Source organism: Oceanisphaera avium, from assembly GCF_002157875.1.
GTDB lineage: Bacteria > Pseudomonadota > Gammaproteobacteria > Enterobacterales > Aeromonadaceae > Oceanimonas > Oceanimonas avium.
Genome location: NZ_CP021376.1, coordinates 1211100 through 1326442 on the forward strand (window position 1 = coordinate 1211100; position 115343 = coordinate 1326442).

The following is a 115343-nucleotide window of genomic DNA, read 5'->3' on the forward strand; positions in this document are numbered from 1 at the left end:
CACATTGTAGACTTAGCAGAGCAAGCCATGGTGCAAGGCTATAACCAAAATCAGCGCCAACAATATAGAGCCAGTGCAAAAAATAATATTAACTATGTATTTAATGCTTGGCAAAACGCTACCTTATAAAATAAAAAAGCCTCGCGATAACGCGAGGCTTACTAGCGTGACTCTTTAAAGATAACTTATTTTTCTTTGGCTAATAACTCTTTACGAATGATCTCAGCACCGGCACTTAAGGCATTGAGCTTACCGCGAGCAATATCGCGAGAAAGCGGCGCCATGCCACAGTTGGTGCAGGGATAAAGCTTGTCGGCATCCACAAATTCAAGGGTCTTACGAAGGGTGTCGGCAACTTCTTCTGGAGTTTCAATGCGCTCACTGGCCACATCAATCGCTCCCACCATCACTTTCTTGCCGCGTAATAATTCAAGCAACTCAATAGGAACATGAGAGTTATGGCACTCTAGAGAAATAATGTCGATATTGGACTTTTGCAGCTTAGGGAAGATTTCTTCATATTGTCTCCACTCGGTGCCTAAAGTCTTTTTCCAATCGGTGTTAGCTTTAATGCCATAGCCATAACAAATATGCACTGCTACTTCACACTTTAAGCCTTCAATGGCTCTTTCTAGGGTGGCAATGCCCCAGGCATTCACGTCATCTGAGAAGACGTTAAACGCCGGCTCATCAAATTGAATAATATCCACACCCGCCGCTTCTAAGTCTTTTGCCTCTTGGTTAAGAATTTTGGCAAACTCCCAAGCGAGCTGTTCACGGCTTTGATAATGCTCATCATACAGAGTATCGATCATGGTCATGGGGCCAGGTAGCGCCCATTTAATAGGCTGATCGGTTTGCTGGCGTAAGAACTTAGCGTCTTCTACAAATACTGGCTTAGTACGACTCACCGGCCCCACAACCGTTGGCACACTGGCATCGTAGCGATCACGAATTTTAACAGTTTTGCGTTTCTCAAAGTCCACACCATTAAGGTGCTCAATAAAGGTGGTCACAAAATGCTGACGGGTTTGCTCACCGTCACTTACAATATCGATGCCCGCATTATGCTGCTCTTGTAAAGACACACGCAGCGCGTCTTCTTTACCGTCAATAAGCTCTTGCTCTTGCAACTTCCACGGCGACCACAGTTTTTCAGGTTCGGCAAGCCAAGAAGGTTTAGGCAAGCTGCCGGCGGTTGAAGTAGGTAATAATTTTTTCATTATAAATTCCGTTTAAATTGCTGTTAATTACATAGCCTAAATTTAGAAAACGTAGCTGGCAGACCATTGCTCAAGAATAGCCTGATAAGGCTTAATGAAATGCTCTTCAGCAAACTTGCCCTGCTTCACTGCTAACTTGCTACGCTCTTCTCGGTCATAAACAATGTGCGTTGAAGAAAAATCTAAATTTTTCAAATTCGGTTGATAGGTATTTCCTGCTGCAGCGTTCGCATTATAAATTTCTGGACGATAAATTCGCTGGAAGGTTTCCATGGTACTAATAGTGCTAATTAACTCAAGGTTGCTGTAATCATTTAGCAAATCACCAAAGAAGTAAAAAGCCAGCGGTGCTACACAATTTGGCGGCATAAAGTAGCGCACATCTAAGCCCATCTTTTTGAAATACTGCTCAGTTAACGAAGTTTCATTAGGCTGATACTCCACCCCTAATATAGGGTGCTGATTAGCCGTTTTTTGATAGGTTTTGTTATCCGATACACTGAGGCAAATCACCGGTTGTTTGGCAAAGTTTTCTTGGTAGGCGTCGGAGTTAACAAAGCACTGAAACAGCTTGCCATGCAAATCACCAAAATTATTGGGGATACTAAAGGTCGGCTTATCTTTATTATGCGCCAATAACAGCGCACTAAAGTCATAATCGCGCACATAAGACGAGAAATTGTTGCCCACTATGCCCGGAATACGCTTATTAGTCACGCTATCCACGATAGTGGTTTGTAATATTTCAATAGTCGGAAAAGTATCGCCCTTGCCTTCTATGTCCATATTAACGGACACAATATCCAGCTCCAGTGAGTAACGATCGCCAGTGGGGTTATCCCAATCGGCTAACGCATTAAAACGATTATTAATCATCGTTAAGGTGTTGCGCAAATTCTCTACGCGACGCTCACCTCGGGCCAAGTTAGCAAAGTTGGTGGTAATACGGGTGCTATCGAGTGGCTGATAATTTTCATCAAAAGCGATGCGATTAATAGTAAATTTGAAGTCGTTACTCATGGCGTTCTGTATCCCATTTCCGGCAATAAAACCTAACTCAGCATGGTGAGGTTTTTGCATCATTAATAATTAACTGCAGTCGGGTCTAGAAAAGTAGTCTGGAAGTCTAGATGCCTGTAGTTAAGAGCTGAGTATGTTATACAGCGAGCATCGCATGAACATAAGTGATTTAATCTCATTAATACATGAGATTAATTCATGCTTCACTTCCAATGTGCCCTAAAGCCAAGCAGCAAGCGGTTTACAACGACTCGATGCCTAGCAACGCACCCCGATTTTTTAGCCAAATTTAACCTTGAAAGCGCCAGTCACACGCATGCTCACGCCAGCTATAGCGTATCGATCGCAAATAAGCCCTTACCCAAAAACGTCAGGCGTTAGCTTGTATGCTGCGCCTGATTGATGAAGTCACTTAAGTAGTTAATCTGCTCTTCACCTTTGCGCATGCCTAAAAATATCTGCTTACTAATGCCCTCCTCGCCAAAGCGCAGGCTTTTAATAGCCATGGTTTTGGCAAACTCATCCACCAGCCAGCCGGGCAAGGCGGTTACGCCGCGCCCCGCTGCCACCATCTGCAACATAATTTCCGTGGTCTCTATGGTTTTGTGATTTTTAACGGCGCATTTTGCGGGGTTTAAAAACTGGCTAAATATATCTAATCGCTCAGGATCTACCGGATAGCTAAACAGCACTTCTTCATTTAAGTCTGCTGGCTGCACCGAGTCTTGCGCGGCTAAGGGGTGTGACGAGGCCACCACCAGTCGATGTTCATAGTCAAATACTGGAATAAAGGTCATGTTAGGGGAAAATACCGGATCCGGTGTCACCAAAATATCAATCTCGAAGTTATGCAGCGCCCCCAGCCCCCCAAACTGAAATTCCTGTTTCACATCAACGTCTACCTCGGGCCATTTAACCAGATAAGGCTCAATCACTTTTAACAGCCATTGATAGCAAGGATGACATTCCATGCCGATGCGCAAGGAGCCCATTTCGCCGCCGGCAATTTGGCGTAATAAATGCTCGGTGTGTTTAAACTGCGGTAACACCCGATTAGCTAACGTTAAAATTTGCTCGCCGGCATTGGTTAGGCGCAGCGTCCTGCCCTCTTTTTGCCACACCGGCGTGTTAATTTGCCCCTCTAATTTCTTAATGCTGTGACTGAGCGCCGACTGCGATAAATTTAGCGACTCCGCAGCTTGAGTGAGCGTGCCCTGCTCCTTAATTGCCGCCAGCACTTCAAGGTGAAAACGCTCTAGCATACCCAACTCCCATCGTTAGCTATTATATTCATGAGAAAAGTGCATCATTATAACAAAATCAGTACCGATTTTTCATTGTTAGTAAAGAGACATTAGCGAGTCGAGATTTGCCAACGTTGAATAAAACTGTGGTAGCACTGCACTAGCATATCGGCTTGGTGAGCATATTCTGGCACTGCTTCTGGGAAATACAGCGCACAGCGACTACCGGCATTTTGCGCGGTTTGTAAATCAAATAAATAATCCCCGATATACAAAATATCGCTCGGTGCTAGCTGCCACTGCTGGCAAATAATTTCGATGCCCTCGGGGTGGGGCTTAGGTTTAGCATCGAGGCGAGTTAATACCAGCTCAATATCAATGCCTAAATTATTAATGGTCATCTGTGCCGCTTGGGGAATGTTGCGCGTTAAAATGGCCATCGGCAGTGATTTGGAGCGCAAATAATCAATGAGCTCTTTCGCACCCTCCACCCAAGTGGCCACTTGTGAGCTGCGAATTTCATAATCATGCACCAAGGCTTCCGCACGAGTGCGCGCGCCTTCATCGTTAAGACTTTCAATATGCGCTAAAATATCGGCTCCTGGCGCCATGCCAAGCTCTGCGCGCAAGCCCACAAAGTCAGGATTAGAATGGGCTAAGGTGCCATCCAGATCGAAGATCACACCCCGAATATCATTCAAGTTTAAATCACTAAGGTGAGTAATCACGGCTTTTCCTATAGTAAAAGAGGCGGCGCAAAGTGAAACAGTTTATTCATAATTTGTCTAATTAAGGATTCTGCGCCGCATTGGCAAACCTTATGTATATGCCTTAGCCATTAACCCCCTACTAATAATAAAGCCCAGCATTAAGCTGGGCTTTTAGTAAACGGTAACGGCTCAGGTGTACCAGCCTACTGACAATCAGACTCTTACTGAGATCCGAGGCCATCACGCTGGCGCCAGCTCGTTATCGCTAAGAAGAGACGGGTCGTGTTAAGGAGTGAGCGTACTCAATCACAGGTTAGCGTTAGGTTTAAGCGTGCAACTTAAAACTGATATTTTAAGGTTGCCTGCACATTACGCGGTGCACCGTAGTCGTGAATATCAAGATCGATACGATAAGCTTCGTCGAACAGATTATTCACATTGGCAGTAAGACTTAATTGCTCATTAAACTCATAGCGCGCCATGAGATTGCTCACCCAGTAGCTATCTTGGGTATAAATATCGCGATAAAGATCTTTTGCCCCCGACATATAAGTATGACTTTGCCAGTTAACGCCGCCACCCAAGGTGAGCTGGCTTAAGCTTTCGGGTGTATAACTGGTAAACAGCTTAACCTGATGTTTAGCCTGATCGGTGTTTAAACGCGCGCCTTCGTTGTCTTGGGTGAGCATACGGGTATAGCCGCCCTGCACCTGCCAGCCTGGCATGAGCTCACCAGCAATTTCTAACTCCCAGCCGCGGCCTTTGGTCTGATCTTCAGCCCGATACGCTTGGTTGCCTTGGGGCGTTTGGTTAGTACCATCTTTAACAGACAAATTATCTTTTTCTACCTCAAACACAGCAGCACTGGCGTTTAAGCGACCATTAAACCACTCACCTTTTAAGCCCGTCTCCAGATTAATACCTTCTTCAGGATCTAGCAGCTGATCGTTAACATCGCGTCGAGACTGCGGATTAAAAATAGTGGTGTAGCTGGCATAAGCAGAAATATTGGGCGTTACATCATAAACCAGCCCTACATAGGGCGTGATCACGCCTTTTTCTTCTCGCTTTTCCTTTTCATTACCATTTTCATCCAGCGCCCGCGTGCGCCAATTACTCCAACGAGCACCCAACAGCAGCGATAAGTCGTCAGTCGCGCTTAGGCGAGTAGCAACATAGGCACCATTTTCTTCAATTTTATTACGGCTGCCAAAGCCATAAAGCGACTCCCAGTCTGGCTCAGGGAAGTGTCTATTCCAGTCATAAACATTGACCTTAAAGCCATTACGGTCGCGGTAAAAATCTTTGGTGTAATCATCGGTCCAAGAACCATTAAGCCCCACAGACAAGTCGTGCTCTCGGCCAAGTAGTGCAAAGCTGCCATCGAGTTTAGCGCCCACCGAATCCACAGTGTTATCAATACGATAACTACGCAAATGAATATCGGCTTCCCCATTGGCATCGGGGATATAAGACGCCAAGCCAAAACGCTGCTTAGTCTCGATAGTATTATGGTTATAGGAAACACTCATTTTCCAGTCATCATTAAGATGATGATCGAGCGCGGCGCTAAGCCCAAGGCGACTGTCCTCAAAACCACTCCAATCCGCCATGGAATTATCCCCACGGCCAAAAGGCGTTAACTTGCCATCTTTATCTGCCAGTGCATAACCGGTATAAGGCCCAGCGCCCCCATCTGCTTGGTTTTCGCCATATTCAAGCGCTACTCTCGCCACCGTCTGCTCAGTAACATCCGCTTCTACTACGCCATACAACACCGCTTTTTCGTAGTTATAGCCTTGCTTCCAGCTATCTCCTATTTCTTTTACCCCCACTATTCGCCCACGAAAGGTGCCATCGCTATTTAATGGCCCAGCAATATCACCCACAGTACGCGACAGATCCCACGTCCCTAACGTTTGCGACACCGAGGCCTGAAAATCATGAGTGGGTCGTTTGCGTGTGAGTGAAATAGTCGCTGACGGATTGCCCGCCCCCGTCATTAAACCGGTGGCACCCCGCACCACGGTAACCGCATCATATAGGTCGGTATTAAGGGTGCCTAAGCCTTGCGAAGCACTGTAGCCGGCCACGCCTGCCGTAGGCAAAGGCAGACCATCTAGCATCAGGCTATTTACCGAATAACCTCGAGAAGAAATGCCCGCATAACTACCCAGTGCCGAGCCCGCCCCTCTAAAGGTAATGCCTGGCGCTCTTGCCACCGCCTCACCTAATGAGCTAATGCCTTCTTGATCAAGGCGCTCGCGAGTAATAACGGTGACGGATTGCGGAGTTTCGCGCAAAGAAAGATCCATGCCGGTGGCGGCATTGGTGTTATCTGCGGTAAAGCTACCGGTGCCCTCAGTGGTGCCATCTTTAATAGCAGCAGCACTCACCATCACTGGCGCTAGTCGCCATTCTCCTTCTGGCGTGACATCCGCATCGGAGTCGGCTACTTCTTGTGCCAAGGCGGAGGGTAAGCCCAGCAGCAAAGAGGTGATAATAGTGGCAAGATATGTTTTACAAGTGTAAGGCAAGGGGCAAGCGCCCTTAAGCACAGTGGCCATGTTTAACTACCCTTAAAAATATAAGCTCTCGCTTAGCGTGTATATGAAAGGCGGTGTAACTTTATGAGAATAATAACCGTTTACAAGCCGCCACTGATAAGACGAGTGAGCAGCGCATAATCAGTATATTTTTTATATATTTAAGGGAATTAATTAAAAGATTGAGCAGGTTTGCGGGTTTTATTACTTGCAAGCTAACTAACAAGCAGGCTCTAGCGCTTCACCCGCAAAGTGCTTTTTAGCTTGCGCTATCGCGGCCGTTGAACGCTTTAAGTCGTTAAATACCGTACTAATACTAATGCCAAGCTCAGCCGCAATATCCGCTTGGTATTTTCCTTCATAGCAACTGAGATACAGCACCTTTCGGGTGCGTTCACTGAGCGTAGCCAGCGCCGCTATCACAAAATGCAATTCCGCATTAATGAACGCTTCATGCTCAGGACCCCGCTCGCAGTTTTGCGTCCACATCAAGCCCCCTTCTTCTTCTAAAATTTGTCGACGACGGTTTTCTACTCTGGCGTGATCAGTAGCCAAATTGGCCGCCATGCTAAACAAATAAGCGCGCTGGTTAGTGATTATGACCGGCTCTCGCAAATGACAAAGCTTTAGATAAAGATCATGTACTAAGTCACCCGTCAAGCTAAAGGAACCGGTACGACGCACTAAAAAATGCGTGAGTTCCCTCTGGCAATCCAGATAACTTTGTATAAGCGCAGTATGTGAGTGGATAGTCAGGCCCATAGTTTAGATAAAGAACATAGAAAGTGAGTAACAGATAAACACAGGCTAGAATGATAACGATTTGCATTATTAATTCAAGACTTATTAAAGAATATGAATATTCTTAGAAAGAGGATTTATTAGCTTTGAAGGGAGGTTGAATTTAGCTAGCAAAGATTACAGATAAAACACTCTAAATTTTAAGCAACGCTGCTTAAAATTAGCGTATACATAAATATTCTAAAGCTCATGTAAAACGGCGTCTTTCTCTATTTTAGCTTAGCGAAAAAACGAGTTGCAGCAGCGCCACTGACGCAAATGGCCAACACTCTAGGGAATGTCATTAACACAGACACCTTCAATGCACAGTGCAAATACTTCGAATGTGCGCTGGGGGGACTATTGAACTATGTGGCAGAAAAAGAAAATAACACTTAATGGCGGTAGCAGGCCTGAATAAATTCAATTGAATGCCTTGTATATACTTCATACAGTTGAGCCATTCCTTCGTGTATGAGAAACCACAGTGAGATGGACGATTGATGAAGATATTCAACTGCTGCTATTAGTGCGCCAGCATTTTACTGCCCTATCAAAACAGAATCGGTTGCATGTGCAGAGCGCCTTTAGCCAAATGCTCCACACCGCTTTTAACTCGCCCCACAGAGACATAGCCGCACTGCTTTATCGCCTTAAAGAGGCGAAAATTTTAGCCTTCGTCGGTCGGCCTAACGGTAATGCCGCTCAACAAAGTTTTAAGTGCCTGCTGCAAGACGATATGGCTCTTTATAATTACCGCGTTACTTTGCCTACTTTACAAAAACCTTTGCACCCCGACACTGTAGCGCAAGTACAACAGGCCTTTGCTACTAGCAACCCCGAGCAGCCACTGTTCGACACGCTTAGGGACATAGCCACACTCTTTGACCTAAACCCAATGCAGGTTGAAAAGATTTTAATTGAAAATAACCAGCTCTGTATTACTCCTTATCGGCAATTAGCACGGTGCCAAGTTATGAATCACCATCAAGCAGACTTTAGTGAACAACTGAACCAGCAAACCCCCGCCGCCAAACTGGTCGCGGATATTAACGCTTGTCGCGCTCGCGCAGCAAAACTGTATCAAGTATATGACCGTGATGGCGCTGAGGTGATATTTAGCGCAGACGGCACCGGATTTGGTAAAAGCTACGGCGTGATCCAAGGCTACGTAGACTACCTCACCCAGCACGCTAAAACGCGACCGGCAGATGAGCTCATTCTTGAAGGAAAATTCAGTAACCTATTGTTTATGTCGCCGCAAAAGTCACAAATCGATCTCGATATGCGCCAAAAAGAACAGATTATTGCCGCAGGCGGCGAGTTCATTTGTGTACTGTCGCGCAAAGATACTGCCGATCTGGACTTTATCGACTGGGCCTCAGGCTTAACCAATCGTGACCGTTATAAGCAGTGGTATCAGCACGGAAAAACGAGTACTTATCTAAAAACAGAGCTGCGGCAACTCAGTGAGTTGGTCAACCAAATTGACTACTGCACAGCACAAATTGAAAACCAGAAAAAATTTGCCACCACTGACGCTCTGCACGAACAAGACATGCTTAAAGAACAATTAAAAAATCGTCAGCACGCGTTGCGCAATATTATTTTAACGGCCTGTAAAAAACTGTTTGAAGCAAATGGGCCTGCCACATCAGTCCAAGAATATATTCGTCTTGCCATGGCAACACGACGCAAGCGCCAACACCAAGCACAACCTATGAGTAAGAAAGCCAAAGCCACATCTCCGTTAGGCGTATACGATATTTATTTAGAGATAATCAAGCAGGTACTGCCCTTTGAAGTATGTCGATATCGCCCCGCCGTGCTACTCATGACCACCAATAAATTCGATACCTCTACTTATCGTCTCACGCCACACAAGCGTGGCAAGGGACTGCGCTTTGAGTCAGTCAGCTTCGACTTGCTGATTGGCGGCAAAGTAAAGCCCGAAGATCCTCAGATCAACACGCTAGCCGGTGAGTCTCATGAGGTGCAGGTCGACTATCTGCGCAATGAGCACTTTCAACTCAACACCAAGTGTCCGTTTCGCCAGCACAATATTCGTTTTACCGTGGTTATCGACGAGCTGCATGAAGCCTATGCTCGCCTAGAAAAAAGTTGCCATGTGGCATTAGTAAAAAAAGACAACAACCTAGCGCACGTATTTTCTGTGGTAGGTCGCATCTATCATGCTGTGCTCAACCTTGAGCGCGACACTTGCCCTCAGCAAGTGCCCAACGATCTTCAGCAACAACAAATCACCTTTATTACGACGATTCGTGAATTACTAGCTAGCAAGTGTGAGCTGTCACCCGACACTACGCTTGGCTCCATGCTAGGCATGTTTAGAGATCAACTCGGGGCCTTTGAAGTAAATAGTAATGCCGCCGAACGCATTATTTCACTCACCCACAATGTATTCAGCTTTAACGCCAAGATGTATGTCAATGAAGCAAGTTTGAAGCGTATTCGCCTGCGTCACACCGAAGGAGACATCACCCGTATCGAGTTATATTACGAGCTTGAAGGCGATATTTATGATACCAACCCCACGTTACATGACCTGTTTCAGCTGGTGTCGGCCATGTTGGCCGCCAGTGCGCAAATCACGAATGCCAACTTTAAGCGTTGGATAAAAAATGGCGGCCAGCACGACTCTAGTAGCCAAAATACCCCGCTCGCCGAGTTTATTGATGCCGCTAATACCGTGGCCAGTGAAGTGCGCCACGTCTTTGATCGCACCACAGATAAAAATCTCATCATCGATCATTTCTTCACTTACCTGCAGCCCAAAACGGTGTTCACCATGAGCCCCATGGCCGAACTTAATTATGTCAACAGAGGCGCTGAACGCACCATAATGTTGGCTTTTAAAATGGATCTGGTGAAAGAGCTGCCCGAAGCCATGCTGCTGCGCCTGCTCACTGGCACCCATAATAAAGTGATAGGTTTGAGTGCGACCAGTGGTTTTAGCCACACCAAAAACGGTAATTTTAGCCACCATTTTTTACGACGTTACGCTCAGGACTTGGGCTACCGTATCGTGGAGCGGGTACCGAGTGATATCGATATGCTTAACGACTTACGCACCCTGAGGGCGCGTATTCGCACGGTAGATTTTAAGGTGTTTGATGCCGAACAAGCCGCCTTAACCGATATCTATGAACACCACCCGGCTTTTAAAGCCGTATATGATGACTTTTTCAACGCCCTGCAAGAGCCACTTAAGTATGCATTAGCAAATCCCTATAAAAATCGTCAACACCGTCGAGAACTAGAGGCGCTACTACTGGCGGCATATGAAGGAAAAAACAGTCTAATACTGTCTCTATCAAGTGGCTTTAAACTGGCTTTTGCTCAGGCTTATCGCCGACATCAAATCGCATGGCGTCAGCAATATGGCATGACGTCCAACTGTGATAACCAACAACAACAGCGCCATGATCAAATCCTGACCTTTACCCCTTTTAAAGATCGCCCTACCTTACATTTGGTATTTTTTGACGCAGGCCTAGCCCGTGTTGAAGACATAAAGCAGTATACCTATCTTAAAAACAGCCAGAGTGTGCTGGTCTTTATGAGTACCTATCTTAGTGCTGGCAGCGGCCTAAACTACTTTGTTCGTTACCAAAATGGCGACCCAAATGATCCGCAAGCACAACGCTTAGACGTAGACTTTCAACGCTTGGTATTAATTAACTCTTCATTTTACAGTGAAGTGCTAAAACCAAGCGCTAGCCTCAACACCCTGCCCAACTACATTAGCGTGCTTAAGCACCTCGCCGATGATATTGCCGAGCACAACATGACAGAATTTAATGTCAACTTTGCTCAAGGGGATAATTACCGCTTGCTGATGGCCGAACATGCCATGAGTTTATGTAAAGTGATTATGCAGGCAGTAGGCCGGATTGAACGCCGAGACACCTGGCTGAATACCGAGATATGGCTACCTCATGATGTACACAACAATGTCGCATTTCAGTTGGCCGGACTCAGCCAAAGTGCGGCTAATCAAGTCGTATTAGAAAGCATGTCGCTGCTGAATTACCGTCTTAAAGAGCATGGCGAGCAACTCAGCAAAAAACAGTCATTTTCTAGCCTTGAACAACGCCAACACTTTGAAAAAAATATTATCAGCCATGGCCAACGCATAGATGCCGTTCACCAACGCGTGCTAACTCAAGATTGGATTAACCGAGTGCGTAAGGGAGAGCTTGAGTACTTAACGCTGTGTAACCTGTTTCGCGACCCCGATTCATTTATTAATCCCGCTCGCTGGCTAGAAAAGTTACAGGCTCACCCTCTGTATGCCAACAATAAACAGATGCAAGCTATTCACCACACTCTGTTTATTTCGCGCCAGCAAGGTGAAAGCTTAATCACACTTTGTCATAAACGCGGGGCCGACGGCTTAGCTCACGCCGATTACAGCGCCTTATCTGACTTTGCTGGTGGTGCGCGCGAATATCGCCCCGAGCTGAGTATCTTCCCTCAACAAAGCAAAGAAGTAGACTACAGCCAAGGTAATATAGTGGGCAAGCTAATGCGCGATTGTATCCGTATTCAAAAAGCGGCATTTAGCGAATTGGTGCCCCACCCTAAATTAGTGCCATTACTCAAAGGAAATGTAGGCGAATATCTGTTTGATAAAGTATTAGCGCACTTAGGCGTGCAGCCCCTCTCTGATTTAGGCGTATTTGAGCGTCTAGGTTCTGAGGTATATGAGTTTTTTGACCGCTTTATTGAAGTGGAGAACAGCTTGCTGTGTATTGATGTTAAACGCTGGGCCACCAAGCTGGACCACCTACCCCGTGCGCAAGACACCTTAGAAAAAAGTGAAAAAAAGATCCGCCAAACTCGTAACCTTGCCCACCAAAACGCCGATCAGCAAGGGCAAGAACAAGTACGTAAAGCTCTAGCTGGTCGCTACCAAAGTATCAAATTCATTTACCTCAATGCCGCCTATAGTCAAAACCCCAATAACCTAATGGGGGAAGACAACGTAGACCACAGCATTCACTACCTCAACTTACTGCAAGCCACACACCTGTATTACCAAGCCAAGCATGGCGAGCGAAACCGACTCCAAGCCAAGTCTAAATTAGACGTTAAGCTGCACATTAATCCGCAGCTTATTAGCCTACTTGGCCACTCACAGGTTTAATAATGCCTGCCCTAGCCACACAGAGGATAACAATGAACAATACTATCATTCCTAACTTGAAAGCCTTGGCCGTAAAACCCGTTGCTCGCACTAACCTTATTCAGTTACAAGCGCCACCACTGGCCACCATTCATCGCCTGCTGGCTCCCGTCTCGCATCTCTATAGTATTGACTTTGTAGTGCAAGAATTTGCCAAGCAACCAAAGGAAAAAAACAAAGCTTTTCATGCTCGCCGACATCGTGAAGTAAAAACGCGGTTGCGGCAGATTTTGGGCTTAGAGGCCAACCAAGACGTTAAATACGAACTGCATAAGCTGGCCAATGGCCAGTATGTTTACTTTTACCTCGCGCCTGCTGCTGCACCCAATAGCCCTGCTTATTTATCCTTATCAAGTCGCATTGAGCAGTTGTGCCAGCAATTAATTGGCGAAGATCACAGCCTTAATCGTTTTATTGAAGGGCTGTTTAGCCTGCACCTCAAGATGGTGCTACTAGAACAAGCCCAGCAGCGCTTTCCAATTTCTCCCGTCTATTTCAATTCCGTCATGTACTTGAATGCTCGCCTGAGCAAAGCGGTATCTCAGAAAACAGGAACGGGAGTCATGGAAGCCTTTAAGCTCAGCGTGTATGCCTCAGAGCAGCAAGAGCTGGTGTTTACTCTACATAAAACAAAGTTTGCAGTGGAGCCTGCTGAAGAACTGCACTTAGCACTGGATGATGAACATGTATGGTTTAACACCCACAATGGTCGCATTAAGGCACGTAGCACGAAGGATGCTAGGGATAGTAAGCTGGATTTTTTTAAACCGGGCAGCGGCTATGGCCAGTGTCAGGCCTATACCTATAACGTGGTGATGAACGCGGTAGTAGAGCGCTTAAATGAGTTGGAAATCCCTCACACACCGTTGCCCTTTCAAGCGACTCACGAGGTGAATCAATTTACCACCGACCTTGACCAGCAGCTGACTAACACTGTGTTAGTGGTGAACAATGGCGTTAATTTCAGTGCCGCACAGCAAGCTTATTTCTACGCTCTATTAGCAGAGCAACTACCCAGCTATCAACTTTGGCCACTTGCCTCGTTAGAGCAGGCCATCAATAGCAAATTTAGTGAAATTCAAGCTAACACCTCAATCTTGGTGTTGAACCCCGTCGCCGAAGGCGCTAGCAACAGCATCCGCCAGCTAGATGATGGCACTGTCGAATATGCAGATTTTTTTGATGCCTATTATGCCCATCACAAACAGCCCGAACTACATTGGGATATTTACACTCAACTAAAACTGGATCGCTTACATGGTTGGTTACAAGATCAACCTTTACCCGTAGTACTACAAGGCATGAATATCGACCTTAAAATGCTAGAGGCATTGGATTTTATTCAAGACAAAATAAAGCAGCACCCTGAATGGCAAGAAGCTGAACTGAATAATGATAAGCAGTTCAAGTCGAAAGCCGCTCTCATAAAAAATAAAGTCCACCGTACTAAAACCGAGCTGTGGTTTAAAGAGTATTTAAGAAGCCACGCCCCCATTCCATTGCCAACCACGACCACAGGCCATTACACCGCTTTTTTCACCCGTTCCACAAAAAAAGGTAGCCCTCTCTTAGGCTATGTCGAACTTACCGCAGACAATAATCAGCTAAGAGTGCTTAATACCGGAGTGACCGAAGGCGACCTAGGTTGGCTCGCCGTAGAGCACCCCGCACTGGCTAGGTTAGATAAAATGTACAACAGCAGCTTTTATCTCTACGACCATACTCACGATGCGCTACTAACCAGTTATAACAGCGGCCGAGTGCCGCGTTTAATTGGCCCAGCTCACTTTGATGTGGTGGAGTTATATGCTTATCAAGAGCAAGAAAAATCCAAAGTCGAACGTGCTGGCAACGCATTCACCCAATTCTGCATTACCCGCTCCACCAAAGCGAACAACAATGTACTGCCCTATTTGCTAGCCCCGGGCCGAGTCGGAGATGATCCACTGATTAAGTCGCAGAAAATGAAGCACCATCACGCTTACTTACAGCCTCACGATCAAGGTTTATATGTACTGATCAGCGACGCACAGCCTGCCAATCAATCTATGGCGCGTACTAATTTGGTCGAAAACTTACAAATATGGGATGCTAAGGGCCAACTGTTAGATGTATTTAACCACCCACTAACCGGTCTCTATCTCAATAGCTTCACGCTCGACATGTTAAAAAGCGGCAACAGCAGCAAGAGCTCAATTTTTGCCAAACTGGCGCGGCTGATGGTAGAAAATTAACAAACAAAAAGCCCCGCACTAAAGGGGCGGGGCTTATCAAGCTATCATGTCTATGACTTACAACATCCTGTTTGCTCTATAGCCGTTTGTTGGCGATTTAGAACTTATATTTCAAGGTTGCTTGCACATTGCGTGGCGCACCATAATCGTGAATATCCAGATCGATGCGATAATCTTCATCGAAGAGATTGTTCACATTAGCGGTTAAGCTTAGTTGATCGTTAAACTCATAGCGTGCCATCAGATTGGCTACCCAGTAACTGTCTTGGGTATAAATATCACGATAGAGATCTTTAGCTCCCGACATATATGTATGGCTCTGCCAATTAACACCGCCCCCCACGGTAAGCTGACTTAAGTTTTCAGGTGTAAAACTGGTAAAAAGCTTCACCTGATGCTTGGCTTGATCGGTGTTTATACGTATGCCCTCGTTGTCTTGAGTCAGCATACGGGTATATCCACCCTGCACTTGCCAACCAGGATTAGTTCACCGGCAATTTCTAGCTCCCAACCGCGGCCTCTAGGCTGGTCTTCAGCAGAGCTAACAAGCCGGAACTAAAGCAGGAGCTAACAAGCGGAGCTAACAAGCGGAGCTAACAAGCGGAGCTAACAAGCGGAGCTAACAAGCGGAGCTAACAAGCGGAGCTAACAAGCCACCCACATAGCCAGCTAACAAGCCACCCACATGAAGAAAAGCCGAGCTAAAAAGCTAATAAGCCACCCATATGAAGAAACATCAATAAAAATCGTTGGAAAATTAAAAATACGATATTGAGGGTTTGGTTCAGTGAAAAAACGCTAAAACGAGCTAAAAAGTAAACGACTGTCACTGGACTTTAAGTCAAACGGCAGAAATAGCGGGTAATTAGGCGCCCTAACTCATTCCTAACGGAGTGTATCAAAATAATATTGAATATAAGACCCGGGTGAGCGTCTAGCTCGCCCAATGTTGGCAGCTGCTGGCATGGGCCACTCGTCGCATGCCTCGCTGTTCGCAGTGACGTTTCAAATCAGGCAGCGTACCGACCGGACCTTTAAACAGCATCATAAACTCTTGGGTTATTTTCAGCCAGTTTTCTTGTGGAATATTCAGCCGTTCCAGTATCTTAGCGCTTGTTTCTGAAATCGTACCGCCTTTGTCGCCTCGCAGTATACGGCCTGTGTCATCCACTAGCGTGAAATAATCTTGTAGCTCAAGTATCAGTCCTTTAGGACGTTCATTGTACTCGTTGCCCATAAACGGCAATAACTCTTTGGGTTGTTGGCCTTGCTTTGCCGCATCAATCCGCCGCTGAATACTGGTGAAGTCGGATTGCTCGGGCGTATCTGCCAGCTTGGCACGGATGGGGTTTAAATCAACATAGGTCATACAGGCTAACACGGCGGCGTCATCCAATAGGGCTTGAGACTTGAAGCGCCCTTCCCAAAATCTGCCGGTGCAGTTGTCTTCTTTATTCGCCTGTCTGGCGATGGGCTCATTTAAGGCACGCATAAACCAGCTGATGCTCGTTAATCGCTGTCGGTACTCGGCAATTCGCTCATCCAATATACGGATAAAGTGCGGCTCTATAACCTCACCACGAGCAAATCGCTGAGTGAGCCAAGTGCCCGCGAACAGCAAGTGCCATTGTGCTACCACCTCGCTATCCGTCCACGCTCGTGCTTTTTCGATATCCACCTTTAGCACCACATGCAGGTGATTAGACATCACCGCATAAGCCGCAAGGTCGATGGCAAATATCTGTGCTAATAACAATAAGCGCTCTTCTATCCAGTTGCGCCTATGTTCGTAAGACTGACCAGAAAAATGGTCATGGCCACATAAAAACGCCCTTCTTACCGTGCGACTCACGCAGTGGTAATAAGGGGTCTCTGCCAAGCTGATTTGAGTAAAACGGGGTTTAGGCATCCTTGCCTCCTCAAACATTCAAACTAGAACTCTTTAAGTGTAGGTCTTAAGCCAAATGCTAGGGGGTTAACATGGGTGGCCTGTTAGACATGTTAGACAGTGCTCAACGCCGTTCCACTCGGCAGATACCTTTTTTGAGCTTACGAGTCGTTGCTTTGCTGCATCAGCTTTCTGTGTGAAATCCTTACTCAAATAGGTGATGTGGAAGTTACGGGTTTACACGTATGGCAGATTGGACCTGAGGCTCGAGCAGCAATTGTGAGCGTCTTGGGTAATGCGAACACGATTCGAGAGTGCTTAAAGCCTGTCCATGAGGTCATGCATCTGACCGTGGAATATCATATTTTAAAAGTCATCAGCCGCTGAGATCAATTTAACGGCCTTTGAGCAACATAAAGGCCGTTATCGATGATGAATAGATTACGATAAAAAGAAAGCTTATCAATTCTTCGTGCAATTTTTGTAGTTAAAGATGGTTTGACAGAATCCACGCACCAATAGCAATCAGTGCTAGACCACCGGCAATCTCAGTCCTATGGCCAAGTAAAGAGCCGAATACTTTCCCCAGCATTACGCCCAGCGTTACCATTACGGCTGTAGCCAAACCAATTAGTCCAGCAGCGATTAGAATGTTGACGTCGACAAATGCCAAACTAATGCCTATAGCCATAGCATCTACACTGGTGCCAAATGCAGTCAAAACAAGTTTAGAAAATGAATGTCTCGACGGTGCTTCTTTCTTTTCAATGTTGGGTTTCAAACTTTCATACAGCATGTGCAGACCGAGGGCGGCGAGTATGGTGAACGCTATCCAGTGATCCCATGCTTCAACAAAAGCCGCGTCAACGAAAGATGCCGCTGAGTGACCAATAAGCCAACCAATAATGGGGGTGATAGCTTCAATGATGCCAAAAATGAGGCCCATTCTTAACGCTTCGGCAAAACGGGGGTTTTTAAGGCTTGCTCCTTTACCAATCGCCACAGAGAAGGCATCAGTAGACATAGAAAAAGCAAGTAACAGAAGGGCTATGGCGTTCATTTTTTATTTCTCAGGTCGGGTATCGAGTCCACGACATATCCATACCCCCGACTTGCAGTATAGATACATCGATGGTCTCGCCAACCGAGAGGTGCTCGCACCATGGCATTTTGCCAAGTATGTTGACACGAACTCTTTCGCATAACGAAAGCAGGCTACTCCCCAAAGAACCGATAGATTAGCATGAATGTCTTAAAAAATGAAAAAATCGCTTAATCAGACATTCTTTGACTAGGGCTAATTCTCGTCAGAAAGCGGTTGAATGGTCGTGATGTATTAAATGGTACAACTCATGAGCCACCAAGTAATCCATCATGCGATTGGGCCCGAACATAATCTACTAGTTGAACTCAAGCTTGCCATCAGCATGACAACCCTAGTGAGACTTTAAGTTTTTTAACGGTGCACCTATGGGTTCCACACCAAATAAAAACACATAACGGCGCACTTTCTGGTGTGTTTTTAGTCTGCCTTAGTGCTTATAACAGCGTATGGGTGTATGACAGATCATGTACGGTTGTGTTGGAAGCCTTCTAGCACTTGCAGCGCTAATTGGCATTGGAAGGGTGACCTATGCTGTCGAAACCGACTAAACAGATACGGATGCGGTGACGTTTACCATTAATAGAGCTGTTTTGAACACCGGTCAAAATAGCTGCCTGGTCACCAAATGGTCACGGTTTGGTCACGGAGGTGGGTTTGACAAAATAGAAATGAAGAGTTTTAGCGACGATGGAAAAGCAAAAAGCCCTTAGCTATCAATAGCTAAGGGCTTTTTAAAATGTGGCGGAGTGGACGGGACTCGAACCCGCGACCCCCGGCGTGACAGGCCGGTATTCTAACCAACTGAACTACCACTCCTTGCTTACAGGGTGCTGTAAACGAAGGCTATATTAGGGTTAAGTTTTAATAACGTCAAGCTAAAACTAATAACTTTAGCTTGTTTGATTAAAATACAGCCACAACTGGTTAAAATAGGCGCTTAAGTTGTTTATTAAAGTACTAATTAGCGCTGTTTAGCCGCTCTTCTTTTTAAAATCCAACCAATTATTGCAAGGCTTAACAGTAAGATAATGCCTAATACGCTATAAACTAAAGTGTTAGCTTGGCTAGGGGGCGCTACTTGCTCCGCTTCAGGTATGGGCGGGCTTACTCGGATCACTTGCTCGTGCAAATTAAGTTGTATTTCTCGCCCTTCTTGGTTAGTCGCAAAAGCGCGCCCGTGCCAGTAGTAATTACCCGGCTCTAGGGCTTTGGGTAATATAATTTCTAAACCACTACCGCTTATAGGAAAGCGCTGTTGCGAGGGGTTACTAGCTCGCCGGTCACCACTAGGCTGCTAGGCACTAACTCATGTTGAGCGGCCAAATTCATCGACCAATTGCCCGCTTCATCTGGCTTAGTAAAGCTCACTTTAAGGGGGGCGGGATAAATCAGTACGGTTTGCTCTTTAGTACGCGCTAAGACTTGGTTACTAATTTGTGTTTGAAAAAGATATTCCCCGGGCAAAATATCTAGTAGTACTTCGGCGTTAAGCTTGCCGTCGTTAGGAATGGCATCGAGTCCCAAACCATCATCTTTAAACTCCCCCACCACGATGGGCGCGGGCGCAAACTGGGCCTCGGGATCAATGCGCATATTAATTAATTGCGCCTGTAGGCTTAAGTCTTTTAGATAAAAATTGGCATCGAGACGAGTATCAAGGTGGCGTAACTCGGCCTCCAGTTTTAATACTTCATGTTGATATAAGCGCTCAGCAAAGGGGCTCACTACTAATTCAAATTCGCTGACTAAGGTAATGCCACGGTTGTTAGTGACTTTTCCGGTTGCTTGCCAAGGGCCAGGTTGGGGTTGGCGCAGTGTAATGACATCGCGATCAGGGGTGCTCGCCCAGCTAATAGTGTCGGGATGATCACTTTCATAATACTTGCTGCCATCGGGGCGAATTAATACCACAGGCGCACTATTAGGCTCGCGCTCTATTAGCAAGGTTAAGGTGGTAATAGAGGGGTCGATACGAAAGGTGTTGCTAAGCCAATGGCTAGTTTGTTCACTGGCATCACTGGCTACTGCCATGAGCATTAAACAAAGCGTAAGTAGCGCGTGGCTTATACGTTGCGCCATAAGCAACTGCCTCCTTTTTTCATTACTAAGTCTAGGCGCGCCTCATGCTCTGCTAATTCCTGGGCACTGGCTCTAATAATATTAAGGGCGGGACGTTCACTACTTAAACGACGAATAGCGCCACTGTCATCTTGCTGTTGACTATCACTTTGTAGATTGAGCTTGGTTTGGCCGCCGGTCATTAGCAAATAAACGTCGGCTAAGATCTCCGCATCCAACAGCGCGCCGTGTAAAGTACGGTGGCTATTATCTATGCCATAGCGAGTACAGAGCACATCGAGGTTATTGCGCTTACCCGGATACAATTTGCGCGCCAAGGCTAAGGTATCGGTAATTTTACATAGATCGGCAATGCGTTCTTTACGACCAATAAGACTTAATTCATAGTCTAAAAAGCCCACGTCAAAGGGCGCGTTATGAGCGACAAATTCGGCATCGCGAATAAAATCAAGAAACTCCTCTACTTGGCTAGAAAATACCGGCTTATCAGCCAGGAAGTCATCGGTAATGCCATGGACTTTAATGGCGTCTTCATCAATCTGGCGATTAGGTTTGAGATAAACATGATAGTGGCGCCCGGTTAAGCGGCGGTTAATTACTTCTACCGCGCCAATTTCAATGACTTTATGGCCCATATAATGGGGGCCGGTATCCATATTAAGACCGGTGGTTTCCGTATCCAAGATCACTTGGCGAGAATAAACTTGCTGACTCATAACTCAATTTCCTCTGCGCAGACCTTGCCAGTATAAGTAACTGTCCTGCCCTATGCTACCTAGCAAGGCGGCTTTATAAGCCAGCTGTTTTTTAATGAGCGCTGTGGCAGACTTGCGCTCAAATAAGGCAATAGCGAGCTCACATGAAAAAAATAGAACTTTATACCGATGGCTCCTGCTTAGGAAACCCAGGCCCAGGTGGCTATGGTGCGGTATTAATTTATAAACACCATCGCAAAGAGCTAAGTGGCGGCTATCGGTTAACGACCAATAATCGCATGGAGCTAATGGCCGCCATTGTAGGCTTGCAAACACTTAGTACCAACTGTGTGGTGGACTTAACCACAGATAGCCAGTACGTACGCCAAGGAATTACGCAGTGGATCTTGGGCTGGAAGAAAAAAAACTGGCAGACATCGGCAAAAAAACCGGTAAAAAATGTTGATTTATGGAAACAACTTGATGCGCTGTGCCTGCAGCATGACGTGCACTGGCATTGGGTAAAAGGCCACTCGGGTCATCCCGAGAACGAGCGCTGTGACGTGCTTGCACGCGTGGCCGCAGAAACCGCTGCTATTAATGATGATATGGGCTATCAAGGTTAAACTCTGCCTAGCGCAACTTAAAAAGTTGATTAGGCTGCGCGCAATCTAACGGTGGGCAGTTGAGATGTTATTTTTTACTATAGGTTTGAGGTTTAGCACGACGGGTTAATTGTTGCTGTTGGCAGGCCATGCCCGGTTGTAATAACAAAGGCCGTCGCTGAGGTTGGCGAATAGGTGTGAGCGGATGGCGCCGTTTTCTGGCAAGCATCACATAGGCTCCAGCAAATGAGGGGCAATAGCGGGGTACTAAAAATTGTCGCACGCTTTTAAAGCCAACACCTTCTGCGAGCGGAGTCAGCCCGAAGTAATCGCGCTCTAGCACCTCAAAGCCTAATAGCTTTAGCCAGTCTTCAACCCGCTCTGGCGCTATCATGGCCCGCCATTTAGGCAGTTTATGGCTTAGGCCTGGAACAAAACACGCTAAGCCGGCACTGCTATAGGGGTTATAACCACAAATAATTAACCAGCCATCATCGCGCAGTACGGTTTCTACTTCTCGCAACACTGCATGAGGGTGGGCACTGTAGTCCAAGACATGGGCTAGCAGACAGGCATCTAAGCTACCGGGTGCAAAAGGCATGGCTGTGGCTTGCCCAACAATATCGGCCTCTGTGCTGGCTTGCTCACATAAGTTTACCCTATGTAATAAACGGCTACCCTTAAGCGTTAATGATGCACTTAGCGCTTCAACGCTTAACAGATTAAAGCCAAACAGCGAAGGCGCCCAGTGATCCAGTCGCGCTTGAATTAATTGTGCTAAATAAGGGCCGCGTAATAATTGCTGCCACGTTTTTGCATAAGAGACTGATTTCATCACATTTATGCCTCTGATAAGCTAACACTTTCTTTAGGTAAGGATAAAATATGGCTCAGGAACACTCTCTCACTATTCGCCCTATTTCGGCATTTCAAGACAACTATATTTGGCTAGTTACCAATAACAAGCAAGCCGTGATTGTGGATCCCGGCCAAGCCGAGCCGGTGATGCAAGTGCTGGCCGAGCAGCAATTAGAATTAACCTCGATTTTAATTACCCATCATCACTATGATCATACCGGTGGCGTAAAGGAATTATTACGCCACTGGCCTCATGCTAAGGTATATGCGCCGGCCACTGAAGCGCTCCCCGCACCTAATGCGATTGCGCTACAGGATAATGATACATTTACGCTGCCTGAGTTAGGGCTCACCTTCGACGTTTGTTTAGTGCCTGGTCATACCTTAGGTCATATTGCCTATTTTGCCGCTGATGGCGTAATGAATGCACAAGGTGAGGCAGAGCCGGTACTCTTTTGTGGTGACACTTTGTTCTCGGGCGGCTGTGGGCGATTATTTGAGGGCAGCGCCGAGCAGATGTATCACTCGCTACAACGCTTTAGTGATTTGCCAAACAATACTCGCGTTTATTGTGCACATGAATACACACAATCTAACTTAACTTTTTGTCATCAAGTGGAGCCAAACAACGCGGATTTGAAAAAACATCTACAAAAAGTTGCTAAATTACGCCAGCAAGGCATTCCTACTTTACCCTCATCCATAGGCTTAGAAAAAGCCATTAATGTGTTCTTACGTGCCCATGTAGCAGGGGTTGCAGCGAGTGCTCAGGCTCATACGGGATCGGAGCTAAATGAAGACATTAAGGTGTTCGCTGCACTTAGGCGCTGGAAGGACTCTTTTTAACGAACTTGCTTACTTTGTTCACAAAGCATACACTGGCCGCCGTTTTAAAGAGACGCGGACACCATGAGAAGAATCTGTATTATTACAGGTGCCTTACTCCTGGCGGGCTGCCAAGGATTAAATTCCTCTGGCCACCAGGACAGCACCGATAGCAAAGCGGCTAAAACGCTTTACCAAAAGTCATCGATCCACGCATCGTTGCAAACGCACCAACGAACTCCCGACCTCGGTCGAGCTTACAGCACTGTGCCTCATTCCTCTAGCCGACAACGACAACAAGCAGAGGCAGCACAGCCCGACTTGTGGCTCGACCTTGCCGAGCAAATGACGCTAGATGTGCCCTTGGATCACCCAAGAGTTGTAGCACAACGCAATTGGTACCTGAAACACCCCAGCTATATGCGCTCTGTCTCAGAACGCGCCAGACCGTTTCTCTATCTCATCAAGGAAGAGATAGAAAAACGCAACATGCCCATGGAGTTGGTGTTATTACCGGTAGTTGAAAGTACCTTTAATCCTAAAGCTTACTCTCACGGCCATGCGGCCGGATTGTGGCAAATGCTGCAAGGCACAGGCAAAAACTTTGGTCTGCATTTCGACAGTTTTTATGACGGTCGTTATGATGTGATGGCCTCCACCCGTGCCGCGCTTGATTATCTTGAATACCTCAACGGCTTTTTTGATGGCGATTGGGTATTATCGTTAGCTGCTTATAACTCTGGCGAGGGCCGCGTACAGCGCGCCGTTAAAGCGAATCGCCGCCAAGGTAAGCCCACCGATTACTGGTCGTTATCTTTACCTAAAGAAACACAAAATTACGTGCCTAAACTATTAGCCTTAGCGGCTATTTTAAAGCATGACAACCACTATGGCATGACCATTCCCATGTTGCCTAATCGTCCCCAGCTGGCGGTGGTTGAGGTGGAAGGCCAAGTTGACTTAAATATGGCGGCCGACTTAGCGGGCATGAATCGGGGCAAGCTAAAAGAGCTGAACCCTGCCTTTAAACGCGCCTCTACTTCACCGGCACGCAATGCGCAAATCTTAGTACCGATTGCGCATGCCCAAGGCTTTGAAATTGCCATGGCCGATATGCCAGAGCCAAGTCGCTCCTCTCACTATCAAGTGCGAAGTGGCGATAGCTTAAGCTTAATTGCTAAGCGCAACGGCACCACAGTTCAGGCATTACAAAAGCTGAATAACCTAAAAGGCCACACGGTACGCATTGGCCAAACGCTGGCCTTAACCAGCAGCTCTAACACCGCCCCCAATGTGGCCAGTAAAGCCAACAGTATTTATAAAGTAAAACGAGGGGATTCACTGTCAGCCATTGCCAATCGTTTTAGTGTCAGCGTGACTGAGCTGCTACGTTGGAATCGACTCGCCAATAAGCACAGCTTACGTGCAGGGCAAAGTCTGATTGTGGCGGCTAATACGCGCTAGTACGCTAAGTTGCTAATAAAAAACCGAGCTAAGGCTCGGTTTTTTTATGTCTTGCGTTAGCGCTAATCATTAGGCATTAATCACGCGCGGGCGCCCTTGCTTATCAATGGCTACATACACAAATTGCGCTTGAGCCACTTTATAACGCTCGCCACTTTCTGGGGTGAGTACCGGCTTTACCCATACATCTACTTGTACGGTAATAGAAGTGCGGCCAACTTTAATTAAGGTGCCATGGGTGCAAACCACATCGCCCACTTTAACGGGGCGTGAAAAATTCATCTCGCTCACCGCTACTGTGCCTACTGGGCCTTTTGCCACTTCATTTGCCAATAAGCTGCCACCTAAGTCCATTTGTGACATGATCCAGCCGCCAAAAATATCACCATTAGCATTGGTATCGGCAGGCATGGCCATGGTGCGCATTAATAAGTCACCATTGGGGTCTTGGGGGTTGCTCATTACACTTTCTCTTCGTTTAAATAATAGCGCCTATCATAGCTCGCTTACGGCGCTATCTCTATGTGACCAACAGCAATAGCTCACTATTACTTTCACTAGTGACTACTTAGTATTGCGCGCCGCTAACCAGTCAAACCAATCACTCACCAGATAATCTAACCCAAGATAGCGGCTAATTGCCGAGCCATCGATGGTTTTCCCAACCCCGCCGCCACTAAAGTTTGGCGGTGGTAATTGGCGAAGTTTAGCCGCTTGGCTATAAAATGCTTTGCGACTAGGATGATGAGGCGCACTGACATTGAGCGCCGCCGGCCAATCATTTTTAGCTAATAAGGCGGGGAAAAAGCGTAATAAATCCTCTTGAGCCACAAGGTTAATGGGCTCATCGCCACCTTCAAAGCTGCGCCCTGCTAAAAAACGCCCAGGCTCACGGCTGCCACCCACCAAACCAGATAAGCGCAAGCATAGTACGCGGGCAATGCCCGAATTGTGCATGGCTGTTTCACAGGCTTGCATACGCTCGCCCCGCTCACTGTCCGGCTTAGCATCGGCCTCTTGCTTAATGCCTTCTCCGCCATAAATTGAGGTGGCACTGGTGTAAATTAAACGCGAAAACCCCGCCGCGGCAGCCAGTTTCGCCACAGCACTTAGTTGCTCGGTATAATGGGGTAATTTGCCCGGTGGCACACAAATAATAAGGGTGTCGGCGTTTAACTCACTTGGCCAACGCGCAGGCATGGCGTGATTGAGTTCCCATAATAAAGTGGTAATGCCTTGCTTATTTAAGCGCTCGGCTTTTTCGGGCGTCGTGGTGGTGCCACTCACTTGATAGCCTAAGCGTTGCAAAGTCAGCGCTAAGGGTTCACCTAACCAGCCTAAACCCACAATAGCGACGCGTTCGGCGTTAGGCTGTTCATTAATAGACATAATTAAGCTCATTAGAAGTCACAAGGGCCGTTGGCTGACCTAACATACTTTGGTAAATGACCGAGTAATAAAGCACATTTTGTACATAGCCGCGGGTCTCTCGATAAGGAATATTCTCTACCCACACATCGAGTGGGCGCGAGGCACTGTTGCGCAACCACGCATCAATGCGACTTGGGCCTGCGTTATAAGCGGCAATGGCGGCCACTCGATTATTACTATAGCGGTCGAGCATTTGCTTAAAGTAGCTAGAGCCGAGCTTAATATTAACCTCGGCGCGATATACATCAGAGGGGTGTTTAAAGTCGCTAATATTAAATTTTCTTGCCGTATCTTTCGCTGTCCCTGGCATTAATTGCATTAAGCCCCCCGCCCCTACCGGAGAGCGCGCTTGTTCATAAAAGGCACTTTCTTGGCGAGTAATGGCAAATAAGGTTGCGGCATTAATACCCAACTTTTGTGCTTGATTTTGAAAGGTTTGGCGATACACCAGCGGAAAACGCAAGTCTAAATGGTCCCAAGCGCGCAAACGAATACTGGCTTGAATCGACTTATCAAACCAACCCAGCTTGTAAGCTAAACTGCCAAGCAACAAGCCCTCGTTTTCAGTGACCTTGCCTAATAAGTGATACCACTCACTGCGCGCAGCATTTTTATCACCTATGGCTAGCCATTCTTCGGTGCGAGCAAACGCCGGCCAGCGACTGCGCGCTTCGCTAAGAGCCGGCGCAGGCGGTAAATTCTTTTTCATAAAGGCATAAGGCGCTTGACTACGCTGGGCGGCTAAAAAGCCATAGTAATCTCGCTGGCTGGCTGCTAACTGCCAGGCTTTATCACCATCGGTATGGCGCTGTTGGGCTTTAAGCGCCCGCCCACGCCAATACTGCCAGCGGCTATCTTGCTGAGTACTCGCCGGCAACTTGGCTATCCAGCCGGGCAAACTTGCCCAATCTTGCTCCCAAATCGCTAAGCGCGCTCTTAATTCAAATAAGCTTTCATCCCCCACTTCTGGTAAACGGGCGTCAAGCCAGCTGCGATAGTCATGGGTACGATTAAACATTAGGCGCTGCGCGAGTGCTTGTTCAATGCGTGCCACTTGGCGCTGAGTTAAGCCAACTTGGCGCTGATATTTGGGGTATACGCTCATCACTTGGCTAGGTTCAGTGTTAGCCAGTTTTGCTAGGGCATAACTGAGTGCCGTTTTTTGCGCTTCGCCCTTAACTGCCACTAAGTCACTACTGATTAATTGATAAGGGTTGCCCTGCACGGATTTTAAGAAGTCGCCGGCGGGGCGAGCGGTAACACTTAATTGGCGATATAAATAATCTACTAAGCTGTTATTGCCACTTTGATAGGCCAATAGCATGCGCTGCCAAATATCTTCATCGGTGCGCCCGCCTGCGCTTTTCCATGCATCAAATAAAGGATCACAGGCCGAGGCACGAGAGCCGCCATGCAACCACATTAATTTAGCCCCCGCGATGGCGGTATTTTTATCTCCTAGCGCCCATTTAGCGCGGTAATGGGCACATTGCAGCACTTCACTATTAGGCACCTCGGGATACAGAGCAAGAAACTCGCGCCAGCGCTGCTCGTGCACTAATCGATGCAAATAACGCCCTTCTAAGCGATCTGCAAGTAGTGAGTTGGGATAGCGGCGCATAAAATTTTCTACTTCAGCGGTGCTAAGTTGGCTAAGGCGATCCGCTAAATATTGGTAATCTAAATAAATAGTCAGCGGATAAGCATCCAAACCCGTGCGCAGTTGTTGATAACGCAACAGCTCGTTACTGGTTAACGCCTGCTCGGCTTGGCGATATTGTTCTCGCAATGGGGATGGTTGGGCGCTCGCGCTCATGGCCACTAATAACAAACCTAATCCTAACCAAGCTTTCACAGGCGCACCCTTAAATGTCAAATATATGACTATCCTATGTAATAGAAGTAACACTGCCAATGGCCTTAGAAAAATAAACTTTGCAAACCGGTCAATTAAAGTCGCAGCTCGTGCCAGGGAGGATCCAAAATTCAAAAAGAGCAGCTAGGATAAAGAACAGCTAGTCAGGATAAGCGCGAGCTGTTAGGTTAATACCAGCAGACAAAGTTTATCCATTCGAGTCTGGCTTATCGCGGTCGACTTTGGCAAGACTTAAATATGGGGAGCGGCGACTGGCTCACAATTTTTTAACAGCCATCGGTAATCGCCATAAAATGTTGATATAGATCACATTATTTAGTCTGGGTCAGGGTAGTCTGAAGTTGTACACAAACATGAGCACACCCAGGGGGTATTTATGTCCATTACTATCACTAGCACCGTCATCGACATTTCTCCCGCCATCCGTGAACGGATTGAGAGTCGCTTTGCTAAACTGGCTCGTCGCCAAGTGGATTTGATCACACCACATGTGATTATTAATAAAGAAGGCCTTAAGTACCAGGTTGAAGCCACCGCCGGTGTACGCAACGACACCCTTTTTGCTAAAGCTGAAGACGATAACCTCTACGCTGCTATTAAAGACTTAGGCCAAAAGCTAGAGCGCCAATTGAATCGCTATGCAGATAAACCCTTAGCTCAACGCGCCGTCGCTGCTGGCGCCGCTGGAGCGGGTATTGCTAGCGCCGATGATACTGAACTCACTGATGAAGAAGCAGAATTTGATTACGAATTTGACGAAGAGGAATAGCTTTCATCTCTTAACGCGTTCATAAATTATTCACTCAAATAACTAAAAAAAGGCCGAATTATTTCGGCCTTTTTTACGTTTAGCGCTGACGTTATCCAGCGCTTAGCGGCCACGGCGCTAACAATAGTCTGGTGCGCGATAATAAAAAGCGTCAAAAGTATCAAATACCCTAAAGTCAGGGCGCTTTTAGTGCGGCTTAAGGGGGATTTTTGCTAAGATAGTTAACGCCTAGAGATGAGCTTCTTTCACTGTCATTATAAGCGCAGGCTTATTAGCCAAGCCGGTATGAAAGCCGCTGTTGATGGCAGTAAAAGACACTCAGTGAGGGTGTTAAAGGTAAATAGGTTAATTTAATAATCGTGGCCCTGAATAAGGGACACGTTAGATTATATTTTGTTGATAAGGGAAGTCCCATTGATAAATCTGGATGAGATCAGAGCTCAAATCACTCGCTTAGACAAGGAGCTATTAACGCTGCTGGCTAAACGCAAAGGCTTAAGCTTAGATGTGGCGCGCAGCAAATTACAACACCCACGCCCAATTCGTGACCAAGAACGCGAGCAAGCGCTGTTAGTAGAGCTGATTAATCAAGGGCGCGCGCTTGGCTTAGATGCCCATTATGTGACGCAGATTTATCACACCATTATTGAAGACTCGGTATTATCACAACAAGCCCTGCTACAAGAGGTGTTAAATCCACAAGCCAGTAGCCCGGCCATTAGCGTGGCCTTTTTAGGCTTGCGTGGCTCTTATTCTAATATGGCGGCTCGTAAGTATTTATCGCGCTATAAAGCCACCTTAGTTGAGCATAACTGCGAAAGCTTTCAGCAAATTTTTGACACGGTAGAATCCGGCCAAGCGCAATATGGCATTTTGCCAATTGAGAACACCAGCTCCGGCGCCATTAATGATGTGTTTGATCTTATTCAACACACCAGCCTGTCCATTGTGGGTGAGCTTACTCAGCCCATAGAACATTGTTTATTAGTCGCGGTAGACACAGAAGTGAGTAAGCTCAGCACGCTTTATACTCATCCCCAAGTGTATCAGCAATGCTCACAATATCTGTCTACCTTGCCTGGCGTAAAAGTGGAGTTTTGTGCCGCCTCTTCTAATGCCATGGAATTAGTCGCGCAGTTAAGACGCCCTGATATTGGCGCTATGGGCAGTGCCGATGGCGGTGCGCTACATGGCCTCACCCCCTTAGTGAGTGGGTTGGCTAATCAAAAGCAAAATATGACCCGCTTTATTGTGGTGGCAAGAAAGCCTGTAGAAGTGGCCATGCAAATCCCGGCTAAAACCAGTTTTATTATGTCTACGGGTCAACAAAGTGGCGCCTTAGTCGAAACCTTATTAGTGCTGCGCAATCATGATATTCCCATGACGAAGCTGCAATCTCGCCCTATTATCGGTAATCCGTGGGAAGAGATGTTTTATGTAGATGTAGCGGCAAATGTAAATAGCCCCGCGATGCAAGCGGCGCTGAGCGAGCTAAAAGACATAGTGCACTTTATTAAAATTTTAGGCTGCTACCCTAGCGATGAAGTGAGCCCAACTCGTATCTCTTCTAAGCTGCTCAATCAAAGCCCTGCGCCTATTGAGCCTAATGCTTCAGCCCCGCTTAAAAGCCCCACACTGGCCTTACAAGTCGGTCGCTTTAGCGTAAGCCCACAAGAGCCTTTATTAGCGGTGCTCCTTACTCAGTGGCCAGAGCGAGTGAGCTTAGCGGAAGTGGCACGCCAAATTAAAGAACAAGGCGGCCATGTGTTAGGCGTGCCTTGTTTTGGTGAAGGTGATAGTCAATTTGAGCAATCGCGTTTACAACAACTCAGCGAAGTAGCGAAACAGTTTGATTTAGCGACCTTAACCTACGTTCATAATAGTGAGCAATTACCTCGTGCTGCCGAGTCCTTAGATGTGCTGCTACTCGCGCCAAATGAGGGCGCGCGTGAAGCCTTGCTCACAGCGGCGGGACGCAGCACCCGACCTGTGCTGTTACCCTTAGCCGAGAGCCATGCTCAAACCTTGGCCGATGCCGAGCGTTTATTAGCCCAAGGCAACCAACAGCTCGCCTTAATAGATACGCAAAGTCGACCCTTAGCCGACTTATTACGTTTACAACAACACACTCGGCTGCCTTTATTAAGCCAACTAGCACCACAAGAGGATGTGCTGGCAGAGTTAGGCGTGGTGTTAAAAGGCGTGGGCATTCAAGGGTTTTGCTTAAGCGTGGAAGATGAAGATAACTTGCACGCTTTGGGTCAATTAGCGCAGCGCTTATATCAAGATTAATATAACAACCGCGCCCTCCCTATAAAAAAACCGAGCCATAACCAGCTCGGTTTTTTTAAAGATTAAAGATTTCTTAGCCACGGAATACTCGGAAAATAAGCCAAAGTAACAATTAAAGAGCTGCTCTGGCATGGGCAGAAGTAAGCTAAGCCTTGTAACTCTACTTTTAGCAGCAGTCTCAGCTAAGCAGAGTGGGAATAAGGGAATATTAACTTACTAGCAGCTGAACGCTTTACTATCTATCTTATTCATAAAGTTTTTTAGATTTAAAGTCTCTTTTTCAGTGTATTCCGTGGCGAAAATAGGCTTTTTATATACCTAGCTAACTGCTTAGATTTGTAAAAAATAAAAACCGAGCCACAAGCTCGGTTTTTTATTAGACTAATTTTTCTAAGCAATGAGTGCTAGCCGTTACTCTTCATCGCCGTGATGGCGGCTATCGTTAGCTTGCGCTAATAGGTTACGACTTTCTTTAAGGAAAGTTTGCGCATACTCACCAAAAAAATCACTCACGGTCGAAAATTGCTCCACAAACGCTTGGCGATCACCTTGTTCGAGCTGAGTCAGTAACTCCCCAAAACGAGAATGATAACGGCGGATCATGGCTAAGTTTTCTGGCGAAGATAAAATAATATCTGCATATAAATTGGAGTCTTGCGCAAATAAGCGCCCGACCATTGCCAGCTCTAAGCGATAAATAGGTGAGCTTAAACGCAGCAGTTGGGCTAAGTCTGCTTGCTCGGCACACAAATGCGCGCCGTAGGCAAAGCTGGTAAAGTGGCGCAACGCTTGGACTAAGCTCATGGCATTATCGTGCTCTTTCGCATCAACGGCTTGTAAACGCGTCCCCCATATACGCATTTGATCCAGTAGCCACTGATATTGCTCACTATCGCGGCCTTCACTGTAGATAATCACTTGCTTAGCCAAACTGGGGACATCTGGGCCAAACATAGGGTGTAAGCCTAAGACGGGGCCACTATGACTAGCCATCATGGCCGCGAGCGGCTCAGCTTTAATACTGGTTAAGTCAACGAGCACGCAATCGGCAGGCAGCGGCGGTAATTGCTTAATAATCGCGACCGTTTGCTCAATGGGCACTGCTATTACTACTAAGCCGGCATCGCTCACTAATGACTCGGCATCCTCCCAGTCATCTTTTTCTAAGATGCACACTTGATAGCCTGAAAGGCTAAGCAAATGGGAAAATAAACTTCCCAGCTGGCCGGCACCACCCACCACCACTACTTTACTCAGCGCTGGGTTCATGCACTTAAAGCCAGTGTCATTTTCACTGGCGTAAGACTCGCGCATAAAACGACGCAAGACATCTTCAATTAAATCAGGCGGCACCCCTTGCGCTTGTGCTTCGGCGCGACGCTTTGCCAACATACTGGCTTCTCGGTCGGGGGCATAAATAGGCACGCCTTGGCGGCTTTTAACTTCGCCAACCCCAGCTACTAGCTTTAAACGTCGAGCAAATAAAGCCACTAGCTCTTGATCTACTTCATCTATTTGGTCCCGTAGGACGGCTAACTCATCTACCATTGGCTTCATCCCAAATAAAAAGCACCGCACCCTTCCCGGACGCGGTGCTCTATTATGCCTGCAAACCTAAGCCTGAGACAGTCCAGTAACAAGGTTGGCAGTCGTTAATTTTAAAGCAAAACCTAAAGCGAGGTGTCACCTTAACCCAAGCGAGCTTTTAAAGGCGCCTTCAGTTGCTGGTGGCACCGCTCAAGTAAGTCGGCGGTGGTGTCCCAGTCGATACAGGCATCGGTAATAGACACGCCATATTGCATATCAGCACGATTTTGTTCGCTAGATTGATTACCTTCAAATAAGTGTGACTCTAGCATTACGCCCAAAATTGATTGATTACCTTCTTGAATTTGGCGCATCACGTTTTCAGTGACCAGCGGCTGTAAGCTGTAATCTTTATTAGAGTTACCATGGCTGCAATCCACCACTAAGTTAGGCACTAAATTTGCGTTTGTCATGGCTTTTTCTGCCAAGCTAATATTGACCGAATCATAGTTAGGTTGCTTGCCGCCACGCAAAATAACATGGCCATCGGGGTTGCCTTGGGTCACTAATAGCGCCACTTGGCCTTGTTGGTTAATTCCCATAAAAGCATGAGACTCGGCGGCGGCTTTTAAGGCATTAATGGCGGTACCCAAATTGCCATCGGTGCCGTTTTTAAAACCTACCGGCATTGATAAGCCCGAGGCCATCTCGCGGTGCGTTTGCGACTCAGTAGTGCGCGCGCCTATAGCAGACCAAGAAAATAGCTCGGCTAAGTATTGCGGGCTTATAGGGTCTAGCGCTTCAGTGGCTAACGGCAATTCTAATTCTGCTAACCAGCATAAGAGCTCACGTGCTTGGTGTAGGCCATATTCAATATCAAAGCTGCCATCAAGGTGAGGATCGTTAATAAAGCCTTTCCAGCCTACTGTGGTGCGCGGCTTTTCAAAGTACACCCGCATCACGATATAAAGCGTATCGCTATATTGATCATGGAGTTTTTTAAGGCGAGTGGCATATTCTTTTGCCGCGTCAATGTCATGGATAGAGCAAGGCCCACATACCACCAGCAAGCGATGGTCTTTGCGCTGAATAATATTAGACAGGGTTTGGCGTGCACCGGCGATAAAGTCCAATGCCGGTTGGGAAACCGGCAACTTAGCTTTCAATTCTGCGGGTGTGATCATTATCTTCTCGGAGCGAATATTAATATTATTCAGGGGGTCTTTTTGCATGACAATATCCTCACATGTAAACAAAACATTACCATTTATAAAAACAAATACAGTGCCTTGTTTGACATCTGACTATTCATTTTCTACGCATTTATTCGCCTTAACAATTCACCTTAACAAGGCCAAGTCTAGTTGCAAAGCGCCAGCCCACTTAAACGACTAAATTTTCTTAACGCCGCCAGTTTTGCTTATAAAAGCAGCTATCTTGGAGAGTTGCCCACTCAGGTAGCCATAGCGAGCCTAGGCAAGATCTGCCATGATGCGCGGCTACTCTTTCAAGGCTGACTGAAGTAGAGGCTAACTTAAACTTACAGAAACGGTTTACAGAAACGGTTTACAGAAACTGATTTAGGTATACAGAGACTAACTTATGCAACGACTGATCCGCTACTTCTTTCAAGGCTTACTCACCTTATTGCCCTTTGTGCTCACCGTTTATTTGGTTTATTTAATTTTTACGGTGCTTAACGAAACGCTGTTTTCAGCTATTGGCTCTTTATTGCGCCTCGCCATTCCTGCCTTAAGCGCCGGTTGGCTAGCAGACTTAGCCGGCGGCATAATCACGTTAACTGTCATCATTTTAACGGGCATGTTTGCCTCTTTTTACTTTGGCCAATTTTTCTTAACCTTATTTGGCAAAGTGTTGAATCGCATCCCATTGGTTAAGCTAATTTATAACTCATTAAGCGACCTATTTAACGCGCTCATTGGCGATAATAAACGCTTTAATCAACCCGTCGCGGTGAGTTTGCTACAGGGTGATGTACAAGTGATGGGCTTTATCACACGAGAGGATATGAGCGAGTTTGGCTTAGAAAATAAGGTGGCGGTATATTTGCCACAGTCTTATAACTTTGCCGGCAACCTTATTATGGTCGAACGCGATAAAATACAGCTGCTAGAGGTCCCCGCCAGTAAAGTGACCACCTTTATTGTAAGCGGTGGCGTCACCGGGAAAAATTAAGCCTCTAGAAGATAAAAGAGATGAGGAGCCACACCTAGCTCCTCAGCGCTTACTATTTAGGACTTACTCAGCATTAGCCGTCTATCTCATCCATAAAATCAGATAAGTCGTCATCTTCAGCAGTGCTTACCTTGCCCACTTTAGCGTCTTGATACTGTAAATACAGATCCTTAGTTAAGCCATAAGGATCCAGCGCATTATCTATAATGGGCTCACGTTCAATAAGCTCACTGCGCTCATATAAGCCATTGAGAGCAAATTTTCCGGCACGCATGGCAAAGGTCATTAAATCGTAAGGAAAATATAAAGTATCGACAAAATCCCCAGATAACTCACGCAAGGTGGTAGGCCCATATAAGGGCACCATTAAAAACGGGCCATTGCCCACACCTAACTGCCCTAGCACCTGACTAAAGTCTTTGCTACGACGAGATAAGGTCATTTTCTCGGCGACATCAAAAAAGCCTAAGATGCCCACTGTGCTATTAATACCAAAGCGCACTAGGTTAGTTCCCGCCCCCACCATATCGCCGGTTAGGAGATGATTCACAAAACTGGCGGGCTCTTCTAAGTTTAACACCACATTTTGCACTCCTTCGCGGATAGGCACAGCCACATAATCTGCATAAGCGTGGGCAGCAGGTCGCACTAGGTAGGGATCAAGCACATCATAGTTCACCACCCAAGCCGCGCGGTTAACTGGCTCAAAGGGATCTCGGGCATCCGCAGCAGCAGAGTAAGCCCTGTCTATAGGCTGAGTTTCGCTAAAAGGGTCGTGTAATTGTTGCTGAAACTCTCGCTGTTGGGCGTTGAGTTGGCCAGACTGAGTATCTGAGTGATTAGCGTTTGGGCTTGCACAACCGACTAACAGTAAGCTGGCGAGCAGGAGCGTTTTTTGCCACATAATGAGTGCCTTACAACTGTGGAGTTATCTTATTATTATGCAAAACCGGCCAAGGTGGCCGGTTTAAAATAATGCCGTGTAATTAATGGGAGCTAAGTTAGAGTTCGGTATCGATCACTACCGATAACTGGCGATCCTCGTCGGTATTAAGCACACCGCTTCGTCCCTCCCAGGCTCCTTTTTTATCACTTACATTGCCACTGGGCGCGAGACGAGCCTTAATAATAACGTTATCAAAACCATTAAGATTCACGTTGGGGCGCATGGCATCGCTATTAGATAAGGTCACGGTCAGTGGAAAAGTGGGATTTTCAATACGCTGAGCCACAATAGGCACATCGTCTCCGCCTGCATCCATGGCATAGACAAATAAAATCGCGCCAGGATGATACGGCGTATTGCTGTCGGTATTCACTTCAACTTGATAACGCGGGCCTGTCACATCCGCTTGATCATCTTCGCCTAAGCGCTGATTAATTAAATCAGTCCAATACTCGCCCTCTTCATGAACTTGACTATCGGGCGCGGCACGTTCTAGTACTTGCTCCCAGCGAGCAAGCGCACCACTGAGGTTATTTTGCTGCATCGCCATTAGAGCAAATACTCGCCACGCGGCTAAGTTATTGGCATCTTTAGCCAGCTCTTTTTTAATAATGTTTTCCGCGCGCAGCTCTTCACCCGACATGGCCAAGGCTTGGGCATAAGGCACCATTAGGGTTTCTGGCGTGTCAGTAAGGCGCATAGCTTTTTCTAATGCTTCTTGCGCATTTTCGCCGTCTCCTAACTCTAGCGCAAGGCGACCCGATAACCACCAGCCTTCATAGCGATCACCGTATTGGTATAATTTAGTGCGCAGCGCCAATAAGAATTCGACTTTTTCTTCCGGCGATAAGGGCTCTTGGGTATATTTTTGAGCAAGCTCGCCTAAGCGCTCACTGCTGTCTTGCCAGTCGCTTACTTTGTCATACGCCCCCATCTGAAAATAGCCCACATACGCCACAAGGATCACAATGACCACCGCCGGTAGCCATAACATGATGCTGCGCTTATGGTGCTGGGGTTGTTCTACCACGACATCATCTAATAAGCTTTGCTTGAGCTCTTGAGTAGCTAACTCACCCTCTTCCAGTAAGCCAAGCTCGCGGTCTTGCTCTAACTCTTGTAAGCGCTGCTTATATAACTGGGTGTTAAGCTGGTTTCGGCTTTGGCTGGACTCGGCACGTCCTCGAGTCAGCGGTAAGATAATGACCAATGCCAATATCAGCGTCAGTATGATGCTGCCAATCCAAAATAATATCATATTAATTCTCTTTGTCTTTATTCAGCAATTCATTGAGCTGCGCTTCTTGCTCATCTGTCAGTGACATATCTCTGGTGGTTTTAGATGATGTTCGGGTACGACGTATCACAATAAACAATCCCACCAGTATCACTAGCACAGGGCCAAACCATAAAATCATGGTTGAGGCCATAAATGGCGGCTTATATAGAATAAAGTTGCCATAACGAGCGGCCATATAATCAATGACCTCTTGCTTACTCTTACCTTGTTGCAGCATTTCATAGGACTTATCGCGCAAGTCTTTTGCTAATTCTGCATCTGAGTCACCAATATCTTGGTTTTGACACTTAGGACAACGTAGCTCTTTAGTTAGCTCATGAAAAACTTGCTCTTGTTCGGGAGAGCTAAACTCATAAATACTGGTTGAGGCCATGGCGGGTGTGAGCGCCAGTAGTGGCAAACATAAACTGGTTAACAACACTAATATCGAGCGAACACGCATGTTTTACTCCATTTGCTCAAAAATAGGCTTAATCGTTTTTTGCCATACTGTGTCGTTTAAATCACCCACATGGCGATAGCGAATGGTGCCACTACTATCAATAAGATAGGTCTCAGGTGCACCATACACACCTAAGTCTAAGCCCAGCATGCCGTCGGGATCGTATAAGTCGATGGCGTACGGGTTGCCTAAGTTTTTTAACCATTGCAGTGCTTTTGGCCGCTCATCCTTGTAGTTCATGCCCACGATAAAAATATTTTCCCGTGCTTTTAGCTCATTTAAAAACTCATGCTCAGCACGACAAGTGGGGCACCAAGTAGCCCACACATTAAGTAACATGGGCTGGCCGGTAAAAATAGCACGACTATATTGCTCGTCCGGATTTTGCAAAGACGTTAGCGCAAATTCCGGTACGGGTTGATCCAGTAACACTGACTCCAACTTACGAGGGTCTGAAAACAGGCCCTTAAACAAAAAGGCACAGCCGATTAAAAACACCACTAACGGAATAAGTAATATTAACTTACGACCTTTCATAGCGACTCCTCACTGGCGTGACCAGAGGCTGCTTTGCCGGCAAAACGATAGCGTTTATCTACCATCGCAATCACGCCACCAATAGCCATAAATAAGGCGCCAAACCAAATCCAGCGAATAAAGGGTTTGTAATATAGACGTACCGCCCAAGAGCCATCTTCCAATTGCTCACCTAAGGCGGCATATAAGTCTCGGGTTAAACCGGCACTGATTGCCGCTTCCGTCATTGGCATGCGTTGGACAATATAGAGGCGCTTTTCTGCCTTTAACTTAGGCAGCTGCTTATCCCCTTTACTTACGGCAATGACGCCTTTAAAGCCTTCATAGTTAGCACCATCTGCGCGTTTTGTGCCCTCAAAGGTAAAGGTGTAGCCAGAAAAGGTCACACTATCGCCGGTGGCCATACGCACGTCTTTTTCAACGCTATAGAGCTGGGCACAGCTAATACCAATAATGGTGATCGCCATCCCTAAGTGACCAAGAAACATCGCCCAATGACTGTTGCCAAGCTTGCGAATTCCAATGCCAAAGCGGTGGCGATGAGTCGCGCGCACCCACGTTTCTTGGAGACAGGTGATCACAATAAAGGCACCCAGACTTAAACCAATGGCCGCCCAAATTTCAAAGGTATCGGCGAAAATATAAGGTAGCGCTACCCCAATCACTGCTGATAACACGAGAGCCGAGATTAATTTAACATTAATCTCGCTCATGCTTTGACGGCGCCAGCGAAACAGCGGACCTGCGCCCATCAACAGCGCAAAAGGAATAATCAGCCACGCAAAGATGCCATTAAAAAAGGGCGCGCCAATCGAGATACTACCCAGACCAATTTCCTTATGGATTAGCGGTAAAATAGTCCCCACTAACACCACAAATAAACCGGCCATTAGCATAATGTTATTGCCTAGCAATAAGCTTTCACGACTCGATAACTCATGCTTACCGTGGCTATTAACTTCGGCTCCTTTAATGGCATACAGCAATAAGGAGCTACCCACCACTAACATAAAGAAAATTAAAATAAATAAACCACGAGTGGGATCAGAGGCAAAGGCATGCACCGAGACCAAGACTCCAGAGCGTACTAAGAAAGTCCCTAATAAGCTCAAGGAGAAAGCAAGAATGGCTAATAGCACAGTCCACGCTTTAAAGGTGGCACGTTTTTCAGTGACGACTAAAGAGTGAATAAGCGCGGTGGCCGCCAGCCAAGGCATAAAGGAGGCGTTTTCTACGGGATCCCAAAACCACCAGCCACCCCAGCCAAGTTCGTAATACGCCCACCAAGAACCCAGTGCAATGCCGACTGTTAAAAATATCCACGCCGCCATCGTCCACGGACGAGACCAACGCGCCCAAGCGGCATCCAGTTTACCGGTCATTAGTGAGGCAATGGCAAAGGCAAATGCCACCGACAAGCCCACATATCCCATATACAACATAGGCGGGTGGAAAATAAGACCCGGGTCTTGCAGCATGGGGTTTAAATCGCGACCGTCTACTGGGAAAAACGGCAAGGTGCGCAAGAAAGGATTGGAGGTAACAATTACAAATAATAGAAAGCCCACGCCTATCATGCCCATGACACTGAGCACCCGTGCTACGGCATCGAGCGGCAGCGAGCGGCTAAAGCGCGCCACAGCGGCGGCCCAGCCCGCTAATATCAAGACCCACAGCAGCAACGAGCCCTCATGCGCGCCCCACACGGCAGAAATGCGATATTCTAAGGGCAATAGACTATTAGAGTTAGAGGCGACATAAATAACGCTAAAGTCGTGATCGATAAAGGCCCAAGTTAAGCAGCCAAAAGAGAATAATAAAAAGCCAAACATGGCATAGGCTAGCGGGCGTGCCAGCAACATCATGCTGGCGTTGCCCCGAGCAGCACCAATAAGAGGATAGATACTTAAGATCAAACTCGCGGCCAGCGCGAGGATTAAACTAAATTGACCTAGCTCGGGAATAATTCCTAAGGTCGAAGTCATGACTTACTTCCTTTGATTTGCTCGGTGGAGTATTCAGGTTTGACATGCTCAATGCCTTTAACGGCTTCTGCTACTTCCGGTGGCATGTATTCTTCATCGTGCTTAGCTAATACTTCAAAGGCATTAATGGTGCGGGCATCTTCTAAATGACCTTGGGCCACTATGCCCTGCCCTTCACGAAATAAGTCCGGCAAAATGCCATCAAATACCACGGTAATTTCTTCACCGCCGGAGTCCACTAAATCGAAACTCACTTTGAGACTTTCTTGGTCGCGGCGCACCGTACCTGGCACCACTAACCCACCAATACGCAGTCGTTGGCCAACTTCAGGTTTAATTTTGCTGTCGCCTTTCCCTTGTACCAACTCAGTAGGAGTATAAAAAAGGTCAATATTTTGTTGCAGACCATACAAGACTAACCCCGTCATTACGGATAATCCCACTACCACAGCCACTAACAGAGCCATGCGCTTTTTACGTCTTGGGTTCATAATGTATTCTCCAACTTCTGAGCGGCCTTACGACGTTGTGCTCGCTGCTGCTTTTGTTTAACTTCGCGCAGTAAGCTTTTTTTCGTTGCCAAGGTTGACCACACTATTGCCAGCAGTGTGACCAAAGTGAAACCAAAAGACAGCCAGACATAAAATCCGTAACCGCCCATGGCCCAAAATGCTGACCAAGTATCAAACTTCATCTTGTTTCTCCGCCAACTGTCCTACCCAAGGACGATGAGCTTCCCGACGGATTAACTCATTACGCAATCGCATTAATGTCACCGCACCTAAAAACGCACTAAACGCCACTATCATCAGCAATAACGGCCATAACATGTCATTAGAGATAGAGGGACGATCAAACTTGGTAATGCTCGCCCCCTGATGCAAGGTATTCCACCATTCTACCGAGTAGTGAATGATGGGTAAATTAATCACCCCCACTAGCGCTAAAATCCCTGCCGCGCGCCCGGCTAACACCTTGTCGGAAATAGCGTTATATAGCGCGATAACGCCTAAATATAAGAATAATAAAATAAGCTCTGAGGTAAGACGGGCATCCCATACCCACCATGCGCCCCACATAGGTTTACCCCAGGCCGCACCCGTAAATAAGGCAATAGCAGTAAATACCGCGCCCACCGGCGCAATGGCGGCCACGGCCATGTCGGAGGTTTTAATTTGCCACACTAAACCAATAAAGGCGGCGATAGCCATCGAGCTGTAAGCACCCATGGATAAAATGGCAGCGGGGACATGAATATAAATAATGCGAAAGGCGTCGCCTTGTTGGTAGTCGGCAGGCGCATAAGCTAGGCCCCATACTAAACCGGCGGCAAACGTCACCACACTGATGACGGCAAACCAAGGGAGCCATAATCCGGCAATACGATAAGCATGCTCAGATTTAGCGTAAGGATGTAACCATTTCCACATGTTGCTCACAGACCCTTCATTATAGTAGTTATTATGCACAGTGCGACACTTGCTGTGCTTTATGCTATTGATTTATAACATTTAAAATTAATTATTGTTGTACATTAATTCACACTGACTCGCAGGGCCGAAGCAATGGCAAACGGTGCTAAGGTAATACTGCCCACCAACATAGCGCCCAAAATGGCTAACTGACCATGATACTCAACCCCAAAGTTGGCTGCATCTATGGCGGAGGTGGCAAAAATTAATACCGGAATATACAGCGGCAAGGTCAATAAGCTTAACAATACCCCTCCTTTACCGATACCCACCGTCAGTGCCACGCCAATGGCGCCGAGTAAGCTTAAAATGGGCGTCCCTAATAGCAGCGTGTAAAATACGGCCTCAAACGCCACCATATCTAAACTCAGCAATACCGCAACTAATGGCGACAACAGCAACAAGGGTAAACCGGTTAATAACCAGTGTGCCACCACTTTTGCTAACACCACTACTCCTAAAGGACAGGGCATAAGCATTAATTGTTCCAAGGTACCGTCCATAAAGTCATCTCTAAATAAACGCTCTAGCGCTAATAAGGACGATAATAAGGCCGCCACCCACACCACACCTGGCGCAATGCGCGCAAGTTGCGCAGGCTCAGGGCCAATACCCAGTGGAAATAAAGTAATAACGATAATAAAAAACCACAATGGATTTAAGATATCGCCACGCCGGCGCAAAGCTGAGACTAATTCGCGGCGCAAAACGCCACTAAACATGGCTCTCATATCGGCTCCTCTTCATGGGGGCGCAGTTGTAAAATGCGCACCCGCTCAGCCGATAACGATAAATCTTGATGAGTAGTAATAAGCACCATGCCACCTTGCTGGGTATGATCGAGTAATAATTGCTCGAGTACGTTAACACCTTGCTTATCAATGGCAGTAAAAGGTTCATCAAGGATCCAAAGCTTAGGTCCGCCTAACCAAAGCCGCGCCAAAGCAACACGCCGCTTTTGCCCAGCCGAGAGCTGACCCGCCATTTGGTCTTCTAGGCCAGCTAAGCCCACTTGTGCTAATACTTCCCATAAATCCACTTGGCTTGTGCCATGATGCATACGGCGAAAAAACGCCAAGTTCTCAAATGCACTAAGCTCATGTTTAATGCCCGCTTGGTGTCCTAAATACAGCAAGTCTTGGTGATATTCATCGCGATATTGTTCAATATTATGCCCCTGCCAGCAAACCTCACCGCCGTGGGGGCGAGATAAGCCCGCTAAAAGGCGCAATAAACTGGTTTTACCTACCCCATTAGGGCCAGCAACTTGAACCAGATCACCGGGCACCAAGCGCAAAGCAAGCTCACTAAATAAAGTCTGCTCTTCACGGACACAGGTTAAGCTTCTAGCTTCTAGCATAATAACCTTCCTAAGCGCCAAGCTAAGCGGCAATATCGCCTTTAAAAATGGCCGCCAGTTTAGCATAAGGTAGGGGGAGATGCAGAACAAACCGTGACATAAAGTAGGAAGCGTGAGCGCCATTACATTGTTAACGTCTTGTTATTAGTAGTAATCTTTTTTCAGACACTATCTCACTTTTTACGTCACTGGCTGTTTCATACTAAAGGGGAAAATTAACGGTCATCTCCCTCACTCTGTTAACAGCTTACCTGCGTCATGTTGGCGAAAGTCAGGATCTTTGCCAGCAAGATATCGAAGCCAACAGGCCAAGCGGCCAGCTAGCCTCTTTACCCCAAGCGAAAGGCAGCTTATTTTTTATGCTAAATAACCTTTAAGGCACTAGCTAACCCGAATAACAAAGCTTTGCATGTTGGCATAATGAAGTGTATGGCTTAATTTCAGAAAGTCATAACTTCTTATCAGGCATTAATACTAAGAGCAGGCAGCGCTATTGCTAAGCGGTAAAAATAACAACACCGAGCAGCGCTCGGTGTTAAGGGGAGTATGTAAACAAATTATTGGCGGTGTAAAGTAATCAAGAGCTCGGCTTCGGCACGCGGCATTTCGCACTCTGCCATAATTTCATCAATATCAGCGCCTAACTGCACCATACGCGTAGCGCGGCTATAGAGCTTACCTTGCGGATCTTTTAAGGCTAGTTCTTGATGTTGCTCGCTAAGTTTATCTTGCTGGCGGTATAACTCGCCCACCTTATTACCTATGCCAATACTGGCCGCTTGCAACTCTTCAATTTGCTTGCGATAGCTGTCTCGGGTGCGCGTAAGCTCACGCATAAGCCGGCTCATGGCCTCTAGTTTGCGCTGACTTTGGCGCCACATTGACCATGCCACAAACAACGCCACTATCCCTACGACTAGCGCAATAGCGGCGAGAATAAAAGCAGGCTCAAACCACATTACAGCTGACCCAACTCATCCCATTCATCATCAGACAGGAGTTTGTCTAAGTCGACCAAAATTAGCAGTTGCTCATCGCGATTACATACGCCTTGAATAAACTTAGCGCTTTCGCTGGTGCCCACATTCGGCGCTGTCTCAATTTCAGAAGACTTTAAGTACACCACTTCTGCCACACTATCGACCATAATACCGATCACTTGCTTTTCGGCTTCGATAATAATAATGCGGGTATCATCGGTGACTTCAGTGGTCGCTAGGCCAAAGCGTAACCGCGTATCGAGTACGGTTACCACATTGCCCCGTAAATTAACGATGCCCAGCACATAATCCGGTGCCCCAGGGACAGGCGCAATATCGCTATAGCGCAGCACTTCTTGTACTTGCATAACATTAATGCCGTAGGTCTCATTGTCTAAACAAAAGGTGACCCACTGCAACACTTCATCTTCGGCAAGACTTTCAGCGACATTTCGATGCTTATTCATAGATTACCCTTTTACCTGCTCAGGCTTGTTGTCCGTCAATATTTTTACCTTGCTCAAGCAATGCCACTAGCGCATCAACATGAAGCAAAGCACACATTTTTTCTTTTACCATGCCCGCTAACCAAGGCCGAGTTCCGGGCGTGGTGCGCCACTTTACTTGCTCTCGGGTTAACAAAGCCGTGCCTTTCAATTGATGACAGCCTAAGCCCCAGTGGCTTTCGCCTAAGGTCACTAAGTAGCCATACTCTTCTTGAGCACTATGGCCAGGCATAGCCCAGCGCGCAGTATCTACCGCATAAATTTGGCGATCGCGCTGGGTTTGTACGCCAGAAAACCAATCGGGCTTACCAAATAACGACGTTAGCTTAGTCACTTGGTAAATGCCGCCTAGATGCGTTAAGGGCACAGCAAAGGTCATGCCAGCAACTTCAAAAAATAGCACCTGAAAACTGTGCTCAGTTTCCATATTACGCCATGTGACGGGCGCAGAGGCAAGTGCCTGTTCGGTCGCTAACTGGCTCTGGCTCTCAATATCGAGCTTTGCTACCACTTTAGCAGGAGCAATCGCTGTTTCCACCTTAGGTGTCACTACTTCTGGCGCTGAAATGGGCGCCACTTTAGGCTGAGGTTTAACCACTTGTGGCGCTGGCGTTTCTAGTGCTTGAGCTTCATTAAGCTCAGCCACTTTAGCTAATAGTGCCTCAAGTGCTTGGCGACGCTCAGCTTCACTAGGCTCAGCATAAGGCGCAACTTTTGTCGGCTCAGCTTTAATAATAGGCGCGACCTTAGGTTGTAGTTCAGCGCTAGGGTGCTCTTCTAATAAGGCATCAAAATAATCATCAAGTACATCAGCATAAGGCTGTTTCATAATGGCATCTCCACTGCATCAAGCTGCCATAAATAACGCAGTAAACTTTGGTAGGCGAACACCCCGCGACTACCTTTAACATAATAAGAAGGCGGGACATGGCGCAAACTGGCGTCACGAAATTTAGTATCGACCGGTATGCAAGAAGGCCAAAGGTGTCCTTCATATTGCGCTTGTAAACTTTCTAAGCTTTGTACCGAGGCTCGCGTTCTTTGATCATACATAGTCGGTACTACCGTATACTTAAAACCTTCTTTTTTAGCTCTGTGCATCAGCTTAAAAGTATTCACCATGCGCTCTAGGCCTTTAATGGCCAAAAACTCAGTTTGAACGGGCACCAAAATACGATCGCACGCCGCTAAGGCATTCACCATCATCACGCCTAGTACCGGCGGACAGTCGATAATAACCACATCAAAGTCATCGTGAATTTCTGCTAATAAGCGTTTTAATACCAGTCCCATGCCCTCACGAGTACTGGAAGTGCGCTCTAAGGTAGCTAAGGAAATAGAGGCGGGTAATAAAGTTAAGCCATCAAAACGGGTGACTAAGGCAATTTTTGAAAATAATTCACGCGTAGGCTTAGGTGCTTGAAATAAATCAAACAAGCTATAAGGCAAGCTGTCCATCTCATAATTAAAATACGAGGTCAGTGAGCCATGAGGATCGGTGTCGATCAGCAGCACGCGTTTATTACGCTGCGCTAATAAGCCCGCCAAGGCCACCACACTGGTGGTTTTGCCGACGCCACCTTTTTGATTGGCGATTGTCCAGACTATCACTGCAACCCCTTATCTTGTTTCACACCACTACCAATACGAATACCACCACTGGGTAAGTCAAATACCCGCACGCCGGGCACCTGTTCGGCTGCAAAAGGCTGCGAGGGCAGCGCAATAGGGGCTTGCCAACTTGCTGTTGCTATCGCAATCTCCACTCGCCTGTCTTGCGCTCGCCCGCCCTGCACAGTAGAGCGCTGAATATTTTTTTCATTATTGCTGTCATGAGGGTTGTCGGCTGAACGCGGCTTTTCTGAAGGTTGCGCCTTAAGCAGCTGCTCCAGCGGCGGTTGATACTCGCCAAACGCCATTAAACTTAAACGCGCGGCGTTAATGCCGTGAGTTTGAAGCCACTCTAATACGGCTCTTGCGCGCTCGGCAGATAGCTGCCAATTAGAGGCATAGAGTTCATTATTGACCGCTAAGTTATCGGTAAAACCCCGCACTTGAATAAAATGATCCACTTTTGTAAGGGCTGGCACTATCGCGCTAAGAATGGTGTGCGCAGGTTGGCTAAGCAAAGCGCTGCCACTAGCAAAAATTAAACGCCCATCAAAACTCAAGGTTAGCCACTCTCCTTCTTGGTTTAAGGTGAGCTGCTGAGTATCTAATAACGGCCCTAGTGTTAATTCCAACTCCGACTTAAGCTTGGCTAAACTAAGTTCATCTTCGGTTAAGGGATTGCCCGTACCTTGAGTATTGGGCTCTTCTTGGTGGTTGATCATGGAATTAGCGCCCTGCTCAGGCTTGGCTTCCCCACTTAAGCGTACAAAGGCTTGCTCCATGCCATCTAAGAGAGGCTGCTGCAGCTCGGTTTTATTAGCGTGCAAGGCATAGAGCACCACAAATAAAGCAAAAGCTAAGGTCATGTAATCCGCATAGGACACCAGCCAGCGATCCGCGCCCGTGGCATAATGCTCACTGCCTTTACCTGCACTTAACCGACGCCGTCTCATTGGCGCTGACCTTGATACTGCGCTAATTGGCGACTCATCACTAAGCTGCTATCGCCGCGCGCTATGGCTAACAAACCAATGGCCGTTAATTCCCGATACCTTAGCTCTAGGCGATACAAGGCGCGCAAGCGATTAGCCAGTGGTAATAACAATAAGTTTGCTAAGCCTACGCCATATAAAGTTGCTACAAATGCCACGGCAATGCCATTACCTAATTGGGTGGGATCCTCCAAATTAGACATGGCTTGGATAAGTCCCAGTACCGCACCAATAATGCCAATGGTGGGGCTATAACCGCCCATGGCTTCAAACACTTGTGCTTCTAATTCTTTTTGCTCTTCAATGCGATTAAGCTCGTTATCTAATAATAACTCTAAGGCGACGGGCTCGGTGCCATCCACCACCCATTGCACTCCTTGGCGAGTAAAATCATCCAGCGCTAATGACTCGGCTTTACCCTCTAGGGCTAAAAATCCCTCTTGGCGCGCTTGATGAGACCAGTGCAGTAAACGCGACGCTTGTTCATAAAAAGGCCAGCTTTGGCGCCCCAATAAATTTTTTAGGGCCCGCACCGCCGCCTTGCATTGGCTCCAAGGTGTTTGTAATAGCACGGCACCTAAAGTGCCGCCCACCACAATCAATAATGCAGGTCCATCTAGCAGGCCCCATAGGTTACCGCCGTGCCACCATTGCGCTATCACAATGCAAATAAGCGCCAGTGCTAACCCAGAAAAAGCCATCTTAATGACTCATCTCGTTAACGATAGCCTCACCAATAATGGGTAACGGCAACGACTCGCTAGCAAGCCCTGCTTTAGCAATGGCTTGGGGCATGCCATAAACCACACAGGTTTCTTCATCTTGTGCCCAAATATTAGCCCCTTGATCTTTTAGTAAACGCGCCCCTTCACGGCCATCGGCACCCATGCCGGTCAGCACCACCGCCAATACTTTAGCGCCATAGATTTTTGCTGCAGAGGCAAAGGTAATGTCGACACACGGCTTATAATTGACCTTGTCATTACCATCAATAATGCGCAGCCTTGCTGCACCCGCACGCCCTTCTAGCAACATTTGCTTACCGCCTGGCGCTAAATAAGCATGTCCGGGGCGCAAGCTATCGCCGTCTTCAGCTTCTTTAACATTTATTTGGCACAAGGTATTAAGCCGCGCCGCAAAAGCCGCCGTAAAGGTACCTGGCATATGCTGAATCAGCACAATAGGATGAGGAAAATTAGCCGGTAAAGCGGTGAGTACTTTTTGTAAAGCCACCGGCCCACCGGTTGAAGTACCAATCGCTAATAACTGGTAACTCTTGCCCGTGCGCTTAGGCGCTGTTTTGCGCTCAATAGGCGGAGCTGGCACTTGGCGAGCAGGAGTAACTCCGCCTAAGGGCGCAGACCGAGAGCGACTGGCTAAACTCCCCGCCTTAGCTGTATCCAGTGCCGAGCTACTTGCACTGGGGCGCAAAGCAGCACTGCGGGGCGCAATTAAAGGGCGGCGGCGTGCAATAGCTTTAACTCTTTGTTGCAGTAATAAAATGGCTTCTTCTTTACTACGCGCTATGTCTTCAAAGCGTTTAGGCAAAAAGTCCATAGCACCGGCGTCTAGCGCATCTAGGGTAGCTTGCGCCCCATCATGAGTTAATGAGGAGAACATCAGTACGGGGATGGGATTCGTCTTCATTATTTCACGCACCGCACTAATGCCATCCATCACCGGCATTTCAATGTCCATGGTGATCACGTCATAGCTGCCGGTGCGAGATTTTTCTACGGCTTCTTTACCGTTAGCAGCGGTATCCACCACCTTAAGCATGGGATCGAGATCGAGGATCTCACTGACGCGGCGTCGAAAAAAGCTTGAATCATCAACCACTAATACCCTAATAGCCATTCATACCTCGTGTTTATTATTAGAAGTTAGACGTAGCGACGCGCATAGGCATTAATTAGGCCCGCTAAATCGAGGATAAGAGCAATTCCGCCATCACTGGTAATGGTAGCGCCAGCCATGCCTGCAGTGCCGTGCAGTAATTGGTCTAGTGGTTTAATCACCACTTCTTCTTGGCCAATTAAGCCATCCACCACAAAGCCTACTTGCTGATTACCCACGGCCACTATCACCACATGCCCTTTGTCTTTGCGCTCGCGCCGCGCTCCTTTTAATAACCAGTCTTGTAAATAAAACAAAGGAATTGCATGGTTACGCACCACTATGGTCATTTGCCCATCGACTATACGCGTACGTGTTAAGTCCAAATGGAAAATTTCATCCACGTTAGTCAAAGGTAAAGCAAAGGTTTGCTGGCCTACTAACACCATTAGCGTGGGTAGAATAGCTAACGTAAGGGGTACTTTAATTTGTAATTTGGTGCCTTGGCCTAGCGTTGAGTCGATATGAATAGAGCCATTAACCGAGGTAATACCGGTTTTAACTACATCCATGCCCACCCCTCGGCCTGACACATCGGTAATTTCTACTTTGGTAGAAAAACCCGGGGCAAAAATCAGGTTATAGGCTTCATGATCCGTCATGCGCGCCGCGGCGTCGGTATCTAAAATGCCACGATTAATAGCGATATCTTTTAGCTTTTGCGGATCCATACCGGCACCGTCATCTTCGATACCTAATAAAATATGATCGCCCTCTTGCGACGCCGTTAAACGAATCGTGCCCACGCGGGGCTTGCCAGCAGCCTCACGCACCTCAGGCATTTCAATACCGTGATCACAAGAGTTACGCACTAAGTGCACTAAGGGATCGGCTAGTGCTTCAACTAAGTTTTTATCTAAGTCGGTATCTTCACCCACCATTTCTAAGGTAATTTCTTTGTGCATATTGCGCGCAATATCGCGCACCACGCGCGGGAAACGGCCAAATACTTTCTTAATGGGCTGCATGCGGGTTTTCATCACCGCACCTTGCAAATCGCCGGTGACCGAGTCGAGGTTAGCCACTGTTTTAGAGATGTTTTCATCATCATGATTAGCTTCAAGACTCAATAAGCGGTTGCGCACCAACACCAACTCACCCACCATATTCATAATGTTATCGAGTATTTTAGTGTCTACACGCACCGTGGAGTCGGTATTGGCATTAGAGGCACTGGGCGCTTTAGCCGCCGGCTTTTCTTCCGCTTTTACTGCTACTGGAGCGGGTGCTGAAGGGGGTGGAGCCACAGGCGCAAAAGGGGCGTCATCGGTTATCGTCGGTCCCTTACCCGAGCCATGAAGCTGATCGAGTAGTGCTTCAAACTCATCATCGCCAATAAGCTCATCTTCAGCCGCGGAGGCGGACGACTTAGCATCCACAGGAACGCCACTGTGCTTACCTGCCCCATGTAACTCATCGAGCAGCGCTTCAAATTCATCATCGCTAATATCATCAGAAGCACTGTCTGATAACTCATCGCTTGAGGTATCACTGGCCGGCGCTAACTCATTGAGCATTTGTTGATACTCAGCTTGTTCTAAGCCGGCAATGCCTGCAGACCCAGGGCTGGCAGGCGCTGGCTCAGAGCTAACAGGCGCTGCATTCTCTTCAGCAGAGGCAGGTTGGCAATAACGCCCAAGCTCCGCCAATAGGGAGGGGGCTGCGGGAGTGAGCTCTTCCCGATTTTGCAACTCAGAAAACATGACATTTACGGCGTCTAAGGCGTGTAAAATCACATCCATTAACTCAGGCGTAACTTGGCGCTGGCCGTTACGCAAGATATCAAAGATGTTTTCGGCTCTGTGGCAGGTGTCTACAAGTGCCGTGAGGGACAAAAAGCCAGCGCCACCTTTAATGGTATGAAAACCACGAAATATCGCGTTCAGCAAGTCTTTATCATCGGGGTCACGTTCTAGCGTGACTAATTGCTCAGATAATTGCTCAAGAATTTCGGATGCTTCAACCAAAAAGTCTTGTAGAATATCTTCATCTACCTCAAAGCCCATGTTTTCTCCTTAGAATCCCAAACTGGACAGTAGATCATCTACGCCATCCTGATCTGAGACCACATCTTCGCGATGCTCTTTATTCAAGATCGGGCCTTCAGCAGTGATGTCAGCTACCTTGGATTTTTTAGCCTCAGCTTTTTGCTGAATGGCTTCCATCCCCGGTAGACGGCCAAATACCGTTAAAATAGCCACTAACTTAGCTTCAACCTCTTGCACCAAATTAATCACTCGACGGATCATTTGGCCGGTTAAATCTTGATAATCTTGTGCCATTAAAATTTCGGTCAGCAAGTTACGCAACTGGTTAGCGTCTTGCTCTGAATTGTGTAAAAAACCATCCAACTCAGTACATAAGTCTTTAAACTTATTCAGCTCTAATTGACGAGCCATCAACTCTCGCCAACCCGGTAATACACTGGTGATGTTATCACTCAAGCGATCGGCTATAGGTAAGCTGGCCTCTACCGCATCCATGGTGCGATTAGCGGCTTTGTCCGTCATGTCAATCACGTAGCTTAAACGCTCACGGGCATCAGGAATTTCGCTTTCGGCAAGCTCGGGTAGCCGAGGATCGTTACGAAACTCTTGTAAAGAGTCATGTAATTGGCGCGTTAATTGGCCTACTTGCTCAACCAAGTCTTTAGCTTGAGGCATGCAAACGTCGGTGAGATAACGATCGGCGCCGTCTTGATCTCCCCGCTCTAACATGGCCACTAAAATTTTGGCTTGTTCTAGGTTGATCGTGCTTTTATTCACTGCCATCTCGCTGCCTTTTTTATCCAATGCGCTCGAATACCTTCTCGAGTTTTTCTTTAAGCGTGCCCGCGGTAAAAGGCTTAACTACATAGCCATTCACACCCGCCTGAGCTGCGGCAATAATTTGCTCACGTTTCGCTTCCGCCGTTACCATAAGCACCGGCAAATGTTTGAGCTTATCGTCAGCACGAATAGCTTTTAACAAGTCGATGCCTTGCATACCGGGCATATTCCAGTCTGTGACTACAAAATCGAAATCAGAGTTTTTTAACATCGGCAATGCCGTTAGCCCGTCATCAGCTTCATGAGTATTATTAAACCCAAGATCTCGCAGTAGGTTTTTAATAATCCTGCGCATGGTGGAAAAGTCATCCACAATCAGGATTTTCATATTTTTATCCAAGCAATTTCTCCTTCCTCAGCCTCAACTTGGCCGCTGAACATGGCTAATAGTTTATCTATATCGACCTAATAAACGTTAACTTAAGTCGCATATTGAGTGAAAACTCATTAATCGACTACGAGCGTGCTATTTTGACGATTTAATGCTCAATTTATTAAAAATAATAATTACTTAGTGCGCATCTTCACCAAATTAACCTAACAAAAAATTACTGCCACACCTGTAATTTTGCGCGTAAGCGGTGCATGGCTTGGCTATGAATTTGGCTCACTCGCGACTCACTGACTTCAAGCACTTCGCCAATTTCTTTTAAATTTAATTCTTCGTCATAATACAAAGACAGCACTAAGGCTTCGCGCTCAGGCAAGGTTTTAATGTGACTGGAAAGCGCGCTTTGAAAACGCTGTTTAGCCATATTATCGAAGGGGTTTCCCTCTTGATGATTCATATCGAGTTGGTTGTCGATACCGCTTTCAAATTCATCCATTTCGATAATCTTGCCATTGCTGGTATCGAGCAACATGGCGTTATAGCTTTCAATGCTCACGCCTAACTCTTCAGCGACTTCGCGATCGGTGGCATTACGCCCCTCCCGCTTTTGTACGCTGGCAATCGCTTGTGCCACTTGGCGGCTGTTTTTATGCACGGAGCGCGGCACCCAATCGCCGCGACGAATTTCATCCAACATGGCTCCGCGAATACGAATTCCGGCAAAGGTTTCAAAGCTGGCCCCTTTACTGGCATCAAAATTTCGTGTTGCTTCTAGCAAGCCCACCATGCCCGATTGAATTAAGTCATCCAATAAGACGCTATCAGGAAGTCGCGCCAGCATATGATGAGCAATTCTGCGCACCAAACCGACGTGGCGTTCCACTAACTGGTTGCTTTGCTGCCTGGCATAAGCCAGTGCTTTATTTACTCCAGACATTGCTCTGTGCCACCGGCGGATTGAGTAGATTTTCGATAAAAAATTGTAAGTGCCCTCCCGCCCGCTCCGGCGCCGGCCAGCTTAGCGCTTTATTGGCGAGCGCCTTAATGGCCATGGCAGAGGGCGACTGAGGATATTGATTAACCACAAGTGTTTGACGGCGCACCGCTAAGCGTAAATTGCCATCAAAGGGCACACAGGCAACCAGCTCTAAGGCCGCATCTAAAAAACGATCGGTAACGCGGGTAAGCTTGGCGAATAATTCTTGGCCTTCTCGTTGACTGCGTACCATATTGGCCACAATTTTAAAGCGAAACACACCGTAATCTCGGGACAATATTTTAATTAAGGCGTAAGCATCGGTAATAGAAGTGGGCTCATCACAAACAATCACCATGACTTCTTGCGCAGCGCGAGAAAAGCTTAATACCATGTCAGAAATACCGGCGGCGGTGTCGACCAGCAAAATATCAATCGGCGTTTGCATCTCACTAAAGGCACGAATTAAGCTGACATGCTCGAGCGGCGTCAACTCAGTCATCGACTGATTACCGGAGGTGGCCGGAATGATCATCATGCCTTGTGGCCCTTCCACCAAGACCTCATCTAAGCTGCACTCACCGCGCAGTACATGAGATAAGTTACGGGTCACGCGAATGCCAAGCAAAACGTCAACGTTCGCCAACCCTAAGTCAGCATCTAACACCATGACTTTTTTACCCATGGCGGCCATCGCCGAGGCCATATTAAGCGTGATATTGGTTTTACCCACGCCGCCTTTACCACCGGTGACTGAGATAACCTGTACTCTGCTGGTTTTTTGCATAAGCCGCAGTCCACTCGCCTGGTCGTGAAACCAATTATTCATAAAAACGCGCATCCTCTTCATCGGACTCTGAAGATTCCCAATAGTAGGGGTCTTCTCGACGCTGTTCTAAGTTACCTAAAGCTTGTTTAACTAATTCTTGCCCATTAGCTAAACGCAAGTCTTCTGGTACCCGTTGCCCGTCTGTGATGTAGCTGATGGGTAAGCTATTTTGAATACTAATATCGAGCACATCGCCCAGTGATAAGCTTTCATCTAACTTAGTGAGAATGCAGCCCGCCAGCGGAATACGGCGAAAATGATCTACTGCTTCTTGTAGCACGCGCCGTTGAGCCGTAGCCGGCAGCACTAAGTAGTTACGAATTTTAATTTGCTTATCACCCACTAAGGTGTCGAGTTGTTCGTTTAATCGTAAATCTCGCTGTCCCATACCCGCGGTATCAATCAACACTAAACGCCGATGACGCAGCTGATACAGCGTTTGCGCTAACTCTTGATAAGTGCGCGCTTGTTTAACAACCACGCCCATAATGCGACCATAAGTTTGCAGCTGCTCGTGAGCCCCAATGCGATAATGGTCGGTAGTAATAAGCGCTATTTGATCGGCGCCGTAGCGCGCGGCAAAGCGCGCCGCTAATTTAGCAATGGTGGTGGTTTTACCCACTCCCGTTGGCCCTAATAGCGCCACCGCCCCGCCTTGGCGTAAAATTTCATCTTCGCCTGTTAACAATTGCTGGTTAAGCGCACTTTCAATTTGGCTCCAAGCTTCATGGGGCGGCGCTTGGTCATTGATGCGCATCGCTAATTGATCGGCAAAACCATCACTAAAACCCAATTCATTTAATTGTTTAATTACCAAGGCGCGCACCGGCTCACGGCGCTCCACTTCTTGCCACATAAGGCCACTGACTTGATGTTCAAGTAGGCGGCGAATGCTAGCAATCTCTTGGCGCATGGCGCTCAGCTCTTTATCTTTAGCGCTTTCTTTGCGCTTAGTTTCACGGCTGTCATGTAAAGGGGCAGTATTTAGCGCATTGGCGAGCGGACTTAAGGTAGGCTCACGGCGACGACCATAACCCGCTGCTTGATTATTGGGATCGCGACGCTCAGTGGCTTTATTTTCAAGCAGCGCATCGCGACTCGCATAGCGCCCGGCTTCTCGCCCTGCCTTTAAACCGGCGGTTAAGGGCGACTGAGGTGCTAAACGGGGATCATTCCAATCCACCTGCTCGGCCAGAGTTTGTGGCGAGGGTGCCTGACGGCCGCGCATTAACAGCGATTGCAAGGTTTCTACTTGCTCTTGTTCATTTAGTGGCGGAACAAATTGACGCGCATGCGACGATATTTTGACATTGTCGTCATGCAAAGGTCGTTGTATAGGGGTAGCTGAAGGTTCATCGTCATCTACGGCTGCCACAATTTCTATGCCGCCCGAGACTTTTTTGTTAGACATGATCACCGCATCATTGCCAAGTACTTCTTTAACTTCGGCTAATGCAGAGCGCATATCTTTGGCAAAAAAACGTTTTATCTTCATTTAACTCCCACCCTAGGGTTGCTGACACCTATTGTTGCTGGCCACCGACTGACGCCACAATGCGGATTTGGCGGTCATCAGGCACTTCCTGATATGACAACACCCGCAAACTGGGAATCGTATGTTTAACAAAACGCGCCAAAGTGGTGCGCAACATTCCCGAAGTCAACAATATTGCCGGCTGTCCTTCCATTTCTTGATTGGCCGCAGCCTGTGCTAATGATTGCTGCATCCGCTCTGCAAGACCTGGCTCTATGCCACTGCCTTGAGCGCCGCCTGCTTGTAATGAGTTCTGCAAGATTTGTTCCAACTCTGGCGCCAAGGTAATAACCGGTAATTCTCGCTCGATACCGGCAATTTCTTGCACCATAAAACGGCGCAAAGCGATACGACAGGCCGCCGTTAATACTTCTGGATCCTGGCTCTTAGTGGCGTATTCAGTCAGCGTTTCTAAAATGGTGCGCATATCACGAATGGTGACCCCCTCGTGCAGCAAGCTTTGTAATACTTTAGTGACTAAGCCTAAGCTCATGGTGTTGGGCACTAGGCCCTCCACTAATTTCGGATTAGTGTGGCCAATTTGGTCAATCAGATTTTGTACTTCTTCATGGCCTAATAATACGGAAGCGTGGTTAGTTAATAACTGGCTTAAGTGGGTAGCGACCACGGTGGCGGCATCCACGACTGTGTAGCCTAAGCTTTGTGCTTGCTCAATTTGGTCTTTGCTAATCCAAGTTGCTTCTAAGTCAAAGGCGGGATCGCGAGTGTCGATACCTTGTACCGGACCAAACACTTGGCCGGGATTAATGGCTAATTCGCGCTCAGGATAAATTTCAGCCGAGCCTGAGCTCACCCCCATCATGGTAATTTGATATTCATTAGGGCCAAGCTCTAAGTTATCGCGGATATGTACCGCAGGAATTAAAAAGCCTAACTCTTGAGAAAGCTTTTTACGCACGCCTTTAATACGACTTAGTAACTCGCCGCCTTGCGCTTGGTCTACTAGGCTGATTAAGCGATACCCCACCTCAAGACCTATGGTATCTACCTGAGTTACATCATCCCAGCCCAGCTCTTTCACTTCAGTACTGGCCGGTGGCGGCGCTAATTCTTGGGCTACTAATTCTTTAGCGACGCGCGTATTGCGCTTGGCTGTCCACCACGCGGCAAATCCGGATAAACCACCTAACAGCAAAAAGGCGAAATGGGGCATACCTGGCACTATACCCATGGTAATTAATAGGCCGGCAGCAATAGCTAGGGATTTTGGATTATCAAATAACTGGCCCAACATGGCTTCACCCATGTCTTCACTGTTATTTTGGCGAGTAACAATAATGGCCGCGGCAATAGAGAGCATTAAGGAGGGAATTTGTGCGACTAACCCATCACCTATGGTTAATAGCGTATAAATTTTTGCCGCTTCAGCAAAGGACAAACCATGCTGCGCCATACCAATAATAAAACCGCCAATGATATTAATAAATAAGATCATGATGCCGGCGATAGCATCCCCTTTTACAAACTTAGAGGCACCGTCCATAGAGCCATAAAAATCGGCTTCTTGAGTCACTTCAGCCCGACGGCTGCGCGCTTCATCTTGATTAATTAAGCCAGCGTTTAAGTCCGCATCAATGGCCATTTGTTTACCGGGCATGGCGTCTAGGGTAAAGCGGGCACTTACTTCAGCAATTCGACCGGCACCTTTGGTAACCACGGCAAAGTTAATGATCATTAGGATCAAAAACACAATTAAGCCCACGGCGTAGTTACCCCCGATCACCACATTACCAAAGGCTTCAATAACGTTACCGGCCGCCCCTTCACCTAAGTGGCCCTCTAATAATACAACTCGTGTGGAGGCCACGTTTAGCGCTAAACGCAGCAAGGTAGCCACTAATAACACGGTAGGAAAGGCAGCAAAATCCAGCGGCCGTTTGCTATAAACAGCCACTAATAAGATGACTAAGGCGAGAGAAATATTAAAGGAGAACAAAATATCCAGCAAAAAGGCCGGGATAGGCAAAACTACCATGCCTAATGCCGCTAGCACCAATAAAGGGGTGCCTATGCCCTTGCTGAACCAGGAGTTCCAAGGGCCAAGTTGCTGTAATTTGTCCTTAAATGCCATTGCTATTGACTTGTCACTAAAGAAAGATACTCAAGCCATGCAATAAACGAGCCAAAAGGATTGAGGTCTGGTGATTAGGGATTAGGGATTAGGGATTAGGGATTAGGGAGCATGAATCGCTAACGCGCCTCGTCTACTTTTAAGTCATCGGGGATGGGCAAGTCATCTTTTAGCGCAGTGGGTTTGCGCCCTTGACCTTTGCGCCAGTTATTAAGCTGAAACACATAGGCCAGCACTTGTGCCACCGCCACAAATAAGCCCTCGGGAATTTCGCCACCTATTTTAGTCGAAAAATAAATAGCGCGAGTTAAGGGCGGCGAAGAAATAACGGGAATTTCATACTCACGGGCAATTTCGCGAATTTTTAGTGCGATTTCATCTTGGCCCTTGGCAACCACTTGCGGCGCGGCACCGGGCATAAACTTGTCATAGCGTAGCGCCACTGAAAAGTGCTGCGGATTCACCACTACCACATCAGCATCGGGCACATCCGCCATCATGCGCCTATTAGCCATTTCTTGCTGCATGCGCCGAATTCGCCCTTTTACTTCTGGCTTACCTTCACTGTTTTTATATTCGTCTTTAATTTCTTGCAGCGTCATTTTTAACTGGCGAGTGTGGTTCCAAATTTGAAAGGGCACATCAATGGCCACGATCGGCAGCAAGGCTAAACACAGTACCAAGCCCATTTTTAGCACTAAGCTGGTCGCATCCACCATGGCGTGAGGCAAACTCTCATTACTTAAGCGTAAAATATTATCGAATTGTCCCCATAATACTGAAATGGCCAAGGTGGCAATAAAGACCACTTTAGCAATCGACTTGAGCAGCTCCACCATCGACTGCACACCAAACATACGCTTTAAGCCTTTAGCTGGGCTCATTTTATTGAGCTTGGGCATCATGGCTTCACTGCTAAAGTTAATGCCGCCCAATAAACTATTTCCCACCAAGGCGGCCACCAGCACAATGGCAAACAAACCCATCAGTGGCCATAACAGTGCAATTAGGGAGTCACGAAAGGCAGGCAGCATCGTTTGGGGATCAAATATCGCTGCGCGATCCAGAGAAAAATTGGCCTTAAATACCTTAAATAAAGCGAGCGCCAGCGCATCGCCCACCATCATTAAACCAAAAGCACCACTGAGTAACACCGCCGCCGTGCCTAGCTCCTTGGAGCGAGGAATTTGGCCTTTTTCTCGCGCTTTACGGATTTTTTCAGCGGTGGGCTGTTCGGTTTTTTCTTGGCCATCTGACTCTGCCATTTAGCCTCCTTCGCAGGTGAGCTGCAAAGTATCACACATCACCATTTGAATGCGCTGCCACTGGTTTTCAAAGTGCCCTAAAAAGCCACCTAGCGTGAGCCATAAAATAAATAAACCACACACCATGCTCACCGCAAAACCAATACTAAAAATATTTAGTTGCGGCGCGGCGCGCGTCATAATGCCAAAGGTAAAGTTAATTAATAACATCGCCACTATCGCCGAAAGCGCCATGGCCACTGCGGCATAAAATAACATGCCTAGCAGCCCCGCCAGTTGGCGCCAGCTCGCCACACTAATGCCCGACATAGACACCGGCAGCGTATCAAAGCTATAAATAATGGCTTGGATCATCACTAAATGACCATTGAGCGCCAAAAATAATAAGGTGCCTAGCATTAAATAGAGCTGGCCCACCACTGGCGTAGACTGACCATTGAGCGGATCTACCATAGAAGCAAAGCCTAAACTGGTTTGCATAGCAATCACTTGGCCGGCGGTTACAAAGGTTTGTAATAAAAACTGTGACAATAAGCCCACCGCAGCGCCAATTAATACTTGTTGGGTGGTGATTAAAAAGCTGGCTAAAGAAAATAAGGGTACATCGGGCATGGGCGGCAGCACAGGCGCCACCGCAATCGTAATGGCTACCGCTAATAATAAGCGGGTATACATAGGCGTTAAGTTAGCGCCAAACATCACCATGGTCATTAGCATACCGGCAATGCGAAATAGCGGCCATAAATAGCCAGCCAGCCAGAGTAGTATTTGCTCAGCTGAAAAATTCACTGCCACCCCTTTAAAAACTTAAAGCCGACGATTAATACCGTTTAAGCGCTGCTGTTGTTATCCGTTTTCATTCGGTGTACTAAACTCACTTTGCTAGCCACCACTGTCTTATTGGCCTCGAACCGCTAGCTGTCAGTTAACCAATCACCTGCGGTATTTGTTCAATTAATTCATAAAAAAAGTCCATTAACATACCAAAGCCCCAGTGAGCGCCCACGGCCAAGCCGCCCAGCGTCACCAGTAAACGCGGTAAAAAACTTAAGGTTTGTTCGTTAATAGAGGTCGCAGCTTGGAAGATAGCCACCGTTAAGCCAATTGCGAGGCTGGGTAAGATAACCGCCGACACTAATACGGTGACTAGCCATAGTGCACTGCGAAATATATCTACAAAGACTTCTGGGCTCATTTATCCCGCTCCTAAGCCAAAGCTGTTAGCTAATGTCCCCATAATTAAGCTCCAGCCATCCACCAGTACAAACAACATGAGTTTAAAGGGCAAAGAGATAATCATCGGCGATAGCATCATCATACCCATTGCCATCAAGATACTGGCCACCACTAAGTCGATTACCAAAAAAGGTAAAAACAACATAAAGCCAATTTGAAACGCCGTTTTTAGCTCACTGGTCACAAAGGCAGGAATAATTACCCGCAGCGGTACTTCGGCTTCATTGTTCACTTGAATATTGGCGATATTAAGAAAGGTGTCCAGATCTTTAACCCGCGTTTGTGACAACATAAAATCGCGCATCGGTAACTCTGCCAACGATAACGCTTCTTTAGAGGTAATCTCTTCTGCCAAATACGGCTGCAAGGCACTGTCATTTATTTTGTCTAATACCGGAGACATAATAAAAAACGATAAAAATAAGCTAATGCCGATTAATACTTGGTTATTAGGACTTTGCTGTAGCCCCATCGCTTGTCGTAAAATTGACAGTACAATAATAATGCGCGTAAAAGACGTCATCATAATGACGATAGCCGGCAAAAAAGACAGCGCCGTCATTAAAGCCAGCACTTGTAGGGTTAAGCTGTATTCTTGGCTGCCATCTGGGTTGGTAGACACAGTCACTGCCGACATGCCTTGCTGGGCAAATGCCGGGCTCGCCACAACTAATAATAAGGGCCAGCACTTAATAAGGCCGGCTAACATAACAGACAGCCTACTTTTGTGCCGATGGAGCAAAGCACTCCCTTTATTGCCAAGCATTAGCGTTCCTTGTTTAATGGCGTGGTGATAATAGTTGGCTGAGTATCTGTGATAGTGTCTGCGCTAACTAAGGGCTGAGCCAGTGCACCTAAGTCGGAAATTTGCTGGGCAGTGACACCTAATAAGCGTTGCTCCTTGCCCACTTGCACCACAATAATACGCTCACGTTGCCCAAGGGAGAGAGAAGCCACAATTTTAAGTTGTTTACTGCCCCCTAAAAAGGCGGCGCTGCGCAGACGGCGTAAAATCCAGCCTAAAACAAAAATGGCACCAATCACCAGTAACGACGACAAAGCCCACGAGTCCCATTTTATCTCGGGCCCTTCGGCCATGGCCGGCACTGGCAACAAAGCAAGCAACCATAAAGTGCGCATTATTTAAGCTTCTTAATGCGTTCAGTTTGACTAATCACATCCGTGAGTCGAATGCCAAACTTATCGTTTACCACCACTACTTCACCGTGGGCGATTAAGGTGCCGTTAACCATGACATCCAGCGGCTCACCCGCTAATCTATCTAACTCCACCACCGAGCCTTGATTAAGCTGCAATAAATTACGAATGCTAATTTGAGTGCGCCCCACTTCCATAGAAATGGTCACCGGAATATCTAAAATAGCATCTAACTTACGCCGTTCATCACCGGATAACGCCTTATTGTTAGGATCATTAAAGTCATCTAACTCAACGGGCTTAGCCGTATCTTCTGGCTCTGGCTCTTTGCTTGCGGGCTCGGCGTCTTTTTCCGTCTGCTCAGCCATGGCTTCGCCCCAAACATCATCTATCTCGTTTTGTTCATCACTCATGACGCATCCTCGATGGTTCTTTCTAATTCTTCTAACTCAGCTTCACCGTCGATCCGAATGCCGCGACGGGTAACCTGATTAAGTTCAGTTTTAAAGGTATCTGGCTTTTTAATTTTTTCGGTGATGCGCACCGCCATTTTATCGTTAGCACGGCCCAGCTGCCCCCGAAAACTCGGTAAGCCCTCTACCGACATTAACAAATGCTCGGGCATTTCTATGGGAATAATATCGCCGCTTTGCAGCTCCATAATGTTGCGCAAACTCAGCTCTTTTTCGAGCAAGCGCACCGACATATCTACTTTAACATCGAGAATTTCATCACGCAGCGCCTTACTCCAGCGCAAGTCGTTTTCGCCTTTATCACTTTGCACACCCGCATCCAGCAACTCGCGGATTGGCTCTAACATGCCATAGGGCATAGTGACATGAAAATCGCCGCCACCACCATCAAGCTCAATATGAAAAGAGCTGACCACCACCACTTCGGTGGGGCTGACAATGTTGGCCATGGTGGGGTTAACTTCTGAGTCTAAATACTCAAACTCCACGTCCATCACCGGCGCCCACGCTTCTTTATAATCTTCAAATACGAGTTTAAGCAGCAGTTGAATAACGCGCCGTTCAGTAGGCGTAAATTCTCGGCCTTCAATTTTGGCATGGCGACCATCGCCACCAAAAAAATTATCCACCAAAATAAAAACCAGCCGCGCTTCCATGGTCACCAACCCTATGCCTTTTAACGGGCGAAAGCGCACCATATTTAAACTGGTCGGCAAAAATAGAGAGTGAACATATTCACCAAACTTAATCATTTGCACGCCATTCACCGACACTTCTGCAGTGCGGCGCATCATGTTAAATAAACTAATGCGCATGTGTCTGGCAAAGCGTTCATTCACCATCTCAAGGGTGGGCATGCGCCCACGCACAATGCGGTCTTGAGAAGAAAAATCAAACATGGAAACGCCGCCCGTATTACCGGCCGACTCTTCATCTACATCATCCACCCCGTGTAACAGGGCATCTATTTCATCCTGAGATAAAAGATCGCTCACGATTCACCTATTGCATTACGATACTGGTAAACAGTACTTTTTCGACTAAAGGCTTACCTAATTCTTCAGTCAGCACTGCATTCAGTTCATCAAGCGCTTCTTGCCTGACAGCGAGTTTACCCTCTGCCGTGAGGTAATTATCGGCGGTTTGCCGACTAAACACGGTGAGGAGAGTACTTTCAAGTAAGGGCAGATGGCGCTGGGCCTCGGCTTGGCCTTGATCGCCGCGTACCATCAGTTGCACTTCAATTTGCACTAAGCGCTCGCGCCGCCCCGCCACCACCGGGAAAATAAAGGGCCGCGATAAGCCGATATATAAAGCTTTATTATCTACCACCGGCTCTTTTTCTACCTTATCTGCAGAAGAGGACAAGAAGAAATAAGCGCCCGCACCACCGCCGGCAAGTAACAGCACAATAATAATTAAAATAAGTTTACGTTTGTACCATGCCACTTTTGGCATAGTCAGATTGTCTGCCATGATTACCCTTATTACTTGCGTGATAGGCGTTAATAAATGCGCCGCTTAGCGCCTTTAGTGTAGTGATTTTCTTTAAGCAAAAAAGTCTATTTTGGCCGCTGTTGAGTCTAATGGTGCGCGGGATCGCAAATTGGATACTTGCTCTTGCACCTCATCACCACTTGGCGAGTAACTACGCCACTGGCTAGCATTGGCCTCACCCGCACTGGATTGCGGCTGTTGCTCCGCTGACTGTTGGCCAGCTTGCCCTTGCGCCGAGCCTTGAAAAGGCGTGCTACTTTGGCCGCCACTCTGGTTATTATGTTGCTGATTAGAGTGTTGCTGGCCCGTTTGCTGCTGATTGCCTTGATTAAGGTTCATGCCCTGCTGCTGGAGCATTTCGCGAAGCCTAGGCATAGCTTGCTCAAGCGCCTCGCGCGCGGCCGGATGGCTGGCCACAAACTGTACCTGTACTTCCCCTTGCTCCATGCGTATTTGAATACGCATGGCACCAAACTCGGAAGGATTAAGTTTAATTTCTGCTTCTTGTAAATTCTGACTGACCACTACTTGTGCTTGCTGTGTTAGCTGTTTGGCATTTTGCTCCGCTGAGCTATGCAAATTAAGGGCTTTATCTAGCATGGCGGTGCGCTCTGGCGTAGGTGCTAATAAGGGTTGCTCGCGCTGCATCAGCGCCGGATTAACCTCGGCTTTTAGGTTATCTAGCGTATCGGTACTTTGCTCTGCTGTACTTTCATCTCCCACTGGGCTGGCAATAAAGGCCGCGCGCGCTGCAACTTGCTCACTTTTTATCTGTTCGGTGGTCAGTGGTGGCAAATGTACATTCGCAGCGTCTGTTTTAACAGAGGAAGCGCTTACTTTTGGCTTATCAGCATCTTGGGACCAACGACGGCCATGTTCAATTTGGGCAAGCCACTCCGGAGCCGCATTGGTTAGCGCCTCGGGCGCGCGACTCCCAGGCTTGGCAAGCTTTTCGGCCACTTGCAGCTCAATCTCAATGTCATTTTGTGCCAGCAAGACTTGTGCGGCTTGCTCTTTAGCATTAGCAGGCGGCTGGGGTGTAACGCCTTGGCGTTGCTCAAGTGCTTGACTACCTAATTCACTGCGTTTTTCAGCAGATGATAAGCGAGCAGCTTGCTCGTCGTTTAGGCCCTGTTGGGCATTTAAGTCACTGCCACTCTCTACACTAGTGCGTTGAGAGGTTGCCAACTGAGCAGCCGTAGATTGTGGCTCATTGCTGGAGCCACTTATTTTTTGCTCAGCAGTGAGAGGCGTAAAACTAGGCGGCAACGAAGTGCCGCCTTGGGATGAGCGTTTAGCTTCGCCGGCTTTTAGCTCAGCGGTGGCATCTTGTTGAGCGGACTTAGGCGTAACCTGCTCTAGTGTAGAGTCCACAGCTTTAGGTGCTGTCGATTGTTCAGCAGCAGAGTTATTGTCACCGCTATTAAGGCGGACTTTGGCGGTGTCGTCTATGTTAACTTGCGACTTAGAAGCTGCTTTTTCAGTCTCTTCAGCGTCGACTTGCGTTTTTGGAGCTAGTTTTTGCTCATCTTTAGCTAAGCGCTCTGCAGTGAGAGCCGAGCTATCACTCTCTTCTTGCGAGACATTAGGCTCAATTTTTTGCGGCGAAACCACTGCCAAAGTGGGCACTGTGCTATGAGAGGCCGCCGGCTCAGTAGTAACACTTACCGCAGGATCCGCTTCTTCATCAACAGTGTCTAAAGCTGAGGCTGAGTCTTTAAGGGCAGCGTTTGCTACTTTAGTAGCCGACTCATTAGCTCGCTCAGCGACTGGAGCATCGCTGTCTGCTATTGCAGCTTCGTTTTTTGTTTTACTGTTTTCTATGTCACCGTTTTTAATATCCGTGTTGTTAACGCCCGTGTTCTTAACGTCAGCGTTTTCTACGCTGTTATTCTCAGCGCTGTCTTTTTCAAGATTACTATTTTCAAGATTACTACTTTCAAGCTGACTGGGAGCAGCCTGTGCAGGAGCGTCTTTGGCTGGCAAAGCTTGATGCGTCGCTTGGGAGCTTGACTCTTTTGAAAGTAAATCGGCAAAAGCGGCACCCTCGCCCTTTGAGCCAGCTTCTAAAGAAGAACTTGCTTTAGCAGTGAGTTCAACATTTGCAGGTGCAGTTACCGATAGTATATTCATGGTCATAGTTAGCGTTCCCCATCTAAGCGGCGGCAATGTTTGCCTAAGAGCGCGCATCGCTCGCCCACTTTAATCAATGCAAGAAGCGAACCAAGATTTTAATTACCGATGAACACTGACCAAGAACAGTAAGATGAAAGCTAGCGATTGTCTTTCTTTTGGCTATAAAAACGGTGTAAAGTGAGCTCATCGAGCATTTTTTGCTCTTGTTTATCTTGCTCTTTTTGCTTGCGCTCGGCTTCACGCTCTAAGAGGGTTTCTATGGCTTGTTTGCGTGCTCGTACTGCCAGCCAAGCACTGCGACTTTGCTCTAACTGCTGTTTAGCCGTGTGCAAACCTTCCATCTGTTGAGTTTGTGCTACTTCCAGCTTATTAATAAAGCCTTGAAAGTGATTAAATTGATTAGCGCTTAAACCTTGCTGGCCACGTGCATGAAAGTCTTCGCTGTAGTTGCGTTGATATTGACTAAGCATTTTTTGTTGTTGCTGCATTTGCTGCAGCTGAATTTGTGCCGCCGTTAATTCGGCCGAAGCTTGCCGCTCTTTATTATCCAGTTGTTCTAATAATAAATGCAGTGCTCTGCTCATGGCTTTCTCTTAGTCAATGTTGATGGGTGAGTGGTGAATGGTGAATGGTGAATGGTGAATGGTGAATGGTGAATGGTGAATGGTGAATGGTGAATGGTGAATTTTAACTCCCTAATCACTAATCCCTCATCACTAATTCCTATTACCCAATCCCTAATCACTAGTATCAACTCCCCAATCCCTAGTCCCTCACCACTAATCCCTAGTCCCTTGTCCCTCACTGCTGTGCTCGTAGTAGTGGTGCACTAATATTAGCTAAGTCTGCCAAACACATCGGCATTTCTACTACATCAGTCATACTTTGCGTTAAAAAATGCTCTAAACGAGGGCGGATTAAAATCGCCATATCAATGCGCGGATCGGCCCCCGACTGATAGGCCCCTAAGTTAATTAAGTCATGATTTTGCTGATACAAAGCATAGGCTTGCTTTACCGCACGGGCTTGCTGCTGATGCTCTTGAGTGGTGACTGCGGTCATGACGCGGCTAATGGACTTTTCAATATCAATGGCTGGGTAATGGCCGCTATCGGCTAATTGGCGGGATAACACAATATGACCGTCTAAAATGGCGCGCGAGGCATCGGCAATGGGGTCTTGTAAGTCATCGCCTTCGGTTAACACGGTAAAAAAAGCGGTGATACTGCCCTGCCCCTCGGCGCCATTACCGGCGCGCTCCACTAAAGCAGGTAAGCGAGCAAACACCGAGGGCGGATACCCTTTACTGGCCGGCGGCTCGCCCACGGCCAGTGCTATTTCACGCTGCGCCTGAGCATATCGAGTTAGTGAGTCCATCAGCAGCAATACATTTAGGTTTTGATCGCGAAAATACTCGGCTAACGTCAATGCAGTTTCACAGCCTTTAAGGCGCATTAGCGGCGATGCATCTGCGGGTGCGGCCACTACCACTGCTCGCTCTCGCCCTTCCAGCCCTAAAATTTCATCAATAAACTCTTTTACTTCTCGGCCCCGCTCGCCAATTAAACCCACTATCACCACATCGGCTTTGGCGCCGCGGGTCATCATGCCTAATAGCACACTTTTACCCACCCCAGAGCCGGCAAATAAGCCCATGCGCTGACCTTGACCCACTGTAATCAAGGCATTGATGGCGCGCACGCCTACATCCATCACTTCACGTATAGGTTTGCGGGCCATGGGATTTAAGCGTTGGGCACTAAAATCAGCGGTATTGCTAGTAACAATGGGGCCTAAGCCATCAAGCGGCTGGCCAATACCATCAATCACGCGCCCTAATAACTCCATGCCTACCGGCACGCCCTCGCCTTGGCCAACAGGCGTCACCCGCGCACCTGGGATCACGCCTTTAAGTGATTCACTGGGCATTAAATAAAGTTTATCGTCAGAAAAGCCCACCACTTCGGCATCCATATCGCCAAAGAGTGTTTGAATTTTACACAAACTGCCCACAGCTGCGGTACAGCCCACGGCTTCTAACGTGAGCCCGACAACGCGGGTTAATTTACCACTAGCGGCCATGGCCGGCACTAAGCCTTGAGTTTGGTAGCTGGCCAGTCTTTTAGATAAGGAAGGACTAGTCTGTACCATGGAAGCGGGCCCAATTTGCATGTAAAAAATTGGCCATTAGCTCATCAATACGCCGCGCTAAACTGACATCTAGCTCAGATAAGGCCGTTTTTACTTTGACATCGCCGCGCGCCAAACTCGGCTCGCTTATTAACTGCCAATGGCGCTTCGCTAAGCTGCGCTCATCAAAGTGTGCTTCTAAAATCGTTAAGTCTTCGGGATGGACATACAAAGTGATAGCGGTGGTGTCGCCATGATGTTCGGTGTTGGGCAAGGCAGAGATAGCTTCTTGTACGGTCGCTAACAATAATTGCGGCGAGGTGGTCGCTTCTTGTTTTAATAAATTACGAGCCAGCTCAATGGCCAAGGTGACTAAGCTTTGCTCAACGACTTTATCGACTTGCGCTAATGGCGCTTGCAGTTGAGAGATTAATTGTTGCCACTGCGCTACTTGCTCGGCAATCTGCGCTCGCCCCTCTTCTAAGCCTTCTTCTTTGCCTTGGCTTAACCCCGCCTCGTGGCCTTGTTGTAAACCCGTTAAGCGTCCTTCTTCTTGGCCCGCCGCTATCCCCTCTTGTTTACCTTGGGCAAAGCCTTCTTCATAGGCGGCTTGGCGAATTTCTTCTAGCGCTTCAGCGGTGAGTGGCTCAGGTTCTTCCGAATAGTCTGGCACTTCTTCTACTAGTGCGGCTTGGCGCTTAATGTTTAGTGCTTGTTCGGCGTCAGCCACGGGGGCGGCGTTAGCATCACTTAAGTCAGGCCAAGCCCAATTATCTAATTCAATGTCGGGGTTAAGCCCAGCCGGAATACGCCCCGGCTTAGCGCCATAGGGATGGCGACTCATATAAAGTCATCTCCACCACCTTTAGCCAGCATTAAGTCACCACTTTCTGCTAAGCGACGGGCCACGGCCAAAATTTCTTTTTGTGCCAATTCAACATCACTCACTCGCACCGGCCCCATGGCTTCTAAGTCATCTTGTAGTAACTCAGCAGCTCGCTTAGACATATTGTTTAAGAACTTATCTTTAAGCTGATCATCGGCGCCTTTTAAGGCTCTTTGTAGCAAGTCACCGGTTACTTCACGCAACAACATTTGTATGCCTCTGTCATCCACATCAATCAGATTTTCAAAAACAAACATTAAGTCTTGGATCTTCATGCTCATTTCTTCGTCTTCATCACGAATGGCATCCATTAGGGTGCCTTCAATGGCGGTATCCAAGTAGTTCATAATATTAGCCGCCGCTTTTAAGCCGCCCATTTTCGCCGCTTTTGCCCCACTTTGGCCGGCAAACTGTTTCTCCATAATATCGTTTAGCTCTTGCAGTGCCGCAGGTTGGACTTCTTCAAGCTCGGCAATTCGCATCACTAAGTCTAAGCGTACTGGCTCCGCAAATTGTTGCAAGATTTCTGCAGATTGCTCAGGATCTAAATAAGATAAAACAATAGTTTGAATTTGTGGGTGTTCATTTAAAATAATACCTGCCACTTGGCGAGCATCCATCCACTTTAATGAATCAAGACCACGAGAGCCGGCGCCGGCACTAATTTGATCGACTAAGCGCCCCGCTTTATCTTCACCTAAGGCCGCCACTAAGGCATTACGCACAAAGTCTTGGCTGCCTACGCCAATTTTGGTAAAGCGCTGAATATCTTCAATAAATAAGCGGTGCACCGCCCCCACCCGATCGGGGCCAAAATCACCAACTGCCGCCATCTTCATGCCTAGGCGTTGGACTTGTTTTGGGTCGAGGTGGCGAAAAATTTGCGCTGCATCTTCTTCGCGCAGGCTAAGCATTAATAAAGCCGCTTTTTCGGTGCCGGTCATTTTATCCAGCACTTTACGTTGGTCTTCTGTGACCGTTAGTTGTTCTTCACTACTCATCGGCTTTCACCCAATCTCGAATAACTTGCGCGGCTAAGTCTGGCTCGTTAGCGACCAAGGCGCGAATAGCACTTAGCACATCTTCATCTTTATTTAGATCAGGCAATTGTAAGCGCCCTTCGCGAATACCAAACATGCCCTCATCTTGCTCGGCTTGTTGTGCCAATAGCGTTAAGTCATCACTGCCTAATAAGGCATTTTGGCCATCTAAATCAAACTCAGGCGGTAACTCTTCTTGGCCCAGTAAACGGCGCACCATGGGTCGTACTAAAGTAAGCAGCAACACCACCAACACAATCACCGCACCTATAATGCGCATCATGTGTAAAAACCACGCTTGCTGATAAAACGGCATGCCAGTGACTTCATCCATTACTGGACGATTAAAAGGCACGGCTACCACTTCAATGGCATCGCCGCGGCTTACATCAAAGCCAAGGCCACCGCGTAATAAGCGATCAATACGGGTGAGCTCTTCTTCATTAAGGGGCACCCGCGTCACAGTGCCATCTTCACTCACGACTTCTTTATGATCCACAGCTACCGACACCGTTAAGCGGCGCACATCGCCGGTGGCGTTTTGGCTATGACTAATGGTGGTGTCGAGCTCAAAGTTACGGGTCGCCTCTTTTCGTGAGCGATCGTTGCGCCTTTGTTGCTGAGCACTAAGCTCACTGGCATCTTCTGGAATATCAGACTCACCGGGCGGTTGATTGGTCAGCGCCCCAGGAATACCCAGCGCGCCTAGGCCAGAGCTGGTGTCTTCCATGACCATTTCGGAGCGCACCGCCGGCAGATCCGGGTTAAAAGATTTAACGGTTTGCTCGGTGCGAGTAAAGTCTAAGCGCACATCCACTTCGGCGGTATAATTACCAAGCCCTAGTACCGGACTCAAGATAGCGTCGATTTTTTGACGATATTCACGTTCTTGTTTTTGTTGTAGTTCAAATTCTCGACGGTTACGCGCCGATAACGGATCTTGTGAGCCGGAATTTAACAGCCGACCATTTTGATCCGTCACGGTAACTTTATCGGGTGTCATTTCTGGCACCGCCGAAGCCACCGTATCTACAATAGAGTCCACTTCTTCTTGGCGCAGCGTACTGTTACGGCGCAGGTTTAGCACCACAGTGGCACTGGGTTGGCGCTTATCGCGCACAAAGACGTTTTCTCTAGGAATGGCTAATAGCACTTGCGCTTTACTAACACTATTAAATTGCTCAATCACGCGTGCTAATTGGCGCTCACGGCTTAAGTTAAGTCGCTCACGCTCTAAGCGCTGACTAATACCAAAGCCGGGATCGGATAATAAAATGGAGTCACCCTCAGGCGGGGCTTGCTGCAAACCAGAGCGGCGCAGATTTAATTGAATATCAGAGAATTTATCGGCACGCACCAGAACGGTATTGCCTTCAATTTTATATTCTACTTTTTGGCTATCTAAATAATCCAGAGTTTCAATCAGCTCTTGATTATTGTACATGCCCAAGGGGCGCATTTCGGGCTCTTTGCCCCACAGCAACAGAAATACCGCCAGCGCTAAGCAAATTGCCAGCGCCAACACAATAATCACCTGTCGCAAAATATCGGTATTGCCCAATAGCGCAAACGGCGTGCTTTTTTGCTCTTCTGCCTCCAACGAGTTTTCATCGCTGGTGGTTAGTGCATTTTTGTCGGTATCCGCCATTGGATTATCAGCCACCCATCACTTCCTTATACCGGCATATTCATAATAGTTTTATAAGCTTCCACTACTTTGTTGCGCACCTGTACTGTGGCATCAAAGGCAATACTGGATTTTTGTGCCGCTATCATGACACTTTCAAGGCTAACTGACTCATCACCAGTTTCAAAACGGGTACGCAAATCATCGGTGCTGTGCTGTAAACCGTTAACATTGCCTACTGCTTGGCTGAGTAAGGCGGCAAAATCTTGCTGGGGCGCCACATTATTCGCTGGCACCAATGGGCGCAGCTCACTTTGCATGGCCTGCATTTCTGACAATAAAGATGCAGCTTGAATATCCATGGGCGTAGGCTCCTGCTTACATAAAGATAATTAGAGAGGCTGTGAATACTTAGGAGGGGCTATTTCTTTCACTCCAAGCACGCAGCTAATACTAAGCACCATGCAAAACATAGGCCAGCATGGCATAAACGTGGCGGTTATTAGAAAAGAGCCGGCGTTTAGCTAAAGCCTAAGCGCCGTTGGCAGACTAGATGGCAACCACTGTACGGCATAAGATGCGCGCATTACAAAGTGCAAGGCGAGTTCTGTTAACTAAATCTCAAAACCTACTTCACGCATCCGCGCCAGTTTATAGCGCAAGGTGCGCGGGCTAATACCTAATTGCGCGGCTACTTGTTGGCGATTACCGTCATGAGCTTGCAATGCCTGCCAAATAATTTGTTGCTCTTGGCTGGCCAACTCTTGGCTTAAGTCCTGTGCTTTTGCAGTGTAATTGTCACTTTTCTCCGGCGCACTGGCTGCAAAAGGCTGAGTAGCTGTGGGCTGATTTATAGCAGTTGAGGGCTCAGTTACAGGCAGCGATTGCAGTGGCGCTAATAATTCATCCAGTAAAATATCTGCTGCATCTATTTGCTCTCCTTGCGCTAAAATTAATGCCCGCTGAATAACGTTACCTAATTCACGCACATTACCTGGCCACTGCCACGCTTGTAATCGTGCCTTGGCGCCCTCGGTTAAGGTAACTTGCTTGCGCCCAAGCTCTTGGGCATAGCGCTGCACTAAATACTGTGCCAAGGGCACTATGTCTCCGGGGCGCTTGGCCAAGGCTGGCCAATGCAGCGGAAACACATTTAATCGATAAAATAAGTCTTCTCTAAAGCGCCCCTCGCGCACCGCTTGGCGCAAATCACGGTTACTGGTGGCTAACACGCGCACATCTAAGCTAATGGTTTTTCGCCCGCCTAAGCGCTCTACTTCTCGCTCTTGTAACACCCGCAGTAATTTTGCCTGTAGGTTTAAGTCCATCTCGGTAATTTCATCAAGCAACAACGTGCCCCCATTCGCCTGCTCAAATTTACCAGGGTTCGCTTGCACCGCACCGGTAAAGGCACCTTTTTCATAACCAAACAAGGTTGCTTCTAACATATTGTCGGGAATAGCCGCACAATTTATGGCAATAAAAGCGGCATTCGCGCGCTCCGATTGTTGATGAATATAGCGCGCTAGCACTTCTTTACCGGTGCCACTGGGGCCGGTGATCATGACGCTAGCACCCGACTCCGCCACTCGCTTGGCTAATTGTAATAACTGAACACTGCTGGCATCGCCCACTATGGGTTGACCATCATTGGGGCTGGCTTCCACCACATAACGCGACACTAAATTTAATAAGGTATCTGGCGTAAAAGGCTTAGCTAAATAATCCACAGCCCCGGCGCGAATAGCAGTGACTGCACCCGATACTTGGGCATACGCCGTCATCACTAATACCGGTAAGCCTGGAATACGCCGATTTATCCAGTCCAATAAGCCAAGGCCATCCATTCCCGCCATTTGCACATCGGTGATCACCAGCTTGGTGCTGTGCTGTTGCAGCCACACAATAGCCTGCTCGGCACTATCTAGGCCGGTGCAAGAAAACCCTGCCAACAATAAGGTGTCTTGCAGCGCTTCTTGCAAGCCGGTATCGTCTTCTACTAATAAGATATCAACCACTTCTGGCTGCACTTCTTGAGTCATGAAACACGGCTCCTTAATCTGGGTAAAGGGTGAAGCGGACCACACAACCGGTAGCATCTATACAACAAACCAAACCTAAAACCTCTTTGCCACGCAATACACGGAACAACACGGACGAAGAGCAAAATAAAAAAGACGAGCAACTATTTTTTGTAAGGTCTTACTCTCCGTATTTTTCGCTATTGTCTCAGCTTAAATTTTCCGTGTATTTCGTGGCAAATACTTTAACTTTTAACCTTTTTAGGTAGCCACAAACTAAAGCAAGTCCCTTTACCTAGCGTTGATTGCACCGATACTCGCCCTTGGTGGGCATGCATGACTGCCGCCACCGCAGCTAAGCCAAGGCCGGTACCCTGAGTGCGGGTAGTAAAAAATGGCGTAAAAATACGCTTAATCAGCTCAGCCGCCATACCTTTACCATTATCTTGCAGGCGAATTTCTAGCTCATTATTAGGTGCAGTTAATAATTGCAGCTGCACTTGGCTAGCTCCTGCCTCCACGGCGTTTTCTAATAAATTAAGCACTATGCCTTTTAAGGCATGCAAATTACCGAGCACTTGGCTATTAGCTAAGCCTTCACTAAGCACATGGTCTTTTAGCGATATTTTTAGCGCTAATACATGCCCCGCCGCCTCCACGCATTGGCTTAATAATTCACTAATACTGACGGTATCGGCTAACGGCGCTTGTTCAGGGCGGGCAAATAATAAAATGTCACTAATTTGGCGCTCAATATCATTTAGCCTCGCCACTAAGCGCTGTTGAAATTGGTTACGCTGTTGCTCAGATAACTGCGGCGCCGCTAAATTAGCGCCATAGAGCATAGCCGCAGAAAGTGGGGTACGAATTTGATGGGCAAGGGTGGCGGCCATTTGGCCAAGGGCGGCTAAGCGCTGGGCATGGCTTTGCTGCTCCACCCAAGCGCGGGTGGGCGTTAAGTCTGTTAACTGAATAAGCTGGCCGGGCTGGCCTTCTACATGAGCAATTGCCAGCTGAATGCGCCGTCCGTTTTTTAAAGAGACTTGCAGGCCATCATCAGGTTGGGGCGCAAAGGCACGAGCAATAACGCTAGACCAAGGTTGGTAAAGCAGGGGGTCCCCTAACATAGTTTGTGCTGCAGGATTAACCAGCATGACCTTACCGCGCCCGTCTAACCACACCACGCCGCTGGGCATGGCGTTAACTAACGAAGTCATAATGGCGGTATCTGGCACCAGATCCACAGGCATAGTTTCAGCTACATAACACAAGTGATAGCTAGATCATTCAATAAGCATGCCACTAAGTGTGAATGGTGATCAGGGACTGGGGACTCGTTGCACACAAACACTGGTCGTTCGGCGCGGCTTTAAACTAATCCCTAATCCCAAGTGCCTAATTCCCGCTCTCTAGTACTTGGTTCAGCTTATCTATAACTGCCGGCTGACAGCTTCAAGCTTACGGCTATCATTTGGTAATGCCGTATTTTTTCATCTTCTCTACTAAGGTAGTGCGGCGCATGCCAAGATGCTCGGCGGCGCGGGCCACCACGCCATCATTCACTTCTAAAGATTGGCTGATCATGTCCATTTCTATATTAGCTAACATATCTTTTAAATTTACGCCATCAGCAGAGAGAGTCGGCGCCATAAAACTCGCCTCTTCTTCGTCATCATCTAAGCCCTGAAAATTAAAAAAATCTGCTTCGTTTTCTGCCACACCCTCTGGCTCAGATTGAAACATGGCTGATAGCGCATCACGTTCATCCAGCTCATCAAAGGAGCGGATCATTAACGAGCCTTCACTAGCAGCGCGATATTTAGCCGGTAAGTCGGCAAGCTCCACCATTTGGTTAGGACATAAAATAAACATCCGCTCTACCAAATTAGATAACTCGCGCACATTTCCTGGCCAGTGCCATTGCTTTAGTGAATCTATGGCCGCCGGTGAAAACGAGATTTCAGCATTATGAGTAATACGGTGGCGACTAATTAGCTCATTAAGCAATAGCGGAATGTCTTCTTGGCGCTGGCTTAACGCCGGTGCCTCAATCGGGAACACGTTTAAGCGATAATATAAGTCTTCACGAAAGCGCTGCTCATAAATCATTTGCTCTAAATCGCGATGGGTGGCGGCAATCACGCGCACCTTAGCAGTAATAGAACGAGTGCCGCCGACACGTTCAAAAGTACGCTCTTGTAATACACGCAATAACTTTACTTGCATCGGCAGTGGCATATCGCCAATTTCATCTAAAAACAGCGTGCCGCCCTCAGCTAACTCAAAGCGCCCTTTACGCGCCGTTACCGCACCGGTAAACGCGCCCTTCTCATGACCAAATAATTCGCTTTCTAACAGCTCCGCCGGAATAGCGCCGCAGTTAATGGGTACAAAAGGGCCCGATGATTGCAAAGACAATAAATGGATGGCGCGTGCAATCACCTCTTTACCGGTACCCGACTCCCCTAATAACAAGACGTTGGCCGGCTTATTGGCCACTTGACGGATCAGGTTTTTTACCTCGGTCATGGCCTCACTCTCACCAATTAGCAAGTCGTGTAAGCGGCAATCTTGATCACTGGAAATGAGTACCGGCTGCCAATTTCTCGCTTGTAGCAGTAAAGAGGTGAGCTCATCATAAGTTAGTGAAGCTAAGGTGCCGAGCAAGTTGTCTTGGCTACAAACCGTGTCTACCAAGCTAATAAAAGCATGATGAGGAAAAGCGTCTAATAACTCACTTAAAGGCACATCGGTCTCACCGACTAATACCGTCATGCTTTGCGGCTGGCTTTGTAACCAGTTTTTATCTTCCGCTCGGCTGCCACTGCGCCACTCCACCTGCATAAACGACAAGATGGACTCCAGCCTTAAGCGTCGCTCCTGATTGTGATCCATGATCAAAACGCAGCCATTAAAGCTCATAGGAACTATATCCTTACAATTCAGTTATTATTTGACGCATTTTCACAATTGATATTAAATCGCAGCTTTATTTTAACCAACAACTAAACACGACTTAACACAGTGCAACTTTGCATAGTATGAGATGCCGTAATTCTGACACAAGCGTCAAAAAAACTCGAGCCCTACAGCGTCATCTCAGCAGTAAATATGACTTAGATCAAAAGCTCAGACTCAAAAGACTCATTTAATGACACAAAACGTGAGCCTAACGACAATTTGAGAGAGAAAGGTTGGCACAAATAATAAGGCTAGCCTGAATTACCAGAAACTAAATAAGTGTTCTAGAAAATGAGGCTTTTAGGCGAACTAGTTCTTTAAGGTACGCTTCTTGCTTAAACTATAGTTAATTATTTCTCTTCGCAGAGACACTACATGCTCACCAACAAAACCATTCTCATTACCGGAGGTACTGGTTCGTTCGGTAACACCTTTGTGCCCATGACTTTGGCAAAATTTAATCCTAAAAAAGTGATCATTTTTTCACGGGATGAAATGAAGCAATGGGAGATGGCCAAAAAATTTCAGGGTGACGATCGCATCCGCTTTTTTATTGGTGATGTACGCGATAAAGACCGACTCTACCGAGCGCTAGATGGCGTGGATTATGTGGTACACGCTGCGGCAACCAAAATAGTACCTACTGCTGAATACAATCCGTTTGAATGCATCAAAACCAACATTAACGGTGCCATGAACTTGATTGATGCCTGCATAGATAAAGGCGTTAAAGGTGTGGTGGCGCTGTCTACCGACAAAGCTAGCAGCCCAATCAACCTCTACGGTGCCACCAAGCTAGCATCAGACAAAATGTTTGTGGCCGCTAACTCCTACTCAGGCGAGCACGGATCTAAGTTCTCTGTAGTTCTCTGTAGTGCGCTATGGCAATGTAATGGGTTCACGTGGCTCGGTGATTCCATTTTTTATGTCAATGAAAGATTCAGGTACCTTACCCATTACCGACGCGCGCATGACTCGCTTTATGATCTCACTCGAGCAAGGTGTGGAGTTGGTATGACATGCCTTTAATGACATGGTAGGCGGTGAAATTTACGTTAAAAAAATTCCCTCCATGAAGATGACGGATCTCGCCGCCGCCATCGCCCCCGAGGCTAAGCTAGAGGTAGTTGGCATTCGCCCTGGCGAAAAGCTACACGAACAAATGGTAAGCCAAGAAGATGCTTATACTACCTACGAATATTCGGAGCATTACAAGATCCTACCCTGCATTAATGGCTGGGCAACTTGTCTTAAGCGTATTAAAGACGGCATAAAAGTGCCTGAAGGCTTCGTCTATGCTAGCGATACTAATGATCAGTGGATGAAGGTAAGCGAACTACGAGAGTGGATTACTAATAACAATCATCATATTGGGAAGTTTTAACTGTGATCCCCTATGGCCGCCAAGATATTAATCAAGCAGATATTGATGCCGTGATAGAGATACTTAAGTCTGATTTTTTAACTCAAGGGCCCAAAGTGCCGCTGTTTGAGAAAACCGTCGCAGATTATGTAGGCTCAGATCATGCGGTAGCCGTCAACAGCGCCACCTCTGCCCTGCACATCGCCTGTTTAGCATTAGGGCTAGGCCCCGGTGATTGGTTATGGACTAGCCCTATTACTTTTGTTGCCTCGGCAAACTGCGGCTTATATTGTGGAGCTCAAGTTGATTTTGTTGATATAGATCCTCGCACTTATAACTTGTGTGCTAAAGAGCTCGAAAAAAAACTTATTACCGCAAAACAAAATGGAACTCTGCCTAAAGTCGTCATCCCCGTGCATTTTAGCGGCCAGTCTTGTGATATGCAGGCGATTCATGCCTTATCAAAAAGATACGGGTTTAAAATAATAGAAGATGCTTCTCATGCCATAGGTGGTAAGTATAAAAAAGAACCTATAGGCAATTGCCGCTATAGCGACATCACCGTTTTTAGTTTCCATCCAGTTAAAATCATCACTACCGCCGAAGGTGGCATGGCGATGACTAATAACCCGCAGCTTGCAGAAAAAATGCAATTGTATCGCAGCCACGGTATTACTCGCGATCCAAGCTTCATGACTCACGAGCCAGATGGTTCTTGGTATTACCAGCAAATAGAGCTGGGTTATAACTATCGCATGACTGAACTACAAGCGGCATTAGGTATCAGTCAAATGCAGCGCTTAGATGGGTTTATTACCCAACGACATAAACTTGCACAGCGCTATAATGAATTACTTGCTGACCTACCTATTACCTTGCCTTGGCAGCATGTGGACAGTGATTCAAGCTGGCATTTATATGTCATTTGTAGTGGTCAAGTAAAAGTAGCCACCGATTTATAGTTAATCCAATAATCTACTTCAGCCTGATTTGGACTGATACCACCATTGTGCTGATGGGGTCTCAATTGACTGTAATAACCGATTAAATATTTCACGATGTGATGCTGTGCTTCAGATAATGACTGATAGCCATAAGTCGGCACCCATTCAACTTTTAAGCTTCTAAAGAAACGCTCCATGGGAGCATTGTCCCAGCAGTTTCCACGTCGACTCATGCTCGGTTTTATTTGGCACTGCCACAACGTCTGCCGAAACTGTCGGCTTGTGTAATGACAGCCCTGATCACTATGAAACATCACACCTTTAGGCCGCCCCCGACTTTCATAAGCCATTTTCAATGCGCTACTGGTCAGCTTGCTATCCGGCGAGAGCGATATCGCCCAGCCAATAGGTTTACGAGCAAATAGGTCCAGCACCACGGCTAAATAAGCCCAGCGATTGCCCGACCAGATATAAGTCACGTCACCGCACCAGACACCATTAGGAACTTCAACATTAAACTGCCGAGCTAGCTCATTAGGGGTTTCAACATGTTCATTGCTCGCTTTCTTATATCTGTGCTCCCGGATCTGACAACTCACCAACCCGAGCTTTTTCATCAGACGACCTGCGCGATAGCGGCTTAAGGGAACAGCTTGGGTCGTGGCCATTTGGGCAATACTTCGTGCGCCTGCCGACTTTCCGCTTTCCCGAAACAGTTCTTTAACCTTCGCTATTTCTTCAATATGTTTGGCGCATACTGGCTTTTGTGAACGTTGTTGCCAATATTTAAAGCTGCTGCGATGGACACCAAACACTTGGCATAGTTTGCTGACTGGATAGCTCGTCTTGAGTTTCTCAATTAGCGAGAACTGTTCAGGGAGTCGGACATCAAGAGAGCGGTAGCCTTTTTTAGGATGTCTTTCTCCATCTCAATTTCACGAATACGCTTTTCCAGTTCACGAATTCTGAGTTGATCGGGCGTCATGGGTGTGGCTTTTGATGTCTCACCGTTGCGCTCTTTGCGCAGCTGGCGAGCCCATGTATCCATCGTTGAATAGCCGACACTCATCGCCTCAGCCGCCTGACGAACCGTATAGTTCTGGTCGATCACTAACTGTGCCGCTTCGAGTCGGAATTCAGGAGTAAAATTACGTTTTGGTCTTGTTGTCATAGTGTCACCTAGTAGCTTCTTGGTGCATGATAGCACCTCTAATTAGGTGGCCAAATTCACTATGCCACTACACTATTTTTTATGACCGCAGTTAATAAAATAATTTTTAAAGTTTTTCTGCATAGCGTCGATAACTTCATCAGCAAAACAAAGTATTGGGTTAAGCACAGGGTGCAGTTCACTTTAACCTTAAGCTAAAAAATCAGCAGAAAAGTGAAAAAAAAGTAAAGCTTTCGCCACCCTTGCCGATACCTTAGATAACTGCGAAGCAATTGCTTAAAGCAAAAGTTTCAATATTAAAAGCATACCGGCATAGCGCCGGACCAAACCTCGATGGAGAGTTGATTATGGCGATTACAGTAAACACAAACGTTACCGGTATGACCGCACAACGTAACTTAACCCAGTCTTCTAATGCCCTGGCCACCTCCATGGAGCGTTTAGCCACGGGTAGCCGCATTAACTCGGCAAAAGATGACGCGGCTGGCCTGCAAATTTCTAACCGCTTGAACTCTCAGGTACGTGGTTTAGGCGTAGCAATGAAGAACGCCAACGATGGTATCTCTATTGCACAAACCGCAGAAGGCGCGATGAACGAGTCTACCAACGTATTACAACGTATGCGTGATCTTGCCCTGCAATCTGCGAACGGGACTAACTCCGCAGAAGACCGCAAAGCGATTCAAAAAGAAGTAAGTGCCCTGCAGTCTGAGTTAACGCGAATTGCCGAAACCACTTCGTTTGGTGGTCAAAAACTAATTGATGGTTCTTTCGGTAGCCGTACTCTGCAAGTGGGTGCCAATGCCAATGAAACTATCGATCTGCAGTTGAAAAGCGTTGCGGCCGATAAAATTGGTTCTAACCGCTTTACTTTAGCAGGTTCAGCTGGTGCTGGGTTAGGTGAGGCAGCTTTAGGTACCGATAATGGCGTAACCACCAGTGCATTCACTTTAAAAGGAATGGGTGATAACAAAGCACTTACTATTGCAGCGAACGCTACAGCAAAAGATATTGCAAGCGCTATCAATGGTGTATCGGCAGATACTGGAATTACTGCCGAGGCGAGAACAGCGGCTAAACTTGATAGCTTAGCGGCCGCAGGGAAAGTTAGTTTTGATTTAAACGGCTCTTCTATTTCTGCCAATATTAACAGTGTTGATGACCTCTCAGCGTTAGCTGATGCAATTAACTCTAAGTCTACCGACAGCGGTATTAAGGCAACTGTGGACGGGGGAGCGCTTACTTTAGTGAGTGCCTCTGGCGAAGATATCAAAATCAGTGCTTTTGAGTCGGCTGGTACAGGTACTATGAACCTCACAGGTATAGATATTGATGGCAACGAAGGAACTGCGGCTGAATTGGATGCTGCTTCGGCCAAAGCGGGAATTGTGGCGGGTTCAGTACGCATGAACTCTAATGACGGCTTCTCTTTTGATGCTGCTGGTGCAACAGGTAACGCGACTATTGGGGTTAAAGAAGATGGAGATTATTCAACCCTGAACTCCACAGCTACTATTGATTTATCGACTCAAGCTGGTGCGCAAAATGCAATTGGTATCTTAGACGGCGCCATTGGTATGATTGACGCACAGCGCTCTGACCTAGGTGCGATGCAAAACCGCTTGAACAGCACCATCAATAACTTGGCCAACACGCGTGAGAACGCCGCCGAAGGTATGAGCCGCATTAAAGACGTCGACTTTGCCGACGAAACGGTAAACCTGACTAAGCAGCAAATCCTGCAGCAGGCTGGTACTTCGATTCTTGCTCAAGCTAAGCAAATCCCACAGGCGGCACTTTCGCTGCTGGGTTAAGGCAAGTAGGCTAATACTTTAGCCACACTATTAGCCATAATAATTGGGGGCATAGCCCCCTTTTTAGCAAATGAAGTTAGATTTAAGGCTGTTTAGTTTAAGGTGGTGGCGCTAAGTACTTATCAAGAGTGCCAAAGCCTTACTCCATTAAGCTAAGCAGCGTTTTCGTTTGTAGCTCTTTTTAGCATTAGCTTGAGGATACAATGATGGACACACTTCCTTTACCCGCTAAAGCCCCGATTTTAGCCTCAGATATGAGCGCTAAACAGCAACAAGTCGCAATCACTCAGCCGATAGGTAGTGAAGCTACGCAAACGGTGCAAGCCGTGCAGGCGCTAGATAAAAGCGGTGCTAATAACTCGACCATTCACGAGCAAAAAGCGGAGCAGGCCAAGACGCTCAATGGTGAGCAGCTTGAAGAGTTAGCTAAGCAAATGGATAAATTTGTCGGTAGCTTCACTCATGAGCTTAAGTTTCGCGTAGATGAAGACTCTGGCCGTAATGTAGTAACCGTAATCGACAGCAAGAGTGGTGATACTATTCGCCAAATTCCTACCGAAGAGCTGTTAGACGTGATTGCTCGCTTAGCCGAGGCCAGCAGTGGCTTGATTAATGTTAAAGCTTAGGCTCTAGCGTACCCAAGGAGACAGATTATGAGTGGTTTAAAATTACCTGGTGTAGGTTCTGGTTTTCCTATTCAACAGTTTGTGGATGCCACCGTTGCTGCCGAACGGGGGCCAAAAGCCAATATGTTGGGCCGCCAAGCCAATGATATTAAAGTGCAATTGTCTTCTTATGGTTCATTAAAGAGCGTGCTGGATGAGTTTAAAAGTTCACTTAAAAAATTGGGTGAAGAAGAAGCTTTTCAAAAACGTACCACCAGTTTTAATAACAGTGGCTTTGTGAGTGCTAAGGCCGACAAAGATGCAGTGGCCGGCAGTTATACACTGCAAGTTAATAAATTAGCCACCGCTCATAAACTGGGTAGTGATTACGTTGCTAAAGAAGATGCCACTAAAAAACTGGGAGCCGGTACCTTTAGTTTCACTTTAGGCAGTGGTGAAAATGCCCAGTCGTTTGGTGTGAGCGTGAGTCAAGAAAAAAGCAGCTTAAAAGACATAGCCGAAGCCATTAATAATGCCGAAGATAATAAAGGCGTACGCGCTACTGTCGTCACCGGGGAAGATGGTGCACGATTGGTTTTTTTCGCCGATAAAACCGGTACCGACAGTACTATTACGGTGAGTGCCACCAGTAGCGGTACCAGTGAAGTTGCCGGCAAAGATTTACAAAGCTTGGTTGCCAGCACCACTACGGTACAAGAAGCACAAAATGCGGAGCTAACTATCGATGGTGCGCTGGTAGTTAGCCAAAGCAATGAAATTAAAAATGCCATTCAAGGCGTCACCTTGGATCTGAAAAAAATAAATGACAAACCAGAACAAACCGATGCTAAAGTTAACACTACGTTAACCATTGGTTATGACAAAGGCACAGTAGAGAAAAATCTAAAAGATTTTGTGGCTTCCTTTAACAAAGTGATGGGCACCCTTAATCAGTTAACTTCTTATGATCAGAAGAGTCAGGTAGCAGGCCCGTTAAATGGCGACAGTACCGCGCGTAACTTAACCTCACAAATAAAAAGAATGTTAAGTGAGCCAATAGAAGGCGCTGTGTCTCCACTGAGAAATCTGACTGACTTAGGGATTACCAGTAAACAAGACGGCACCATAGAGCTTGATGAAGATATTCTAAAGAAACACGTAGAAGATAATTTTGAGCGCATAGGCGTGTTATTTGCTTCAGAAGAAGGTGTTTCTAAAAAGCTAGATGACATGCTAGAAACCTTTGTCGGTAAAACCGGTATCTTAACGGAGCGTGATAAGTCGCTTAACGAACGCATGGCTAAGCTGGATAAAGAAGCCGTTAACTTTGAAATGTATATGGAAAAGTTTGAAGAGCGCACTTATCGTCAATTCTCGAAGATGGATATATCGGTAGCGCGCTTAAATCAGCAATTAGACTCAGTTATGGCCGCTTTTAGCAGCATGCCGGACTTCAGCGGTAATAAAAAGTGAGTTTTTTAGCGCAGTTAATTGAGCTTGATGCTCGCCTTTTTGCCGAGCTTGCTAAAGACGATGAGTTTGATCAAGATTACTTTGAAGAGCAGCTAATCGTAAGAGCTGACTTACTAAAAAACGTAATCAGTGACGGTAATATTAGCGCAAGTGAGTCGAGCGAGCTGATTACTCGCTCCCGCCGTTTAAAAGAAGCCGCCGAGCAATTGCAACAACGCTTAGGTGAGCAACTTAAACAAATGAATAAAGGCCGCCGCTCTGTGCAGGCCTATCAAACTGTTAAACGCAACTAGGTTAAATAAGGAATGATAATGGCAGGACCAATGCGCGGCTCAATGAAAGCTTATAAATCGGTAGCACTAGATAGTCAGAAAACCGTAGCAACCCCCTATAAAGTGGTACAAATGCTGTTAGCCGGTGCGCTTGAACGCTTAGCCAAGGCGCGTGTTGCCATTGATAAAGAAAAATTTGCTGAGCGCGGTGAGCTACTAAGCGCAACTTTAATGATAGTTGCCGAATTACGTATGGCACTCGATCATGATGCCGGCGGTGAAATATCAGCTAACCTTGATAACTTGTATGAATTTATGATGGGGGAAATAGTGCAGGCTAACATTCATGACGATGTAGATAAGCTAGAAACAGTTAGCCGTTTGCTGCGCGAGATTAAAGAAGGCTGGGATGCTATTCCAGTGAGTGAGCAAGAGTAATTAATAATATAGGGTAATTAACAATACAGCACGATAATGGATTAATATCACTGACGGCTCAGCAGTTATTAGATGAAGGGCTGCATTGTTATCATAAAAAAAATTTAAAAGGGGCACTCTATTTTTTAGAGGCCCTTTTCTGTTAGAAAAAAATAATGTAGAACTACTCACGACCATCATCAATATATTGCAAGAAATTAAACGCTATAAAAAAGCAGAAGAATATATTGATGCTCTGTTGGTGCTCGATAAAGAAAATGAAAACTATCAATTCATTCAAGCTGAAAACCTTGTAGTGGCATAGTGAATTTGGCCACCTAATTAGAGGTGCTATCATGCATCAAGAAGCTACTAGGTGACACTATGACAACAAGACCAAAACGTAATTTTACTCCTGAATTCCGACTCGAAGCGGCACAGTTAGTGATCGACCAGAACTATACGGTTCGTCAGGCGGCTGAGGCGATGAGTGTCGGCTATTCAACGATGGATACATGGGCTCGCCAGCTGCGTAAAGAGCGCAACGGTGAGACTTCAAAAGCCACCCCCATGACGCCCGATCAACTCAGAATTCGTGAACTGGAAAAGCGTATTCGTGAAATTGAGATGGAAAAAGACATCCTAAAAAAGGCTACCGCTCTCTTGATGTCCGACTCCCTGAACAGTTCTCGCTAATCGAGAAACTCAAGACGAGCTATCCAGTCAGCAAACTATGCCAAGTGTTTGGTGTCCATCGCAGCAGCTTTAAGTACTGGCAACAACGTTCACAGAAGCCAGTATGCGCCAAACACATTGAAGAAGTAGCGAAGGTCAAAGAACTCTTTCGGGAAAGTGAAAGTTCAGCCGGAGCACGAAGTATTGCCCAAATGGCCACGACCCAAAATGTCCCTCTAAGCCGCTATCGCGCAGGTCGTCTGATGAAAAAGCTCGGGTTGGTGAGTTGTCAGACCCGAGAGCACAGATATAAAAAAGCGAGCAATGAACATGTTGAGACCCCTAATGAGCTAGCTCGGCAGTTTAATGTTGAAGCTCCTAATGGTGTCTGGTGCGGTGACGTGACTTATATCTGGTCGGGCAATCGCTGGGCTTATTTAGCCGTGGTGCTGGACTTATTTGCTCGTAAACCTATTGGCTGGGCGATATCGCTCTCGCCGGATAGCAAGCTGACCAGTAGCGCATTGAAAATGGCCTATGAAAGTCGCGGGCGGCCTAAAGGTGTGATGTTTCATAGTGATCAGGGCTGTCATTACACAAGCCGACAGTTTCGGCAGACGTTGTGGCAGTGCCAAATCAAACCGAGCATGAGTCGACGTGGAAACTGCTGGGATAATGCTCCCATGGAGCGTTTCTTTAGAAGCTTAAAAGTTGAATGGGTGCCGACCTTTGGCTATAGGTCATTTTCTGAGACACAGCACCATATCGTGAAATATTTAATCGGTTATTACAGTCAATTGAGACCCCATCAGCACAATGGTGGTATCAGTCCAAATCAGGCTGAAGCAGATTATTGGATTAACTATAAATCGGTGGCCACTTTTACTTGACCACTACATTACTCTTTGTGGCACATTAACACCAGAGCACTTGCTTAAGAGTTTAATAATAAATTCATGTTAAAAGCGAGATCTTGACGTACGTCAAGAAAGCCTAACAAGATATCTATCTTAAAAATATCCTCTTTAGCGCTCTACTCTGCCACCTACTGTTAAATGGCCACTAAGAACCAATATTTAGCCAACAACCTAGGTTTTGTAGCCGTCATTGGTAGAGCGAAGAAGGATGTAAAACAAAAATAAACCACATCGCTATTAACTTGCTTAGCTAAAGAACAACTCTAAACATTCCTGCTTAGACGGGAGTGGCAGGCAAAGCAGTACACTACAAATACCTAAAGCTGTGGGAGATCCTGAAGCTTCGGTCATGCCGGGCTACGACCCGGTATCAGGATGACGGCACAAGTGCAGCGCCGAGCTTTGTGCCTTTGCAGTCATACCGAGCTCGCCTCGGTATCTCGTTTTGATGGTTAAGTATTAACGACTAAAGCGAGATCCTGATTTTCATCAGGATGACGGCGCTGAGCACAAGACACCGTGCGTGAAATAGCCTAGCTAGCACAATCGGCTTTATGATGAGTGCGAGTTTATATCTTCTGCCAATAGCTTTTTCATCAGCGCGGGGTTGCGTGGTAACAGGCCAGCTTTTAAACCAAAAGGTCTAAAAATAGCATTTAACACGTTAAGTGAGGGGCTGCCGATATCTCGCTCTACATCCGATAATGTGCGTCTACTTACTTTCACCAACGCTGCACAGTCAGTTTGAGACATATTCAGCAGATCTTTTCTAAGCGTACGTAGCAACTGGCCTTCTGTTATCTCCCCCGTAAATAATTGCATTAACAGGCTTATCAATAACGCTTCACGCTCACTAGGGCTTGGTTTTTTCATTACAGGTTCCAGCCTTGTAATTTTGCGCCTAGATAATCAAATCCCATTATAGGTATACGTATGCTATTCAAGTAACCGACCTCGTAAACTTACTCATAATGAGCAATTTATTACTCAAAAATAGTGAAAACTCTAAATAATGAGCGATATATTGCTCATGACGACCCCGGTGGCAATAGGTTATCAAAAGAAAAGTAAACACTAGCGCCAAACATTGAAAAAAGTTGGGTTTTTAGAGCTGAATGATGGGGAAAGTAAGAAAGCTTATTAAGACATTAAAACTAGATCCTGACGTGCGTCAGGATGACGGCAAAGGGCTGGGCGCTGGTTTTCCTAATAGCTTATGGCTGAGAGTGAGTCGTCTTACCGGTACTGAATCTACGTCATGCTGAACTCGATTCAGTATCAGCATAACGGAGACCGTATCTCGCTTTGATATTTAAGGCCTAAAGATTACACCGAGATCCTGAAGCTTCGTCATGCTGGGCTACAACCCAGTATCAGAGTGACGGTATAAGGCTGAGACCAAAACACCGCTCTTTATGGGAGCGGTGTTTATTTTAGTTTAGGTTTATATTTTTACTTAGCTGGGCGCCGGGCGCTTGGTGCTATGGCTTAGATATAATTAAACAGACTCATATTTTGAATTTTACCAAACATGGTTTGTGTGGCCTGCAAGGCCACCATGGTTTGGCTAAACTCGCCAGTAGCTTTGGCGTAGTCTAAGTCTTCCATACCGCTGCGTAATTTATCCAGCGTTAATCCCATCTCTATGTGCGTTTCTCGCTGGTTATCTACTCGCTGCATGCGGTTACCGGTGTCGGCGCGCACTCGTGTAAAATGCGAGCCCATGGCATCCAGCTCATCTAAAATATCGTTCATCTCACTTTGGCCACTGGGGTTATGACCATCGCTGCTTAGCCAAGTTAGCGCGCGATTTAAAATATCAAAAGCATCTCTTTCATCTTGGCCAGTACCATCTTGAACCGTTGAGTTTAATTGGATGTTATCGCCTATTTTAGCCTCGCCTTTAATGGCTATTTCAAGACCGTCCACCGTGATTTTTTGGCTGGGATCAAAAGCTAATTGCGGATCAGTGGGGTCTGCCGGCAGTATCACATTATTGTTGGCATCTTTCACTTGGTAATAGACCGCTTCGGGATTGGCAGGATCGAGGGGATCCGCTGGCACAAACTCTATGGTATAGCGGGCTTGGTCACTAAAATCTGCGCGATTTTTAATATCGACACTTTCTAAGCGCACCTGATCCTTTCGCGGCTCGCTACCTAATTGGTAATTAACTGTAAAATCGCCTCGCGGGTTAGGTACACTGCCAAATACTTGCTCACCGCTGTGGTTAAGCTCCACCTTTACGCTATCACCTATTACCATTTGCCGCTCACCGCTGTCACCGCCATAGGCAATGCTGCCATCAGGATGGCGGGTAAAAGGAGCACTATCAGTTTGAAAGCCACCAAAAATGGCTTGGCCAAATTCATCTTTACTGTTGGCAATATCAAACAGCTCATCCATGCGGCTTTGCAGCTCTACCTTAAAGGCGTCTCGCTCATGTTGGGTAATAGCCGGATTATTAGCTTTAAGCATAATTTCTTTTACTTGCTGGGTAATATTCTCAGCACTCGTAAGACCCGTTTCTTCACGGCGCAAGCGATTATCAGCCAAGTTAAGATTGGTTTGATATTGGTCGAGCTTACGCAGCTCTTGTTTGTAGTTAAGAATGCCGTTAGCGGATACCGGATCGTCACTGGCATGTTCCACGCGTTTACCCGAGGAAATTTGGCCCAATATCTTATTAGCCTCAGAGGTACGGCCACTAATATTGTCTAGGTTACGCTGAATAAATTGAAAACTGGATATGCGCATGATTATTCCTTAGCGTATCTGCAACAGAGTATTCATGGTCTCGGAGGCCACGGTCACCACACGGGCAGAGGCCATATAAGACTGCTGAAAACGTAATAAGTTGGCGGCTTCTTCGTCTAGGTTAACCCCAGAGGTAGCTAACATACGGTCATAAGACTGGTTGTAAGCCGCTTCTGCCGCTTGGGCTCTTATTTTTTGGTTTTTGGTAATGCCACCAATTTCTACCGCGGTTTTATTTAAACTATCAGTGACGGTAGACTTGCCATTATCTAACCATTTTTTATTTTGAATATCGGCAAAGGCTAAGGCATTGCTGTTATTACCTGAGCCTTTCGCTTGTTTAACCACAAATTGATCAAACTCAGCCGGCGTGCCTTTAATATTCATTTGCACATCACCAAAGGTGATATTGCCCTCAGCGTCTGGCGTTAGCGCCGTGCCCAAGGCCGTACCATCTGCTTTATAAACCTCATACACCAACACCGGCGGCGTGGCGGCCGTGCCATCATCTACTACTTTTACGCTTAAGGGATAATCTGCTGTTGGAATAGCGGCGGCCGGTGGCGTAGGTTCAACTAAGTTAACGCCAACTTTACCGGTGCCGGTATTATCTTTATTAGCCGCCACCATAATGGTGCCTGAGGCGGCAATTTGATCGCCACTATTTAAGTCAACTTGTAAGTCTACGCCCCCTTGGCGGGTAGGACGGATCACCATTTCATCAGTGGTATTAGGCGCTTCGCTTAAGGTAATGCTAAAGCCTAAATCTGGTAGGTTAATGGTTTGCTCAGGTGCTGCGCTGGTATCTACATCCGCGGCATCAATGGCGAATGTTTTGCCATTGGTCACATCGGTAAGCATATAGTCGCCACCGTAGTATTTAAGGGTATATTCCCCGCCGGTGAGCTTACTGGTATCACTAATGGTCACACTGCCATCAATATTGGAGTTGCTGCTTAAAAAGCGACTTTTTTGCGCCTGAGGATCGTTAATATCGGTGAAGAAGTTTTTACCTGGCTCGCCATTTAAGTCCACACCTTGTTTTTGCACTTGGTTATAGGCGTCGGCAATACCAATTGCCACTTTGCCCATATCGCTTAAGTTAGGGCCTAGCACTTGGTCGCGATAATGAAACAATGCGCCCATCTCACCGCCTAAGTCCAGGCTACCTTTAAGGCGAGTAGCAAGTTCTGGCTTACCGGGTTGGGTAATATATAACTCCGTTTGCTGAGGATCAGGTGAGCCTGGTCGTACTTCCATGCCATAGGCTTGGTTGCCACTCACTAAGGGTTCACGCCCACCTAGCATCACGGAGACCATGCCGTTATCGCCTTTAAGGGTGGTGACTTTAACCTCTTTACCTAACTCTTGAATTAGGCGATCCCGCTGATCCATTAAATCATTGGGGCTGCCATTTTGGCCGGCATTAAATATTTCTTGATTAAGCTCAGCAATGCCGTTAGCAAGCGTGGTGACATGATCGGCACGAGATTGGATATCGCGATTTTTAATGACCATTTCTTGATCAAGCGCGCTATAAAATTCATTAAAATGGTTAGTCAGATCATGGGCATTAGACAGCATTAAATCTCGGTTACCTAAGTTACCTGGATTATCTGCCACGGCGTTAATCGCTTTATACATGTCGTCTAAGCTACTGGCGATGCCTTTATTCACGCCGGTTAAGCTTTGATCAAGAAAGCTTAAATGATTATATAGCGCCTCGGCACCGGCTTGTTCGGTGTTATTAATAAGCACGTCTCTAAACGCGTATTCTTGATACATGCGGGTAACGTCAGTCACGCGGGTGCCGGTGCCATAAAACTGGGCACCATGATACATAGGCAGCGTGGTCACTTGCTCTACCCGCTGGCGGCTATAGCCTTCGGTATTCACGTTGGCAATGTTATGACCGGTGGTGGCCAATTGGCCTTGGGCGGCTAATAAGCCACTTACCCCAGTTTGATAAATATCAACAGCCATGATGTGTCCTTATGCTTTTGCTACCAATCGGTTAACGGTGTTTAAAATACTGCTTAGTTTGTCGGCATATTGGGGGTCGGTAGCGTAGCCCGCTTGCTGTAATGCCTTAAAGTATTGCTTGGGCGAGTCGGTTTGCTGCAAAGCGTTACCGTAGCGCGGGTTATCATGTAAAAAATCGACATAATCGTTAAAGCTGTCGTTAAAAGAGCTATAAGAGCGAAAAGGCGCTTTAACTTGTACCGCGACCCCTTGTTCATATTCCAAGGTGTTTACCCAAGTTTTACTGTTCTTCCAACTGTTATCGGCCTTGATCCCAAAAAGATTATGGCTAGAGTCACCATTTTTTGGTCCTATGATCTTTTTACCCCAGCCGGTTTCTAGTGCCGCCTGCGCTAACATAGCTTCTGGCGGCAAGCCCATGCGCTTGCCCGCCTCTACTGCTGCAGGCATTAAGCGCTTAACAAAATCCTCTGGCGAGCGAAATGGCTCACTGGCGCTATAGGTCACCGCCTCTTTATTATTAGCCGCTGCTAACAAAGGCGGCTTAGCTTTAAGCTCGGTTTTATCAGCTGTTTGTACGGAGTCATTGTCATTAAATGGGCGCACTACTTTGCCCGAAACGCGGCGCACATCGCTTAAATCAAATAAGCGAGCTTGCGGCTGAGGCGCTGCTTGCTCGCCCCCTAATTGCTTGCTCACTAAATCGGCGAGGCCTAAGCTGCCACGCTTACTTAATTCGGCCGACATCTGTTGGTCGTGCATATCTTGATAATATTCGGTGTAGCGGCTATTCATGGGGCCGTCGGCTTCAAAGACTTTGTTAGCGGCACGCATCGACTTAAATAGCTGCTGGGTAAACAAGCTTTCAAACTGACGCGCCGCTTCGTCTAGTGCCTTGCCTCTGTCTTCGGCAAAACCTTGTTGGCGCAATTTATCTAAGCCTTGTAGATCATTGGCCAGTAAGCTGTTGCTATATGAGTCGATGGGTTTCATACATACTCCTTTTAATACAGCTATCAGCCTTGAGCTGAGTGCTATAAAAAAAATCTAAAACCTATATTGGCCACGGAATACACAGAACAACACGGAAATAAAAATTTTAATGAGTAAGAACTCATAAAGAAAAAATTCTTCTCTTCGTCCGTGTACTTTCGTGTATTCCGTAGCAAAAATTTTTGATCTTTTAGTTACTTCTAGAAGCACTGTTATTAAATAATGACTAACTCGCCTTGTATGGCGCCAGCTTGGCGTAGTGCTTCTAAAATTGCCACTAAATCGCCGGGGGCAACGCCTACTTGATTCACAGCGCGCACTAAATCATCGAGCGTGGTGCCAGTATCTAGCTTAAACATGCGACTATCTGCTTGTTGCACATTCACATTACTGTTAGGCACTACTACGGTTTCGCCATCAGAAAAGGCATTAGGTTGTGACACCTGGGGGTTTTCTGAAATCATAATGGTTAAGCCACCGTGAGTAATAGCAGCCGGTTTAAGCTGCACACTTTGTCCTATGACAATAGTGCCGGTGCGTGAGTTCACAATAATCTTGGCGGCTTCATCGGCTACATCCACCACTAAATTTTCTAAGCTCGACAAATAATTGACACGCTCGCCGGGGTCACGCGGGGCATAGACTTGCACCGAGGTTGCATCTAGTGCTTGAGCATTATTAGGACCTACCAAGTCATTAATGGCTTCGGCCATGCGCTTAGCGGTAGTAAAATCAGAGCGGTGTAAGTTAAAAACAATGGTATCGCCGCGGCCAAAGGAGCTTTCTACTTCTCGCTCCACCATGGCTCCACCGGGAATGCGCCCTACGGTAGGAATATTAATCATAATAGAAGAGCCATCGGCACCCTCGGCACCTAAGCCTCCTACCACTAAGCTGCCTTGAGCGAGGGCATACACGCGCCCATCCACCCCTTTTAAGAAGGTTTGCAATAAGGTGCCACCGCGCAAACTTTTAGCTTCGCCAATGGCCGACACGGTAATGTCGATAGTTTGGCCAGGCTTAGCAAAGGCCGGCAGTTCGGCATGCACGGCCACCGGTGCCACGTCATTCATTTTAGGGCGTAGGTTTTCTGGTACTGTAATACCAAAGTTATTGAGCATGGTTCTAAAGGTTTGAGCGGCAAAGGCGTTATTACGCTCACCGGTACCAGGCAAGCCCACCACTAAGCCATAACCCACTAATTGGTTAGCGCGCACACCGGCCACCGAGCTAATGTCTTTAATACGCGCCGCATGCGCGGGCGCCAACACACCTGTGAATAAGGTTAAGCTCAGTAAGATACCGGTGAGCTGCTTCATGTATTTCTCCTGAACAAAACCTAAATTAAAGCGAATGCTTAAAACTGTAAAAATCTAAAAAACCAGATCCTGATGTGCATCAGGATGACGGCTGTTTTGTTATGCCGTCTGGCTAAACAACCTACCACTCTGTACCGTCATACCGAGCTTGCCTCGGTATCTCATGCAGACAACTCTGGCCTAGAAAAGATCCTGACTTTTATCAGGATGACAGCATAAACCCACGTCTCACGTCTTATCGTCATACCGGACTCGCTCCGGTATCTTGTTTTAAGACTTAAACCAGATCCTGACTTTCGTCAGGATGACAGCTGTTTTCTGTCATACCGATACTCCATCAAGTTCAGCATAACGGCTCCGGTATCTCCTGCCTCATCAGCAATAAAAAACTAAGGCATCCACGGGCTATTAAAGAACTTAGATAACCAGCCGCGGGTTTGGGTATTAGCAAAATCGCCGGTACCGCCGTAATAAATACGCGAGTTAGCCACGCGATTCGAGGCAATGCGGTTATCTGAGCTAATATCTTGCGGGCGTATCATGCCGCTAATGCGTACATATTCTTCACCGGTATTAAGCATGATCCACTTTTCGCCCTGCACCAGTAAATTTCCGTTAGCTAATACCTGAGCCACGCTTACAGTAATGCTGCCTTGTAAGCTGTTGCTTTGATTAGTATTCGCTTGGCCATCAAACTCATTGCCGCTCGACATAGAAGCACTAAGTGGATAACCCGCCACCGCTAACGCCGAGCCGCCCAAGGTAGGTGTGCCAATATTAAAGCTGGAGTCTTTACCTTGCTGGGTCGTAGCGCGCTTTTGCGCACGAGTAGACTCCGCCAGCTCCACGGTAATAATGTCGCCTACGCTGTGCGCTTTTACATCAGAGTACAAACTGTTGGCATAACTTTCTTGAAAAATAGAACCATTAGGCTCAAGTTGGCGCTCACTTAAGCTAGGAATAACAGGCGCAAACGCCGGATCGTCAGGCTTAGGCGTATAAGGCGTGCTGGAGCAGCCGGCTAAACTTAAGCCTGCAATCACCACTGCACTTATTACCGTTATGTGTTTGCGCATATCTATTCCTACCTTTATTAACTAACTGCTATTAATTTATCGCGCCTGCGTTACAACTGCTGGTTAATATACGCCAGCATGTCATCTACCGATGAAATCACCTTAGAGTTCATCTCATACACGCGCTGCGCTTGAATAAGGTTCACTAATTCTTCGGTCACGTTAACGTTAGAGGTTTCTAACATGCCCTGCTTAATGGTGCCGTAACCATCAGCACCGGCAATGCCTTGCATCGCAGCACCACTGGACTGGGTTTCTAAATACAAGTTTTCACCCTTTGGCTGTAAACCCGCAGGGTTAGCAAAGTCGGTAATAATTAACTGACCAATGATTTGGGCCTCGGCTTGGCCGGCCATTTGCACCGAGACTTCACCGTTAGTCCCTACACTAATGCTTTGCGCGTTCTCAGGAATTTGCATTTCTGGCTGTAGCGGATAACCGTTACCTGGAGTAACAATCACGCCCTCTTCGTTCAGCGCAAACTGACCATTTCGGGTATAACTGGTGGTGCCATCGGGTAGCAATACTTCAAAAAAGCCACGGCCATCAATCATCACATCCAGCGCGTTATCTGTGGTTTGCACGCTACCTTGGGTAAAGGTTTTTTGCGTAGCAACCACTTTACTACCGGCACCTAACATTAAGCCGGAGGGTAAGTTGGTATCGGCTGAGGCTCGGCCACCGGGCTGGTGAATATTTTGATAGAGCAAGTCTTCAAAAATCGCTCGGCCTTTTTTAAAGCCCACGGTGCTGGCGTTCGCTAAGTTATTTGAGGTGACCGAAATATTGGTCTGCTGAGCGTCTAAACCGGTTTTACTGATCCATAATGCTGGGTTCATTACATTCTCCTTTAGATGCGCAGCAGCTGAGCATGGGCTTTATCGTTTTCTTCTGCATGACTCATCATTTTTAATTGGGTTTCAAAGCGGCGTTGCAAATCAATTAAGTGGGTCATTTCTGATACGGGATTGACGTTACTGCCCTCCAGCGCGCCGGCAATTAATTGCACTTGAGCCGAAGCTGCCTCAACTTGTCCGTCTTTACGGCGAAATAAGCCATCTTGGCCTTTTTCAATCTCGGCATTATTAGGCAACACGGTTTTAATGCGCTGTAGCTCTTCACCGCCATCGGTGGGTTCCCCTTCAAGGCGCGCAAAGATAGTACCGTCTTTATTTATTTCCATTTTCTCTAATGGCAGCGGCAAAATAATCGCGCCACCATTATCATCTAATACGTTTAAACCGGTGCTGGTTTGCAAGCGGCCATCAGGAGCCACCTGCAAGTTACCAAAACGGGTATAAGCTTCACTGCCATCTTTAGATTCCACCGCCAGCCAACCTTCTCCTGCCACGGCAACGTCAAGATCTCGACCTGTGGTTTGAATGGGTCCGGTGGCAAAATTTTGCCCAGGGCGCTCTGTCATGGCAAACACGCGCGTTGGCGCACCTTCACCAAACGCTTGCATGGCGCGCGCTTGCTCCATGTCGGCTTTAAAGCCGGTGGTATTGGCATTGGCCAAGTTATTAGAGCGCACGGCCACGCTGTGCATGTTCTCTTTGGCGCCAGACATGGCGATATAAAGCAATTTATCCATTTCAGCTCCGTCGACCTTGGTCGAATAAGTACTGATTAATACTGGGCCAACAGGCTAGCCAGCGAATTGTTTAAATACAATGCAAGAAAGGTGCCACAAAATGTAAGAAGTAAGGTGTGAAGCGTGAGGAGAGGAAAACAAATGCTGAGCTGGGTAGCACTATACTGTAGCTGGCATCTCGAACTCTGTAGCTGGCATCTCGAACTCGCTGTCATCCTGATACCGGGTCGTAGCTCGGCATGACGAAGCTTCGGGATCTCGCTTTATTGTTTAATACACTAACACCAGATCCTGACGTGCGTCAGGATGACAACAAGAACGTAGCAGATTCAGCAGCCGTCATACCGGACCTGCTCCGGTATCTTGCACTTAGCATTTTTTCTTTAAACCTAAAGGCGAGATCCTGACGTGCGTCAGGATGACAACAAGAACATAGCAGATTCAGCAGCCGTCATACCGGACCTGCTCCGGTATCTTGCACTTAGCATTTTTTCTTTAAACCTAAGGGCGAGATCCTGACGTGCGTCAGGATGACAACAAGAACATAGCAGATTCAGCAGCCGTCATACCGGACCTGCTCCGGTATCTTGCACTTAGCATTTTTTCTTTAAACCTAAAGGCGAGATCCTGACGTGCGTCAGGATGACGGCAAAAGCAGAGCAAATCCTAGAGCCGTCATGCGAACAACAACTCAGTATCAGGATGAGGGCAATAAAAAAAACCGCTCTTTGTAAGAGCGGTGTTAGAGTTTTCTTATAGCTTAAAGCTTCGAGCTATGCCTTAACGGATCTGCAGTATGGTCTGTTGCAGTGTACTGTTCACTTCTAGCGCCCGCGAGTTAGCTTGGAAGTTACGCTGCGCGGTAATTAAATCGACCAGCTCGGAGGTTAAGTCGGTGTTAGATTGCTCTAACGCCGCCACACTTACCTTACCGAAAATACCAGTATTAGGCTGGCCGGTAACTGCCTCGCCCGATAACAAAGATTGGCGCCATTGGGTATCACCAATTTGCGTTAAGCCCTGCTCGTTAGGAAAGCGCGCCATGGCCACTATGCCTAAATTTTCTGTAGAGCCATTACTGTAAGTGGCTTGTACTAACCCATCCGGGCCCACATCCACCTTAGTTAAACGCCCTACTGTAGTACCGTCTTGGCGAGACTCAGTGATCTCAAAGGCACCGGAGTTAAGCGTGGCATCAGGGATCTTAATGTTTATCTTTTGACCTGCGTCTGAACCATTAGTAAAACCTAAAGCAACCGTCTCAAACTCTGTAGGTAATGGAGCAGTTAATACGCCGCTGTTATCAAAGGTTAAATCCAAGGTATCACTGGCAGGCGTACCACCTTGTTTCATTTGTCCATCAACTGCCACCCGCATTTCCCATTGGTTGCCAGTGATAGCAGGAACAACATTCGGATTAGGACCAATCTTAGTGAAATACTGAGTGAGCGTATGTGTATCACCCATAGAGTCATAAATCGTCATCGAAGTGGACGAGGTATAGGTCGCGGAGTCTTCGCGATCAAAAGGGGTCGCGACTCGGTCCATGGCATTAGCTTTTACCGGCAAGTTAACGCTGGTGCGAGCTTCTGCAGTTTGCTGCGGCTGGCCGGCTTTATCTGGTATGCGCAGCGGCTGTGTGCTATTAATGCCTAAGCCAGCAGGGGAGCCGTCGCTGTTCGCTTTATAGGTTTGTAAAAAGTGCCCTTGAGAGTTAGTTACAAAGCCTTCGTTATTTAAGCGAAATGCGCCAGCTCGAGTAAAGGTACGATCCAGTGAGCCAATTTCGTTAGACACCACAAAGAAGCCACTGCCGTTAATCGCCATATCGAGCGAGTTATCGGTAAATTGCAGTGCGCCTTGGTGAAACTGCTGCGATACGGCGGCGGTTTGTACACCACTACCGGTTTGAGTTTTGGCGTTAGCAAAAATAGAGTTGGCATAGACATCAGCAAACTCGGCGCGCGACTCTTTAAAACCGATGGTGTTAACGTTAGCGATGTTATTTGCAGTAACGTCGAGGTCTTTTTGGGCTGCGTTAACGCCGCTTAGGGCAATATTAAAAGACATAGTTGTGCTCCTTACGCCGCTTTACGGCCAGCAATTTCAAGTACTTGGTTCAAAGGAACACCCCCTAAACCAGATAAATTAACCAAAGTCGGACTATTAGCACTACCCAAAGTGACGCTATCTACCCGGCCAAAGGCCAATGCATTAAGATCTTCACGCTTATCATTCACTAAGCCGCTGATCTTAATTTTGTAGCGCCCTGCTACTGCAGGCTCGCCATTTTCTTGTAAACCATCCCACGTAAAAGGCACGTTGCCTCGCTGTGGCCCCTCTAGCGCAATTGAGCGCACTAACTGACCTTGTTCATTTTCAATGCGCACTAATACGTTATTAGCGCCCTCGCCCGTTACTGCCACGCCGTCTACCGGCTCTGCTTGATCCCAATAAGCAATGTTACTGGGTAGCAATACTTTTTGGCCCACTAGACTTGAGGCCTGCAGCGCTTGGCTAGAAGTCATTACCTCACTTAAGCCAGATAACTGCTCACCCATTTTACTAATGCCATCGGCACTGGTAAAAGCGGTCATTTGGGCAATCATGTCGGAGTTATCCGCCGGTTTAAAGGGGTCTTGATAGGCCAACTGTTGCGTCATTAGGGCAAAAAAGTCTTCTTGCCCTAATTGCGCACGACTGGGATCTTTAGCTTTTTCTGCAGGGCTTTGTTCGCCCGGCCATTTCATGCCATCTAGATAATCTTGGTTAATTTGCATGGCTTATTACCCCTTACCAAGACGCAGTGTTTGCTGCAGCATCTGCTTAGCGGCATCTGCTACTTGCACGTTAGTTTGATAATTACGTGAGGCACTGAGCATGTCGGTCATTTCTTCCACTACATTCACATTTGGCTTATAAATAAAGCCCTCGGCATCTGCCATAGGATGATCGGGATGAAATTCTTTAAGTAAGGGCTTATCCGTTTCGACGATGCCCATCACCTTTACGCCGACACTTTCTTGACGATCTGAAAGCGCCTGGTTTAAGTCGGCGGCAAATACCGGTTTACGCGCGCGGTAGGTTTCATTAATACTTGAGCTCACACTGTCGGCGTTCGCCAAGTTACTGGCTGTGGTATTAAGGCGCACCGACTGAGCGCTCATGGCGCTGCCGGAAATATCAAATACCTTAAATAGGCTCACATTGATTCTCCTTTAATGGCTTTTAACAGGCCGCTTATCTTGTCATTTAAAAACTCAAGCGAAGCTTGGTATTGCAAGGCGTTTTCCATGTAATTATTACGCTCGGTTTGTACATCCACCGTATTGCCATCCCCAGTATCAGGCTGATTAGGCACTCTAAACTGCACCATACCCGGCGGCGCAATATCTACCGCAAAGTGCTGCTGGTTAGTGCGCGCCAATGAAAAGCCTTGGCTGTTTTGGGCTTGGCTTAGCGCCGCCTGAAAATCCACATCTTTGGCTTTATAGCCAGGCGTGTCGGCATTGGCTAAGTTACTGGCTAATACCTCGGCGCGATTAGAGCGCGCCGTTAAGGCGTGCTGATGTATCCCAAAGGCTTTATCAAATGAAATCGCCACCCTGCACCTCGTATCTCGTTAATTAGCGGCTTGCCGCTGCGGCAGTCTGTTGCCACCTTGGCCAAATTAAGCGTTTATTCACTAGTAAATTGAATATTACACGCTTATTTATCGCCTCTTACTTATCTTGATTTATATTAAGCAAAAGCCGTGCCAAGGTTATAACGGTAAGTTAATGAGTCGCCTCCGCCATCCTGACAAAAGTCAGGATCTGGTTTACGTCTTGAAACAAGATACCGAGGCAAGCTCGGTATGACGGTATAGTTGTTTAGCTGTCATCCTGATGAACATCAGGATCTCTTAAAGTATTGAGTCGTGGGTATGAGATACCGGAGCAAGCCCGGCATGACGATACGAGGTGATGTTGGGTTATGCCGTCATCCTGACGAACGTCAGGATCTAGTTTACGTCTTGAAACAAGATACCGAGGCAAGCTCGGTATGACGGTATAGTTGTTTAGCCGTCATCCTGATGAACATCAGGATCTCTTAAAGTATTGAGTCGTGGGTATGAGATACCGGAGCAAGCCCGGCATGACTATAGGGAGTGATGTTGGGTTATGCCGTCATACTGACGAAAGTCAGGATCTGGTTTACGTCTTGAAACAACATACCGAGGCAAGCTCGGTATGACGGTATAGTTGTTTAGCTGTCATCCTGATGAACATCAGGATCTCTTAAAGTATTGAGTCGTGGGTATGAGATACCGGAGCAAGCCCGGCATGACTATAGGGAGTGGTGATGGGTTTAGCCGCCATCCTGACAAAAGTCAGGATCTGGTTTACGTCTTGAAACAAGATACCGAGGCAAGCTCGGTATGACGGTATAGTTGTTTAGCTGTCATCCTAATGAACATCAGGATCTCTTAAAGTATTGAGTCGTGGGTATGAGATACCGGAGCAAGCCCGGCATGACTATAGGGAGTGGTGATGGGTTTAGCCGCCATCCTGACAAAAGTCAGGATCTGGTTTACGTCTTGAAACAAGATACCGAGGCAAGCTCGGTATGACGGTATAGTTGTTTAGCTGTCATCCTGATGAACATCAGGATCTCTTAAAGTATTGAGTCGTGGGTATGAGATACCGGAGCAAGCCCGGTATGACGATACGAGGTGATGTTGGGTTATGCCGTCATCCTGACGAAAGTCAGGATCTGGTTTACGTCTTGAAACAACATACCGGGGCAAGCTCGGTATGACGGTATAGTTGTTTAGCCGTCATCCTGATGAACATCAGGATCTCTTAAAGTACTGAGTCGTGGGTATGAGATACCGGGGCAAGCCCGGTATGACGATACGAGGTGATGTTGGGTTATGCCGTCATACTGACGAAAGTCAGGATCTTGCTTTAAAAGATAACGAGGCTTATTTAATGCGATAAATAATGCCGGGGTTACAGCGGATCATTTCAAATTTATCTGATAATCCGGTTAACGACTCAGAAGCACCTAATAGCAAATAGCCTCCGGGGTTTAGGGAGCTGGCAAATTGATTGAGGATTTTCGTCTTATTAGCCGGTGAAAAATAAATAAGCACATTTCGACAAAAAATAATGTCAAATTTGCCTAATAAGCTATAGCTATCCAGTAAGTTAAACGGGCGAAAACTCACCATGTTTCTCACTTTTTCTTGCAGCTGCATCTTGCCCTCAGCTAGCGGCGTAAAAAAGTGACTTCTGCGCTCAGGCGACAAACCTCGCGCTAGCGATAAACTATCGTAAATTCCGGTTTTGCACTGTTCAAGCATACTGGCCGAAATATCGGTGGCCACAATTTGCAGCCCCGGCAAGCTTCCCGGCTTTCTTGCTTGATACTCTAGAGCGGTCATTGCAATAGAATAAGGCTCTTGGCCAGACGAGCTGGCCGCAGACCACACTTTTAAAATTTTCCCAGGCTTGGCTAATTCCGGAAATAACTTTTCTGTGAGTAACGTAAACGGATAGGTATCGCGAAACCACAGGGTTTCGTTGGTAGTCATGGCGTCAATCACGGCGGTTTTAAGCTCACGCTCGCGCATATTCATCGACTTAACCATGAGATCGTTAAGCGACTCAATTTTAAAGCGCGCCAGCAAAGGCGACAGCCGGCTTTTTACCAAATACTGTTTATTATCACCCAATACGATCCCGGTACTGGTTTCTAAAAAACGGCAAAAAGTTTGATATTGTTCGTCGGTCAGATTTTTCATCCGTTTCCTTACAGAAATTTAGAATGCAGCCTTCACGGCCGTTGCCAGCTCGTCGGGATGGAATTTGGCGATAAAATTATTGGCGCCGACTTTTTCAATCAGTGCTTTGTTAAACACACCACTTAAGGAGGTATGTAAAATAATATGCAAATCTTTAAGGGCTGCGCTATTGCGAATCTCTGCGGTGAGCGTGTAGCCGTCCATTTCTGGCATTTCCACATCAGAAATCACCATTGATAACTGATCAAGAATGGGGCCATTTTCTGCCAGCTCGCGCAATTTATTCAAAGCAAGCTTGCCGTTCTCTACCACTATGCACTCAATGCCTAAGCTTTCTAGCGTCTTTTGAATTTGGCGCCGTGCCACTGAAGAGTCATCAGCCACTAAAATCGGCTTTTGGGTAGCTGATTTTAAGTCTGAAACTTCATCCACTAATTCTTGTTTTACGTTTACTTCTCGTGGAGAAATTTCATCAAGAATTTTCTCTACATCTAAAATTTCTACTAACTCACCGTCTATTTCGGTGACGGCCGTCATATAATTACTGCGCCCCGTACCTTTAGGCGGTGGTAAAATGTCTTCCCAATTCATATTGACGATGCGCTCGACAGAGCTCACCAAAAAGCCCTGCACTGAACGATTATATTCAGAGATAATCACAAAACTGGTGTCAGTTTGTTCTACTGGGCGCCCGCCCATGGCCTTACTAATATCAATAATAGAAATGGTTTGACCACGAATATTAGCCACGCCTTTGATCACCGCATTACGCTGAGGGAGCGCCGATAACTTGGGGCACTGCAATACTTCTTTTACCTTGAACACGTTAATGCCAAATCTTTGACGGCCGTTTAGCCGAAACAGTAGTAACTCTAATCTATTTTGACCCACTAACTGTGTTCTTTGGTTTACCGAGTCGAGTATCCCCGCCATCGCAGTATCTCCCTTCACACCATGCTATTATTTTTAGCCCTGGCATATTTAATGCATGTTTCATGCTTCTTAATATATTCAGCACCAGCTTAGCACCCGCTAAAAACTGGCGCCATTCGCGCATAACCGAGACGTGACATCGGCCACTTAATTTACATATCGGCCAAGAGGGCAGAATGCTTAAAAGAATTTTATTAATATTAACAGCCGCTTTTTCACGTATTAGCACTTTACTCGGGCTTGGCGCGCTGTTTCTCTTACTGCTCACCGCTACCACAGCGCAAGCACAATCTTTAGGTGGCAGTAGTGTGCACGATGAAATTCGCCGCTACGCAGAGCAGTACGTTAAAGATCTCGTCCCCTTGCAACCAGAAGATAAATTGTTGGTTCAAGCGGCTAGCATAGATACGCGCCTTGCCTTAACCGAATGTCTAGGACAGTTAACCGCTGATATTCGCGGTTCAGGAGATGTAAAGCGCAATACCCACGTGTATTTAAAGTGTCATGAAAACCCCGGCTGGGAGATTTTTGTGCCGGTGCGAGTTAAAATACTTAAGCCGGTAGTCACGGCGGCTGACCCTATTACACGCAATACTTTGTTACAGGCGCAGCACCTAAGCGTGGATTATCAAGATGAAGTGTTATTGCGCGGTGATATTTTTAGTGATCCTAGCGAGCTTATTGGCTCGCGTAGCAAACGAGACTTGCGCGCCGGACAACCTATTTTAAGCAGCCAATTATGTGTAGTGTGCAAAGGCGATAGAGTCAGCATTTTGGCCCAAACCGGTGGCTTAACTATTAAAACCGACGGCATCGCTAAAGAAGATGGCACTTTTAATGATAGTATTAGAGTCAGTAACGTGAACTCAGGCCGAGAGATCAGTGCGCGCATTATTAGCGCCGGCCAAGTACAAGTGCGACTATAAAGTTGGCTGCTAATTATTCCTAAAGTTATTAAAGTCCACGCCGATACCCTTGTACGCAGCAGCAAAATAGGACTTTCATATTATGGCTATCGACAAATTACCTTCAGGAGTTGGCACTAATGCCCCACTTCCTGCTAACAAATTTAAGCAAAACGTGAGCACAGACACCCCGAGCACGGCCGCACCCAGCACCAGCGTGGCTAAGCAAGACTCGGTTACTCTTACCTCCCAAGCAAAACACTTGAGCCAAGTGCAGCAATCTTTGGCAAATGCGCCAGCGCCAGACAATAGTGTTCGTCTTGAAGCGCTGAAAAAAGCCATTAACGAGGGCAGCTATCACGTAGACAGCGATCGACTGGCAGCCAATATCTCCCGTTTTGAACAGGATTTAGAAGGCCTCTAATATGTCGCTTGCTGCGCTATTAACTCAACAGAAATCCCAACTTGAGCTTTTGTTAGAGATCACTCAACAAGAGCTTGAGTTGATCGTAAAACGCCAAGCACTAGACTTACCCGCCTTAGCTGAGCGCAAACAGACACTGCTGATTAATATTCAAAATACCGATGCAGAGCTGGCAAGTCATGAAGAGCGCGAGCGTTTAACCACTGATTTTCAACCGCAAGTAGACAGTCTTCGTCAATTAGTCACTACCTGCCAAGAGCAAAGTGCGGTCGCCGAGCAATTACTTGAACAATCTCTAAATGGCGTGCGCCAGCTCGCTAATATTTTAAGCCGTCTGCACGAGCGCCAAAGCATGACTTACGATCAAAAAGGTCATACTAAAGGCATCAATAAAGGCAGCGGCTTTAAAGTGTAGTTTTACTGTTAAACGCTAAATTGAAAGATCCTGACTTTCGCCAGGATGACGGCTGTTTTTCGTCATACCGATACTGAATCAAGTTCTGCATGACGGCTCCGGTATCTCTCGTTCTTTATCGTCCAAGGCGCAGATTTTCATACAGTTTTAAATCTAGCTCTAACTCAGTAATGTACATATCGCCATCGGGATAACTGTTCACTACGCGCGCACCGCGCACCACACCGCGGCTACTGTTAGTGACAGGGCCATCTTGTAAAATATTGCTGTTAGTTACGCTAGAGCTAGAAGTTAATACCCCACTGAGTTGTTCGGTTAGCTCACGATAAGCGTCTAATTTAGAGGCGCGCATGGCGTGGAGTAATTTTTGCTGCGGATCTTGTGGCTGTTGCAAGCTAATAGGTGCATATCCTACAGCATACAAATGATTTTTAGCCGCCTTGGGGCCCCCCGTTGGCTGTTGGCTACAGGCAACTAATGGCCATAACAATAAAGCAATTAATAGCCCACGCTTATTTAGCATAACGGCTCCTATATTCAGGGGTAATTACTTGTACTTTTGGCTCTGGCCCTTGGGCTTTAACTAAACTGGCCACCAAATACTGTGGAATAAACTGCTGGGCGCTCCCAATCACGCTGTTATCGCCCATGGAAATTAAGCGCGCATTCACTAATTTACCACCAGAGGTATCACTAATGGTGCCGTGAACTAAATATTGAGCGCCAATGCGTGAGCTAAGTTGGCGATAATCGCGGCTCGTACTGAGATCGCCCTCAGGAGTAATGCGAATAAAAGGCAGCGTTTTAAAGTCCACTACCCGCAAGCCATATTGATTAAGTTGAAACATCATGGTCTCTGACAATAAGCGGCCAAATTCACTTTGTGTTTTATAATCTTCTTGATCCACAAAACCACTAACGGCGATGCCAGAGCCCGCATTTAATTGGTGACCACTGGATACTAAACGATAAGCCAATGCTGACATATGTTGCTGTAATTGCGTTTGCCCGCCCACTAAAGAAGGCCCAGCTTGAGGTAAATACGCACTGCGCGTACCCGCACTCATGCGCATCGGAATGCCATCTTGGCTATGACGAGGCGATACCTCAGGTGCAACTAATGGCCCTAAGGGTTTGCGATTAATATAATGAGCCGCATGATCATGGGGCAGATAATGATTATTAGCATCAAACTGCTGCTCTTCTGTATTGGTACAAGCACTTAGCCCTAGTACCATTAGCAGAATAAGAGATCTGGTCATCATGACTCCATAAAATAAAATGCCCACTTGGGCTAGCTGACTAAGGCTATCGGCCTAGCACTGGCAAACTTTACTGCTCGCCCGCATTTCCTAACCTAAGCGGCAAAAAAATGCCGTTTATTTCACTACGCTTTATTTATCATTAATAACGCGCTAGCCGCGGCTAGCAAAGGCTGAAGCGCTAAGAGTCATCTTGCTGACTATTTAATATTACTAGTAGGCAAGCTTTTTGCATAAACCTTGCCAACAATTGATTGCTGAGCCATATATCTTTTGCTCGCTGCTAACTAGGACGCTATCGTGTCAAAAAAAGCCCTGTTGCCCACATTAGTATTACTACTGCCGCTTGCGTTTAGCGCGCAGGCTGACTGGTATCAAGCAGAAGGCTCGGCGCCCCTTGGCCAAGGAATAGAAATGGCGCGCCAGCAAGCCATGGAGCAAGCTCTTACCGACGCCCTACTTCAAGCAGGCGCCTCGGTGGCGACGGTACAGTCCGTTACTAATGGGGCGCTTTCTGGCCAGCGACTGGATATTGCCGCTCAAGGTGAGCTAATGGATTATGTAGTGACTAATGAGCGCCGCTCACAAGGACGGTTATGGCTGACCTTGCGCGCCGATATTTGGCCCAACCCTCAGCAAGTACAAGCCCAGTGCGCTAGCCGTTATCGCCCTGGCATTAGCCTAACGCCCTTTGCGCTGCAATATCCTGAGCAAGGCCGATTTGGGCAAATTTATGAACTGGGACACGCGAGCAGCCAACGCTTAGCCCAGCATTTGGCGAATAGCGTCAACTTAATGACTCAACTTGATCATCAATTATTAACCGACTCTCACCTACCGCGCAGCCAAGGCCTACGTAAAGGCAGTGATGTACTGGCTAATAAACAACAATCGCGCCTGCTGCTCAGTGGGGTGATCAATGACATTAGTATGGAAGATGGCAACTGGTTAGCTTGGCAAAAAAAACGCCAAGTGCGCCAATTTTCAATCACCATTCACTTAGAAGACAGCTTCACCGGCGAGCGCTTAATTTCGCAGCAATATCATATTGAAGCGCCGTGGACCTTTAAAAAGCATGACAAGGTCAATGTGGCACAACAAAGCTTTTGGCAATCTTCTTATGGCGTCGCCGCCGACCAACTATTACAACGTATTGCCCGCGATATAGTAAAAGCACAATCGTGCATGAAAGCGATAGCGCATATTTTGCAGCAATCTGATGAAGGGATTTTAATGGACTTAGGCCGCCAAGCCGGCATTCAGCCAGGCGATCGATTTACACTGATTCACCGGCGCCAGTTACAGCCGGGCTTTTATAGCGAAACCTCGTCTAAAGCGCAATTTGTGGTACAACAAAGTCATACCGATTACAGCATATTGGCACCCGCCGATGCCGCGGCTCGCCAAATTCGTATTACGCCTGGCGACATGCTGACCTCGGTAAAATAATAGTTAGCGCCCAGCCCTTTGCCGTTATGCTGATACTGAATCGAGTTCAGCATGACGTAGATTAAGTACCGGTAAGACGACTAACTATCAGCCGTAAGCTATCAGGAAAAACACCGCCAGCCCTTTGCCGTCATCATGACGCACGTCAGGATCTCGGTTTAATCTATAGACCTTAAACATCAAAGCGAGATACGGTCGCCGCCATGCTGATACTGAATCGAGTTCAGCATGACGTAGATTCAATACCGGTAAGACGACTAACTATCAGCCGTAAGCTATCAGGAAAAACACCGCCAGCCTTTTGCCGTCATCCTGACGCACGTCAGGATCTATGTTTTAATACTCAAGCTCACCCTCTCATTTCACTCAACACTAAAACTCAACATCGTATTAAGCGAGTCGTTTTCTATTCAGTAATACCAAAATAGCGTTTATGCAGCGCTTTAACTTGCTCCATTAGCTCCAGTACCGGCCCTTGTACTTTAATATCGGGCGCGACTTCATTAATAGATAACGCCTTAACTGGCGAGGGTGGCACGCCCCACTCTGCACACCAAGTAGCAAATTGCTTAGCCGAGCAAATATAAACCACCCGCCCTAACCCCGCCCAGGCATGAGCCGCCGCACACATAGGACAATGCTCGCCCGAGGTATACATAGTGGTTTGCGCACGTTCTGTTTCACTTAAATGCTCGGCGGCCCATTGCGCCAGTGTCAACTCTGGATGAAAAGTGGCATTGGTATGAATTTGATTATGATCTTCGGCCAGCACTGCTCCTTGTGCCGATACCAATACTGAACCGAACGGTTGATCACCCTCCGTCAATGATTCTTCTGCCAGCGCCACACAACGGCGTAAATATCGTAAGTCCTGTTCGCTTATGGTCATCTCAAAGCCTCCTGCCTACTAAACACGCATCTAGCTTAACCCTACCTAAATAGAAACGCCTTGGCCACGAAAGAACAAATACAGGGCAGCGCCCGGCGCCTAGCACCAAGCTAAAAGAAAGCGGTACGTCTAACGCTGTACGCCATGCGTTAAAGATAAAACTGGTTTGGTTTTTTCGTATAGTGGTCGGCGTAAAGCGTATAGCCGTCTGCTAAGCTTTAATTAAATGTTCAAAATAATGTACAATATTTATAATTAATCGCCAACTGTAGGTTATTTTGTACATTATGGATTATTTAGAGCTAGGCAAAATAATACGCGAACTACGCCAACAGAAAAAAATTTCGCAACAACAAATGGCCGACCATTTGGCGATGTCTCGCACCACAATCAATGCTTTTGAACTGGGCCGTTCGGGCGACGTTGGTCTGAGGAAGGTCATGAAAATGCTGGATTATTTGGGCTATGAAGTCTCAATTCGTGAAAAATCTCCGTTCCCTACCTTTGAGGAGCTACGCGATGGCCATTAATAAAAAGTCTTTGTCTGTAAGGGTAGCGGGACAAGCCGCCGGTGAGTTATTTAACGAACAAAACGAATTTATATTTCGTTATGACTCTGACGCAGCGCAGCAAGATTTTGTTTCGTTAACCATGCCGGTGCGTGGTAGGGATTATTCACATTCTGCATTACCTCCATTATTTGAAATGCACTTACCCGAGGGATATTTGCTATCAGTATTACAACGTCATTTTGCTAAGCTCAATGGTGCCGATGACCTAAGTTTGTTGAAGCTATTAGCGCCTAGCGTACGCGGACGAGTTCACTATCAGACAAACACAGACACAACTCAGCCCCTAGAACTAACCGATTTACTGTCACCCGCTGCAGGATTATTCGACGAACTAGTCGCTCGTTTTGCTTTGCACTCACCTGTGAGTGGTGTGCAGCCCAAGGTGTTGGCGCAGATCCAAGATAAAGCTACCTTGTGTATAGAAGATTACATAGTTAAAGCTTGGGGACCAGATTATCCACAGTTAGCACTCAACGAATATTGGTGCATGCGGGTATTAAAAGCTGCGGGCATTACAGTGCCCGAGTTTTATTTATCTGACGATGGCGCGCTTTTTATCATGAAGCGTTTTGACTTTACATCCTCAGGGCAATGGCTCGGTTTTGAGGACATGTGCGTATTAGCAGCAAAAAGTCGCCAACAAAAGTACGAAGGCAGCTACGAACAGCTAGCTAAAACCATTGCCAACTTTGTTTCCCCTGCACATAAAGTCACAGCATTGCAGCAGTTTTTTAAGATGTTGGTGCTGAATAATCGTTTACAAAATGGCGATGCTCACTTAAAAAATTTCGGCCTCTTGTATGAAGACATCTATAATATCTGGTTGGCACCGGCTTTTGATGTGGTTAGTACTACGGCCTACATTAAAAATGATGTGTCGGCTTTAACTTTAATGGGCAGTCGTAAATGGTGGGCACGTAAGCATCTGTTAACATTTGGCGTTCAACATTGCGCATTAACTCAAGCACAGGCAAATGCTTTATATGACGAGTGCGAGCAAGCAATGCAGCGAGTAGCAACGCAAATACAGCAGGCATTAGTCACAGAGGAAGTGGCTGACAAACAGCAGATACTTACACATTTACTGTCATGTCTGACACCAGACCAAATAATAGAGTGAAAAGGACTGACTGAGATAAAGCTGTGAAGAGAAACTGCTAATACAGTGCCAAGCGCACAAATGTAGTCGCGTGCTTTAACAGCGAAAACCAGCGCAGTTAACTCCCATGCAGATGTTCATCCCAGAACATTTCCGGTTGAAAGGTCTAGTGCAACCAATAACGGTACCTTTTTAAGCGCAAACCAATGCCGCCAAGATCAAGGTAAGCCCTTCATGAGTCTGATAAAGTAGCGAACAAGTTTCCAATATTAAAGCGCCACTATGTCGGTTGACTATTACCAGCAACAAGCCAATTCTTTTTATCAAAGCACCGTCGGTGTTGATATGGCGCCGCTGTATGATCGGTTTTTGCCTCACCTTCCGGATGGCGGCCATATTATTGATGCAGGTTGCGGATCCGGTCGCGACAGCCTGCATTTTGCTAATTTAGGTTTTAAAGTTAGCGCCTTCGATGCCAGCCCGGCATTAGTGGAATTGGCTCAACAACATACCGGCTTAGCCATCAGCGTCTGTCGCTTTGAACAATTTAACGTTATTGCTCCCGCCGAAGCTATCTGGGCCTGTGCCTCTTTATTACATGTACCCAGATCAGAACTCGCTCAAGTCATGGCGCACTTATGCACGCAGTTAAAAGCCGGCGGCATTTTTTATTGTTCATTTAAATATGGCCAAGGCGAAGTGGCCAGAGACGGGCGCCACTTTACCAATCTCGATGAAGCAGGTTTAAACGAGTTAATCAGCGAACTGCCACTGACATTAATTGAGCATTGGCAAACCGGCGATCTGCGCCTAGGGCGAGAGCAAGAACGCTGGCTTAATGCCATTTGTAAAAAGCAGTTAATTGAGGATGCGAGTTAATGAATACTCCACAACTGCTCACCGGTGGCAGTGCTCAAGACCCTAGTTTCAATCAGCCGTTATTACCGTGCTTATTAACCGCCATTAATAATACGGTGCAAGATAGCCAGATAACGATTGCCGTATCCTTTATTCGCCACAGTGGTTGGCGACTACTACAGGATGCTTTATTTGAAGCATTAAACAGAGGCGTGAAACTTATCATCGTCACCTCAGATTATCTTGATGTAACAGAGCCTGTGGCACTGCGCGAAATGATGCTATTGGCTGAACGCGGTGCTGAAATCAAAATCTATGAAAGCGCCAGTAATGCCGGCTTTCACCTTAAATCTTATCTTTTTATCCAGCATAATGATCAGCAACGAATAACGGGCTTAGGTTTAGTGGGCTCCAGCAATATTTCAAAAGCCGCTCTCACCTCATCGCTGGAATGGAATTGGCAGCTCAAAGTTAATGATGCGCTAACCAGTGATGCAGCTCAGAGTTTGCTGGCATTGCAGGCCCAACTAGCCAAGCTAAAACAAGACTCACGGGTAGTACCGCTCAGTCATTACAGGATTGATGCGTATCTTCAGCGCTATCAAGATAGCCCTTTAACCCAGCTGCGCACTATTACCGGTGATCATGCCAGTGATGATGAAACCCTACGCGAAACGCCATTACCCAATGCAGTACAAGAAGCAGCGTTAGCCGCTTTGCAGCAGACTCGGCAACTGGGCTTTAAGCGCGGTTTGGTGGTGATGGCCACCGGCCTTGGTAAAACATGGTTGGCCGCTTTTGATGCCCGTCAGCTTAAAGCTAAAAAGCTATTATTTGTTGCTCATCGCGATGAGATTATTCGTCAAGCACAAGCCACTTTTATTCGCATGAACCCCAGTGCCCACACCGGTTTATATAATGGCCAACAGCAGCAAGCAGCGGATTGGCTATTTGCCTCAATACAAACCTTAGGCCGCGACCATCACTTGCAGCAATTTGCCCACGATCATTTTGACTACATCATAGTGGACGAATTTCATCACGCCACGGCACCGACCTATCGCCGTTTATTAGATCACTTTCGCCCGCAGTTTTTACTCGGCCTCACCGCTACCCCAGATCGCACCGACCAAGCGGATATTCTCGCCTTATGCGATGACAACTTAGTCTTTGAACGAGGTTTGCGTGATGCCATTGTCGAACGGCATTTAGTGCCTTTTATTTACCAAGGTGTGTATGACGAATTTATCAATTACGACGAAATTCCCTGGCGTAATGGCCGTTTCGATCCACAAGCGCTAGACGCGGCCTTCGCCAGTCAAAAGCGGGCAAAACATGCATTAGAAAAGTGGCTAGAGTTTAGCCAAAGTCGCACCTTGGCGTTTTGTATCTCCACTCGTCATGCCGACTTTATGGCGCGCATTTTTAATGCCGCCGGCATCAAGTCCGTCGCCATTCATTCCAAATCAGCCATGCCGCGCAACCAGGCGCTCACCGAATTAGCAGACGGCACCTTACAGGTTATTTTCTCTGTCGACTTATTTAACGAAGGCACCGACTTACCAGCCATCGACACCCTGTTAATGCTGCGCCCCACCGAATCGCGCATCGTATTTTTGCAGCAACTCGGGCGCGGTTTACGGCTGTGCGCCGGCAAGACTCACTTGATGGTGGTGGATTTGGTGGGCAGTCATAAAGCTTGTTTGTTTAAACCCGAATTACTGCGAGAAGTGACTCAGGCGGTAACCGGCACGGTAGACACCGCCACACCCAGCTTACCCGATGGCTGCTTTATCAATCTTGAGCCGCAATTGCTGCCCTTGATGGACCAACTGCGTTACGGCGGCCGCGTTAAGGTAGTGGACGATTATCGCCGTTTAAAAGAACAACTCGGTTATCGACCCACGGCCGTGCAAGCGTTTCAAGCAGGGTTTGATTTCACTAAGCTGCGCAAGAAACATGGCAGCTGGTTTGAATTAGTATTTAGTGAAGATGACCTAACTCCATCACAAATTAGGGTATTAGATAAACTTAAAGACTTTTTGCTAATCGGTATCGAAACCACTCCGCTCACCAAGAGCTTTAAAATCATCTTGCTGCAAGCTTTGCTCGAAATAGACGGTTTATCCAAACCACCAACTTTACAGGCACTGGCCGAGCAATCTCGCTATGTATTAGAGCGCCAGCCCGACTTATTGCAGCTCGACTTATCCGCCACCCAGCAAGCCATGACAGCCGACTCAAAAGCTTGGTTAAGTTACTGGAAAGGTAATCCGATTAAACATAGCAGTAATGTAGGCAACAACCGAAAAGTGGCTGAAGCAGGGAAAGATTACGACATAGCTGCCGCAGCCCAAGATAAAACTGCTCAGTATTGGTTTAGTAGAAACAACGAACGCTACACGCCCGACTTTAGCTTTCCCGAAACTGAGTTAGACACCCTGCACCAGATGATGCAAGAGTTGATCGATCTACGACTGGCGGAATATAAGCGTAGAAAAACTAATGCTTTGGCCAAACATTAGCTGAATAAAATAATAAATGGCTACACAGAGGAAAGCACTGCAGCTTCAACACTCGCTACGTACTAGATGAACACTTAAGCAAACTTTATCACCTATCTGATTTAGGTTACTTAATTCATGAATGACAAACGGCTTTGCATCGGGAATTGGCGATATGACCTCATTTAGCTTGTAGGTCTGACAAGTATATCTTTAAGGCGTAATGGAGCTCACTCACTTTATAAGTTGCTTGAGCGGGAAAGCGGATCAAAGGGAAAACAGCGGATTGGCATGCGTCTTCTAAAAAAGCATCTCTAATCTGTCTTTTAGCGCTGTTATGAGAGCGATCGTCCAGCTCTATGGCACATAAGAACGACAAGTCATGTTTGCGGCATAATACAAAGTCGAAGTGTTTGGCAGAGATCTTATTGAATGCCGTTTGCCACACGCCCTTTACCGTACTTTTTTGCGGTGTGAGCACGTCTGCTACCCGCACCTTACCAAAAATAGCAGCGTCATCCCCTACCGCTTGGCTTAATACGCCGAAGAAGGAACGTTCAGCGGGAGTGAAGATCGCATTTAATCTTTTATACGGATGAATTAATTTTCTACTGCGAGCTTTAATACTTATCAAAACCACAACAATAAAAAACAAAACACTTAAAACAATTATTGATGTGAGCGACGTGAACAATTCCATATCCATTATTTTGCTTCCTAGCGTTTGTGATTAAGGGATCAGCACCTCTGTATCTGGCAGTAACTCGTTGAGCTTATGCTGCAATACAGCTTTGGCATGTGCTTCGCCGTGGACTAAGCGTATTTGTTTAGGTGGTGGGCTAATGGCGGTAGCAAAGTTAAGTAAATCGTCTTGGCCGGCATGGGCAGAATAGCCGCTAACTTGATGCACTTGGGCGCGAATAATATAGCGATGACCGTCCAGCTCTACCCAAGGCTCTGGCTTAGCTGAAACGGCAACCTCACTTGGAGTTTCATCGACCTGGTGAGGATTGAACGCGGGTCCATAGTCTAAAATAGCGCGCCCTGGCGTGCCTTCGGCTTGGTAGCCAACAAACAATACGTCGTTGCGGGACTCCCCCAATAGGGCTTTAAGGTAATTGACAACGCGGCCACCGGTGCACATGCCGGAGCCCGCTAGCACGATAAAGGGCTTATGGCTGCGAGCTAAATATTGCACGGCGTTTAAGTGATCTTGATGATTATCGATCACCGTCATTTGCTCAAAAGCCAAGGGATGGCGCCCAGCTTTAAGTCGCGCTTGTGCTTCAAGATTCCAAAACGGTTTTAGCTTACGATAAAGAGCAGTAAAGTTAGCAGCCAGTGGGGAGTCCACCACAATTTCAAGCTCCTGCCACGGTAAGTTGGGTGCCGCATGGCCTTGGCCAAATTCGCTGATAATGCCTTCAATTTCATATAATAAATCTTGGGTGCGTCCCAGACTAAAGGCGGGGATCAATAAGGTGCCACCATCTGTCAGAGCATGCTCAATGGCGGCTTTTAAGCGTAAGCGGCGATCAACTCGACTGTCATGATTTTTATCGCCATACGTGCTTTCAAGAATTAACACATCTGCTGTAACGGGCGCTTGGGGTGGCATTAATAATGGCGAGTGCGGTGCGCCTAAGTCGCCACTAAACACAATAGTTTGGTTAGCAGTGGCACACTCAACATAAGCCGAGCCTAAGATATGACCGGCTCTTTGCAAGCGAATTTTTAGCTCCATATCCGCGATGGGCTGCCAGTCGTTATAGGCCAGCGGGCAAAGTTGCGACTCAAGCTTGGCTAATATCTGGGCGATTAACGCTTTATTTTTAGTAAAGCCGATTTTTAGCGCATCTTCTAATATGGCGGGCAATAAGAGTGCTGAGGGCGCCGAGCAATAAATAGGGCCCGTAAACCCTGCTGCTAGTAAGTAAGGAATACGCCCCACATGATCGATATGCACATGAGTAACAACCAAGGCGCGAAGCTGTTCAATGGCAAAATCTATTGCTAAACCATCACGCTGCTCTCGGCCTTGAAATAATCCGCAGTCTATTAATATGCTCGCCTCGCCTACCTGTAATTGGTGGCAAGAACCGGTAACGCCCTCTGTTGCACCGTGATGCAAAACAAAGATGGCCGCTTGCTGCATTTGCGCGCTCCTTATTGAGTAAACTACACCTTGATAGCTGGCGCATTTGAATCCAGTATAGTTAATGACGCACTGCTTGAGCAGGCAAATAAATAAAGGGAGCCAAGCTTAGTGCAAAAGCTGACGCACCTAAGGCGCCAAGGCTCGCTATGAGATGTCATTAAGCTACGCTTAGCAAAGGTGTGCTAATGATACGATTGAGTAGTACGCCCGCTTTTTTATCAAATTATTATCGTCTAACGACTATATAAGAGGAGATAGCCATGCAGGTCACCAATTTCACGCAGCTTATTGATTGGACTCGCCAACTGCACCAGCAACTCGCTCAAGTATTAACCCGTGGTGGTGAGCTACATTCACAAGAGCGCGCCCGGATGCTACTTAAAAGCTTAGCCGAACAAGAGCAAGAGCTGGCTAATACCCTTCACGAATTTGATCAACAAACCAAAACCGAAGCGCTAGATGCCTATGTCCCTTATTTATATTCGGCTTTTGAGCAGCGCCCTATTAATACCCAGCAAGTCTATACCCAACCTTTTGACCGTTTATCTATTGCCGAAATCTCAAAGATGATGTTTGAGGTACACGATCAAGTGGTGGATTTTTATCAAAGGCTGGCTCAAGAAAGCCAAGTACCAGAAGCTAAAGAGTTAGTAGACTCCTTGCTAGAATTAGAGCAAGAAGCAGAAAAACAGATCGCCAGTAAAATTCAAGGAATGGAAGATATGTAACAGGAATTTGCGGACAAGTTGCTTATCTTTTGCGTTTGGCACGGGCTTGGCGCTGTGCCTTGCGCTCTTGTTTATTAGGTAAATGCTCACGCGTCGCTAACACTTGTTTTAACTCTTGGTAGGCGTTTTTCCAGACTTGGCTGTCTTTATAGCGAATAGGAAGTAATAACGAGGCTTTATCTTGGGCGGTTAGGTTTGAGCTTTCTGGGCAAGCGAGGAGTGCGCGTCGGCGACTCATTAAACTGCCGGTGTGCATAGCGTCAAGCTCAGCTAGGCTTTTAGGCGCAATCTCTTTAGGCGATAAAGACGGCTTAGCTAATGAACTCGACTCAGACACCCGCCACCTCGCCTATCACTAATGGG

General features: G+C 47.0%; 106 protein-coding genes, 1 tRNA gene, 2 pseudogenes and 1 riboswitch (1 of these 110 only partly in view). Of the genes and pseudogenes, 27 read left to right on the plus strand and 82 right to left on the minus strand.

Annotation, left to right across the window (positions count from 1 at the left end; genetic code table 11):
- Window positions 1-129, plus strand: partial view of a polysaccharide pyruvyl transferase family protein gene (locus CBP12_RS05525; protein WP_086963549.1) — the 3' end only. It extends 1029 nt beyond the left edge of the window; only the last 129 of its 1158 coding nucleotides appear in the window; its start codon lies beyond the left edge, outside the window; the stop codon is at window positions 127-129.
- A gap of 56 nt (window positions 130-185) precedes the next feature.
- Here CBP12_RS05525 and CBP12_RS05530 read toward each other — a convergent pair whose 3' ends face one another.
- The 6 genes from CBP12_RS05530 to CBP12_RS05555 all read right to left on the minus strand — a co-directional run bounded on the left by CBP12_RS05530 (window position 186) and on the right by CBP12_RS05555 (window position 7505).
- Complete coding sequence (locus tag CBP12_RS05530) at window positions 186-1223, minus strand: methionine synthase (protein WP_086963550.1); 1038 nt, start codon at window positions 1221-1223, stop codon at window positions 186-188.
- A 42-nt stretch (window positions 1224-1265) separates the two neighbouring features.
- Complete coding sequence (locus CBP12_RS05535; RefSeq protein ID WP_232455160.1) at window positions 1266-2306, minus strand: DUF1852 domain-containing protein; 1041 nt, start codon at window positions 2304-2306, stop codon at window positions 1266-1268.
- A 314-nt stretch (window positions 2307-2620) separates the two neighbouring features.
- On the minus strand, window positions 2621-3505 hold the full coding sequence (locus CBP12_RS05540) for a LysR family transcriptional regulator (RefSeq protein WP_086963551.1): 885 nt from the start codon (window positions 3503-3505) through the stop codon (window positions 2621-2623).
- A gap of 92 nt (window positions 3506-3597) precedes the next feature.
- On the minus strand, window positions 3598-4215 hold the full coding sequence (locus CBP12_RS05545) for an HAD family hydrolase (RefSeq protein WP_086963552.1): 618 nt from the start codon (window positions 4213-4215) through the stop codon (window positions 3598-3600).
- 320 nt (window positions 4216-4535) lie between these two features.
- Window positions 4536-6764 carry a TonB-dependent siderophore receptor gene (locus CBP12_RS05550; RefSeq protein WP_086963553.1) on the minus strand — a complete coding sequence of 743 codons (2229 nt, stop codon included), beginning with the start codon at window positions 6762-6764 and terminating at the stop codon, window positions 4536-4538.
- A gap of 198 nt (window positions 6765-6962) precedes the next feature.
- Complete coding sequence (locus CBP12_RS05555) at window positions 6963-7505, minus strand: RNA polymerase sigma factor (RefSeq protein WP_086963554.1); 543 nt, start codon at window positions 7503-7505, stop codon at window positions 6963-6965.
- A 505-nt stretch (window positions 7506-8010) separates the two neighbouring features.
- Between CBP12_RS05555 and CBP12_RS05560 the strand changes: the two genes are divergently transcribed.
- Both CBP12_RS05560 and CBP12_RS13545 read left to right on the plus strand, forming a co-directional pair.
- A complete protein-coding gene (locus CBP12_RS05560) occupies window positions 8011-12693 on the plus strand; it encodes a hypothetical protein (RefSeq protein ID WP_086963555.1) in 4683 nt (1560 codons plus the stop codon).
- A gap of 32 nt (window positions 12694-12725) precedes the next feature.
- Complete coding sequence (locus tag CBP12_RS13545) at window positions 12726-14966, plus strand: hypothetical protein (RefSeq protein WP_198341867.1); 2241 nt, start codon at window positions 12726-12728, stop codon at window positions 14964-14966.
- Between the two features lie 97 nt (window positions 14967-15063).
- On the opposite strand, the gene CBP12_RS05570 is transcribed toward CBP12_RS13545, so the two are convergent.
- From CBP12_RS05570 to dnaQ, 7 genes are all read right to left on the minus strand, one after another.
- Window positions 15064-15414 (minus strand): TonB-dependent receptor domain-containing protein, encoded by a 351-nt coding sequence (locus CBP12_RS05570; protein WP_086963556.1) that lies wholly within the window; start codon window positions 15412-15414, stop codon window positions 15064-15066.
- Between the two features lie 486 nt (window positions 15415-15900).
- On the minus strand, window positions 15901-16875 hold the full coding sequence (locus CBP12_RS05575; RefSeq protein WP_086963557.1) for a transposase: 975 nt from the start codon (window positions 16873-16875) through the stop codon (window positions 15901-15903).
- 466 nt (window positions 16876-17341) lie between these two features.
- A complete protein-coding gene (locus CBP12_RS05585) occupies window positions 17342-17914 on the minus strand; it encodes a manganese efflux pump MntP (RefSeq protein WP_086963558.1) in 573 nt (190 codons plus the stop codon).
- Between the two features lie 8 nt (window positions 17915-17922).
- Window positions 17923-18090, minus strand: a riboswitch (yybP-ykoY riboswitch).
- A 71-nt stretch (window positions 18091-18161) separates the two neighbouring features.
- A complete protein-coding gene (locus CBP12_RS13895; RefSeq protein WP_086963559.1) occupies window positions 18162-18248 on the minus strand; it encodes a YgjP-like metallopeptidase domain-containing protein in 87 nt (28 codons plus the stop codon).
- 450 nt (window positions 18249-18698) lie between these two features.
- Window positions 18699-18775 (minus strand) — tRNA-Asp (locus CBP12_RS05595).
- A 423-nt stretch (window positions 18776-19198) separates the two neighbouring features.
- Window positions 19199-20038 carry a hypothetical protein gene (locus CBP12_RS05600; RefSeq protein ID WP_086963560.1) on the minus strand — a complete coding sequence of 280 codons (840 nt, stop codon included), beginning with the start codon at window positions 20036-20038 and terminating at the stop codon, window positions 19199-19201.
- On the minus strand, window positions 20023-20754 hold the full coding sequence (gene dnaQ / locus CBP12_RS05605) for a DNA polymerase III subunit epsilon (protein ID WP_086963561.1): 732 nt from the start codon (window positions 20752-20754) through the stop codon (window positions 20023-20025). Before dnaQ ends, CBP12_RS05600 begins: the two co-directional genes overlap by 16 nt.
- Before the next feature lie 143 nt (window positions 20755-20897).
- Here dnaQ and rnhA point away from each other — a divergent pair, with 143 nt between their 5' ends.
- Entirely contained in the window at window positions 20898-21359 is a 462-nt protein-coding gene (gene rnhA / locus CBP12_RS05610) for a ribonuclease HI (protein WP_086963562.1), read from the plus strand.
- A gap of 67 nt (window positions 21360-21426) precedes the next feature.
- On the opposite strand, the gene CBP12_RS05615 is transcribed toward rnhA, so the two are convergent.
- Window positions 21427-22173, minus strand: a complete 747-nt coding sequence (locus tag CBP12_RS05615; protein WP_086963563.1) for a class I SAM-dependent methyltransferase — start codon at window positions 22171-22173, stop codon at window positions 21427-21429.
- A gap of 50 nt (window positions 22174-22223) precedes the next feature.
- Here CBP12_RS05615 and gloB point away from each other — a divergent pair, with 50 nt between their 5' ends.
- Entirely contained in the window at window positions 22224-23042 is an 819-nt protein-coding gene (gloB, locus tag CBP12_RS05620) for a hydroxyacylglutathione hydrolase (RefSeq protein ID WP_086963564.1), read from the plus strand.
- Between the two features lie 63 nt (window positions 23043-23105).
- A complete protein-coding gene (locus tag CBP12_RS05625) occupies window positions 23106-24485 on the plus strand; it encodes a LysM peptidoglycan-binding domain-containing protein (RefSeq protein ID WP_086963565.1) in 1380 nt (459 codons plus the stop codon).
- Between the two features lie 69 nt (window positions 24486-24554).
- On the opposite strand, the gene yciA is transcribed toward CBP12_RS05625, so the two are convergent.
- The 3 genes from yciA to CBP12_RS05640 all read right to left on the minus strand — a co-directional run bounded on the left by yciA (window position 24555) and on the right by CBP12_RS05640 (window position 27771).
- Window positions 24555-24947 (minus strand): acyl-CoA thioester hydrolase YciA, encoded by a 393-nt coding sequence (gene yciA, locus CBP12_RS05630; protein WP_086963566.1) that lies wholly within the window; start codon window positions 24945-24947, stop codon window positions 24555-24557.
- Between the two features lie 102 nt (window positions 24948-25049).
- Window positions 25050-25874, minus strand: a complete 825-nt coding sequence (locus CBP12_RS05635; protein ID WP_086963567.1) for an NAD(P)-binding domain-containing protein — start codon at window positions 25872-25874, stop codon at window positions 25050-25052.
- Window positions 25864-27771, minus strand: a complete 1908-nt coding sequence (locus CBP12_RS05640; protein ID WP_232455161.1) for a transglycosylase SLT domain-containing protein — start codon at window positions 27769-27771, stop codon at window positions 25864-25866. The genes CBP12_RS05635 and CBP12_RS05640 overlap by 11 nt, the downstream gene beginning before the upstream one ends.
- 397 nt (window positions 27772-28168) lie before the next feature.
- Between CBP12_RS05640 and hpf the strand changes: the two genes are divergently transcribed.
- Together hpf and CBP12_RS13715 are read left to right on the plus strand one after the other, a co-directional pair.
- Window positions 28169-28561, plus strand: a complete 393-nt coding sequence (gene hpf / locus CBP12_RS05645) for a ribosome hibernation-promoting factor, HPF/YfiA family (protein WP_086963568.1) — start codon at window positions 28169-28171, stop codon at window positions 28559-28561.
- Between the two features lie 414 nt (window positions 28562-28975).
- Window positions 28976-30139 (plus strand): annotated as a pseudogene (locus CBP12_RS13715) (chorismate mutase); the annotation flags it as partial.
- Window positions 30140-31264: 1125 nt separating this feature from the next.
- On the opposite strand, the gene tyrA reads toward CBP12_RS13715, so the two are convergent.
- Both tyrA and CBP12_RS05660 read right to left on the minus strand, forming a co-directional pair.
- Entirely contained in the window at window positions 31265-32401 is a 1137-nt protein-coding gene (tyrA, locus tag CBP12_RS05655) for a bifunctional chorismate mutase/prephenate dehydrogenase (protein ID WP_086963570.1), read from the minus strand.
- A 140-nt stretch (window positions 32402-32541) separates the two neighbouring features.
- Complete coding sequence (locus CBP12_RS05660) at window positions 32542-33612, minus strand: 3-deoxy-7-phosphoheptulonate synthase (RefSeq protein ID WP_086963571.1); 1071 nt, start codon at window positions 33610-33612, stop codon at window positions 32542-32544.
- Window positions 33613-33982: 370 nt separating this feature from the next.
- On the opposite strand from CBP12_RS05660, the gene CBP12_RS05665 reads away from it, so the two are divergent.
- On the plus strand, window positions 33983-34576 hold the full coding sequence (locus CBP12_RS05665) for a DUF502 domain-containing protein (protein ID WP_086963572.1): 594 nt from the start codon (window positions 33983-33985) through the stop codon (window positions 34574-34576).
- 73 nt (window positions 34577-34649) lie between these two features.
- On the opposite strand, the gene CBP12_RS05670 is transcribed toward CBP12_RS05665, so the two are convergent.
- From CBP12_RS05670 to CBP12_RS05875, 42 genes are all read right to left on the minus strand, one after another.
- Window positions 34650-35480 (minus strand): MlaA family lipoprotein, encoded by an 831-nt coding sequence (locus tag CBP12_RS05670; RefSeq protein ID WP_086963573.1) that lies wholly within the window; start codon window positions 35478-35480, stop codon window positions 34650-34652.
- A gap of 97 nt (window positions 35481-35577) precedes the next feature.
- The gene (ccmI, locus tag CBP12_RS05675; protein WP_086963574.1) at window positions 35578-36780 is read right to left on the minus strand and encodes a c-type cytochrome biogenesis protein CcmI; all 1203 of its coding nucleotides are present in this window, start codon (window positions 36778-36780) and stop codon (window positions 35578-35580) included.
- A gap of 1 nt (window position 36781) precedes the next feature.
- On the minus strand, window positions 36782-37249 hold the full coding sequence (locus tag CBP12_RS05680) for a cytochrome c-type biogenesis protein (RefSeq protein ID WP_408634971.1): 468 nt from the start codon (window positions 37247-37249) through the stop codon (window positions 36782-36784).
- 18 nt (window positions 37250-37267) lie between these two features.
- Entirely contained in the window at window positions 37268-37801 is a 534-nt protein-coding gene (locus tag CBP12_RS05685; RefSeq protein ID WP_086963576.1) for a DsbE family thiol:disulfide interchange protein, read from the minus strand.
- Complete coding sequence (locus CBP12_RS05690; protein WP_086965401.1) at window positions 37798-39768, minus strand: heme lyase CcmF/NrfE family subunit; 1971 nt, start codon at window positions 39766-39768, stop codon at window positions 37798-37800. Before CBP12_RS05690 ends, CBP12_RS05685 begins: the two co-directional genes overlap by 4 nt.
- 14 nt (window positions 39769-39782) lie before the next feature.
- Window positions 39783-40277, minus strand: coding sequence for a cytochrome c maturation protein CcmE (gene ccmE / locus CBP12_RS05695; protein WP_086963577.1), 495 nt, complete (start codon window positions 40275-40277; stop codon window positions 39783-39785).
- Window positions 40274-40480, minus strand: a complete 207-nt coding sequence (ccmD, locus tag CBP12_RS05700; protein ID WP_086963578.1) for a heme exporter protein CcmD — start codon at window positions 40478-40480, stop codon at window positions 40274-40276. The genes ccmE and ccmD overlap by 4 nt, the downstream gene beginning before the upstream one ends.
- Window positions 40470-41216: a heme ABC transporter permease gene (locus CBP12_RS05705; protein ID WP_086963579.1), complete on the minus strand. Its 747-nt coding sequence runs from the start codon at window positions 41214-41216 to the stop codon at window positions 40470-40472. Before CBP12_RS05705 ends, ccmD begins: the two co-directional genes overlap by 11 nt.
- 104 nt (window positions 41217-41320) lie before the next feature.
- Window positions 41321-41989, minus strand: coding sequence for a heme exporter protein CcmB (ccmB, locus tag CBP12_RS05710; RefSeq protein WP_086963580.1), 669 nt, complete (start codon window positions 41987-41989; stop codon window positions 41321-41323).
- Window positions 41986-42621 (minus strand): cytochrome c biogenesis heme-transporting ATPase CcmA, encoded by a 636-nt coding sequence (gene ccmA, locus CBP12_RS05715; RefSeq protein ID WP_332454897.1) that lies wholly within the window; start codon window positions 42619-42621, stop codon window positions 41986-41988. Before ccmA ends, ccmB begins: the two co-directional genes overlap by 4 nt.
- A gap of 554 nt (window positions 42622-43175) precedes the next feature.
- Window positions 43176-43577 carry a DUF2802 domain-containing protein gene (locus tag CBP12_RS05720; protein ID WP_086963582.1) on the minus strand — a complete coding sequence of 134 codons (402 nt, stop codon included), beginning with the start codon at window positions 43575-43577 and terminating at the stop codon, window positions 43176-43178.
- A complete protein-coding gene (locus CBP12_RS05725) occupies window positions 43577-44065 on the minus strand; it encodes a chemotaxis protein CheW (RefSeq protein ID WP_086963583.1) in 489 nt (162 codons plus the stop codon). Before CBP12_RS05725 ends, CBP12_RS05720 begins: the two co-directional genes overlap by 1 nt.
- Before the next feature lie 19 nt (window positions 44066-44084).
- Window positions 44085-44933 (minus strand): chemotaxis protein CheW, encoded by an 849-nt coding sequence (locus tag CBP12_RS05730; protein ID WP_086963584.1) that lies wholly within the window; start codon window positions 44931-44933, stop codon window positions 44085-44087.
- Window positions 44930-45715, minus strand: coding sequence for a ParA family protein (locus tag CBP12_RS05735; RefSeq protein ID WP_086963585.1), 786 nt, complete (start codon window positions 45713-45715; stop codon window positions 44930-44932). Before CBP12_RS05735 ends, CBP12_RS05730 begins: the two co-directional genes overlap by 4 nt.
- On the minus strand, window positions 45712-46668 hold the full coding sequence (locus tag CBP12_RS05740; protein ID WP_086963586.1) for an OmpA family protein: 957 nt from the start codon (window positions 46666-46668) through the stop codon (window positions 45712-45714). Before CBP12_RS05740 ends, CBP12_RS05735 begins: the two co-directional genes overlap by 4 nt.
- The gene (locus CBP12_RS05745; RefSeq protein WP_086963587.1) at window positions 46665-47408 is read right to left on the minus strand and encodes a flagellar motor protein; all 744 of its coding nucleotides are present in this window, start codon (window positions 47406-47408) and stop codon (window positions 46665-46667) included. Before CBP12_RS05745 ends, CBP12_RS05740 begins: the two co-directional genes overlap by 4 nt.
- 1 nt (window position 47409) lies before the next feature.
- The gene (locus CBP12_RS05750) at window positions 47410-48564 is read right to left on the minus strand and encodes a protein-glutamate methylesterase/protein-glutamine glutaminase (RefSeq protein ID WP_086963588.1); all 1155 of its coding nucleotides are present in this window, start codon (window positions 48562-48564) and stop codon (window positions 47410-47412) included.
- Window positions 48565-48590: 26 nt separating this feature from the next.
- Window positions 48591-50609, minus strand: a complete 2019-nt coding sequence (locus CBP12_RS05755) for a chemotaxis protein CheA (protein ID WP_086963589.1) — start codon at window positions 50607-50609, stop codon at window positions 48591-48593.
- 9 nt (window positions 50610-50618) lie between these two features.
- The gene (locus CBP12_RS05760) at window positions 50619-51374 is read right to left on the minus strand and encodes a protein phosphatase CheZ (protein WP_086965402.1); all 756 of its coding nucleotides are present in this window, start codon (window positions 51372-51374) and stop codon (window positions 50619-50621) included.
- A 13-nt stretch (window positions 51375-51387) separates the two neighbouring features.
- Window positions 51388-51759, minus strand: coding sequence for a chemotaxis response regulator CheY (gene cheY, locus CBP12_RS05765; RefSeq protein ID WP_456299467.1), 372 nt, complete (start codon window positions 51757-51759; stop codon window positions 51388-51390).
- A gap of 220 nt (window positions 51760-51979) precedes the next feature.
- Window positions 51980-52699 (minus strand): RNA polymerase sigma factor FliA, encoded by a 720-nt coding sequence (locus CBP12_RS05770; RefSeq protein WP_086963591.1) that lies wholly within the window; start codon window positions 52697-52699, stop codon window positions 51980-51982.
- Window positions 52683-53567, minus strand: coding sequence for a MinD/ParA family ATP-binding protein (locus tag CBP12_RS05775; RefSeq protein ID WP_086963592.1), 885 nt, complete (start codon window positions 53565-53567; stop codon window positions 52683-52685). Before CBP12_RS05775 ends, CBP12_RS05770 begins: the two co-directional genes overlap by 17 nt.
- Window positions 53560-55062 carry a flagellar biosynthesis protein FlhF gene (gene flhF, locus CBP12_RS05780; protein WP_086963593.1) on the minus strand — a complete coding sequence of 501 codons (1503 nt, stop codon included), beginning with the start codon at window positions 55060-55062 and terminating at the stop codon, window positions 53560-53562. Before flhF ends, CBP12_RS05775 begins: the two co-directional genes overlap by 8 nt.
- A gap of 28 nt (window positions 55063-55090) precedes the next feature.
- Complete coding sequence (gene flhA, locus CBP12_RS05785) at window positions 55091-57193, minus strand: flagellar biosynthesis protein FlhA (RefSeq protein ID WP_086963594.1); 2103 nt, start codon at window positions 57191-57193, stop codon at window positions 55091-55093.
- A gap of 119 nt (window positions 57194-57312) precedes the next feature.
- Window positions 57313-58458 (minus strand): flagellar biosynthesis protein FlhB, encoded by a 1146-nt coding sequence (gene flhB / locus CBP12_RS05790; RefSeq protein WP_086963595.1) that lies wholly within the window; start codon window positions 58456-58458, stop codon window positions 57313-57315.
- A complete protein-coding gene (gene fliR / locus CBP12_RS05795) occupies window positions 58459-59247 on the minus strand; it encodes a flagellar biosynthetic protein FliR (RefSeq protein ID WP_086963596.1) in 789 nt (262 codons plus the stop codon). It abuts the gene before it with no gap.
- A 136-nt stretch (window positions 59248-59383) separates the two neighbouring features.
- Window positions 59384-59653, minus strand: coding sequence for a flagellar biosynthesis protein FliQ (gene fliQ / locus CBP12_RS05800; RefSeq protein WP_086963597.1), 270 nt, complete (start codon window positions 59651-59653; stop codon window positions 59384-59386).
- On the minus strand, window positions 59654-60403 hold the full coding sequence (gene fliP, locus CBP12_RS05805; protein ID WP_086963598.1) for a flagellar type III secretion system pore protein FliP: 750 nt from the start codon (window positions 60401-60403) through the stop codon (window positions 59654-59656).
- 56 nt (window positions 60404-60459) lie between these two features.
- On the minus strand, window positions 60460-60834 hold the full coding sequence (fliO, locus tag CBP12_RS05810; RefSeq protein ID WP_232455162.1) for a flagellar biosynthetic protein FliO: 375 nt from the start codon (window positions 60832-60834) through the stop codon (window positions 60460-60462).
- Window positions 60834-61265, minus strand: a complete 432-nt coding sequence (fliN, locus tag CBP12_RS05815) for a flagellar motor switch protein FliN (RefSeq protein ID WP_086963599.1) — start codon at window positions 61263-61265, stop codon at window positions 60834-60836. The genes fliO and fliN overlap by 1 nt, the downstream gene beginning before the upstream one ends.
- On the minus strand, window positions 61262-62320 hold the full coding sequence (gene fliM / locus CBP12_RS05820) for a flagellar motor switch protein FliM (protein WP_086963600.1): 1059 nt from the start codon (window positions 62318-62320) through the stop codon (window positions 61262-61264). The genes fliN and fliM overlap by 4 nt, the downstream gene beginning before the upstream one ends.
- A gap of 7 nt (window positions 62321-62327) precedes the next feature.
- Complete coding sequence (locus CBP12_RS05825) at window positions 62328-62801, minus strand: flagellar basal body-associated FliL family protein (protein ID WP_086963601.1); 474 nt, start codon at window positions 62799-62801, stop codon at window positions 62328-62330.
- Between the two features lie 72 nt (window positions 62802-62873).
- Entirely contained in the window at window positions 62874-64961 is a 2088-nt protein-coding gene (locus tag CBP12_RS05830; RefSeq protein ID WP_157420053.1) for a flagellar hook-length control protein FliK, read from the minus strand.
- 134 nt (window positions 64962-65095) lie between these two features.
- Window positions 65096-65542 carry a flagellar export protein FliJ gene (gene fliJ, locus CBP12_RS05835; RefSeq protein WP_086963603.1) on the minus strand — a complete coding sequence of 149 codons (447 nt, stop codon included), beginning with the start codon at window positions 65540-65542 and terminating at the stop codon, window positions 65096-65098.
- A gap of 217 nt (window positions 65543-65759) precedes the next feature.
- The gene (fliI, locus tag CBP12_RS05840) at window positions 65760-67109 is read right to left on the minus strand and encodes a flagellar protein export ATPase FliI (protein ID WP_086963604.1); all 1350 of its coding nucleotides are present in this window, start codon (window positions 67107-67109) and stop codon (window positions 65760-65762) included.
- Window positions 67096-67932, minus strand: coding sequence for a flagellar assembly protein FliH (fliH, locus tag CBP12_RS05845; RefSeq protein WP_086963605.1), 837 nt, complete (start codon window positions 67930-67932; stop codon window positions 67096-67098). The genes fliI and fliH overlap by 14 nt, the downstream gene beginning before the upstream one ends.
- Window positions 67929-68975: a flagellar motor switch protein FliG gene (fliG, locus tag CBP12_RS05850; protein WP_086963606.1), complete on the minus strand. Its 1047-nt coding sequence runs from the start codon at window positions 68973-68975 to the stop codon at window positions 67929-67931. The genes fliH and fliG overlap by 4 nt, the downstream gene beginning before the upstream one ends.
- Window positions 68968-70662: a flagellar basal-body MS-ring/collar protein FliF gene (gene fliF, locus CBP12_RS05855; RefSeq protein ID WP_198341892.1), complete on the minus strand. Its 1695-nt coding sequence runs from the start codon at window positions 70660-70662 to the stop codon at window positions 68968-68970. Before fliF ends, fliG begins: the two co-directional genes overlap by 8 nt.
- Before the next feature lie 26 nt (window positions 70663-70688).
- Complete coding sequence (gene fliE / locus CBP12_RS05860) at window positions 70689-71003, minus strand: flagellar hook-basal body complex protein FliE (RefSeq protein ID WP_086963608.1); 315 nt, start codon at window positions 71001-71003, stop codon at window positions 70689-70691.
- A 252-nt stretch (window positions 71004-71255) separates the two neighbouring features.
- Complete coding sequence (locus CBP12_RS05865) at window positions 71256-72683, minus strand: sigma-54-dependent transcriptional regulator (protein ID WP_086963609.1); 1428 nt, start codon at window positions 72681-72683, stop codon at window positions 71256-71258.
- Window positions 72684-72907: 224 nt separating this feature from the next.
- Entirely contained in the window at window positions 72908-73912 is a 1005-nt protein-coding gene (locus tag CBP12_RS05870; RefSeq protein WP_086963610.1) for a sensor histidine kinase, read from the minus strand.
- Between the two features lie 217 nt (window positions 73913-74129).
- The gene (locus CBP12_RS05875; RefSeq protein WP_086963611.1) at window positions 74130-75584 is read right to left on the minus strand and encodes a sigma-54 dependent transcriptional regulator; all 1455 of its coding nucleotides are present in this window, start codon (window positions 75582-75584) and stop codon (window positions 74130-74132) included.
- A gap of 414 nt (window positions 75585-75998) precedes the next feature.
- Between CBP12_RS05875 and CBP12_RS13925 the strand changes: the two genes are divergently transcribed.
- The 3 genes and pseudogenes from CBP12_RS13925 to pseC form a co-directional block, all read left to right on the plus strand.
- On the plus strand, window positions 75999-76652 hold the full coding sequence (locus CBP12_RS13925) for an SDR family NAD(P)-dependent oxidoreductase (RefSeq protein WP_456299464.1): 654 nt from the start codon (window positions 75999-76001) through the stop codon (window positions 76650-76652).
- A gap of 4 nt (window positions 76653-76656) precedes the next feature.
- The gene (locus CBP12_RS13930; RefSeq protein ID WP_456299465.1) at window positions 76657-77007 is read left to right on the plus strand and encodes a polysaccharide biosynthesis protein; all 351 of its coding nucleotides are present in this window, start codon (window positions 76657-76659) and stop codon (window positions 77005-77007) included.
- Between the two features lie 2 nt (window positions 77008-77009).
- Window positions 77010-77909, plus strand: a pseudogene (gene pseC, locus CBP12_RS05885) (UDP-4-amino-4,6-dideoxy-N-acetyl-beta-L-altrosamine transaminase); the annotation flags it as partial.
- 11 nt (window positions 77910-77920) lie between these two features.
- Here the strand turns inward: pseC and CBP12_RS05890 are convergent.
- Window positions 77921-79101, minus strand: a protein-coding gene (locus CBP12_RS05890) for an IS3 family transposase (protein WP_157420055.1) whose coding sequence is annotated in 2 segments (ribosomal slippage) — window positions 77921-78834 and window positions 78834-79101 — 1182 coding nt in all. Because the reading frame shifts where the segments join, the coding sequence is not laid out codon by codon here.
- A 347-nt stretch (window positions 79102-79448) separates the two neighbouring features.
- Between CBP12_RS05890 and CBP12_RS05895 the strand changes: the two genes are divergently transcribed.
- From CBP12_RS05895 to CBP12_RS05920, 6 genes are all read left to right on the plus strand, one after another.
- Window positions 79449-80915 (plus strand): flagellin, encoded by a 1467-nt coding sequence (locus tag CBP12_RS05895; protein ID WP_086963614.1) that lies wholly within the window; start codon window positions 79449-79451, stop codon window positions 80913-80915.
- Window positions 80916-81118: 203 nt separating this feature from the next.
- Window positions 81119-81541 carry a flagellar protein FlaG gene (locus CBP12_RS05900; RefSeq protein WP_232455163.1) on the plus strand — a complete coding sequence of 141 codons (423 nt, stop codon included), beginning with the start codon at window positions 81119-81121 and terminating at the stop codon, window positions 81539-81541.
- Between the two features lie 27 nt (window positions 81542-81568).
- Window positions 81569-82993: a flagellar filament capping protein FliD gene (fliD, locus tag CBP12_RS05905; protein ID WP_086963616.1), complete on the plus strand. Its 1425-nt coding sequence runs from the start codon at window positions 81569-81571 to the stop codon at window positions 82991-82993.
- The gene (locus CBP12_RS05910; RefSeq protein WP_086963617.1) at window positions 82990-83286 is read left to right on the plus strand and encodes a hypothetical protein; all 297 of its coding nucleotides are present in this window, start codon (window positions 82990-82992) and stop codon (window positions 83284-83286) included. Before fliD ends, CBP12_RS05910 begins: the two co-directional genes overlap by 4 nt.
- Before the next feature lie 18 nt (window positions 83287-83304).
- The gene (fliS, locus tag CBP12_RS05915; protein WP_232455164.1) at window positions 83305-83703 is read left to right on the plus strand and encodes a flagellar export chaperone FliS; all 399 of its coding nucleotides are present in this window, start codon (window positions 83305-83307) and stop codon (window positions 83701-83703) included.
- A 363-nt stretch (window positions 83704-84066) separates the two neighbouring features.
- Window positions 84067-85247, plus strand: a protein-coding gene (locus CBP12_RS05920; RefSeq protein WP_086963618.1) for an IS3 family transposase whose coding sequence is annotated in 2 segments (ribosomal slippage) — window positions 84067-84334 and window positions 84334-85247 — 1182 coding nt in all. Because the reading frame shifts where the segments join, the coding sequence is not laid out codon by codon here.
- A 579-nt stretch (window positions 85248-85826) separates the two neighbouring features.
- On the opposite strand, the gene CBP12_RS05925 is transcribed toward CBP12_RS05920, so the two are convergent.
- The 14 genes from CBP12_RS05925 to CBP12_RS05990 all read right to left on the minus strand — a co-directional run bounded on the left by CBP12_RS05925 (window position 85827) and on the right by CBP12_RS05990 (window position 101717).
- A complete protein-coding gene (locus tag CBP12_RS05925) occupies window positions 85827-86147 on the minus strand; it encodes a helix-turn-helix domain-containing protein (protein ID WP_086963619.1) in 321 nt (106 codons plus the stop codon).
- A 615-nt stretch (window positions 86148-86762) separates the two neighbouring features.
- Window positions 86763-88031, minus strand: a complete 1269-nt coding sequence (gene flgL, locus CBP12_RS05930; RefSeq protein WP_086963620.1) for a flagellar hook-associated protein FlgL — start codon at window positions 88029-88031, stop codon at window positions 86763-86765.
- Window positions 88032-88040: 9 nt separating this feature from the next.
- Entirely contained in the window at window positions 88041-90014 is a 1974-nt protein-coding gene (gene flgK / locus CBP12_RS05935) for a flagellar hook-associated protein FlgK (RefSeq protein ID WP_086963621.1), read from the minus strand.
- A gap of 9 nt (window positions 90015-90023) precedes the next feature.
- Entirely contained in the window at window positions 90024-91007 is a 984-nt protein-coding gene (gene flgJ / locus CBP12_RS05940) for a flagellar assembly peptidoglycan hydrolase FlgJ (protein WP_086963622.1), read from the minus strand.
- 215 nt (window positions 91008-91222) lie between these two features.
- Window positions 91223-92326, minus strand: a complete 1104-nt coding sequence (locus CBP12_RS05945; RefSeq protein ID WP_086963623.1) for a flagellar basal body P-ring protein FlgI — start codon at window positions 92324-92326, stop codon at window positions 91223-91225.
- A gap of 389 nt (window positions 92327-92715) precedes the next feature.
- A complete protein-coding gene (gene flgH, locus CBP12_RS05950; RefSeq protein ID WP_086963624.1) occupies window positions 92716-93402 on the minus strand; it encodes a flagellar basal body L-ring protein FlgH in 687 nt (228 codons plus the stop codon).
- A gap of 50 nt (window positions 93403-93452) precedes the next feature.
- Complete coding sequence (flgG, locus tag CBP12_RS05955; protein WP_086963625.1) at window positions 93453-94241, minus strand: flagellar basal-body rod protein FlgG; 789 nt, start codon at window positions 94239-94241, stop codon at window positions 93453-93455.
- 11 nt (window positions 94242-94252) lie between these two features.
- A complete protein-coding gene (gene flgF / locus CBP12_RS05960; RefSeq protein ID WP_086963626.1) occupies window positions 94253-94996 on the minus strand; it encodes a flagellar basal-body rod protein FlgF in 744 nt (247 codons plus the stop codon).
- A 780-nt stretch (window positions 94997-95776) separates the two neighbouring features.
- Window positions 95777-97066, minus strand: coding sequence for a flagellar hook protein FlgE (gene flgE, locus CBP12_RS05965; protein WP_086963627.1), 1290 nt, complete (start codon window positions 97064-97066; stop codon window positions 95777-95779).
- A gap of 11 nt (window positions 97067-97077) precedes the next feature.
- Window positions 97078-97776, minus strand: a complete 699-nt coding sequence (locus CBP12_RS05970) for a flagellar hook assembly protein FlgD (RefSeq protein WP_086963628.1) — start codon at window positions 97774-97776, stop codon at window positions 97078-97080.
- A 6-nt stretch (window positions 97777-97782) separates the two neighbouring features.
- Window positions 97783-98202, minus strand: a complete 420-nt coding sequence (gene flgC, locus CBP12_RS05975) for a flagellar basal body rod protein FlgC (RefSeq protein WP_086963629.1) — start codon at window positions 98200-98202, stop codon at window positions 97783-97785.
- A complete protein-coding gene (gene flgB, locus CBP12_RS05980; RefSeq protein ID WP_086963630.1) occupies window positions 98199-98600 on the minus strand; it encodes a flagellar basal body rod protein FlgB in 402 nt (133 codons plus the stop codon). Before flgB ends, flgC begins: the two co-directional genes overlap by 4 nt.
- A 1362-nt stretch (window positions 98601-99962) precedes the next feature.
- Window positions 99963-100784, minus strand: coding sequence for a CheR family methyltransferase (locus tag CBP12_RS05985; RefSeq protein WP_086963631.1), 822 nt, complete (start codon window positions 100782-100784; stop codon window positions 99963-99965).
- An 18-nt stretch (window positions 100785-100802) separates the two neighbouring features.
- A complete protein-coding gene (locus CBP12_RS05990; protein ID WP_086963632.1) occupies window positions 100803-101717 on the minus strand; it encodes a chemotaxis protein CheV in 915 nt (304 codons plus the stop codon).
- Between the two features lie 176 nt (window positions 101718-101893).
- On the opposite strand from CBP12_RS05990, the gene flgA reads away from it, so the two are divergent.
- The 3 genes from flgA to flgN all read left to right on the plus strand — a co-directional run bounded on the left by flgA (window position 101894) and on the right by flgN (window position 103461).
- Window positions 101894-102643, plus strand: a complete 750-nt coding sequence (flgA, locus tag CBP12_RS05995) for a flagellar basal body P-ring formation chaperone FlgA (RefSeq protein WP_086963633.1) — start codon at window positions 101894-101896, stop codon at window positions 102641-102643.
- Between the two features lie 82 nt (window positions 102644-102725).
- Window positions 102726-103046 carry a flagellar biosynthesis anti-sigma factor FlgM gene (gene flgM, locus CBP12_RS06000; protein ID WP_086963634.1) on the plus strand — a complete coding sequence of 107 codons (321 nt, stop codon included), beginning with the start codon at window positions 102726-102728 and terminating at the stop codon, window positions 103044-103046.
- A 1-nt stretch (window position 103047) separates the two neighbouring features.
- Window positions 103048-103461, plus strand: a complete 414-nt coding sequence (gene flgN / locus CBP12_RS06005; protein WP_086963635.1) for a flagellar export chaperone FlgN — start codon at window positions 103048-103050, stop codon at window positions 103459-103461.
- Between the two features lie 115 nt (window positions 103462-103576).
- On the opposite strand, the gene CBP12_RS06010 is transcribed toward flgN, so the two are convergent.
- Complete coding sequence (locus CBP12_RS06010; RefSeq protein WP_086963636.1) at window positions 103577-103984, minus strand: LPP20 family lipoprotein; 408 nt, start codon at window positions 103982-103984, stop codon at window positions 103577-103579.
- Window positions 103974-104726 (minus strand): FlgO family outer membrane protein, encoded by a 753-nt coding sequence (locus CBP12_RS06015; RefSeq protein WP_232455165.1) that lies wholly within the window; start codon window positions 104724-104726, stop codon window positions 103974-103976. Before CBP12_RS06015 ends, CBP12_RS06010 begins: the two co-directional genes overlap by 11 nt.
- Window positions 104727-105023: 297 nt before the next feature.
- Here CBP12_RS06015 and CBP12_RS06020 point away from each other — a divergent pair, with 297 nt between their 5' ends.
- Window positions 105024-106172 (plus strand): flagellar assembly protein T N-terminal domain-containing protein, encoded by a 1149-nt coding sequence (locus CBP12_RS06020; RefSeq protein WP_232455166.1) that lies wholly within the window; start codon window positions 105024-105026, stop codon window positions 106170-106172.
- Between the two features lie 406 nt (window positions 106173-106578).
- On the opposite strand, the gene CBP12_RS06025 is transcribed toward CBP12_RS06020, so the two are convergent.
- Complete coding sequence (locus CBP12_RS06025) at window positions 106579-107061, minus strand: nucleoside deaminase (RefSeq protein WP_086963638.1); 483 nt, start codon at window positions 107059-107061, stop codon at window positions 106579-106581.
- Between the two features lie 287 nt (window positions 107062-107348).
- On the opposite strand from CBP12_RS06025, the gene CBP12_RS06030 reads away from it, so the two are divergent.
- The 4 genes from CBP12_RS06030 to CBP12_RS06045 all read left to right on the plus strand — a co-directional run bounded on the left by CBP12_RS06030 (window position 107349) and on the right by CBP12_RS06045 (window position 112115).
- Window positions 107349-107591, plus strand: coding sequence for a helix-turn-helix domain-containing protein (locus CBP12_RS06030; RefSeq protein WP_086963639.1), 243 nt, complete (start codon window positions 107349-107351; stop codon window positions 107589-107591).
- Window positions 107581-108753, plus strand: coding sequence for a type II toxin-antitoxin system HipA family toxin (locus CBP12_RS06035; RefSeq protein ID WP_086963640.1), 1173 nt, complete (start codon window positions 107581-107583; stop codon window positions 108751-108753). Before CBP12_RS06030 ends, CBP12_RS06035 begins: the two co-directional genes overlap by 11 nt.
- 261 nt (window positions 108754-109014) lie before the next feature.
- Window positions 109015-109611: a class I SAM-dependent methyltransferase gene (locus tag CBP12_RS06040; protein ID WP_086963641.1), complete on the plus strand. Its 597-nt coding sequence runs from the start codon at window positions 109015-109017 to the stop codon at window positions 109609-109611.
- The gene (locus tag CBP12_RS06045) at window positions 109611-112115 is read left to right on the plus strand and encodes a DEAD/DEAH box helicase family protein (RefSeq protein WP_086963642.1); all 2505 of its coding nucleotides are present in this window, start codon (window positions 109611-109613) and stop codon (window positions 112113-112115) included. Before CBP12_RS06040 ends, CBP12_RS06045 begins: the two co-directional genes overlap by 1 nt.
- Window positions 112116-112275: 160 nt before the next feature.
- Here the strand turns inward: CBP12_RS06045 and CBP12_RS06050 are convergent, their stop codons facing one another.
- Both CBP12_RS06050 and CBP12_RS06055 read right to left on the minus strand, forming a co-directional pair.
- A complete protein-coding gene (locus CBP12_RS06050) occupies window positions 112276-112800 on the minus strand; it encodes a DUF2726 domain-containing protein (RefSeq protein WP_086963643.1) in 525 nt (174 codons plus the stop codon).
- A gap of 24 nt (window positions 112801-112824) precedes the next feature.
- A complete protein-coding gene (locus tag CBP12_RS06055; protein WP_086963644.1) occupies window positions 112825-114249 on the minus strand; it encodes an MBL fold metallo-hydrolase RNA specificity domain-containing protein in 1425 nt (474 codons plus the stop codon).
- Window positions 114250-114512: 263 nt separating this feature from the next.
- On the opposite strand from CBP12_RS06055, the gene CBP12_RS06060 reads away from it, so the two are divergent.
- Window positions 114513-114980, plus strand: a complete 468-nt coding sequence (locus tag CBP12_RS06060; RefSeq protein WP_086963645.1) for a ferritin family protein — start codon at window positions 114513-114515, stop codon at window positions 114978-114980.
- Window positions 114981-115002: 22 nt separating this feature from the next.
- Here CBP12_RS06060 and CBP12_RS06065 read toward each other — a convergent pair whose 3' ends face one another.
- Window positions 115003-115317, minus strand: coding sequence for a hypothetical protein (locus CBP12_RS06065; protein WP_086963646.1), 315 nt, complete (start codon window positions 115315-115317; stop codon window positions 115003-115005).
- Window positions 115318-115343 lie beyond the last annotated feature (26 nt).

What these genes read in the sequence shown, in the direction of transcription:
- CBP12_RS05530 (WP_086963550.1), bottom strand. Translation starts at nt 1,223, where the DNA reads ATGAAAAAATTATTACCTACTTCAACCGCCGGCAGCTTGCCTAAACCT.
- CBP12_RS05535 (WP_232455160.1), bottom strand. Translation starts at nt 2,306, where the DNA reads ATGATGCAAAAACCTCACCATGCTGAGTTAGGTTTTATTGCCGGAAAT.
- CBP12_RS05540 (WP_086963551.1), bottom strand. Translation starts at nt 3,505, where the DNA reads ATGCTAGAGCGTTTTCACCTTGAAGTGCTGGCGGCAATTAAGGAGCAG.
- CBP12_RS05550 (WP_086963553.1), bottom strand. Translation starts at nt 6,764, where the DNA reads ATGGCCACTGTGCTTAAGGGCGCTTGCCCCTTGCCTTACACTTGTAAA.
- CBP12_RS05555 (WP_086963554.1), bottom strand. Translation starts at nt 7,505, where the DNA reads ATGGGCCTGACTATCCACTCACATACTGCGCTTATACAAAGTTATCTG.
- CBP12_RS13545 (WP_198341867.1), top strand. Translation starts at nt 12,726, where the DNA reads ATGAACAATACTATCATTCCTAACTTGAAAGCCTTGGCCGTAAAACCC.
- CBP12_RS05570 (WP_086963556.1), bottom strand. Translation starts at nt 15,414, where the DNA reads ATGCTGACTCAAGACAACGAGGGCATACGTATAAACACCGATCAAGCC.
- CBP12_RS05575 (WP_086963557.1), bottom strand. Translation starts at nt 16,875, where the DNA reads ATGCCTAAACCCCGTTTTACTCAAATCAGCTTGGCAGAGACCCCTTAT.
- CBP12_RS05585 (WP_086963558.1), bottom strand. Translation starts at nt 17,914, where the DNA reads ATGAACGCCATAGCCCTTCTGTTACTTGCTTTTTCTATGTCTACTGAT.
- CBP12_RS13895 (WP_086963559.1), bottom strand. Translation starts at nt 18,248, where the DNA reads ATGTTCGGGCCCAATCGCATGATGGATTACTTGGTGGCTCATGAGTTG.
- CBP12_RS05600 (WP_086963560.1), bottom strand. Translation starts at nt 20,038, where the DNA reads ATGGCGCAACGTATAAGCCACGCGCTACTTACGCTTTGTTTAATGCTC.
- dnaQ (WP_086963561.1), bottom strand. Translation starts at nt 20,754, where the DNA reads ATGAGTCAGCAAGTTTATTCTCGCCAAGTGATCTTGGATACGGAAACC.
- rnhA (WP_086963562.1), top strand. Translation starts at nt 20,898, where the DNA reads ATGAAAAAAATAGAACTTTATACCGATGGCTCCTGCTTAGGAAACCCA.
- CBP12_RS05615 (WP_086963563.1), bottom strand. Translation starts at nt 22,173, where the DNA reads ATGAAATCAGTCTCTTATGCAAAAACGTGGCAGCAATTATTACGCGGC.
- gloB (WP_086963564.1), top strand. Translation starts at nt 22,224, where the DNA reads ATGGCTCAGGAACACTCTCTCACTATTCGCCCTATTTCGGCATTTCAA.
- CBP12_RS05625 (WP_086963565.1), top strand. Translation starts at nt 23,106, where the DNA reads ATGAGAAGAATCTGTATTATTACAGGTGCCTTACTCCTGGCGGGCTGC.
- yciA (WP_086963566.1), bottom strand. Translation starts at nt 24,947, where the DNA reads ATGAGCAACCCCCAAGACCCCAATGGTGACTTATTAATGCGCACCATG.
- CBP12_RS05635 (WP_086963567.1), bottom strand. Translation starts at nt 25,874, where the DNA reads ATGTCTATTAATGAACAGCCTAACGCCGAACGCGTCGCTATTGTGGGT.
- hpf (WP_086963568.1), top strand. Translation starts at nt 28,169, where the DNA reads ATGTCCATTACTATCACTAGCACCGTCATCGACATTTCTCCCGCCATC.
- tyrA (WP_086963570.1), bottom strand. Translation starts at nt 32,401, where the DNA reads ATGGTAGATGAGTTAGCCGTCCTACGGGACCAAATAGATGAAGTAGAT.
- CBP12_RS05660 (WP_086963571.1), bottom strand. Translation starts at nt 33,612, where the DNA reads ATGCAAAAAGACCCCCTGAATAATATTAATATTCGCTCCGAGAAGATA.
- CBP12_RS05665 (WP_086963572.1), top strand. Translation starts at nt 33,983, where the DNA reads ATGCAACGACTGATCCGCTACTTCTTTCAAGGCTTACTCACCTTATTG.
- CBP12_RS05670 (WP_086963573.1), bottom strand. Translation starts at nt 35,480, where the DNA reads ATGTGGCAAAAAACGCTCCTGCTCGCCAGCTTACTGTTAGTCGGTTGT.
- ccmI (WP_086963574.1), bottom strand. Translation starts at nt 36,780, where the DNA reads ATGATATTATTTTGGATTGGCAGCATCATACTGACGCTGATATTGGCA.
- CBP12_RS05685 (WP_086963576.1), bottom strand. Translation starts at nt 37,801, where the DNA reads ATGAAAGGTCGTAAGTTAATATTACTTATTCCGTTAGTGGTGTTTTTA.
- ccmE (WP_086963577.1), bottom strand. Translation starts at nt 40,277, where the DNA reads ATGAACCCAAGACGTAAAAAGCGCATGGCTCTGTTAGTGGCTGTGGTA.
- ccmD (WP_086963578.1), bottom strand. Translation starts at nt 40,480, where the DNA reads ATGAAGTTTGATACTTGGTCAGCATTTTGGGCCATGGGCGGTTACGGA.
- CBP12_RS05705 (WP_086963579.1), bottom strand. Translation starts at nt 41,216, where the DNA reads ATGTGGAAATGGTTACATCCTTACGCTAAATCTGAGCATGCTTATCGT.
- ccmB (WP_086963580.1), bottom strand. Translation starts at nt 41,989, where the DNA reads ATGAGAGCCATGTTTAGTGGCGTTTTGCGCCGCGAATTAGTCTCAGCT.
- CBP12_RS05720 (WP_086963582.1), bottom strand. Translation starts at nt 43,577, where the DNA reads ATGTGGTTTGAGCCTGCTTTTATTCTCGCCGCTATTGCGCTAGTCGTA.
- CBP12_RS05725 (WP_086963583.1), bottom strand. Translation starts at nt 44,065, where the DNA reads ATGAATAAGCATCGAAATGTCGCTGAAAGTCTTGCCGAAGATGAAGTG.
- CBP12_RS05730 (WP_086963584.1), bottom strand. Translation starts at nt 44,933, where the DNA reads ATGAAACAGCCTTATGCTGATGTACTTGATGATTATTTTGATGCCTTA.
- CBP12_RS05740 (WP_086963586.1), bottom strand. Translation starts at nt 46,668, where the DNA reads ATGAGACGGCGTCGGTTAAGTGCAGGTAAAGGCAGTGAGCATTATGCC.
- CBP12_RS05745 (WP_086963587.1), bottom strand. Translation starts at nt 47,408, where the DNA reads ATGGCTTTTTCTGGGTTAGCACTGGCGCTTATTTGCATTGTGATAGCG.
- CBP12_RS05750 (WP_086963588.1), bottom strand. Translation starts at nt 48,564, where the DNA reads ATGGCTATTAGGGTATTAGTGGTTGATGATTCAAGCTTTTTTCGACGC.
- CBP12_RS05755 (WP_086963589.1), bottom strand. Translation starts at nt 50,609, where the DNA reads ATGGGCTTTGAGGTAGATGAAGATATTCTACAAGACTTTTTGGTTGAA.
- CBP12_RS05760 (WP_086965402.1), bottom strand. Translation starts at nt 51,374, where the DNA reads ATGGCAGTGAATAAAAGCACGATCAACCTAGAACAAGCCAAAATTTTA.
- cheY (WP_456299467.1), bottom strand. Translation starts at nt 51,759, where the DNA reads ATGAAAATCCTGATTGTGGATGACTTTTCCACCATGCGCAGGATTATT.
- CBP12_RS05770 (WP_086963591.1), bottom strand. Translation starts at nt 52,699, where the DNA reads ATGTCTGGAGTAAATAAAGCACTGGCTTATGCCAGGCAGCAAAGCAAC.
- CBP12_RS05775 (WP_086963592.1), bottom strand. Translation starts at nt 53,567, where the DNA reads ATGAATAATTGGTTTCACGACCAGGCGAGTGGACTGCGGCTTATGCAA.
- flhF (WP_086963593.1), bottom strand. Translation starts at nt 55,062, where the DNA reads ATGAAGATAAAACGTTTTTTTGCCAAAGATATGCGCTCTGCATTAGCC.
- flhA (WP_086963594.1), bottom strand. Translation starts at nt 57,193, where the DNA reads ATGGCATTTAAGGACAAATTACAGCAACTTGGCCCTTGGAACTCCTGG.
- flhB (WP_086963595.1), bottom strand. Translation starts at nt 58,458, where the DNA reads ATGGCAGAGTCAGATGGCCAAGAAAAAACCGAACAGCCCACCGCTGAA.
- fliQ (WP_086963597.1), bottom strand. Translation starts at nt 59,653, where the DNA reads ATGAGCCCAGAAGTCTTTGTAGATATATTTCGCAGTGCACTATGGCTA.
- fliP (WP_086963598.1), bottom strand. Translation starts at nt 60,403, where the DNA reads ATGTTAGCCGGCCTTATTAAGTGCTGGCCCTTATTATTAGTTGTGGCG.
- fliO (WP_232455162.1), bottom strand. Translation starts at nt 60,834, where the DNA reads ATGCGCACTTTATGGTTGCTTGCTTTGTTGCCAGTGCCGGCCATGGCC.
- fliN (WP_086963599.1), bottom strand. Translation starts at nt 61,265, where the DNA reads ATGAGTGATGAACAAAACGAGATAGATGATGTTTGGGGCGAAGCCATG.
- CBP12_RS05825 (WP_086963601.1), bottom strand. Translation starts at nt 62,801, where the DNA reads ATGGCAGACAATCTGACTATGCCAAAAGTGGCATGGTACAAACGTAAA.
- CBP12_RS05830 (WP_157420053.1), bottom strand. Translation starts at nt 64,961, where the DNA reads ATGACCATGAATATACTATCGGTAACTGCACCTGCAAATGTTGAACTC.
- fliJ (WP_086963603.1), bottom strand. Translation starts at nt 65,542, where the DNA reads ATGAGCAGAGCACTGCATTTATTATTAGAACAACTGGATAATAAAGAG.
- fliI (WP_086963604.1), bottom strand. Translation starts at nt 67,109, where the DNA reads ATGGTACAGACTAGTCCTTCCTTATCTAAAAGACTGGCCAGCTACCAA.
- fliH (WP_086963605.1), bottom strand. Translation starts at nt 67,932, where the DNA reads ATGAGTCGCCATCCCTATGGCGCTAAGCCGGGGCGTATTCCGGCTGGG.
- fliG (WP_086963606.1), bottom strand. Translation starts at nt 68,975, where the DNA reads ATGAGTAGTGAAGAACAACTAACGGTCACAGAAGACCAACGTAAAGTG.
- fliF (WP_198341892.1), bottom strand. Translation starts at nt 70,662, where the DNA reads ATGGCGGATACCGACAAAAATGCACTAACCACCAGCGATGAAAACTCG.
- fliE (WP_086963608.1), bottom strand. Translation starts at nt 71,003, where the DNA reads ATGGATATTCAAGCTGCATCTTTATTGTCAGAAATGCAGGCCATGCAA.
- CBP12_RS05865 (WP_086963609.1), bottom strand. Translation starts at nt 72,683, where the DNA reads ATGACTCAAGAAGTGCAGCCAGAAGTGGTTGATATCTTATTAGTAGAA.
- CBP12_RS05870 (WP_086963610.1), bottom strand. Translation starts at nt 73,912, where the DNA reads ATGCCTGTGGATCTGGTGCCAGATACCGCCATTATGACTTCGTTAGTT.
- CBP12_RS05875 (WP_086963611.1), bottom strand. Translation starts at nt 75,584, where the DNA reads ATGAGCTTTAATGGCTGCGTTTTGATCATGGATCACAATCAGGAGCGA.
- CBP12_RS13925 (WP_456299464.1), top strand. Translation starts at nt 75,999, where the DNA reads ATGCTCACCAACAAAACCATTCTCATTACCGGAGGTACTGGTTCGTTC.
- CBP12_RS13930 (WP_456299465.1), top strand. Translation starts at nt 76,657, where the DNA reads ATGGTAGGCGGTGAAATTTACGTTAAAAAAATTCCCTCCATGAAGATG.
- CBP12_RS05895 (WP_086963614.1), top strand. Translation starts at nt 79,449, where the DNA reads ATGGCGATTACAGTAAACACAAACGTTACCGGTATGACCGCACAACGT.
- CBP12_RS05900 (WP_232455163.1), top strand. Translation starts at nt 81,119, where the DNA reads ATGATGGACACACTTCCTTTACCCGCTAAAGCCCCGATTTTAGCCTCA.
- fliD (WP_086963616.1), top strand. Translation starts at nt 81,569, where the DNA reads ATGAGTGGTTTAAAATTACCTGGTGTAGGTTCTGGTTTTCCTATTCAA.
- fliS (WP_232455164.1), top strand. Translation starts at nt 83,305, where the DNA reads ATGGCAGGACCAATGCGCGGCTCAATGAAAGCTTATAAATCGGTAGCA.
- CBP12_RS05925 (WP_086963619.1), bottom strand. Translation starts at nt 86,147, where the DNA reads ATGAAAAAACCAAGCCCTAGTGAGCGTGAAGCGTTATTGATAAGCCTG.
- flgL (WP_086963620.1), bottom strand. Translation starts at nt 88,031, where the DNA reads ATGCGCATATCCAGTTTTCAATTTATTCAGCGTAACCTAGACAATATT.
- flgK (WP_086963621.1), bottom strand. Translation starts at nt 90,014, where the DNA reads ATGGCTGTTGATATTTATCAAACTGGGGTAAGTGGCTTATTAGCCGCC.
- flgJ (WP_086963622.1), bottom strand. Translation starts at nt 91,007, where the DNA reads ATGAAACCCATCGACTCATATAGCAACAGCTTACTGGCCAATGATCTA.
- CBP12_RS05945 (WP_086963623.1), bottom strand. Translation starts at nt 92,326, where the DNA reads ATGAAGCAGCTCACCGGTATCTTACTGAGCTTAACCTTATTCACAGGT.
- flgH (WP_086963624.1), bottom strand. Translation starts at nt 93,402, where the DNA reads ATGCGCAAACACATAACGGTAATAAGTGCAGTGGTGATTGCAGGCTTA.
- flgG (WP_086963625.1), bottom strand. Translation starts at nt 94,241, where the DNA reads ATGAACCCAGCATTATGGATCAGTAAAACCGGTTTAGACGCTCAGCAG.
- flgF (WP_086963626.1), bottom strand. Translation starts at nt 94,996, where the DNA reads ATGGATAAATTGCTTTATATCGCCATGTCTGGCGCCAAAGAGAACATG.
- flgE (WP_086963627.1), bottom strand. Translation starts at nt 97,066, where the DNA reads ATGTCTTTTAATATTGCCCTAAGCGGCGTTAACGCAGCCCAAAAAGAC.
- CBP12_RS05970 (WP_086963628.1), bottom strand. Translation starts at nt 97,776, where the DNA reads ATGCAAATTAACCAAGATTATCTAGATGGCATGAAATGGCCGGGCGAA.
- CBP12_RS05985 (WP_086963631.1), bottom strand. Translation starts at nt 100,784, where the DNA reads ATGAAAAATCTGACCGACGAACAATATCAAACTTTTTGCCGTTTTTTA.
- CBP12_RS05990 (WP_086963632.1), bottom strand. Translation starts at nt 101,717, where the DNA reads ATGGCGGGGATACTCGACTCGGTAAACCAAAGAACACAGTTAGTGGGT.
- flgA (WP_086963633.1), top strand. Translation starts at nt 101,894, where the DNA reads ATGCTTAAAAGAATTTTATTAATATTAACAGCCGCTTTTTCACGTATT.
- flgM (WP_086963634.1), top strand. Translation starts at nt 102,726, where the DNA reads ATGGCTATCGACAAATTACCTTCAGGAGTTGGCACTAATGCCCCACTT.
- flgN (WP_086963635.1), top strand. Translation starts at nt 103,048, where the DNA reads ATGTCGCTTGCTGCGCTATTAACTCAACAGAAATCCCAACTTGAGCTT.
- CBP12_RS06010 (WP_086963636.1), bottom strand. Translation starts at nt 103,984, where the DNA reads ATGCTAAATAAGCGTGGGCTATTAATTGCTTTATTGTTATGGCCATTA.
- CBP12_RS06015 (WP_232455165.1), bottom strand. Translation starts at nt 104,726, where the DNA reads ATGATGACCAGATCTCTTATTCTGCTAATGGTACTAGGGCTAAGTGCT.
- CBP12_RS06025 (WP_086963638.1), bottom strand. Translation starts at nt 107,061, where the DNA reads ATGACCATAAGCGAACAGGACTTACGATATTTACGCCGTTGTGTGGCG.
- CBP12_RS06030 (WP_086963639.1), top strand. Translation starts at nt 107,349, where the DNA reads ATGGATTATTTAGAGCTAGGCAAAATAATACGCGAACTACGCCAACAG.
- CBP12_RS06035 (WP_086963640.1), top strand. Translation starts at nt 107,581, where the DNA reads ATGGCCATTAATAAAAAGTCTTTGTCTGTAAGGGTAGCGGGACAAGCC.
- CBP12_RS06040 (WP_086963641.1), top strand. Translation starts at nt 109,015, where the DNA reads ATGTCGGTTGACTATTACCAGCAACAAGCCAATTCTTTTTATCAAAGC.
- CBP12_RS06045 (WP_086963642.1), top strand. Translation starts at nt 109,611, where the DNA reads ATGAATACTCCACAACTGCTCACCGGTGGCAGTGCTCAAGACCCTAGT.
- CBP12_RS06050 (WP_086963643.1), bottom strand. Translation starts at nt 112,800, where the DNA reads ATGGATATGGAATTGTTCACGTCGCTCACATCAATAATTGTTTTAAGT.
- CBP12_RS06055 (WP_086963644.1), bottom strand. Translation starts at nt 114,249, where the DNA reads ATGCAGCAAGCGGCCATCTTTGTTTTGCATCACGGTGCAACAGAGGGC.
- CBP12_RS06060 (WP_086963645.1), top strand. Translation starts at nt 114,513, where the DNA reads ATGCAGGTCACCAATTTCACGCAGCTTATTGATTGGACTCGCCAACTG.